98 protein-coding genes, 2 tRNA genes and 1 pseudogene (2 of these 101 cut by a window edge) are annotated in these 115,343 nt (G+C 62.6%); 38 read left to right on the top strand and 63 right to left on the bottom strand.

What is annotated here, in order from left to right:
- Positions 1-6,371 carry the 3' portion of a CLIPPER-2 domain-containing protein gene (locus ABMC89_RS04025; RefSeq protein ID WP_349565434.1) on the top strand. The gene continues 18,127 nt to the left of window position 1, outside the view, so the window shows 6,371 of its 24,498 coding nt (coding positions 18,128-24,498); the start codon falls outside the window, past its left edge; the stop codon is at positions 6,369-6,371.
- Between the two features lie 37 nt (positions 6,372-6,408).
- Here the strand turns inward: ABMC89_RS04025 and ABMC89_RS04030 are convergent, their stop codons facing one another.
- The 7 genes from ABMC89_RS04030 to ABMC89_RS04060 form a co-directional block, all read right to left on the bottom strand.
- A complete protein-coding gene (locus tag ABMC89_RS04030) occupies positions 6,409-8,367 on the bottom strand; it encodes a preprotein translocase subunit SecA (protein ID WP_349565436.1) in 1,959 nt (652 codons plus the stop codon).
- Positions 8,360-10,513 carry a peptidase M50 gene (locus ABMC89_RS04035; RefSeq protein ID WP_349565438.1) on the bottom strand — a complete coding sequence of 718 codons (2,154 nt, stop codon included), beginning with the start codon at positions 10,511-10,513 and terminating at the stop codon, positions 8,360-8,362. Before ABMC89_RS04035 ends, ABMC89_RS04030 begins: the two co-directional genes overlap by 8 nt.
- Positions 10,504-12,345, bottom strand: coding sequence for a GAF domain-containing protein (locus ABMC89_RS04040; RefSeq protein ID WP_349565440.1), 1,842 nt, complete (start codon positions 12,343-12,345; stop codon positions 10,504-10,506). Before ABMC89_RS04040 ends, ABMC89_RS04035 begins: the two co-directional genes overlap by 10 nt.
- Positions 12,346-12,624: 279 nt before the next feature.
- Positions 12,625-13,464 carry a poly(3-hydroxyalkanoate) depolymerase gene (gene phaZ, locus ABMC89_RS04045; protein WP_349565442.1) on the bottom strand — a complete coding sequence of 280 codons (840 nt, stop codon included), beginning with the start codon at positions 13,462-13,464 and terminating at the stop codon, positions 12,625-12,627.
- Positions 13,465-13,495: 31 nt separating this feature from the next.
- Positions 13,496-15,205 carry an alpha/beta fold hydrolase gene (locus ABMC89_RS04050; RefSeq protein ID WP_349565444.1) on the bottom strand — a complete coding sequence of 570 codons (1,710 nt, stop codon included), beginning with the start codon at positions 15,203-15,205 and terminating at the stop codon, positions 13,496-13,498.
- A gap of 15 nt (positions 15,206-15,220) precedes the next feature.
- The gene (locus tag ABMC89_RS04055; protein ID WP_349565446.1) at positions 15,221-15,697 is read right to left on the bottom strand and encodes a MaoC family dehydratase; all 477 of its coding nucleotides are present in this window, start codon (positions 15,695-15,697) and stop codon (positions 15,221-15,223) included.
- A gap of 23 nt (positions 15,698-15,720) precedes the next feature.
- On the bottom strand, positions 15,721-17,412 hold the full coding sequence (locus ABMC89_RS04060; RefSeq protein WP_349565448.1) for a long-chain-fatty-acid--CoA ligase: 1,692 nt from the start codon (positions 17,410-17,412) through the stop codon (positions 15,721-15,723).
- A gap of 153 nt (positions 17,413-17,565) precedes the next feature.
- Here ABMC89_RS04060 and ABMC89_RS04065 point away from each other — a divergent pair, with 153 nt between their 5' ends.
- A complete protein-coding gene (locus ABMC89_RS04065; protein ID WP_349565450.1) occupies positions 17,566-18,978 on the top strand; it encodes a WS/DGAT/MGAT family O-acyltransferase in 1,413 nt (470 codons plus the stop codon).
- A gap of 119 nt (positions 18,979-19,097) precedes the next feature.
- Positions 19,098-19,871, top strand: coding sequence for an esterase/lipase family protein (locus ABMC89_RS04070; protein WP_349565452.1), 774 nt, complete (start codon positions 19,098-19,100; stop codon positions 19,869-19,871).
- Positions 19,872-19,895: 24 nt separating this feature from the next.
- On the opposite strand, the gene ABMC89_RS04075 is transcribed toward ABMC89_RS04070, so the two are convergent.
- Together ABMC89_RS04075 and ABMC89_RS04080 are read right to left on the bottom strand one after the other, a co-directional pair.
- Positions 19,896-20,318 carry a phasin family protein gene (locus tag ABMC89_RS04075; RefSeq protein ID WP_349565454.1) on the bottom strand — a complete coding sequence of 141 codons (423 nt, stop codon included), beginning with the start codon at positions 20,316-20,318 and terminating at the stop codon, positions 19,896-19,898.
- Positions 20,319-20,392: 74 nt separating this feature from the next.
- Positions 20,393-21,655: a DUF445 domain-containing protein gene (locus ABMC89_RS04080; RefSeq protein WP_349565456.1), complete on the bottom strand. Its 1,263-nt coding sequence runs from the start codon at positions 21,653-21,655 to the stop codon at positions 20,393-20,395.
- A 325-nt stretch (positions 21,656-21,980) separates the two neighbouring features.
- On the opposite strand from ABMC89_RS04080, the gene ABMC89_RS04085 reads away from it, so the two are divergent.
- Entirely contained in the window at positions 21,981-22,463 is a 483-nt protein-coding gene (locus tag ABMC89_RS04085) for a phasin family protein (protein ID WP_349565458.1), read from the top strand.
- 67 nt (positions 22,464-22,530) lie between these two features.
- Here ABMC89_RS04085 and ABMC89_RS04090 read toward each other — a convergent pair whose 3' ends face one another.
- Together ABMC89_RS04090 and mepK are read right to left on the bottom strand one after the other, a co-directional pair.
- Complete coding sequence (locus tag ABMC89_RS04090; protein WP_349565460.1) at positions 22,531-25,731, bottom strand: bifunctional cytochrome P450/NADPH--P450 reductase; 3,201 nt, start codon at positions 25,729-25,731, stop codon at positions 22,531-22,533.
- A 220-nt stretch (positions 25,732-25,951) separates the two neighbouring features.
- On the bottom strand, positions 25,952-26,521 hold the full coding sequence (mepK, locus tag ABMC89_RS04095) for a peptidoglycan L,D-endopeptidase MepK (RefSeq protein WP_349565462.1): 570 nt from the start codon (positions 26,519-26,521) through the stop codon (positions 25,952-25,954).
- A gap of 387 nt (positions 26,522-26,908) precedes the next feature.
- Between mepK and ABMC89_RS04100 the strand changes: the two genes are divergently transcribed.
- Genes ABMC89_RS04100 through ABMC89_RS04115 form a run of 4 tightly spaced genes read left to right on the top strand, consistent with a single transcriptional unit; the run spans position 26,909 to position 31,111 of the window.
- Positions 26,909-28,489, top strand: coding sequence for a L,D-transpeptidase family protein (locus tag ABMC89_RS04100; RefSeq protein WP_349565464.1), 1,581 nt, complete (start codon positions 26,909-26,911; stop codon positions 28,487-28,489).
- 31 nt (positions 28,490-28,520) lie between these two features.
- Positions 28,521-29,612, top strand: a complete 1,092-nt coding sequence (gene lpxD, locus ABMC89_RS04105) for a UDP-3-O-(3-hydroxymyristoyl)glucosamine N-acyltransferase (RefSeq protein WP_349565466.1) — start codon at positions 28,521-28,523, stop codon at positions 29,610-29,612.
- Between the two features lie 33 nt (positions 29,613-29,645).
- Complete coding sequence (locus ABMC89_RS04110) at positions 29,646-29,906, top strand: acyl carrier protein (protein WP_349565468.1); 261 nt, start codon at positions 29,646-29,648, stop codon at positions 29,904-29,906.
- Positions 29,903-31,111 carry a beta-ketoacyl-[acyl-carrier-protein] synthase family protein gene (locus ABMC89_RS04115; RefSeq protein WP_349565470.1) on the top strand — a complete coding sequence of 403 codons (1,209 nt, stop codon included), beginning with the start codon at positions 29,903-29,905 and terminating at the stop codon, positions 31,109-31,111. The genes ABMC89_RS04110 and ABMC89_RS04115 overlap by 4 nt, the downstream gene beginning before the upstream one ends.
- Positions 31,112-31,215: 104 nt before the next feature.
- On the opposite strand, the gene ABMC89_RS04120 is transcribed toward ABMC89_RS04115, so the two are convergent.
- Positions 31,216-31,890, bottom strand: coding sequence for an invasion associated locus B family protein (locus tag ABMC89_RS04120; RefSeq protein WP_349565472.1), 675 nt, complete (start codon positions 31,888-31,890; stop codon positions 31,216-31,218).
- Between the two features lie 472 nt (positions 31,891-32,362).
- Between ABMC89_RS04120 and ABMC89_RS04125 the strand changes: the two genes are divergently transcribed.
- Complete coding sequence (locus ABMC89_RS04125; RefSeq protein ID WP_349565474.1) at positions 32,363-33,931, top strand: helicase HerA-like domain-containing protein; 1,569 nt, start codon at positions 32,363-32,365, stop codon at positions 33,929-33,931.
- Positions 33,932-34,026: 95 nt separating this feature from the next.
- On the opposite strand, the gene ABMC89_RS04130 is transcribed toward ABMC89_RS04125, so the two are convergent.
- The 6 genes from ABMC89_RS04130 to ABMC89_RS04155 all read right to left on the bottom strand — a co-directional run bounded on the left by ABMC89_RS04130 (position 34,027) and on the right by ABMC89_RS04155 (position 40,567).
- Entirely contained in the window at positions 34,027-35,364 is a 1,338-nt protein-coding gene (locus tag ABMC89_RS04130) for a branched-chain amino acid ABC transporter permease (protein WP_349565476.1), read from the bottom strand.
- On the bottom strand, positions 35,361-36,374 hold the full coding sequence (locus ABMC89_RS04135) for a branched-chain amino acid ABC transporter permease (RefSeq protein ID WP_349565478.1): 1,014 nt from the start codon (positions 36,372-36,374) through the stop codon (positions 35,361-35,363). The genes ABMC89_RS04130 and ABMC89_RS04135 overlap by 4 nt, the downstream gene beginning before the upstream one ends.
- A 1-nt stretch (position 36,375) precedes the next feature.
- The gene (locus tag ABMC89_RS04140) at positions 36,376-37,194 is read right to left on the bottom strand and encodes an ABC transporter ATP-binding protein (protein ID WP_349565480.1); all 819 of its coding nucleotides are present in this window, start codon (positions 37,192-37,194) and stop codon (positions 36,376-36,378) included.
- Between the two features lie 72 nt (positions 37,195-37,266).
- Entirely contained in the window at positions 37,267-38,049 is a 783-nt protein-coding gene (locus tag ABMC89_RS04145; protein ID WP_349568511.1) for an ABC transporter ATP-binding protein, read from the bottom strand.
- 105 nt (positions 38,050-38,154) lie between these two features.
- The gene (locus tag ABMC89_RS04150) at positions 38,155-39,348 is read right to left on the bottom strand and encodes an ABC transporter substrate-binding protein (protein ID WP_349565482.1); all 1,194 of its coding nucleotides are present in this window, start codon (positions 39,346-39,348) and stop codon (positions 38,155-38,157) included.
- Between the two features lie 214 nt (positions 39,349-39,562).
- Positions 39,563-40,567, bottom strand: a complete 1,005-nt coding sequence (locus ABMC89_RS04155) for a GlxA family transcriptional regulator (RefSeq protein ID WP_349565484.1) — start codon at positions 40,565-40,567, stop codon at positions 39,563-39,565.
- Between the two features lie 189 nt (positions 40,568-40,756).
- Between ABMC89_RS04155 and ABMC89_RS04160 the strand changes: the two genes are divergently transcribed.
- The gene (locus ABMC89_RS04160) at positions 40,757-42,127 is read left to right on the top strand and encodes a class II 3-deoxy-7-phosphoheptulonate synthase (protein ID WP_349565486.1); all 1,371 of its coding nucleotides are present in this window, start codon (positions 40,757-40,759) and stop codon (positions 42,125-42,127) included.
- 48 nt (positions 42,128-42,175) lie between these two features.
- Here ABMC89_RS04160 and ABMC89_RS04165 read toward each other — a convergent pair whose 3' ends face one another.
- Positions 42,176-42,877: a PAS domain-containing protein gene (locus ABMC89_RS04165; RefSeq protein ID WP_349565488.1), complete on the bottom strand. Its 702-nt coding sequence runs from the start codon at positions 42,875-42,877 to the stop codon at positions 42,176-42,178.
- A 265-nt stretch (positions 42,878-43,142) separates the two neighbouring features.
- Here ABMC89_RS04165 and ABMC89_RS04170 point away from each other — a divergent pair, with 265 nt between their 5' ends.
- The 10 genes from ABMC89_RS04170 (at position 43,143) to phoB (ending at position 52,612) form a co-directional block, all read left to right on the top strand.
- Positions 43,143-44,033, top strand: a complete 891-nt coding sequence (locus tag ABMC89_RS04170; protein ID WP_349565490.1) for a YicC/YloC family endoribonuclease — start codon at positions 43,143-43,145, stop codon at positions 44,031-44,033.
- 3 nt (positions 44,034-44,036) lie between these two features.
- Positions 44,037-44,690, top strand: coding sequence for a guanylate kinase (gene gmk / locus ABMC89_RS04175; protein WP_349565492.1), 654 nt, complete (start codon positions 44,037-44,039; stop codon positions 44,688-44,690).
- Positions 44,687-45,208: a gamma carbonic anhydrase family protein gene (locus tag ABMC89_RS04180; protein ID WP_349565494.1), complete on the top strand. Its 522-nt coding sequence runs from the start codon at positions 44,687-44,689 to the stop codon at positions 45,206-45,208. Before gmk ends, ABMC89_RS04180 begins: the two co-directional genes overlap by 4 nt.
- A gap of 3 nt (positions 45,209-45,211) precedes the next feature.
- Positions 45,212-46,249, top strand: coding sequence for a sensor histidine kinase (locus ABMC89_RS04185; RefSeq protein WP_349565496.1), 1,038 nt, complete (start codon positions 45,212-45,214; stop codon positions 46,247-46,249).
- Between the two features lie 144 nt (positions 46,250-46,393).
- On the top strand, positions 46,394-47,434 hold the full coding sequence (locus ABMC89_RS04190) for a substrate-binding domain-containing protein (protein WP_349565498.1): 1,041 nt from the start codon (positions 46,394-46,396) through the stop codon (positions 47,432-47,434).
- A 92-nt stretch (positions 47,435-47,526) separates the two neighbouring features.
- Complete coding sequence (pstC, locus tag ABMC89_RS04195; RefSeq protein ID WP_349565500.1) at positions 47,527-49,038, top strand: phosphate ABC transporter permease subunit PstC; 1,512 nt, start codon at positions 47,527-47,529, stop codon at positions 49,036-49,038.
- Positions 49,035-50,390 carry a phosphate ABC transporter permease PstA gene (gene pstA / locus ABMC89_RS04200; RefSeq protein ID WP_349565502.1) on the top strand — a complete coding sequence of 452 codons (1,356 nt, stop codon included), beginning with the start codon at positions 49,035-49,037 and terminating at the stop codon, positions 50,388-50,390. The genes pstC and pstA overlap by 4 nt, the downstream gene beginning before the upstream one ends.
- Before the next feature lie 12 nt (positions 50,391-50,402).
- Positions 50,403-51,200 (top strand): phosphate ABC transporter ATP-binding protein PstB, encoded by a 798-nt coding sequence (pstB, locus tag ABMC89_RS04205; RefSeq protein ID WP_349565504.1) that lies wholly within the window; start codon positions 50,403-50,405, stop codon positions 51,198-51,200.
- 4 nt (positions 51,201-51,204) lie between these two features.
- Positions 51,205-51,912: a phosphate signaling complex protein PhoU gene (gene phoU / locus ABMC89_RS04210; protein WP_349565506.1), complete on the top strand. Its 708-nt coding sequence runs from the start codon at positions 51,205-51,207 to the stop codon at positions 51,910-51,912.
- A 10-nt stretch (positions 51,913-51,922) separates the two neighbouring features.
- On the top strand, positions 51,923-52,612 hold the full coding sequence (phoB, locus tag ABMC89_RS04215; RefSeq protein WP_349565508.1) for a phosphate regulon transcriptional regulator PhoB: 690 nt from the start codon (positions 51,923-51,925) through the stop codon (positions 52,610-52,612).
- Positions 52,613-52,621: 9 nt separating this feature from the next.
- On the opposite strand, the gene ABMC89_RS04220 is transcribed toward phoB, so the two are convergent.
- The 3 genes from ABMC89_RS04220 to ABMC89_RS04230 all read right to left on the bottom strand — a co-directional run bounded on the left by ABMC89_RS04220 (position 52,622) and on the right by ABMC89_RS04230 (position 56,834).
- Positions 52,622-53,659 (bottom strand): ACP S-malonyltransferase, encoded by a 1,038-nt coding sequence (locus ABMC89_RS04220; RefSeq protein WP_349565510.1) that lies wholly within the window; start codon positions 53,657-53,659, stop codon positions 52,622-52,624.
- Entirely contained in the window at positions 53,656-55,845 is a 2,190-nt protein-coding gene (locus ABMC89_RS04225; RefSeq protein WP_349565512.1) for a dehydrogenase E1 component subunit alpha/beta, read from the bottom strand. Before ABMC89_RS04225 ends, ABMC89_RS04220 begins: the two co-directional genes overlap by 4 nt.
- A gap of 62 nt (positions 55,846-55,907) precedes the next feature.
- A complete protein-coding gene (locus ABMC89_RS04230; protein WP_349565514.1) occupies positions 55,908-56,834 on the bottom strand; it encodes an aminotransferase class IV in 927 nt (308 codons plus the stop codon).
- Positions 56,835-57,282: 448 nt separating this feature from the next.
- Between ABMC89_RS04230 and ABMC89_RS04235 the strand changes: the two genes are divergently transcribed.
- The 3 genes from ABMC89_RS04235 to ABMC89_RS04245 all read left to right on the top strand — a co-directional run bounded on the left by ABMC89_RS04235 (position 57,283) and on the right by ABMC89_RS04245 (position 58,977).
- Positions 57,283-57,672 (top strand): cupin domain-containing protein, encoded by a 390-nt coding sequence (locus tag ABMC89_RS04235; RefSeq protein WP_349565516.1) that lies wholly within the window; start codon positions 57,283-57,285, stop codon positions 57,670-57,672.
- A gap of 112 nt (positions 57,673-57,784) precedes the next feature.
- Positions 57,785-58,225 carry a type II 3-dehydroquinate dehydratase gene (gene aroQ, locus ABMC89_RS04240; RefSeq protein WP_349565518.1) on the top strand — a complete coding sequence of 147 codons (441 nt, stop codon included), beginning with the start codon at positions 57,785-57,787 and terminating at the stop codon, positions 58,223-58,225.
- Positions 58,222-58,977 (top strand): LuxR family transcriptional regulator, encoded by a 756-nt coding sequence (locus ABMC89_RS04245; protein WP_349565521.1) that lies wholly within the window; start codon positions 58,222-58,224, stop codon positions 58,975-58,977. Before aroQ ends, ABMC89_RS04245 begins: the two co-directional genes overlap by 4 nt.
- Before the next feature lie 390 nt (positions 58,978-59,367).
- Here ABMC89_RS04245 and tsf read toward each other — a convergent pair whose 3' ends face one another.
- Both tsf and rpsB read right to left on the bottom strand, forming a co-directional pair.
- Complete coding sequence (gene tsf, locus ABMC89_RS04250; protein WP_349565523.1) at positions 59,368-60,243, bottom strand: translation elongation factor Ts; 876 nt, start codon at positions 60,241-60,243, stop codon at positions 59,368-59,370.
- Between the two features lie 102 nt (positions 60,244-60,345).
- Positions 60,346-61,218, bottom strand: a complete 873-nt coding sequence (rpsB, locus tag ABMC89_RS04255) for a 30S ribosomal protein S2 (RefSeq protein ID WP_349565525.1) — start codon at positions 61,216-61,218, stop codon at positions 60,346-60,348.
- A gap of 263 nt (positions 61,219-61,481) precedes the next feature.
- On the opposite strand from rpsB, the gene ABMC89_RS04260 reads away from it, so the two are divergent.
- Positions 61,482-62,018: a GAF domain-containing protein gene (locus tag ABMC89_RS04260; RefSeq protein WP_349565527.1), complete on the top strand. Its 537-nt coding sequence runs from the start codon at positions 61,482-61,484 to the stop codon at positions 62,016-62,018.
- Here ABMC89_RS04260 and olsA read toward each other — a convergent pair.
- The 3 genes from olsA to ABMC89_RS04275 form a co-directional block, all read right to left on the bottom strand.
- Positions 61,977-62,834 (bottom strand): lyso-ornithine lipid O-acyltransferase, encoded by an 858-nt coding sequence (gene olsA, locus ABMC89_RS04265; RefSeq protein ID WP_349565529.1) that lies wholly within the window; start codon positions 62,832-62,834, stop codon positions 61,977-61,979. The two genes, ABMC89_RS04260 and olsA, sit on opposite strands and share 42 nt — an antisense overlap.
- Positions 62,831-63,583 (bottom strand): L-ornithine N(alpha)-acyltransferase, encoded by a 753-nt coding sequence (olsB, locus tag ABMC89_RS04270; protein WP_349565531.1) that lies wholly within the window; start codon positions 63,581-63,583, stop codon positions 62,831-62,833. Before olsB ends, olsA begins: the two co-directional genes overlap by 4 nt.
- Positions 63,584-63,722: 139 nt before the next feature.
- Positions 63,723-63,905 carry a DUF3553 domain-containing protein gene (locus ABMC89_RS04275; RefSeq protein WP_349565533.1) on the bottom strand — a complete coding sequence of 61 codons (183 nt, stop codon included), beginning with the start codon at positions 63,903-63,905 and terminating at the stop codon, positions 63,723-63,725.
- A gap of 31 nt (positions 63,906-63,936) precedes the next feature.
- On the opposite strand from ABMC89_RS04275, the gene ABMC89_RS04280 reads away from it, so the two are divergent.
- On the top strand, positions 63,937-64,533 hold the full coding sequence (locus tag ABMC89_RS04280) for a histidine phosphotransferase family protein (RefSeq protein ID WP_349565535.1): 597 nt from the start codon (positions 63,937-63,939) through the stop codon (positions 64,531-64,533).
- Between the two features lie 5 nt (positions 64,534-64,538).
- Here ABMC89_RS04280 and ABMC89_RS04285 read toward each other — a convergent pair whose 3' ends face one another.
- From ABMC89_RS04285 to ABMC89_RS04325, 9 genes are all read right to left on the bottom strand, one after another.
- Positions 64,539-65,813: a glutamate-5-semialdehyde dehydrogenase gene (locus ABMC89_RS04285; RefSeq protein ID WP_349565537.1), complete on the bottom strand. Its 1,275-nt coding sequence runs from the start codon at positions 65,811-65,813 to the stop codon at positions 64,539-64,541.
- Positions 65,810-66,937 carry a glutamate 5-kinase gene (gene proB / locus ABMC89_RS04290; RefSeq protein ID WP_349565539.1) on the bottom strand — a complete coding sequence of 376 codons (1,128 nt, stop codon included), beginning with the start codon at positions 66,935-66,937 and terminating at the stop codon, positions 65,810-65,812. Before proB ends, ABMC89_RS04285 begins: the two co-directional genes overlap by 4 nt.
- Complete coding sequence (obgE, locus tag ABMC89_RS04295; protein WP_349565541.1) at positions 66,925-67,959, bottom strand: GTPase ObgE; 1,035 nt, start codon at positions 67,957-67,959, stop codon at positions 66,925-66,927. Before obgE ends, proB begins: the two co-directional genes overlap by 13 nt.
- An 18-nt stretch (positions 67,960-67,977) precedes the next feature.
- Positions 67,978-68,514 (bottom strand): GNAT family N-acetyltransferase, encoded by a 537-nt coding sequence (locus tag ABMC89_RS04300; protein WP_439655653.1) that lies wholly within the window; start codon positions 68,512-68,514, stop codon positions 67,978-67,980.
- Positions 68,511-69,113, bottom strand: a complete 603-nt coding sequence (locus ABMC89_RS04305) for a LysE family translocator (RefSeq protein ID WP_349565546.1) — start codon at positions 69,111-69,113, stop codon at positions 68,511-68,513. The genes ABMC89_RS04300 and ABMC89_RS04305 overlap by 4 nt, the downstream gene beginning before the upstream one ends.
- Positions 69,114-69,246: 133 nt before the next feature.
- Positions 69,247-69,516, bottom strand: a complete 270-nt coding sequence (rpmA, locus tag ABMC89_RS04310) for a 50S ribosomal protein L27 (protein WP_349565548.1) — start codon at positions 69,514-69,516, stop codon at positions 69,247-69,249.
- A 12-nt stretch (positions 69,517-69,528) separates the two neighbouring features.
- Positions 69,529-70,281 carry a 50S ribosomal protein L21 gene (locus ABMC89_RS04315; RefSeq protein ID WP_349565550.1) on the bottom strand — a complete coding sequence of 251 codons (753 nt, stop codon included), beginning with the start codon at positions 70,279-70,281 and terminating at the stop codon, positions 69,529-69,531.
- A 207-nt stretch (positions 70,282-70,488) separates the two neighbouring features.
- Positions 70,489-71,271, bottom strand: a complete 783-nt coding sequence (locus ABMC89_RS04320; RefSeq protein ID WP_349565552.1) for a DUF2059 domain-containing protein — start codon at positions 71,269-71,271, stop codon at positions 70,489-70,491.
- Between the two features lie 35 nt (positions 71,272-71,306).
- Entirely contained in the window at positions 71,307-72,149 is an 843-nt protein-coding gene (locus ABMC89_RS04325; protein WP_349565554.1) for a DUF2059 domain-containing protein, read from the bottom strand.
- A 149-nt stretch (positions 72,150-72,298) separates the two neighbouring features.
- Between ABMC89_RS04325 and ABMC89_RS04330 the strand changes: the two genes are divergently transcribed.
- Positions 72,299-72,388, top strand: a tRNA-Ser gene (locus tag ABMC89_RS04330).
- A gap of 319 nt (positions 72,389-72,707) precedes the next feature.
- On the opposite strand, the gene ABMC89_RS04335 is transcribed toward ABMC89_RS04330, so the two are convergent.
- From ABMC89_RS04335 to ABMC89_RS04345, 3 genes are all read right to left on the bottom strand, one after another.
- Positions 72,708-74,438 (bottom strand): 2-hydroxyacyl-CoA lyase, encoded by a 1,731-nt coding sequence (locus ABMC89_RS04335; protein ID WP_349565556.1) that lies wholly within the window; start codon positions 74,436-74,438, stop codon positions 72,708-72,710.
- A 209-nt stretch (positions 74,439-74,647) separates the two neighbouring features.
- Entirely contained in the window at positions 74,648-76,210 is a 1,563-nt protein-coding gene (locus tag ABMC89_RS04340; protein ID WP_349565558.1) for a class I adenylate-forming enzyme family protein, read from the bottom strand.
- A 150-nt stretch (positions 76,211-76,360) separates the two neighbouring features.
- Positions 76,361-77,059, bottom strand: coding sequence for a GntR family transcriptional regulator (locus ABMC89_RS04345; RefSeq protein ID WP_349565560.1), 699 nt, complete (start codon positions 77,057-77,059; stop codon positions 76,361-76,363).
- Positions 77,060-77,512: 453 nt separating this feature from the next.
- Here ABMC89_RS04345 and ABMC89_RS04350 point away from each other — a divergent pair, with 453 nt between their 5' ends.
- On the top strand, positions 77,513-78,739 hold the full coding sequence (locus ABMC89_RS04350; protein WP_349565562.1) for a Hint domain-containing protein: 1,227 nt from the start codon (positions 77,513-77,515) through the stop codon (positions 78,737-78,739).
- A gap of 373 nt (positions 78,740-79,112) precedes the next feature.
- Positions 79,113-80,582, top strand: coding sequence for a Na+/H+ antiporter NhaC (gene nhaC / locus ABMC89_RS04355; RefSeq protein ID WP_349565564.1), 1,470 nt, complete (start codon positions 79,113-79,115; stop codon positions 80,580-80,582).
- A 34-nt stretch (positions 80,583-80,616) separates the two neighbouring features.
- Here nhaC and ABMC89_RS04360 read toward each other — a convergent pair whose 3' ends face one another.
- Together ABMC89_RS04360 and ABMC89_RS04365 are read right to left on the bottom strand one after the other, a co-directional pair.
- A complete protein-coding gene (locus ABMC89_RS04360) occupies positions 80,617-81,354 on the bottom strand; it encodes an RlmE family RNA methyltransferase (RefSeq protein ID WP_349565566.1) in 738 nt (245 codons plus the stop codon).
- Positions 81,354-82,475 carry a Ppx/GppA phosphatase family protein gene (locus ABMC89_RS04365; protein ID WP_349565568.1) on the bottom strand — a complete coding sequence of 374 codons (1,122 nt, stop codon included), beginning with the start codon at positions 82,473-82,475 and terminating at the stop codon, positions 81,354-81,356. The genes ABMC89_RS04360 and ABMC89_RS04365 overlap by 1 nt, the downstream gene beginning before the upstream one ends.
- Positions 82,476-82,768: 293 nt before the next feature.
- Here ABMC89_RS04365 and ABMC89_RS04370 point away from each other — a divergent pair, with 293 nt between their 5' ends.
- The 4 genes from ABMC89_RS04370 to ABMC89_RS04385 all read left to right on the top strand — a co-directional run bounded on the left by ABMC89_RS04370 (position 82,769) and on the right by ABMC89_RS04385 (position 86,282).
- Positions 82,769-83,065: a virulence factor gene (locus tag ABMC89_RS04370; RefSeq protein ID WP_349565570.1), complete on the top strand. Its 297-nt coding sequence runs from the start codon at positions 82,769-82,771 to the stop codon at positions 83,063-83,065.
- A gap of 38 nt (positions 83,066-83,103) precedes the next feature.
- The gene (locus ABMC89_RS04375) at positions 83,104-84,036 is read left to right on the top strand and encodes a methylenetetrahydrofolate reductase (protein WP_349565572.1); all 933 of its coding nucleotides are present in this window, start codon (positions 83,104-83,106) and stop codon (positions 84,034-84,036) included.
- A 13-nt stretch (positions 84,037-84,049) separates the two neighbouring features.
- Positions 84,050-85,132, top strand: a complete 1,083-nt coding sequence (locus ABMC89_RS04380; RefSeq protein ID WP_349565574.1) for a methyltetrahydrofolate cobalamin methyltransferase — start codon at positions 84,050-84,052, stop codon at positions 85,130-85,132.
- 199 nt (positions 85,133-85,331) lie between these two features.
- Positions 85,332-86,282 carry a response regulator gene (locus ABMC89_RS04385; RefSeq protein ID WP_349565576.1) on the top strand — a complete coding sequence of 317 codons (951 nt, stop codon included), beginning with the start codon at positions 85,332-85,334 and terminating at the stop codon, positions 86,280-86,282.
- A 65-nt stretch (positions 86,283-86,347) separates the two neighbouring features.
- On the opposite strand, the gene ABMC89_RS04390 is transcribed toward ABMC89_RS04385, so the two are convergent.
- Positions 86,348-86,590, bottom strand: coding sequence for a hypothetical protein (locus ABMC89_RS04390; protein WP_349565578.1), 243 nt, complete (start codon positions 86,588-86,590; stop codon positions 86,348-86,350).
- 312 nt (positions 86,591-86,902) lie between these two features.
- Between ABMC89_RS04390 and ABMC89_RS04395 the strand changes: the two genes are divergently transcribed.
- Together ABMC89_RS04395 and ABMC89_RS04400 are read left to right on the top strand one after the other, a co-directional pair.
- A complete protein-coding gene (locus ABMC89_RS04395; RefSeq protein WP_349565580.1) occupies positions 86,903-88,120 on the top strand; it encodes a cache domain-containing protein in 1,218 nt (405 codons plus the stop codon).
- Positions 88,121-88,205: 85 nt separating this feature from the next.
- Positions 88,206-88,778, top strand: a complete 573-nt coding sequence (locus ABMC89_RS04400; protein WP_349565582.1) for a hypothetical protein — start codon at positions 88,206-88,208, stop codon at positions 88,776-88,778.
- A gap of 6 nt (positions 88,779-88,784) precedes the next feature.
- Here ABMC89_RS04400 and ABMC89_RS04405 read toward each other — a convergent pair whose 3' ends face one another.
- From ABMC89_RS04405 to ABMC89_RS04420, 4 genes and pseudogenes are all read right to left on the bottom strand, one after another.
- Positions 88,785-90,764, bottom strand: coding sequence for a glycosyltransferase (locus ABMC89_RS04405; RefSeq protein WP_349565584.1), 1,980 nt, complete (start codon positions 90,762-90,764; stop codon positions 88,785-88,787).
- Entirely contained in the window at positions 90,764-91,855 is a 1,092-nt protein-coding gene (locus ABMC89_RS04410; RefSeq protein ID WP_349565586.1) for an HlyD family secretion protein, read from the bottom strand. The genes ABMC89_RS04405 and ABMC89_RS04410 overlap by 1 nt, the downstream gene beginning before the upstream one ends.
- A gap of 192 nt (positions 91,856-92,047) precedes the next feature.
- Complete coding sequence (locus tag ABMC89_RS04415; RefSeq protein WP_349565588.1) at positions 92,048-93,004, bottom strand: family 8 glycosyl hydrolase; 957 nt, start codon at positions 93,002-93,004, stop codon at positions 92,048-92,050.
- 299 nt (positions 93,005-93,303) lie between these two features.
- Positions 93,304-93,758, bottom strand: a pseudogene (locus ABMC89_RS04420) (IS6 family transposase); the annotation flags it as partial.
- 147 nt (positions 93,759-93,905) lie between these two features.
- On the opposite strand from ABMC89_RS04420, the gene ABMC89_RS04425 reads away from it, so the two are divergent.
- Entirely contained in the window at positions 93,906-95,108 is a 1,203-nt protein-coding gene (locus ABMC89_RS04425; RefSeq protein WP_349565590.1) for a permease, read from the top strand.
- A gap of 25 nt (positions 95,109-95,133) precedes the next feature.
- Here the strand turns inward: ABMC89_RS04425 and ABMC89_RS04430 are convergent, their stop codons facing one another.
- The 5 genes from ABMC89_RS04430 to ABMC89_RS04450 all read right to left on the bottom strand — a co-directional run bounded on the left by ABMC89_RS04430 (position 95,134) and on the right by ABMC89_RS04450 (position 98,643).
- Positions 95,134-96,186 (bottom strand): permease, encoded by a 1,053-nt coding sequence (locus tag ABMC89_RS04430; RefSeq protein ID WP_349565592.1) that lies wholly within the window; start codon positions 96,184-96,186, stop codon positions 95,134-95,136.
- A 54-nt stretch (positions 96,187-96,240) separates the two neighbouring features.
- Complete coding sequence (locus tag ABMC89_RS04435; protein ID WP_349565594.1) at positions 96,241-96,555, bottom strand: ArsR/SmtB family transcription factor; 315 nt, start codon at positions 96,553-96,555, stop codon at positions 96,241-96,243.
- 31 nt (positions 96,556-96,586) lie between these two features.
- Positions 96,587-96,916, bottom strand: a complete 330-nt coding sequence (locus ABMC89_RS04440) for a hypothetical protein (protein WP_349565596.1) — start codon at positions 96,914-96,916, stop codon at positions 96,587-96,589.
- A gap of 96 nt (positions 96,917-97,012) precedes the next feature.
- A complete protein-coding gene (locus ABMC89_RS04445; protein WP_349565598.1) occupies positions 97,013-97,918 on the bottom strand; it encodes a hypothetical protein in 906 nt (301 codons plus the stop codon).
- 26 nt (positions 97,919-97,944) lie between these two features.
- On the bottom strand, positions 97,945-98,643 hold the full coding sequence (locus ABMC89_RS04450; RefSeq protein WP_349565600.1) for a hypothetical protein: 699 nt from the start codon (positions 98,641-98,643) through the stop codon (positions 97,945-97,947).
- A 229-nt stretch (positions 98,644-98,872) separates the two neighbouring features.
- Here ABMC89_RS04450 and ABMC89_RS04455 point away from each other — a divergent pair, with 229 nt between their 5' ends.
- Positions 98,873-99,700, top strand: a complete 828-nt coding sequence (locus ABMC89_RS04455) for a hypothetical protein (protein WP_349565602.1) — start codon at positions 98,873-98,875, stop codon at positions 99,698-99,700.
- Between the two features lie 33 nt (positions 99,701-99,733).
- Here ABMC89_RS04455 and ABMC89_RS04460 read toward each other — a convergent pair whose 3' ends face one another.
- Entirely contained in the window at positions 99,734-100,357 is a 624-nt protein-coding gene (locus tag ABMC89_RS04460) for a hypothetical protein (RefSeq protein WP_349565604.1), read from the bottom strand.
- A 405-nt stretch (positions 100,358-100,762) separates the two neighbouring features.
- On the opposite strand from ABMC89_RS04460, the gene ABMC89_RS04465 reads away from it, so the two are divergent.
- Both ABMC89_RS04465 and ABMC89_RS04470 read left to right on the top strand, forming a co-directional pair.
- Complete coding sequence (locus ABMC89_RS04465) at positions 100,763-100,951, top strand: recombinase family protein (protein ID WP_349568513.1); 189 nt, start codon at positions 100,763-100,765, stop codon at positions 100,949-100,951.
- A gap of 102 nt (positions 100,952-101,053) precedes the next feature.
- Entirely contained in the window at positions 101,054-102,238 is a 1,185-nt protein-coding gene (locus ABMC89_RS04470) for a recombinase family protein (protein ID WP_349565606.1), read from the top strand.
- Positions 102,239-102,577: 339 nt separating this feature from the next.
- Here the strand turns inward: ABMC89_RS04470 and ABMC89_RS04475 are convergent.
- From ABMC89_RS04475 to acuI, 11 genes are all read right to left on the bottom strand, one after another.
- Positions 102,578-102,667 (bottom strand) — tRNA-Ser (locus ABMC89_RS04475).
- A 69-nt stretch (positions 102,668-102,736) separates the two neighbouring features.
- Positions 102,737-103,456: an alanyl-tRNA editing protein gene (locus ABMC89_RS04480; protein ID WP_349565608.1), complete on the bottom strand. Its 720-nt coding sequence runs from the start codon at positions 103,454-103,456 to the stop codon at positions 102,737-102,739.
- The gene (locus ABMC89_RS04485; RefSeq protein ID WP_349565610.1) at positions 103,453-105,915 is read right to left on the bottom strand and encodes a DUF3772 domain-containing protein; all 2,463 of its coding nucleotides are present in this window, start codon (positions 105,913-105,915) and stop codon (positions 103,453-103,455) included. Before ABMC89_RS04485 ends, ABMC89_RS04480 begins: the two co-directional genes overlap by 4 nt.
- Entirely contained in the window at positions 105,912-106,946 is a 1,035-nt protein-coding gene (locus tag ABMC89_RS04490; protein ID WP_349565612.1) for a cysteine synthase A, read from the bottom strand. Before ABMC89_RS04490 ends, ABMC89_RS04485 begins: the two co-directional genes overlap by 4 nt.
- Positions 106,947-106,993: 47 nt before the next feature.
- Complete coding sequence (locus tag ABMC89_RS04495) at positions 106,994-108,100, bottom strand: NUDIX domain-containing protein (protein WP_349565616.1); 1,107 nt, start codon at positions 108,098-108,100, stop codon at positions 106,994-106,996.
- The gene (locus ABMC89_RS04500) at positions 108,097-108,537 is read right to left on the bottom strand and encodes a TrgA family protein (protein ID WP_349565619.1); all 441 of its coding nucleotides are present in this window, start codon (positions 108,535-108,537) and stop codon (positions 108,097-108,099) included. The genes ABMC89_RS04495 and ABMC89_RS04500 overlap by 4 nt, the downstream gene beginning before the upstream one ends.
- Positions 108,538-108,570: 33 nt before the next feature.
- Complete coding sequence (locus tag ABMC89_RS04505; protein WP_349565621.1) at positions 108,571-109,779, bottom strand: class I SAM-dependent methyltransferase; 1,209 nt, start codon at positions 109,777-109,779, stop codon at positions 108,571-108,573.
- 64 nt (positions 109,780-109,843) lie between these two features.
- On the bottom strand, positions 109,844-111,268 hold the full coding sequence (locus tag ABMC89_RS04510) for a cryptochrome/photolyase family protein (RefSeq protein ID WP_349565623.1): 1,425 nt from the start codon (positions 111,266-111,268) through the stop codon (positions 109,844-109,846).
- A 65-nt stretch (positions 111,269-111,333) separates the two neighbouring features.
- Positions 111,334-112,557 (bottom strand): aminotransferase class V-fold PLP-dependent enzyme, encoded by a 1,224-nt coding sequence (locus ABMC89_RS04515; protein WP_349565625.1) that lies wholly within the window; start codon positions 112,555-112,557, stop codon positions 111,334-111,336.
- 123 nt (positions 112,558-112,680) lie between these two features.
- Entirely contained in the window at positions 112,681-114,324 is a 1,644-nt protein-coding gene (locus ABMC89_RS04520) for a BCCT family transporter (protein ID WP_349565627.1), read from the bottom strand.
- Positions 114,325-114,526: 202 nt separating this feature from the next.
- Positions 114,527-115,343, bottom strand: partial view of an acryloyl-CoA reductase gene (gene acuI, locus ABMC89_RS04525; protein ID WP_349565629.1) — the 3' portion only. 170 nt of this gene lie beyond the right edge of the window; only the last 817 of its 987 coding nucleotides appear in the window; its start codon lies beyond the right edge, outside the window; the stop codon is at positions 114,527-114,529.

Below are 115,343 nucleotides of genomic sequence, written 5' to 3' on the forward strand. Positions count from 1 at the left end.
TCACCCCGTCGGCGGCGCTGACCGACGGCACCGGTACAGTCCGCGTTGTGCGCGTGGCCGATGCGGTCCAGTTCGATGCAACCAACTGGTCCGACGAGGTCCGCATCACGGTCGAAGCCAACGAAGGGTACGACCTGCCGCCCGAACTGAAGAACAAGATGTCCTTTGCCGCGCAGCCCCACCGGCTGACGGCGATCCAGGGGCCGCTGTCCGTCGAGGGCGGGTCAACCGGTGCCGACCGGACGCTGATACAGGCCATCATCCTGCCCGGTGAAACCCCGGGCGAGGCGGTCGATATCGGCCCGCAACCCGACGAGGCCGCCCAGATCGATGTGCTGAACATCTTCGATGACGGCTCTCAGGAGGACAAATCCGGCGTGCTGACCTCGACCGGTCTGACCGGATTTGGCATGGCCATCGACCTGACCTTCCCCGAGACGGATTTCGGAGAGCCTGCGACTGTTCCGGGCGGTATTTCCTTCGGGACGCAGGTTCTTGATGATGAGGGTAATTTCACGACCGACCCTCTGCTCAGCAGCATCGAGATCCTGAACTTCATGATGGGGCGCGGCGACGACAGCCTGCGCATTGACGGCACCTTGCAGCCCACCACTGCGGGACAGGGGGGCGAAACGGCGATCTTCGGCGGGCTGACGATGATCCACGGCGGCGGCAACCGGACGGGCGCCGATGGCGTGGCCGGTGGCGATTCCATCGTGGTCGACGGTGGCGGCGGATCCTCGTCCCTGCTGGTGATCTACGGCGATACCTCGCGCGATGGCGCGTTCTATTCGGGCGGGTCGGGCGACAGCAAGGGCCGCGATTTCGGCGAAAAGCCGTTCCCGCCCTTCACCGCCCCCGATCTTGCCGATATAAGGTCGCGTTTCGTGATGCCGGTCGCCGATCCCTTCCTGACGGCGGGCCGCGACGAGATCATCGTTTACGCCGAACTGTCGGGCAGCATCACTTTTGACGCCGCGGCCCGCGCGCTGACCGCCGAGGCAAGCTGGATCGACGCGGGCTTCCGTGCCGGACGCGCGATCGAGGTGGTGACGGCGGATGGCGCCACGCTGACCTACCGGATCGAGGCGATCTCGGACGATGGCCTGACCGCAACGGTCGCACCGGGGGCCGAGCTGCCGACAGGCAGCGTCGACGCCATTGTCACCGCGGGGCGCACCGCGGGCAAGGTGACCGCCTACGGCGGCGCCAACGACGACCTGATCATCGGCAGCCTTGCGGGCGACCATCTGGCAGGGGGCGGCGGGAATGACGTGATCTTCGGTCGGGCCGGCATCGACCAGATCTGGGGCGACAGCGGCTTTGACGTGGATATCTTCGGCGATATCTCGGTCCTGAGCGACGACAGCCTGACGACAGAGCAAAAGCGCCTTTTGGCTGGTCCGGTTCTGACCGTGCCGGTCGCCGGCGCGTTGCAGTCGGTGTCGGGTGACGTTCTGACCGTGGGCGACGATTTTGTCCGCGCCGGGGCGGGCTCCGATATCGTGTTCGGCGACCATGGCCGGATCGAGGTGACCGAACCGCCGCTGCGGATCCGCACCACGGAATACGCCGTGATCGTCAGTATCGAAAGCGCCGAGATCGACGATGGCGGCGACGACGTGATCTTTGGCGAGGAGGGCCGCGATATCCTGATTGGCGGCGCGAACCGCGTTGTCGCGGGCACGCCGGGCGGCGACCGTATAGATGGCGGCACCCAGCAGGACCTGATCTTTGGCGATAACGTGCAACTGGTGCAGCGCCCCGTCGGGCCATACCAGACGCAGGATGCCCGCATCGTCCGTCTGAGCGATGCGCCGATCTACAACCGCGACGGATCCGCCAACGTCGATACCAACACGCTGTTCTCCGACACGCGGCACGCGGGCGCACCCTGGACCGCGTTCGAGATAACCGAGCTCTACCACAGCTTCGCCTTCGAGGCGCGCAACGACGGGCAGTTCGGCAATGACGACATCGCCGGCGGCGCGGGCGCGGACAAGATCTTTGCCCAGCTTGGCGATGATGTCGTTCAGGGCGATGGCGCGATCCTTCCGCAGGCGGTTTCGGCCACCCGCGGCCCCGATGGCACGCTGGTGCATGTTCCGTCCTTCGAGACGGCAAGCGACGGCGACGACTATATCGAGGGCGGGGGCGGCGACGACGTGATCTTTGGCGGACTGGGCCAGGACGATCTGATCGGCGGCAGCTCGTCGCTCTTCACTCTGGTCTCGCCCGAAGACAGACCGGACGGGTCCGACATCATCTTTGGCGGCGCGGGCACCCAGATCGAGATCAACGCCCTCGGCAGCGATGCCGACAGCACGCTCGGAGCTCCGTCGGAGCACGGTCGCGACGCGGATGTGATCCTTGGCGACAACGGCAACATCTTCGACCTCGTTGACGATGCCAACGATTTCCTGACCTACACCTACGACAGCACGCCCGATATCGGAAACGGCACGGCAGATCCCTCCGCACCGCATCCGCGTGGTGATATCCGCCTGATCCCCCGCGCCGTTGTGCTGCTGGATTACACCGCCGGCACCGATGTCGGCAGTCTGGGCGCGGGCGATCTGGTCTACGGCGAGGACGGCGACGACATCATCCATGTCGCGACCGGCAACGACGTTGTCTACGGCAATGGCCACGACGACCAGATACAGGGCGGCACCGGCGACGACCGCATCTTTGGCGGCACCGGCGAAGACGGTCTTGTGGGCGACGACGGTGTGATCCGCGTCAGCCGCAACGGTCTGGCCGAACCGCTCAACGGCATCCTTCCAGAAGGCCAGCAGACGCTGTCCATCCCCGGTCCCTGGATCGGGGCGGAAACCGATCTGGAGGGGTATCTCAAGATCACCGTCGACGCGATCCTTCCGGAAGAGGGCGGGACCGATATCATTTACGGCGGCCTCGGCGACGACTTTATCCACGCGGGCGCGGGCGACGATGCAGCCTCGGGGGCGGAGGCGCTTGTCGTCTTCCATCAGGACACCCGCGCCATCGCGCAGACGCCGGTCCTTTACGATCCGTCGACGGGCATTCTGACCGATTTCTACGACCGTTCGACCGGCACCTACCAAACCTTCTACGATCCCGACAATCCGCGCCCGCTCATCGAGAATTTCTTCCTCAATTTCGTGACCTTCGATGCCGCTGGCACGCTGATCGAGGATGGCAAGGACGCGATCTTTGGCGGATATGGCAACGACGTGCTGTTCGGTGGCACCGGCCATGACCGGATGTTCGGTGGCTGGGGCGATGATTACCACCAGCTTGACGACAATCTGGGCACCAATGGCGGGCTGAACGATACCTCCGACAGCGCGGTCACCCCCGCAACCACCGGGGGCGCTGCCGATTTCGCCTACGGCGGCGCGGGACGCGATGTGCTGATCGCCAACTCAGGCACCGACCGGATGTTCGACTGGACCGGCGAATACAACAGCTTCATCGTACCTTTCTCGCGGTTCGGTGCGCCGACGATCAACCGTCTGCCGTCACCGCATGTGGTCGAGTTCCTGCTCGACCTCGCCGAAGCGACCGGTGCCGCGACCAGCCGCGTCGAGGCCTATGATGTCATCGCCATGGTCACTCCGCGCGATCCCGCATGGAGCGATCAGCACGGTGCGCCGCGCGATCCACAGCCCGGCAACGGGCGCGGCGCCTACGACAGCGCGGGCGGGCCAGAGGACGACACCGTGCGCGTGCCGCTCCAGACCGCCGCCGGCTCTACGCCTTCGGGTCCGGCCGAACCGGACGATATCCCACCGACGGTGATCCGCGTCGAGAAGGCGATCAATGCCTCCGATCCGTGGTATCCAACCTTCGAGGAAGACGCGGATACAGCCGCGAATGCCGTCCGGCTCGAAGTCGGAACAGAGGTGGTCTGGACGTATCTGGTGTCGAACGCCGGGGATGAGGCGCTGACCCGCGTCACCCTGACGGATACCGCCGCGACCGGCGGCACGTTCGAGCCGGTCTATGTCGACGGTGACTTCGACCGCGACGGTGCGCTCGATCCCGGCGAGGTTTGGCTTTTCACCTCCGAAGGGGCCAGCGATTATACGGTCGAGATCGGCGAGTATTCGAACATTGCCACGGTCACCGCACGCGGCCAGCGCGGCCCGGCCATCAGTGACACGGACGAGAACCATCACATCGGCGTTCGCGTCCCCGATCCGGTCCCAAGCGTCAGCGTCGAGAAAGCGCTCAATGCCATCGACCCGTTGAACCCGACCGCGTTGGAGGATTCCGATACCGGGCCCGGCCCGACCTTCTATGAAGGGACGCCGATCCTCTGGACCTATCTGGTGACGAACGACGGGCCTGTTTCGGTGACACTGGAAAGCATCGTCGACGATGCGGGCACGCCGAACGATCTGTCCGACGATGCGACCCCTGTCTATGTGTCGGGCGACGACGGCAACGGTCTGCTCGATCCCGGCGAGACATGGCTGACCGAGCTTTCGGGAACGGTTTCCGTGGGTGCCTATGTGAACGAGGTGACAGTGACCGTCAGGGCCGAAAGCGGGCTGACAGCCACCGCCACGGACATGAACCACCACACCGGTGTGGAGATCCCCGTCGACTCGAAAGTCACGCTGACCAAGGCGATCAACGCGGTCGATCCGCTCAACCCGACGGCGGCTGAAGATGCCAATGTCACGCCCGTCGAAGTGACCGAGGGCGAGACTGTCACCTTCACCTATGTGCTGCGCAACACCGGCGATTTGTCCGTCCGCGTGGATACGCTGATCGACGATGCGGGCACGCCCGGCGATGTCTCCGACGACTTTGCGCCGATCTACGTCGGCGGTGACGATGGCAACGGATGGCTCGATGTCGGCGAAACCTGGCTCTACACCGCCGATGCCACCGCGATCTTCGGAGATTACGTCAATCTGGCGACGGTGTCGGCCTTTGATGAATACGGGGTCGAGGCGACGGCGAGCGATATCGCGCGCTACAACGGCACGATCGATCCGGGCGATCCGTCCATCGTTCTGGAAAAAGCGGTCAACGCGCTTGACCCGCTGAACCCGACCGAGGCCGAAGACGCGGATATCACACCGGTACATGTCACCGAAGGCTCCGACGTCGAATGGACCTATCTGTTGCGCAACACCGGCGATGTGGCTGTGACGGTCAATGCGGTCATCGACGATGCGGGCACGCCCGAGGATACATCCGACGATTTCGCGCCGGTCTATGTCAGCGGCGATGACGGCAACGGTATCCTCGACGTAGGCGAGACATGGCTTTATTGCGCCACGGGCACCGCACCGGAAGGGGCGTATGAGAACATCGCCGTGGCGACAGCGACCGGTCCCGGGGGCCAGCCCCTGCGCGCCACCGACAACGCCCGTCTGTTCGGAGAGGTCTTGCCGCCCACGGTCACGCTGGTCAAGGCTGTCAACGCGGTCGACGCTCTGGCGCCGACGGAGCTTGAGGATGCCAATGACGGCCCCGGACCGCTGTTCGTCGAGGGCACATCGATTGTCTGGACCTATCTCGTCACCCTTGACGGCGAGGGCGAAGTGACGCTCGACAAGGCCACCGGCGTGATCGACGACGCGGGCACGCCGGAGGACATCAGCGACGATTTCGCCGCGATCTATGTCAGCGGGGACGCCGACGGCGACGGTATGCTCGACGCGGGCGAGACGTGGCTGTTTACCTCCGAAGGCGCGGTAAACGCGACGGCAGAGCAGGGTGGCTATGCGAACGCCGCCACGGTCTTTGCGGGCGAGGATCGCCAGATCACCGATACCGATCTGGCGCATTACACCGGCGTTGCAGGCGGCGATGCAGCAGGTCTGACGCCCGGTTTCTGGAAGAACAACGCGGTCATGCACGATGCCTCCGCGTGGCCCAGAACGGCGGATGGCACGCTGATCTATTCGCCCGACCAGACCCTCGGCAGCATCTTCGACATTCCCTCGCAGTTCGCGTCGCTGGCCGATCTGACACTCGTCGAAGCGCTCGATCTCAATGGCGGCGGCGAGAAGGCGCTCTTGCGCCACGCGGTTGCGGCGCTGCTGAATGCGACGAGCCCGCAGGTCGCCTATTCGACCACTGCGCCGCAGGTGATCGACTGGACGAATGCCGCACTCGCGGACGGCAAGCGAAATGTCATGAACGCCCAGAAGGACCAGTTCGCGGGCTGGAACGAGATCGGCGCCGACGTGGACCAGCACGGCCGCAGCCCCAGCTATGCGGCAATCGCCGCGCGGTCAAAGATCTATGTGCCATGGCTTCTGGACGATGCCGGCACGGAGGCGCCCGAGGACTACCTTGTCTACGACGAGGAGATGGGCACTTTCGTCTCGCCCGCAACTTCGGGTGGAACAGCGTTCACGCTCTAGAACCGGCGCGCCGCCCCTTGCGAGAGGCGGCGCGCGCCTATTCCGGCGATCCGGTAAAGGCGAGGTTTTCCGCCTGCTCTTCGTCCAGTTCGAGCAGTCTGCGCCGCGCCTGAAAATGCCTGCGCTCGGCACGCCGCTGGGCTGCGGACAGCGCCGACAGTGTCGCCCTGCCGCCCAACCGGGCAAGAAGCCGCGCGCCGCGCCCGCCGAATTCATCCAGAAGCGAATCCTGCGCGGACAGGATCGCCTCGCTGCTGCCGCGCTCTCCCTGCCGTCCGGCACGCCCCGACAGCTGACGGTCGATCCGGCGGGCGCTGTGGCGTTCGGTCATGATGACATGCAGGCCGCCCGCCGCCAGCGCCCGCGCGTCGGGGATAATGTCTGTCCCGCGTCCGGCCATGTTGGTCGCCACAGTCACCGCACCGGCGCGGCCGGCCTCGGCCACGATCGCGGCCTCGTCGGCATCCTGCGCGGCACTTAGCACGCGGTGGGCCACGCCGATGCCGGTCAGGGCCGCGCTTGCCGCTTCCGACGCGGCGACGGTGCGTGTCCCGATCAGAACGGGCCTGCCGCGCGCGGAAAGTGTCTTGGCGCGGCTGGCGACCCGCTGCCATTTCGTCTCTGCGCGGGCATAAACCTTCGTCGCCCAGGTCTTGCGCCGCGATCTTTTGTGGGTCGGGATCACGACCACCGGAAGGCTGTACACGGACCAGAACTCATCCGCCGCCTCGACCGCCGTGCCGGTCATACCGCCCAGATGGACGTAGCGGCGAAAAAACCGCTGGAAGGTGATCTGCGCAAGGGTCACGCGACGGGTGGTAATCTCGACGCCTTCCTTGGCCTCGACGGCCTGATGCAGCCCCGCCGACCACGAACGGTCCGGCATCACGCGACCGGTATATTCATCGACGATCTCGACCTTGCCGTCGCGCAGGATGTAATGTTCGTCGCGCCTGTGCAGGTGCAGCGCCGAAAGCGCCGTGCGAACCGCATCCTCGCGGATCGGGGCCGCGCGCCACGCGGGCGGCAGGGTACCGGCGTGTTCCTCCAGCACCTCGCGCCCCGCCTGTGTCAGTTCGATCTGTCTGCCGGGGCCGGTGATGCGGAAATGCCGCCCCTGATCGAGCCTTTGCGCAAGCGCATGCGCCGTCAGGGTGGCATCGGCCTCCACCGCGGCGTCGGCGGGAGGCACCGACAGGATCAGCGGCGTGCGGGCCTCGTCGATCATGACGCTGTCCGCCTCGTCGACGATGGCAAATTGCAGACCCGGCAATATCAGCGCAGTCCCGTCGAGAAACGCGCGGGTGCGCAGCCCGATATCGCCCGACCGCGCGCCCATCGCGACGCGGTCGCGCAGGAACGAAAACGCGACCTCCTTGCCCGAGGCATAGACGATATCCGCCGAAAACGCCGCGCGCCGTTCGGCATCCGTGCAGCCGGGCGCGACCGAGCGGCATGTCAGCCCGAGTTGCGCGTAGAGCGGTTGCATCTTCGCCGCGTCGCGCTCGGCCAGATAGTCGTTCGCGGTGATGACATGCACGGACCGTCCCGCCAGCGCCGCCGTGCCCGCGGCGAGTGTGATCGCGAGCGTCTTGCCTTCGCCTGTCTGCATCTCGGCCACGGCGCCGTTCAGCACGGCCCGCGCGCCGCGGATCTGCGTTGGATAATGGCGCTGGTCCATGGTCCGGCCGGCCCATTCGCGGATCAGCGCAAAGCAATCGACAAGCAGCGTCTCGCGCGGCTTTCCCCGTGCGGCGCGCAACCCGTGCGACACAGCGCGCACCCTGTCGCGCAGCGCCGCATCGTCCAGATTCTCCAGCGCCTTGCCCCGTTGCACCACGCGCCACGCGAAAATCCGGCCCGGACGGGCGCGCAGACGGCGGCGGGGCAGGGCCGTGTAGCGTTCGATCCAGCGATCCAGCTTTGATCTGGACGGGCCAGCCGGTGCGCGGGGATAGAAAGCCCCCATGGAATCTGCGGGCCAGTGTTCAGACATTGAGATCGCGCAGGAAAATCTGCCGCAACGCGCGCCAAAGCTGCGTGCCGAGCGGGCTTGCCCCGTGATCGAACCGCACCGACACCCGCTCGCCCAGCGATGTCAGCGGGCGGCCGTCCGCAGGTTCGAGATCCATCACGAAGACCGTATCGAAAGGGGTGAGGGGGTTTTCTGCCGTCGGGTCCGTGGGGATCGGGCCACCCGCGCTGGCGGCCAGTGCGGCACTGGGGAGCGTCGAGGCTGCGGCAGGGTCCTGACGCATCAGCACGGTTTCGACAGGCTCCAGCGGGGCGCTGGCCCTGCGCATCTGCACCCCCTCGATCCGCTGGCGCACCAGATCGATCTGCGCCTCGGGGATCACCACGCGCACGCTGCCCGGGGCGGCACCGATCACCCACGCCAGTGCTTCGCCCTTGCGCACGAAACGTCCTTCCAGATCGTCACCGGCTGGCAACAGCAAGGTGCCGTCCACAGGAGCGACCACCGTCTGCTCGCCAAGGCGCTCCTCGGCGAGGGCCAGCTCGTTGCGGGCCAGCCCGAGTTCCTGCGCCACCAGATCGGTTTCGACGCGGTTGGTGGCAAGCGCGTTGAAGCGGCGCAGTTGCAATTCGTCGATGCGCGCCTGCATCTGGCGTACCCGTGCCTCCAGCAGCGGATCGGCGATGCGCAGGATCGGATCGCCCGCGGCGAGCCTGTCGCCCGGTCGCGCGAGAAGCGCTTCGACAAACCCGTCCGCCCCGCTGAGCGCGCGCGCGGTATCAGGCGCGCGCACCACCCCGCGCACGATCGTGGCAGACGGGACCGGCTGTACGAACAGAGCCCAGACCACGGCTGCCGACAGCGCCCCGGTGACCAGCAGCGCGCGGGCGCGGTACCCTTCCAGACGCGGGCTGCCCAAAACGAACTTCACCCCCCGCACGGCGGGTACCAGCAGCAGCAGGGCAGCGGCCCAGAGCGCCAGCAGGATGCCGACTTCGAAGAACATATTCGCAACCAGCAGCATGATCGCCAGCATGATCGCGTAGCGATAGATCAGTGACAGTATGCCGTAGACGGTGAACCACGTGGCCTCGCCGCGCGCCATGGCGGGTGACACGGCAGTCTTGATGCCGAAAAGATAGCGCTGCGCGAGATACTGAAGATGCTGTGTGGAGCGCGTCCCGAGGTTGGGGATCTCGACCAGATCGGACAGCGCGTAATAGCCATCGAAGCGCAGCAGCGGATTGCCGTTGAATAACAGCGTCGACAGACCCGCCAGCAGCATGACGTTCATCATCGCGGCACGCAGCAGCCCCGGCTCCATCTGGGTCCACAGGATCGCGGCGGCCCCGGCCATAAAGACCTCGACGATGATGCCCGCCGCCGCGACCCCCGCCCGCCGCCATTTGGAGCGGAAGGCGGAGGAAGCCGAGGCATCGACATAGGGCACCGGCATGAACACAAGGAACATGATCCCGATCTCGTGGACCTCGCCGCCCCAGTGGCGCACGGCATAGGCGTGGCCCAGCTCGTGCACCGCCTTGACCAGCGGATAGACCGCCAGAACAAGCAGCAGGTTGCTTGCTGTCAGCGCGCGGTCGGCGACGTTGGATTGCAGCGCGTCGAAATTCTGCAAGGCCGCCAGAATGCCGCCCCCCACGACCGCAAGCCAGAGGAGCGCGCCGAACCACGAGAACAGCGGCCCCACCAGCCATCCGGTCGCGCGCACGAACCCGTCGGGATCCAGCAGCGGCACGCGGATTGCCAGCGGGTTGCGCAGACCCGCAAGCCGTTTCTTCCTGGTATCCTTGCGACCGCGCGACACGACACGCTCCATATCCGGCGGGATCGCGGCGTGCAGAACATCCGACCGGTGCAGCCGGATCAGCAGCTGTATCACCTCGTCCTGTGTGGGCAGGTCATCGCCCAACGCCTCGGCGGCGGCGGTCCAGATCTGGTCCATGGTGCGGCGCCCGTTCATCAGGCCGACGATGCGCCATGCGGCCTCCGATATGCGCAGGTAGGCACCGTTCGCGTGGTCTTCGACGACGTACCAGACATCCCCGCGAAACACCGATCTGTGGACTTCCGCATGGGTTCTGAGCCGCGGTGTCAGATCTGAAACACGGTACCACGAGGCACTGTGCAGCGCGCCGGTCACGGCCACCACCGCCAGATCGCCATGCGCGCCCAGCTTCTCAGACGGTGCGTCCAGATCACCGGCAGCGGCCTGTCGTCCACGGTGATCCGCGCGATCCCCTCCATGCCGGGGCGCAGAACCGCGCTCTGCTCGCCCAGCCGCGCATCGACACGGAACACGTTGCGGCCGTCCTCCACACCGGCGACGGAGGTGACGCTGCCGGTCTCGATCCGGATGCGTTGGCCGGGCAGGGCCGTCAGAACGACCTCTCCGGTCAGCCCATCCTCGACGAGGGCAAGATCGCGTTCGTCGACCGACAGCACGATGCGGTAGGAATCGATCGGGGCGATTTCGTAGAGAACCTGCCCGCGCGAGACCGGCGCGCCGACCGACTGGTCCAGATCCCCCGACAGGACCACGCCGTCGAAGGGCGCGCGCATTTCGGTCCGGTCAAGCCGCTCCTCCAGCAGCGCGATCTCGGCGTCGGCCTGGCTGATCTGGGTTGCGGAAATACCGATGGCCGCGCGGTCGCGTTCGGCCAGCGCTGTCTCATACTCGCGCTGACGCTGGGCGCGGACGGTTGTCCAGCGCGCGATTTCCAGCCGCAGGTCGCGGTCATCGAGACTGGCCAGAATATCGCCTTCGGCAACGATATCCCCCGGGATCGCCGAAGCGGAGGCCACATAGCCGTCCATGGGCGAGGCCACGACACGCCGGATCTGCCCCTCGACACGCGCATCGGCGGTGATCTGGAAGGGCAGCACCGTGTTCCACGCAAGCCACCCGCCAAGAGCCGCGAGGATCAGGATCGCCTTCAGGCCGACCTTGCGCGGGCCCAGCAGAAACGCCAGACCGCTTCCGGTGGCGGTCAGCGCCTTGACCGGCAGCGACCGGTCGTTGAGGCGCTTTTCCTCCAGAACCGGCCCCAGAATGCCGGCCACGGCCTCCACCAGATCGACCTCTTCGTCGCGAAAGGGGTTGTTGCCCCCGCGCTCGAGAACCAGTGCGCCCGTGACCCGCCCGTCGCGGCGCAGCGGGACCGTCAGCAGCGCGCGGCTCGCTCCGGTTGCGATCAGTTCGGCATGCGCGGCGGTCAGCATCAAGGGATCGTCCGCGTCCTGCGGCATCCGGATGCGCCCGCCCTGATCAATCGCCTCGTCCATCGTGTCGGCGATCCGCTGGACCAGTTCGGAATTGCGCGAAAACCCACCACTGTGCGACAGCGACACCACCCGCGACTTGCGCCCCTTCCGCTGGCCGAGGCTGACCCTGTCGCAACCCAGCCTGTCGCAGAAATCGGTGACAGCAGTTGCCGCCGCGACCGACCAGCGCGGCTCATCCAGCGTCGTTGCCAGAATCTCGACCGCCGTGCGCGCCCGTGCATGGGTCAGCGCGCCATCGTCCAGATCGCGCGCCAGCAGCCGCAGCTCGATCGCGGGCAGCGCCCATTTCACGTCGTCCACCACGCGGCGCAGATCCAGATCGGCGCTCACCGGCAACTGCACGGCGACCACCCCGTAAAGGGCGCCGTCCCGCAACACCGGAACGCCCACCGCGCAGCGGGTGGCACCGCTGGCCTGATAGCCGCTTTTCACGATGGGCTTGCGTTGCGCGATGGCAAGGTTGACTGCGGCAAGCAGCCCTTCTCCCGGCTCGGCAGTGTCCGGGGCGCGCGCGTTCAGCTCGTAGGGGCCGGTATCGCGCGGGCCCAACACCAGAACCGCCATATCCGCACCCAGAACCGCGCGCAGACGGTTGACCCAGGCCGAGAATGCTGCCGGCTCATCGCTACCGGCAGAGGGCAGCGCATCGCTCCGCTTGCTCTCGGCCTGACTGTCCAGCTCTGAATGCGTATCCATGAGACCTCCGGTCATTACGATCCGGTCCAGTCCGCGATAAGTCAATGTTTGTTACGGGTTTCCCGAGGAAAGCCGCGGTCTGTGCGCAGTGGCCGGGCAGGCGATCAGCGCTGGGGCGCTGGACAGGGGGGCGCGCAACGGTTTCCTGAACTTGGGGCCGTTGCCGCCCGAAAACCGTGGTCGGCACCCCCGAAGATCCGGAGCGATACCTAGACGCCCAGACCGTTCTGCATCGTCAAGGCGATGGAGATCCTCTAGCCCTGCGCCACTGCCCGGCACTCAGCCGTCGAGAAAGCCGTTGACCATCCGCGCCGTGCCTTTCGGGTCGGTGACCATGAACAGATGACCGTCATCGACAAGTTCCAGCCGCGCGTCGGGGATCAGCCGGGCCAGCAGCCTGGCGTTGGCGACGGGGATGAGCGGATCGTCGGTGCCCGATATCACCAGTGTCGGCTGCTTCAGCCGCCACAGCCAGTGAACGCTGGTCCAGCCGGTCATCGCCAGCAGTTGCAGCATGTAGCCAGCATTGGACGAAGGTTTCATCCCCGACACATGCGCGCCGATCAGGCCATCGTCAGTGCGGAACGCCCCGCCATAGATCTCGGCGGCGATGGAGCGCATGTAGCCCGGATCGGTATAGCGCTTGATACTGGCCATCCGCGACAGGACGGAGGGTTTTCCGGGCACCATCGTCCAGCCCGACGAGGTGGCCACCAGCACCAGCTTGCGGCAGATGCGCGGGTACTGCCACGCGAACTGTTGCGCCAGACCGCCGCCCCAGGACACGCCGGAGACATCGCAGCGGTCGATCCCAAGTATCTCGAGCAGGTGTTTCGCAAGGCGGGCCAGCGTCGCGGGCCGGTAGGGCAGCGCGGGCATCGGCGATCCGCCGACCCCGGGCACGTCGAAAAGCACCGCACGCCGGTCCCCGAGGGCCTCGAGAAACGGAAACCCCAGTTCGAGATTGGCGCCGATGCCGTTGAACATCAGCAAAGGCGGTTTGTCCATGCTGCCGGATTTTATCGCCACATGCAGTTTCTGGCCGCGGACGTCGATTGTATCGACCGTTATTCCCTCGGGGATGCTGCGGTCCGGCCGCGCCTTGGTCTGGGTTGTCATGCTGATGGGGATCCTGTGAAAGAGGGAATGCTCAGGGTTCGAACACGTAAGTGCCGGGCGCGGGTCCGAGTGCCGGAAATTTCTTGCTGCCCGGCTCTTTCGGGGCATTGATCTGCTTTCCGGATTTCTCTTTCAGCATTTCACCCCAGTCGATCCACCAGCTGCCTTCGTGCTTCTGGGCGGTTTCGGCCCATTTATCGGGATCGCTCGCCTTGGCGTCGCCTTTCATGAACCACGCTTTCGGGTTGCCGGGCGGGTTCAGCAGGCTTTGCAGATGGCCCGAGTTCGAGAGGATGAAGGTGGTATCGCCACCATAGAGGCGCGCCGTCTCGTATACCGCTTTCCACGGGGTGATATGGTCGGTGGTGCCCGCGATGACGTAAGAGTCGTAGTTCACCTTCGACATATCGATCTTTTCGCCCGCGACTTCCATCGCGCCGGGGGTCAGGAACGGGTTGGAAAAGATCATATCGAGGAAGTCACCGTGCAGCCCGGCCGGCAGCCGCGTGGTATCGGCATTCCAGTAGAGCACATCGAACGCCGGTGGCGCATTGCCCATCAGATAGTTGTTGACCCAGTAGTTCCAGATCAGGTCATTGGGCCGCATCCATGCGAACATCTTGGCCATGTCCTGCCCGTCGAGCACGCCGCGCGCCTTGCTGGCCAGCTTCGCGGCCTTGACCGTTTCAGGGGTGACCAGCGCGGCCATGTCGTTATCCGTGGATGCCATTGTATCGAGCACGCAGACAGCCAGAATGACCGAGTTGATCTTCTCCTCCCACCCCTTGGCGGCGAGCCATCCGGCATAGGTCGACAGGGTGATCCCGCCCGAACACGACCCCATGATGTTGACCGATTTCGCCCCCGTTATTTCCAGCGCGGCATCGCAGGCTTCGTCCAGCGCCTCGATATAGGTGGACATGTCCCAGTGGCTCTGGTCCTTCGTCGGATTGCGCCAGCTGATGCAATAGGGCTGGATGCCCTGGCTGAGCAGGAATTCGATCATGCTTTTGCCCGGCGCCATGTCGATCGAATAGTATTTGTTGATCTGCGGCGGCACGACCAGCAGAGGGGTCTGGTACACCTTGTCGGTATTGGCGGTGTAATGGACCAGTTCGATCACCTCGTTGCGGAACACCACGTTGCCCGGTGTCACGGCAAGGTTCTCTCCGACCTTGAACTTCGACGTATCCACCGAGGACGGCAGGCCGCCGTTTTCCGTCATGTCCGTAATCAGGTTTTGCAGCCCGTTCACCGCCGATTTGCCCCCGGTTTCGAAGAAATTCTTCAGGGCGGCGGGGTTGATGAAAAAGTTGTTCGACGGGGCCATCGTATCAACGAAGATCGAGGTGACCAGACGCGCGCGGGCCGCGTCCTTGTCGGGCAGGTCCAGTTCCTCGACCATCTCGGTCATCTTCTCGGCCCACGACAGGTAGCCCTGCATCATCCCCTTGGACAGCGCGTTGTTGTTCCACCCGCTGTCGGCAAAGCGCCGGTCCTTGCGGTCAGGTGCGATGTCCGAGCTCTGGGTCGCGATCTTTGTCAGGTCGTTTGCCAGTTCCATCCATTTGCTCATGATCGCCTGCGGCTGTGCGGCCATGGCGCGGGCCAGATTGGTGCCCGCACCCAGCATATCCTCGACCTTCAGAGTCACCAGCGGATTGAGCGCCAGCGTGTTTTCCGCCGCATTCTCGGCGATATCACGGTGGTTGCGCGACATCTTGGGCTTGTCATCACTCATCTTGCATCCTTTCGGTCAGGTTTCCGCCTCTGGTCCCGGCACCAGAATGGCGAGGCTTTCGGCCAGCAGGGCAGGGCGGTCGCTGCCCTCGATCTCCATCGTGTTCTCTGTCTTCATCAGGTACTGGCCGTTTGGCTTGCGATCAAAACCGGTCAGTTTCGATGTCAGCCGCAGCCGCGCGCCCACGGGCACCGGCGCAAGGAACCGCACCTTGTCGAGGCCGTAGTTCAACGCCGCCGCCGTGCCGGCAGGCACGACACCGATTTCCATGGCCATGGCAGACAGCAACGACAGCGTAAGGTAGCCGTGTGCGACCGGACCGCCGAAGGGGCTTTCGCGTCTGGCACGTTCGACATCGGTGTGAATCCACTGGCTGTCGCCGGTGCAATGGGCGAATTCGTTGACGGCATCCTGCGTGACCTCGTGCCACGAGGAGGTTCCCAAGGGCGCGCCAATCATTCCGGCCATGCTGGCAAAGGTCAGATCCGTCATCGCCTGTCCTCCCTTCGCGCCCGTCAACCGGACATTTCCCTGACCGCCGCATCGCGCAATTCGCGGCGCAGGATCTTGCCCACGTTGGTCTTGGGCATCTCGTCCACGAAGCGCACGTGCTTGGGCTTCTTGTAGCCGGTCAGTTCACGGGTGCAGAATTCGCGCACGTCCTTTTCGCTCAGATCCGGTCTGGCGCGGGTGACGAACAGCATCACCGCCTCGCCGCTGGCGGTGTCGGGCACACCCACGCAGGCGGCTTCTTCGACCCCGTCGAGGTTCATCGCCACGGCCTCGATCTCGTTGGGGTAGACGTTGAAACCGGACACGAGGATCATGTCCTTCTTGCGGTCCACGATACGGGTGAACCCGCGCTCGTCCATGATGCCGATATCGCCGGATTTGAAAAATCCGTCCTCGGTCATGACCTCGGCGGTGGCATCGGGGCGCTGCCAGTAGCCCGCCATGACCTGCGGCCCGCGAATGGCAATCTCGCCGCGTTCACCCGTGGGCATATCGTTGCCGTCGTCGTCGATGATCTTGATCTCGACGTTGGGCATCGGCAGGCCGATGGTGCCGGAATAGGCATCTGTATCGGTGGGATTGCACGTCACCCCCGACGAGGTTTCGGACAATCCGTAGCCTTCGCAGATCGGACATCCGGTGATCGACAGCCACTTCTTCGCCACCGCTTCCTGCACGGCGGTGCCGCCGCCGTTGGCGATGCGCAGCTGGCTGAAATCCAGCTTGGCGAATTCGGGATGATTGGCCAGACCGTTGAACAGGGTGTTCACACCCGGAAACACGTGAAACCGGTACTTGCCGATTTCCCTGATCGTCGCATCCATGTCGCGCGGGTTCGGGATCAGCACGTTCACCCCGCCCGACCGCATCGACAACAGCGAACAGGTGATGAAGGCAAACACATGATAAAGCGGCAGCGCGCAGATGAACGTCAGCTGCCCCTCGATCGGTTTGCGGCTCAGCCCGGGCTGCATCCATGCCTCTGACGACAGCAGGTTCGCGATCACCGTGCGGTGCAGCAGGGTCGCCCCCTTGGAGACCCCCGTCGTCCCGCCGGTATATTGCAGAACCGCCACATCGTCGGCCGTGACCACCGGCTTTTCCAGCGTCATGCCCGCACCGGCAGACAGAACCCGCGACAGGCGGATGTGGCCCGGCAGCCGGTAGGGCGGCACCGCCTTGCGCACGCGCCGGATCACGAAATTGGTGAGGATCCCCTTGGGAAAGCCCAGCAAGTCGCCGACACCTGTCACGACCGTATGCGCGATCTTCGTCTTCGACAGCACCTTGTCGAGCGTTTCGGCAAAATTCTCGAGGATGAATATCGCCTTCGCACCGGAGTCGTTGAGCTGGTGCTCAAGCTCGCGCGGCGTGTAGAGCGGATTGACATTCACCGCGATGAACCCCGCGCGCAGGATACCCGCCAGAACCACCGGATATTGCAGCACATTGGGCATCATGATCGCGACGCGGTCGCCCTTTTTCAGCCCGAGGCCCTGCAGATAGGCCCCCACGGCCCGCGACATCCGGTCGAGATCGCCGTAGGTCAGCGCCTTGTCCATCAGGATATAGGCGTCCTTGTCGGCGTATCTGGAAAAGCTTTCCTCAAGCAGATCAATCAGCGAGCCATACTGGTCGACATCGACTTCGGCTGGCACGCCGGACGGATAGGCATCGGTCCAGTAACGTGTCATTTCATCCTCCCGCGCTCTGGCAAAAACCTCGTTTGTCGGGCCTTCATCACAGAGCCATACGCCCCCGAATGACGGGGCGCTTGACCGAGGTTATAGATTTTAGTCAACTGATCAAGCGGGAGCGCAGCGTCAACGTGGAGGAGCGGGAGGCGAATGAAGCAACTCAGCGGGATCGACGCAACCTTCCTTTACATGGAGACGGACAAGACCCCGATGCATGTGGCGGGGCTGACGCTCTATGACCTGCCGAAAGGCTTTCGCGGCTCTTTTCACAAGCATTTCACCGAGTTCTTCAGGGGCAGGGTGCATCTGGTCCCGATCTTCGGGAAGAAGCTGGCCACGGCTGCTTTCCAGATCGACCACCCCGGCTGGGTGGACGCGGGCGAGCTTGATTTCGATTACCACATCCAGTCCGCCAAATTGCCGAAGCCCGGCACACGCAAGCAATTGGAGGAACTGGTGGGCCGGCTCCACGCCGACCGGCTCGACCGGCGCAGGCCGCTGTGGCAGTTTACCGTGATCGAAGGTCTGGAGGGGCGGAAGGCCGCGCTCTATTCCAAGGTCCACCATGCGGCCATAGATGGTGGCGCGGGCATGGTGATCACCAAAGCACTTTACGACGTGACCGAAGAACCCCGCGAGGTTCCGGCCCCCGAACCGAAACCGCCCGTGCGCAAACCCGGCGATCTGGAACGCGCGGTGCTGAGCCTGTCGGACATCACATCCAACATCGTTCGCCAGCAGCTGACCTTTGTCGAGAATATCCCGAAGATGGTCAGCCAGATGACAGATATGATCGCGCCCGTTCTGGCGGGCAAGATCGGTCTGCCGCAGATGCTGGCCCCGCGCACCCCTTTCAACGTCACGGTCGGACCCGAGCGCAGCTATGCCGCGCGGTCGGTATCGCTGTCGGACGCCAAGGCGATCGCAAAGGCCACCAGCACCAAGCTGAACGATGTGGTCATGGCGATCACCAGCGGGGCGTGCCGGCGCTATCTGAAGGACCGTCAGGCGCTGCCGGATGCAGCGCTGGTTGCCTTTGTCCCGATCTCGATGCGCGAGGTCGGCAATTCGGACCTGAACAATCAGGTCTTCGGCATGAACGTGCCGCTGGCCACCAACTACGGCGATCCCCTGAAACGGCTGAAAAAGATCGCGCAGGAATCCGGCGCGACCAAGACGCTGGCCGCCAGCGTAAAGGACACAGCGCCAAGCGATTTCACCCTGATCGGCGCGCCGACGCTGCTGCCAGGCCTGATGCAGCTTTACGGCGGGACCCGGCTGGCCGATCACATTCCGCAGGTGGTGAACCTGTGCATCTCGAACACGCAAGGACCACCGTTTCCGCTGTTTTGTGCGGGCGCGAAGGTGACCGCCCTCTATCCGGTGTCCATCGCCACCCACGGTGTCGGCCTTAACGTGACCGTGCAAAGCTATCTCGACCATCTGGATTTCGGGGTCACGGCGGATGCAAAAGCGCTGCCCGACGCGGACCTTTTCGGCGACTTGCTGGTTGCATCCTTTGAAGAGCTGAAAGCGGCCAGCAGCGCCATGCCCGCGGCCTGAACCCAGCGGCTGCCGATCCCTCAATTCACTTGCTGACCCGACGGATGCGTTGACAGAGCAACTTTATGTCGTTTCAGTGATTCCATGCGAAACGAAGTTGCGGGCGAAGGATAGATATCTTGACTGACACGACAACGATTGCACCAAGCAAGGCTCTGCTTCTGATGGAAGGGCGTGCGATACCGGAACTCTTCGGCTTCGTCGCGGCCCTGCCGACACTGACCGCCCTCGCGCCGCGCGGCGACGGGCAACCGGTGCTGGTGCTGCCCGGTCTGACCACCAGCGACCGTTCGACCACATCCCTGCGCAGCTTCCTCAAGACCAAGGGATATCCCGCCTACGGCTGGAAGCTGGGGATGAATTTCGGCCCGCGTCCGGGGGTCGAGCAGGGCTTGATCGACCTTGTCCACAAGCTGAGCGACAAACATGGGCGCACCGTCAGCATCGTCGGCTGGAGCCTTGGTGGGATCTACGCCCGGCAGCTGGGCAAGATGATGCCGGACAGCATCCGGCAGGTCATCTCGCTGGGCAGCCCCTTTGGCGGGCATCCGCGCGCCACGAACGCATGGCGCGTCTACGAAATCGCAAGCGGGCAAAGCGCCCATGACACCGACAGCCACATGGGCGGGGCGATTTCCGCGCCGCCACCGGTCCCTACAACCGCGATCTACAGCAAGACCGATGGCATTTGCGCGTGGCAGAACTGCATCGAGGCGCGCAGCGACATCGCGGAAAACATCGAGGTCAAAGCCAGCCACTGCGGTCTGGGCCACCATCCTGCCGTGGTCTACGCCGTGGCGGACCGGCTGGCCCAGCCAGAGGGCGCGTGGAAACCCTTTGACCGCTCGGGCTTCAAAAGCGTGATCTATCCCGCGCCGTCCTATCCGGTCTAGGCCGGGGACGGCGCAGCGTCGCGGTCAGTCCTTCTTCTTGCCGGACAGCTCTTCGACGCTTTCCATGACGCGCTGCTTGAGCACTTCGAAGGTCTCGACATTGCCCTGACGCACGATCTCGACCATCTCGGGTGTGGTCTGCATGGTGGCGTCAAAGGTCTTGCGGGCAATCTCCATCGGGGCCGACATCATCGCGGCCGGATCGGAGGATTTGCTGGCCTCCTGCACACTGTCAGAGATATCGGCAAGGGTCCGTTCCAGCGCCTCGCGCTGCTTGGCCATAAGCGCCTGCGTGCTGCTGGAGCTGACCTGTGCGGCCGCCTGCATCGCCTGAAGGTTCTTGCGATGCTGGTCCATCATCGTGTCGAGATCGGGACCAGGAATTTTCAACGATTTCCCGAAGTCCTGGAACATGTCCATGAACGGGTTCTTGGGCTGGTCTGCCATGGTTCTATCTCCTCCTGCTGCTGTCCGGCTGGTCCGGTCAGTGGTCCGTCATGTTAGTCGCGCGGACATGCGCATCACAAGAAAAGAGTTTCCACCGCATAAAGCAGGACCCCCACACAGCCCCCGATGATCATCCCGTTGAAGCGGATATACTGCAAATCCTGCCCCACGTTGGCTTCGATCAGCCGGATCAATTGCTGCATGTCCCATGACCGCACCTGATCGGCCACATAGGTCGCCACACCGTCGCGCTGGTCCTCCACGAGGTTCGAAAGGACGGTCACCATTCCGGTGTTGATATCCTCGCGCAGTTTGGGCTCGGTGGTCAGGCTTTCGCCGATCTCGACCAGCATTTCGGCCAGCCGGTCGACCAGAACGCTGTCGTCCGAGGCCAGATCGCGCAGGATAAACGCCTTCAACTCGTCCCAGAACTGCTCTGCGGCGTCGTTCACCTCGGGCCGCGAAAGGATGTGCTGCTTTACGCGCTCGACCTGCGCGGCAAACCCCTTGCTCTGTCGCGTGCGCTCCACATAGTCGACGAGGAATTCCTCGAATTCGTGGCGCAGCGGGTGGTCCTTATCGGCCTGTACTTCTTCCAGAAGTTCGGTGGCGCTGCGGATAATCCGCTCCAGCAGCAGGCTGTCGGCCCCGATCACGTTGAAAAGCACCGGAAGCTCGCTCTTGATCTTTGTGCGGATGATGGCGACCGTATCGACCTGATTGACGAAATTGCTCAGCGCGTCCAGCAGATCGTCCAGCAGGCGCTGGTGACGGCCGTCCTTTGTAAAGGTCTCGAGCACACCGCTGAGAAGGGGGGCCACATCCGTGCGCCCGATCTGCTGGGTGACCTTGCGGGTCGCGATCTGCACCAGTCCGCGCTCGTCGACCGACTGGATGAATTGGGGCACGAAACGGACGATGAATTGCGCCAGCCCCTGCGCGCGCGACCGCGACGACAGCCAATGGGATATCTCTCCGGCAAAGTCGATTTCGCGCAATTTCTGCGCGACCTGTTCGCGGTCAAGGAAGTTGGTGTTGATGAACCGGCCCAGATTGTCGGCGATGCGGTGCTGGTTGTTGGGAATGATCGCCGTATGCGGGATCGGCAGGTTCAGCGGGCGCTTGAACAGCGCCACCACCGCATACCAATCCGCAATGCCGCCGATGGTCGCCGCTTCGGCAAATGCCGCGACGATGCCGAAGGCGGGATATTCACGCTCCAGCAGCTTGGTGATGATCAACGTGATGAAACAGGCCACCAAAACCGCCGTCGCCAGAAACTTGATGCGGTTAAGCTGCCTGAGCTTTTCGGTCTCCGTGGGGTCCAGATGTCGCACGCGCACTCTCAATTCTGCTGGGATGCCTGACAGTAGCAGCACCCCGCCGAAGGTCAACGTGCTGCATCGCAGCATTTCGAGCGGGGCGCAGGTGGCTAAAGGCAAGGGCACCAAGCCGCCGCACAAGATTTTCTCCGGCCTGCGGATGCGCTATAACGCCATATTTTTATGGCTTTATGGCCGATTTAGGCGACGCTCGAAATTTTTACCCAACGTCACAATGGGGAAATGTTGCAATGCAGCATTTGATGCCCCATATACCTTTCATCCCGGGTTGAAGAGCAAACGGGACCAACCCATAGCTTGAACAGAATGGATGAACACGATGACCAAGAAGACAGAAAACGCGACTAAAACCGCAGCCGAAAAAGCGGCCGAAGCCGTTGACGCAACCGAGACAAAGATCGCCGACCGCGTCACCGAAGGCGCGCGCGAGCTGGTGAAACGCTCGACCGCGACTGCCAAAGAGCGTGCGGATGACGCATTCGTCACAACCAAGAAATACAACGCCGACCTTGAGAACATGCTGGTCCGTGCCGCCCGCGGCTACACCAACATCCTCGGCAACATTGCCGAAGCGGCATTCGTCAACGTGAACCGCGGCATCATGACCGCCGAGAAGCTGGCCGAAGCGAAATCGCTTCAGGAAGCCGTGACAATCCAGACCGAGTACGTGCGCGAACAGTCCACATGCTCGATCGGCAATGCCCGCGCCGCGTTCGAATACATTCGCGACGTTGCAACGGAAAACGGTGCAGCCCTGCGCGACACAGCGACAAAAGCCTGGAAGTCCGAAAAGGCCGCCTGAGCCCTGACGCGACCCAGATGCGAAAAGCCCGCCAACCGGCGGGCTTTTTTGCGTCTGGCGGCTGGTCTTATCCAGAGACCCAGACATCGAGGTTGTATCGCCCCTGCGCCGACATCTGATCAAGCCAGGCATCGGCGGCTTCGGCATTCACATCCATTTCCTCGGAATAGATCAGCGATAGCGCCCTGCGCACGTCCGGCTCCATCCGGCTGCCATCGCCACACACGTAGATGCGCGCGCCCTTGTCGATCAGCGACCACACGGCGTCGCGGTTGTCGCGGATCAGATCCTGCACATAGGTCTTCTTTTTCTCCACCCGCGAAAACGCCACGTGAAGATCCGCAATGCCCTTGGCCGATGCGGTCTCAAGCTCTTCGCGGTAGATGAAATCCTGATCGGGATGACGGCAGCCGAAGAACAAAAGGGCAGGGCCGATGTCTGTCCCTGCGTCTTTCAGCGCCGTGCGTTCGGCCAGAAATCCGCGAAACGGGGCGATGCCTGTGCCGGGGCCGATCATGATGATCGGTGTCGTCGGATCGTCCGGCAGGCGGAAGTCGTCCGCTGTTCCCCGCAGGGCCACATGGATCGCGTCTCCCGCAGCCAGACCGGCCAGATAGGTCGAGCAGACTCCCTCGAACCGTCCCCGCCCGGAAATCGCCGGTTCGTTTACGACACCCACGGTAATCGAGCAGCTGCCGGCATCGGGCACCGGCGCCGAGGAGATCGAATAGTAGCGCGGTGTCAGCATCGGCATCAGTTCGAGGAACACACCGAAAGGCAACTCGCAGGCGGCGAATTCCTCCAGCAGGTCCAGCACCGACAGCCGCTTTTGAAGCACCTCGGTCTTGTAGGCGTCACCGGCCAGCGTCTCCAGCTTGGGCCCCGAATGGGGGCAGTCGGTGTAGCGCGCCAGTGTTGCCACATCGCGGCGCGAGGCGACGGACTGAAGTTCGAGCATCTGCGAGAGCACGGTCTTGACCGACAACGCGGTATCCAGCGGAAGCTGGCTGTGCTCGCCCGCGGCGGATGTCAGGCGGATCTGCGCATCGGCGCCGAAATCGAACCGTTTCAGAACCCGCCCCACAAGGCTGTCAGCGTTGACCGGCACCACGCTCAGATGATCGCCGGTGCGGTAGGTGGCACCGGCTGGCAGATCGACCTCGATATGCCGTGTCGACCGGCCGGACGCCTGCGTATCCTGCAACTCGCGGTTCTGGGTGATGCGGGCAGGGGCGGCGCCAGCCAGATCGACCACCGGGTTGACCTGCCGCGCGGGCAGCCTTTCGACGGTGTATAGCGGGGCGGCCTGTGACGCATCGGTCAGCTCCACCTCCAGCGCCAGCGCCGAGGCGACGGCGGGCCAGACACCGCTCGCCCAAGCATCGAATTGTTCGTCGATGTCGTCGCGCGCATCGCCTTCGGCCCGCGCTGTGATGCGTGTGGCACCGAGACGCTCGAGCCTTTCGTCGATCAGGCGCGGCGTGGCCTGAAATGTCGCCGCCCAATCGCTGTGGCCACAGCCGAAAACCGCGTATTGCACGCCCTTCGCGGCCCCGTCCTCGGCCGTTTGCAGCCAATCGACGAATTTGGCCGCATTATCCGGCGGCGACCCGTTGTAAGAGGCGCAGGCGATCAGAACCGCGCCTTGGGTCGGCAGTTTTGCCGTGTAGCTGTCCAGATCGGCCAGCGTCACGTCAAATCCGTTCAGATCGGCAGTGCGCGCGAGATCGCGGGCGTATTCCTCGGTAGAGCCGAGGTTGGAGCCATAAAGCACCAGCGCGGGCGTGCCGTGGCTCGGGCGCTTGGCAGCATCGGTCAAACCGCCCGCCGCGGCCTCGGCTTCGACGGACGATCCCGGCACCAGATTGGAGCGCTGGATGTCCCGGCGCAGCTTTACCTTCATCGTCAGGCCATCCGGCTTGATCGACATGCTTTCCTTGATCTTGAACTGCCACTTCCTGTGGTCGATCAGCTCGAACCGCTGGAGGATCATGCCGACGACCAGAACCGCCTCCTGCATCGCGAACTGGCGTCCGATGCAGGCGCGCTGGCCGTTTCCGAAGGGTTTGTAGGCGTTGACCGGTCGCGCGGCCACCGCGTCGCGGTCGAAATTGTCGGGGTTGAACTCCTCCGCATTCTCGCCCCAGACGGATTTGTCGCGGTGCAGCATCAGCGACAGCACCGTGGTGAAGGTCCGCTCCTTGAGCTTGAATTTCCCGCAGATCACCTCGTCCTTGTAGGGATAGACAGAAAAGGCGGGGGCGGTCGGCCAGAGGCGCAGCGCCTCGAGCAGGATCTGGTTGATATAGGTCAGCTGGTTGACCTGCTTGAGCGTCGGTTGAACGGAAATATCGCGTCCCAGCACTTGATCGACCTCGGCGTAGGCTTTCTCCAGCACATCGGGGTGGTTCATCAGGAAATACATGGTGAACGACAAAAGCCCCGACGTGGTTTCGTGCCCCGCAATCAGGAAGGTGTTGATCTGGTAGCGGATGTTTTCGTCGGAAAGGCTTTCGCCGGTGACCTTGTCCACACCGTCGAGCATGTAGTTCAGCAGATCGTTTTCGGCCCTGTTTGCGCTGCCGCGACGCTCTGCGATGATGTCATCGACCAGCTTGTTCATATAGCTGACATCACGCTGCATCCGGTCGAGCCGCTTTTTCAGGATCTGCTGCTCGAACGGCAGGCCGCGCTGCATCATGCAGGTCTCAAGCGTGTTGGTCAGCGCATTGATGAAGGGGTGATACCCCTCGCGGTAGAATGAATTGAAGCGGTAGTTGAAGCCGCAGATGCCGATGGTATCGAGCGCGACCGCCGTCATGTCGTGGATCACGTCGATTTCGTCGTCGCTGTTGAGCCGCTCCCATTTCAGACAAAGCTGCCCGGCCACATCCAGCATCATCGGGAAATAGTTGCTCATCGCCTGCCGGCTGAAGGTGGGCAGCAGGATGTTATGGGCCTTGCCCCAGTTTTCTTCCTGCGTGTCGCCGGTGAACAGCCCGTCACCGCCGATCGCGCGCACCCGCCGCAGTGATCCGCGCACCGCCTTGTCAAATCGGGCTTCCTCGCACAGCTCGTCCACCAGATCGTGCCCCGACACCACGACCAGCGGCGTCCCCATCATGTCCATCCGGAAAATCGGCCCCAGATCGCGGGTCAGATCCATCAGGCTTTGAAGAGGTTTGTCCTTGTCGACCGAAAGCATGTTGCCGACGACAGGTTTCTTGTCGGGCATCGGAATCCGTTCGAGTTGATCCTTTGCAGCCATCGGCCAATCCTCCTCTTCCGCTGGAGTTTCAGTCGGCAGATTATGGCGCCACAAGTCAACATTTTTGATTTTGAAGCGGGCCTTGCGTCTATCGTTCCGGACACGCCCGTATGGTTTGGCGGCCCTGTAGCCGCGATACCGGAAGGATCACGCCCCCAAGCGAAAACGCCTCCCGAAGGGGAGGCGCAAAAAGATTTCATGACAGGATCGGAATGCGCGCTCAGCGCCCCCAGGTGCGGACCACACCGCAGTCCATATGCACGAAATTGGAACCGGAGTAGCGACCGACGCCACCGCCACGACAGACGGCAGCGGCTTTGGCGATCTGGCCGACCGAGCGGGAATTCAGGCGAAGATCGGCAGCCTGTCCGCGCATGTGCAGGGAATTCTTTGCGACACCGCTAGACCGCGACCGCAGCATCGCGTTCGTCTTGGGGCTGCGGTAGCCTGACAGAAGCATGTAGGGCTCGTCCACATCCAGCAGATTGTGCGCGGCGGCCATGATGTCGAAATTGCGGATGTCCATCTTGTAGACATCGTCGGTGCGCCAGTCGCGCATGAAGTGGTTCACTTCGTTGATGGCGTCGCCGATGTATTCACCTTCGACCCAGTAGATCATGTCGATCCGTTCACCGGTGCGGCCCGAATACATCTTGATCCGGCGAATGTCGCCTGCGCCGCGCAGAAAACCTGCTGCATTAGCGTATGTCGGTGCCGCCGCAACGGCTGTGGTTGCAAACGCTGCGCCAATGAAGCCGCGGCGTGTCATGCCGGTCGATTTGCCTGTCATACTGTCTGTCCCGTTTTCTGCCCGATTTTGAGCACACCTGTAGAAGTTGCCAATGTGTCCGCGATGTTACACGGATCTTATTTTCATCTCCCCAGATGCGCCTCGTGTATTACATGGCAAAAAATTTGAACCAAGTGATGAATCGGTTTGGTTCCATCATCCGACAAGTTTAGGCAATTTTTTGCGCATTTGAGGAAATGCACCGGCAAACCCGTGCTCTGCGAGGGCCAATGGTTGCGTTTGCGCACCATTCCGATCGCGCGATCGCGTGCTGATCGCTTTGTGATTGGACAGGAACCCAATTGCCAAAGAAGAGTTGGACAAGGCACAAGCGCGCAACGGGGGACGACCATGCTCAACGGAAAAACAGCCAGACGGCTCGGACGAATGGCTATTCTAGGGGCGGCAGTCGGTGTGGGGCTTGCGATTGCACCGGGCGTGGCAAGCGCGCAGGTCACGGCGTTCAAACAGGCGGTCGCCGAGACGGGCGCGCGCGATGATGCGATCGCCGCCTTCTATCGCGGCCAGAATTTTGAGGCGATCTGGACCGGCGCGGACGACACGCATATGGCACGGCGGGCGGCACTGCTTTCCGCGTTGCGCTCGGCGGGCGATCACGGTCTGCCGGTGGCGCGCTACGATGTGGACGCGCTGGAGCGCCGGATGGCCACCGCACGCACGCCCCGCGACCTCGGCGCGCTCGAAGTCGAGATGACACAGATGTTCCTCCGCTATGCCCGCGATATCCAGAGCGGCGCGCTCGTCCCGTCGCGGGTGGTCAGCGGCATCAAGCGCGAGATCGAATATACCGATCCTGCCACGTTGCTGGCGGGCTTGCTGCGCGCACAGCCGGCATCCTACCTGCGCGATCTTGCGCCACGCACGGTCGAATATACTGCCCTGATGAAGCAGAAGATGCTGCTGAAGGAGAAGATGGAGCAGGGCGGCTGGGGGCCTTCGGTCAACGCCAGCAAGCTGGAACCGGGCGATACCGGCCCCGCAGTGATCGCGCTGCGCAACCGGCTGATGACCATGGGGTATCTGCCCCGCTCGAACGCGCGCAGCTACGACAGCGCCATGTCTGAAGCGGTGCGCGCGTTTCAGGCCGCCCACGGGCTGGAAATTGACGGCGTGGCCGGAACGGGCACCATCGGCGAGCTTAACGAGCCCATCGAGAAGCGGCTGCAATCGGTTCTCGTGGCGATGGAGCGCGAGCGCTGGCTTCACAAGAAGCGCGGCGAGCGTCACATTCTGGTAAACATCCCCGATTTCACCGCCAAGATCGTCGACAACGGCCAGATCACCTTCGAGACGCGTTCGGTTGTCGGCGCCAATCGCGAGGACCGTCCGACACCGGAGTTTTCGGACGAGATGGATCACATGGTCATCAATCCCAGCTGGTATGTACCGCGGTCTATCGTCGTGAACGAATATCTGCCCGCGCTGAAACGCAACCCCAATGCGGTCAGCCACATCCAGATCACCGACCGGCGCGGCCGCGTGGTGAACCGCTCGGCGGCGAATTTCGCGGGCTACACCGCGCGCACCTTCCCGTTCTCGATGCGCCAGCCGCCCAGCCGGTCGAACGCGCTGGGGCTGGTGAAATTCATGTTCCCCAACAAATACAACATCTACCTGCACGACACGCCCGCCAAGTCGCTGTTCAGCCGTGAGGTCCGCGCCTTCAGCCACGGCTGTGTGCGTCTGAACGATCCGTTCGATTTCGCCTACGCCCTGCTGGGCAGACAGGAGGCCGATCCCGAAGCGTTTTTCCAGCGCAAGCTGCGGGGGGGTGCGGAAACCCGCGTCAATCTCGAAACCCCCGTGCCGGTGCACATCATCTACCGCACCGCTTATACGGACGCGCGCGGCAAGCTGAACTTCCGTCGCGACGTCTATGGGCGGGATGCGGCGATCTGGGCGGCACTGCGCAAGGCAGGGGTGGAACTGCCCGGCGTTCAGGGGTAAATCTTCGCGCAACCTGAAAGGGGTTGCGCATATGGGCCACACAATCCAAAGCATCGCTACCGCGCTGGGGGCCTCGGCCCACGGCGATGTGGATCTGGTTGTCTCCGGCGTCGCGGAACCCGCGATGGCGGGCCCTGAGCAAATGGCGCTGGCAATGAATCCCAAATATGCCGAGGCTTTGTCGGCTGGCCGCGCCCGCGCCGCCATGCTGTGGGAAGGGGCCGATTGGGCGTCGTTCGGGCTGGAGGCTGCGATCATCGCGCCGCGCCCGCGCTTTGCCATGGCCGGCCTGACGGCCATGATGGATCCCGGTCAGGGTTTTGGCGAGGGGATCCACCCCTCCGCCTTTGTCGATCCGGATGCGCGGCTGGGCCGGAATGTCAGTGTCGGCCCGCTTGCTGTGATCTCCAAAGGCGCGCGGATCGGGGACAATTCGGTCATCGGCCCGCAGTGTTTCGTGGGCTGCGATGCCACGCTGGGGCAGAATGCCTTTCTGCGCGAAGCGGTCAGCATCGGCGCGCGCGTGACCATCGGCGCAGGCTTCATCGCGCAACCGGGCGCACGGATCGGCGGCGACGGCTTTTCCTTTGTCACGGCAGAGCCAAGCGGCGTCGAGGCTGTGCGCGAAACCCTCGGTGACAGGGGCGACACGCAAGCGCAGCCGTGGACACGGATTGCCAGCCTCGGCGCGGTGACCATCGGAGATGATGTCGAAATCGGAATGGGTGCCACCATCGACTGCGGCACTGTCCGCGACACGGTGATCGGGGATGGCACCAAGCTCGATAATCAGGTGCATCTTGGCCATAACGTCGTGATCGGGCGCAACAGCCTGATTTGCGGTCAAGTGGGCATCGCGGGGTCGGCGACCATCGGCGACAACGTTGTGCTGGGCGGCCAGTGCGGCGTCAGCGACAATATCTTCGTCGGTGACGGCGTGATCGCGGGCGGCGGCACAAAGCTGATGTCGAACGTGCCCGCAGGGCGCACGATGCTGGGCTATCCGGCCACGCAAATGGACAAGCAGGTCGAAAGCTACAAGGCGCTGCGCCGTCTGCCACGTCTGATGGCCGACGTCGCAAAGCTGAAAGAAGCACTTCTCAAATCGCAGAAGGGCTCCTAAATCAGGGCTGCCGGAAGGAAGGAGTGCACCACGATGAGCATCAAGGATCAGGTCATCGCGATCATCGCCGAGCAGGCAATGCTGGAGCCCGAGGACGTAACCCTGCAGAGCACGCCCGAGGATCTGGGCATCGACAGTCTGGGTCTGGTGGAAAGCATCTTCGCCATCGAGGAAGCCTTTGACATCACTGTCCCGTTCAACGCCAACCAGCCCGAAGAGTCGGATTTCGACATTTCGTCGGTCGCGACAATCGTGGCGGGGATCGAACGCCTGAAGGCCGAGCAGGCCGCGTGAAACGGGTTGTCATCACCGGTGCCGGAACGATCAACGCGTTGGGCCATTCCGTTCCCGCCACGCTTGAGGCGATGCGAGAGGGCAGGTGCGGGATCGGCCCGCTCGACATCCGCGATGTGGACCGGCTGCAAATCCGCATCGGCGGGCAGGTGCGCGGGTTCGAGGCCGAAGGCCGCTACAACCGCCAGCAGATATCGCTCTATGACCGGTTCACGCAGTTCACGCTTGCCGCCGCGCGCGAAGCCATCGAACAGTCCGGCCTGACCTTCACCGGCGAAACCGCCGCGCTGTCCGGTGTTGTTCTGGGCACGGCGGGGGGTGGCGTCAGCACATGGGACGACAATTACCGCGCGGTCTACGAAGAGGGCAAGAACCGCGTGCATCCCTTCGTGGTGCCGAAGCTGATGAACAACGCTGCCGCGAGCCATGTGAGCATGGAATGGAACCTCAAGGGCCCGTCCTTTACCGTCTCGACGGCCTGCGCCTCTTCGAACCATGCGATGGCGCAGGCCTTTGCCATGGTCCGCTCGGGCATGGCGCCCGCAATGGTCACCGGCGGATCTGAATCGATGCTCTGCTTTGGCGGGGTGAAGGCGTGGGAGGGCCTGCGCGTCATGTCCCGCGACGCCTGCCGTCCGTTTTCGGCCAACCGCAACGGCATGGTGCAGGGCGAGGGTGCGGGGATCTTCGTCTTCGAGGAATATGAGCATGCGCGCGCCCGCGGGGCCGATATTCTGTGCGAAGTGGCGGGGTTCGCGATGTCATCCGACGCGGGCGATATCGTGATGCCCTCCAAAAGCGGCGCGGCGCGGGCGATGGCGGGCGCGCTGGCGGACGGGCGGATCGACGCCTCCGAGGTGGGTTATATCAACGCCCATGGCACCGGCACGGCGGCCAATGACAAGACGGAATGCGCCGCCGTGGCGGATGTTTTCGGCCCCCACGCCGACCGGCTCATGATCAGTTCGACCAAATCCATGCACGGCCATCTGATCGGCGGCACCGGCGCGGTAGAGCTTCTGGCCTGCATCATGGCACTGCGCGACGGTGTGATTGCACCTACCATCGGCTACGAGGAACCCGATCCCGAATGCGCGCTGGACGTGGTGCCCAACGAGGCGCGGGAGGCGAAGGTGAAAGTTGCAGTATCGAATGCCTTTGCCTTCGGCGGGATGAACGCGGTTCTGGCCCTGCGCGCGATCTAGGCAGGCAGCGGTCGCCCGCGATACGGTCTGGTCGGCACGGGCGCCTACCAAAGCAAAAAGCCGCCCCCGAAGGGACGGCTTTCGCAACTCTCAAAGCGCTGCGGTTACTGGTCGATGACCGAAACCTTGTCGTAGGAGGCGGTGAAACCTTCGAGCGATAAGGCCAGTTTGACTTCCTGGTCGGGGGCAAGCGCGGGCACGATCGTCAGCACCGCCTCGCGACCGCGCTTCATCGCGGCGACATCCGCTTCGGTCAGACCCAGACGGACGTAGCAGCCGACGGGGTTGCAGAATGCATAGGGATAGCGGCGCGCCTTGCCGCCATCGATGGTCATGGTCAGCTGTTGGGGCAGGGCGGTCTCGAGCGGGACGATGATCGTGGCACCGGCCACGGCACGGCCACCGGCAGGAAGCCGGAACAGCGAGACTTCGGCAACCGGGGCGCCCTGACCGTCATCCAGCAACTGGTACATCTGGCAAGGCTCTTCGCCCTCGGCACCTTCCTCGGCGCGGATGCAGCGCATTTCCCACGCGCCGATTGTCTCGCGCGTGTAGGGCTGGCCGACCTGGCTTGCGGCATCGGCGTCCTCGCCAAGGCTCAACTGCTCCTCGACGGACTGCGCGGCAGGGGCGGTTTCACCTGTCTGCGCGGTATCATCGGTCTGCGCCGGAGTTGCGGTTTCGGCCGCGGTGTCCTCGGTCGTCTGGGCTCCCAGCGACAGCGGGCTCGCAAGCGCCAGTGCCGCACAAAGGGGGAAGGCAGTCAGAAATCTGGTCATGTCAAATCCGTGGTTTGATTGCTTTTCGCTTTCCTATCATCGTCGTGGTTGGATGTCAGGGGGGCGTGGCGGAGGGGAACGGCGTTTTTCTGCGCATCCCGAAACCGCGCCGAAAGCCGATCAGAACGGTCGAAAAACGGCATAAAAAAAGAGGGCGATCCTCGCCCTCTTTTTTGAATTTTTGTAACTCCCTGTCGGACTGTGCCGACTTGTAACGACACGTTATTGAACCTCCTGTCAGCGGTCAACACTTAAATTCACAGGGCGAAACCTGAGCGAAATTAACTGGTTGGTAAAAAAAAGCCGTGCCCGAAGGCACGGCCAGTCTGACAGGGAGGAAGTGTTCCGGCCCAAGGACATATGAACCGGAAACAAATTCACTATGGCGCGGAAAGGTTAAGTTAGTATGCTCTGTCGGGACGCGAAATGCGCCCCTGAGGGGGCTGCACAACCAATACGGGAGTACCTCTTCGTGAGCAGTGATATCTTTGTCGGTGGCGGTGGCCCCGACTATGCCGTGAAGCAGTTTCTCTCGCTGGGATACGCCAACCGGCACGGACTGATCGCCGGCGCAACCGGAACGGGAAAGACCGTGACACTGCAAATCCTCGCCGAAGGATTCTCACAGGCTGGCGTGCCGGTCTTCATGGCAGATGTGAAAGGCGATCTGAGCGGTCTGGCCAAAGCAGGCGATCCCGCGCACAAGCTGCACGATGCCTTTACAGGCCGTGCCGCGACGATTGGCTTCGACGATTATGCCTACGCGGCCTTTCCGGTCACCTTCTGGGATCTCTTCGGCGCGCAGGGCCATCCGGTCCGCACCACGGTGTCGGAAATGGGGCCGCTGCTGCTGTCGCAACTGCTGGAACTGACCGAAGCGCAGGAGGGCATCCTGAACATCGCCTTCAGGCTCGCCGATGAGGACGGATTGCCGCTGCTCGATCTCAAAGACCTCCAGGCGCTTCTGGTCTGGATCGGAGAGAACGCGCGCGACCTGTCGCTGCGCTACGGCAACGTGTCCGGCGCGTCCATCGGCGCGATCCAGAGACGGCTTCTGGTTCTGGAAAATCAGGGCGGTGCGCAACTCTTCGGCGAACCGGCACTGGCGCTGTCGGACCTGATGCGCACGGATGCGACGGGTCGCGGTATGGTCAACATCCTCGCCTCCGACAAGCTGATGGGCGCGCCAAAGCTCTACGCGACCTTCCTGCTGTGGCTGCTGTCGGAACTGTTCGAGGAACTGCCCGAGGTCGGAGACCCCGAAAAACCCAAGCTGGTGTTTTTCTTCGACGAAGCGCACCTGCTGTTCGACGATGCGCCAAAGGCGCTGGTCGACAAGGTCGAGCAGGTTGCGCGGCTGATCCGGTCGAAGGGTGTCGGCGTCTACTTCATCACGCAAAACCCCGCCGACGTGCCCGAAGACATCCTCGGCCAGCTTGGCAACCGCATCCAGCACGCGCTGCGCGCCTTCACCGCCAAGGACCGCAACGAATTGCGCCAGGCGGCAGAGACCTACCGCGAAAACCCCGCCTTCGACACCGAGGAAGCGATCCGCGAAGTCGGCGTGGGCGAGGCGGTCACCTCCATGCTGCAACGAAAGGGCGTGCCGGGCATCGTCGAGCGGACGCTGATCCGTCCGCCGTCGTCGCAACTGGGCCCGATTACCGACGCAGAGCGGGCGGCGGTCATGTCCGCGTCCCCCATGGCCGGTAAATACGACACCCTGCTGGACCGCGAGAGCGCGTTCGAGATTCTGCGAAAACGGGCCGAGGACGCGGCCCGCGAAGCAGAGCAGGCCGAAGAAGCCGTCGCGCGCGCCGAAGCCGAGCCCGACACACCCAGCCTACGGGAGTTCAAGAAGGCCCGCCGCTATGCGGGCAAGGGCGGGGCCTCGGGTTCTGCACCGGCGCGGAAAACCCGTGGCGCGGCCGAAGAAGGGCTCGGCGGTGCGCTGACCCAGATGGTGATCAAGGAACTCAAGGGCACCACCGGACGGCGCATCGTGCGCGGTGTTCTCGGTGGCCTTTTCAAAGGACGCTAGGCCGCCGTCCTCGCGAGGAGCGCGCGCAGCGCAGCGAGGAGCCCGGATTGCGGAACAGACAGAAACGGCAGGGCTTTGCAGGCCCTGCCGTTTTCTTATTTCTCGGGGATCAATCCGCGCGGGCTGAACCTGAGCACAAGGATCATGATCAGACCCATGGTCATCAGCCGCATCTGTGCGGCGCTCTCGATCAGATGGGCCTTGAGGGGGCTGTCCTCGGCCATGCCTGCGGTGATGATATCCATCAGGAACAGACCGATCGGTTCGACCTGAACCCACAGGAACCAGATCAGAAAGCCGCCCAGGATCGCACCCAGATTATTCCCCGACCCGCCGACGATCACCATCACCCAGATCAGGAAGGTAAAGCGCAGCGGCTGGTAGGTGCCCGGCGTCAACTGGCTGTCGAGCGTGGTCATCATCGCCCCCGCGATCCCGCAGACAGCCGAGCCGAGGATGAAGACCTGCAAATGCCGCTTGGTGACATCCTTGCCCATCGCCTCGGCGGCGACTTCGTTGTCACGAATGGCCCGCAGCATCCGCCCCCATGGCGAATGCAGCGCCCGGTGGCTCAGCCAGAAGATGATCAGCAAGACCGCGGCGAACAAAAGCGCGTAGAGGATCTTCACAAAGATCGTGGAGCCTTCGACCGGGTCGAACCCCAAGGACGCCGCGCGATCGACGAATGCCGCCGAATTCTGGAGATCGAGCTCATAGGGAACGGGCCGCGGGATGCCGACCACGTTCTTCACGCCGCGGGTCAGCCAGTCCTCGTTCTTGAGCATCGCGATGATGATTTCCGCGATGCCGAGCGTGGCAATCGCCAGATAATCCGACCGCAGGCCAAGCGCCGCCTTGCCGATCAGCCACGCGGCCCCCGCGGCAAAAAGCCCGCCCACCGGCCAGGCGATCAGCATGATCCAGCCATTGTCGCGGTAGGTCTCGTCAGTGCCGGGGTTCAGGCCGCCCAGATAGCCGGTCGCGGCGGGATTGACCGCCTCGATCGCCTCCACGCTGGGGTCCAGCAGGCCGCGGAACACAAAGAACCCGAAGATCAGGATCGCCATGATGGCAAGGCTGCGCGCCCGCCCCGGTGACATCCCCCGATAGGCAAGAACAGCGGCAAGGATCGTCGCCACCCCAAGGACCAGCGCGCCGATCACGCCCCAGCCGCCCGCGCCGAAAGCGCCCGGCGTGGCGGGCATCCCGATCAGCACCGCCGCCAGACCGCCGAGCGCCACAAATCCCATGACGCCCACGTTGAACAGGCCGGCAAAGCCCCATTGCAGGTTCACGCCCAGCGACATGATCGCCGAAATCAGCCCCATGTTCAGGATGAACATCGCGTTGTTCCAGCCCTGAAAGAAACCGGAGACGATGATCAGCCCGAAAACGAGCGCGAAAAGCAGGGTGTTTCTGAGGGTATCACTCATGTTGTCGACTGCCCTTTGAAGAGGCCGGTGGGCTTGAACAGCAGCACGATCAGCAAGATCACGAAGCTCACGGCGAATTTATAATCGGTGGACATCAGCTGCACGAGGCCCGACGGCTCCAGGCTTTCAGGCATCAGGTAGCCGAGAACCTTTTTCCACGCATAGGTGATCGTCACCTCGGAAAACGCGATCACGAAGCCCCCCGCGATGGCGCCCAGCGGATTGCCGATGCCGCCCACCACCGCCGAGGCAAAGATCGGCAGCAGCAGCTGGAAATAGGTGAACGGCTTGAAGCTTTTGTCGAGGCCATAGAGCGTGCCCGCGATGGTCGCCAGCGCGGCGACGATGATCCACGTGATCATCACGACCCGCTCGGGGTTGATGCCCGACAGCAGCGCCAGATCCTCGTTGTCCGAATAGGCGCGCATGGATTTGCCCGCGCGCGTCTTGTTGAGAAACCAAAACAGCAGCGCCACCACCACAATCGCCGTCACCACCGTGATCAATTGCGTAGTCCGAATGCCAAGCCCTTCCTCAAGACCCGTCAACGTCTTGAAATCACGCGCTGAAATGATAAACCGCTCGCCATCGGCAAAGCTTTGGTCGTCGGGCCCGATGATGAAACGCACGATGCCGTTCATCACGAACATCACCCCCATCGACACGATGACAAGGATCACCGGCTTGGCCTTCTGCTCGCGGTAGAACCGATAGACCAACCGGTCGGTCAACAGCACCAGAAGGATGCAGCCCAGTATCCCGAGGGGCAGGGCGACGAGTGCCGTGGGCAGCGGCCCCAGATTGAAGCCTGTGCTTTGCAAGGCCCAGGTCAGCAGGATCACGATCATCGTGCCAAAGGCCATCGTATCCCCATGCGCGAAGTTCGAAAACCGCAGGATACCGTAGACCAGCGTCACCCCCAGCGCCCCGAGCGCCAGCTGGCTGCCGTAGGCGATGCCGGGGATCAGAACGTAGTTGGCAAGCGCCACGATGGCGTTGAGAAATTCCATGTCAGCCCCCCAGGAAACTTTTGCGCACGTCCGGATCGGCCAGCAGTTCCTTGCCGGTCCCCGTATAGGCATTGCGGCCCTGCACCAGCACATAGCCCTTGTCGGCGATCTCCAGCGCCTGCCGCGCGTTCTGCTCGACCATCAGGATTGGAATGCCCGTGCGCGCGACCTCGATGATCCGGTCGAAAAGCTCGTCCATCACGATGGGCGACACACCCGCCGTCGGCTCGTCCAGCATCAGCACCTTCGGCTTGGTCATCAGCGCACGGCCCACGGCGACCTGCTGGCGCTGACCGCCCGACAATTCGCCCGCGGCCTGATGGCGCTTGTCCTTGAGGATCGGAAACAGGTCATAGACCTGCGCCATGGTTTCGCGGAAATCATCGCGCCGGATGAACGCGCCCATTTCCAGATTTTCCTCGACGGTCATCGAGGTAAAGATATTCGATGTCTGCGGCACGAAGCCCATGCCCTTGGCAACACGGTCCTGCGGGCTCAGCCCGGTGATATCCTCACCGTCCAGCTTCACATGCCCCGACCGCACGTCGAGCATGCCGAACACCGCTTTCATCGCCGTGGATTTGCCTGCCCCGTTCGGGCCGACGATCACCGCGATTTCACCCTGTTCAACGGCGATGGTGCAGTCGTGCAGGATATCGGGGCCCTTGCCGTAGCCGCCCGTCATCGTATCGCCGATCAGGAACGGCCCGCCGGGGCTCTTGCGGCTCTGGCCGGTTCCCTTCGGGATGACCGATCCCTGTCCCTTCGGATTGGCGACGGAAACATCCTTGTTTCCGCGATCGCTGTAAGGCTCACTCATGCGGTGTCCCCCGTTCTTCATTTTGCCGGAAAACTCCGGGGTTTGGGGCAGAGCCCCAATATGTCTCGCCGTTCATGCGCCCACCTGCGCCTTGTTCTTCAGACCGGTGCCCAGATAGGCCTCGATCACCTGTTCATTGGCCTTGATCTCGTCCAGCGTGCCGGTGGCCAGCACGCGGCCCTCGGCCATGCAGATGACCGGATCACAAAGCCTGCCGATGAAATCCATGTCGTGTTCGATCACGACAAAGGTATATCCGCGCTCCTTGTTCAGCCGCAGGATCGCGTCGCCGATGGTGTTCAGAAGGGTGCGGTTCACGCCCGCGCCGACTTCGTCGAGAAACACGATCTTGGCGTCGACCATCATGGTGCGTCCCAGTTCCAGCAGCTTTTTCTGCCCGCCCGAGATCTGGCCCGCCTTCTGGTCCGCCAGATGCGAGATGGTCAGAAACTCCAGCACTTCGTCGGCACGGGCGGCCAGCGCACGTTCCTCGTTGGCGATCCGCTTGCGACCGAACCATGTGTTCCACAGGCTCTCGCCGGATTGCCCGCCGGGCACCATCATCAGGTTCTCGCGGCAGGTCATCGAATGAAACTCGTGGGCGATCTGGAAGGTGCGCAGCAACCCCTTGTGAAACAACGTGTGCGGCGGCAGGCCGGTGATATTCTCCCCGGCCATCGTCACGCGCCCCGACGTCGGTTTGAGAACGCCCGCGATCACGTTGAAAAGAGTTGTTTTTCCGGCACCGTTCGGACCGATCAAGCCGGTGATCGACCCCTGTTCGATCGTCAGGCTCGCGCCGTCGACGGCGTGGAATCCGCCGAAGTGTTTGTGTAGGTCGTCAACGACGATCATATGTGCCATCCCCGTAGATCCGCGTCTTTGCGCGGCTGTCTTGTTATGGAAACAGCCCGGGACGCGCCCGGGCTGTTTCTTTTCGTGCCGCCGAAGCGGTCGGACTTATTTGAAACCGATAGTTTCGTTCTTGCCGTCGCGCACTTCGATCATGCGGTAGGTGCCTGCGGATTCGCCCGGTCCGATCAGCTCGACCGCCGATGCGCCGACATAGTCGACATCGGTGCCGTTCTTGATCAGCTCAAGCGCCTTGCCCAGCTCACCGGGATAGATCTTCTCGCCGGGGGCGTTGGCCACCTCGAGGATCTTGTCCTTGTAATCCGCCGGATCCATGGAGCCGGCAGCCTGCATCGCCAGCAGGAAGAGCGCTGCCGCATCATAGGCTTCGGGCGTGTAGGGCGAGGTGCCGTCGAAACCGGCTTCTTCGGCCATTGCCGTGAAGGTTTCGATGCCGTTGCCCTGCGAACCGGCGATCTGGCCGTAGGAGCCGTCGAGGTCCGGACCGATTGTCTTGGGCAGGTTCTCACCGATCATGCCCCCGGGCAGACCGAATGTATCCCATGCACCCGCGTCAAGCGCGGCCTTGATGATGCCGGCACCGCCCTGATCGAGGTAGCCCGCAACAACCAGCAGATCCCCACCGGCAGACGCCAGCGCGCCCACTTCGGCGGAGTAGTCGGCCTTGCCGTCTTCGTGCGCGGCAACGATTGTCACTTCACCGCCCGCGGCCTCGAAAGAGGACTGGATCGCATCCGCCAGACCCTTGCCGTAGTCGTTGTTGGTGTAGGTCAGGGCGATGGATTCAACGCCACGCTCCATCAGGATTTCAGCCATGACTTCGCCTTCACGCGCATCCGACGGGGACGTGCGGAAGAACAGGCCGTTGTCTTCCATGGTGGTCAGGCCGGGCGATGTCGCGGAGGGCGAGATCATGACCATCCCGTTGGGGATCGCGACGTTCTGGAGAACGGCGCCGGTCACACCGGAGCAGTCCGCACCGATCAGACCATGGATACCGTCCGCGATCAGACGCTCTGCGTTCGACACGGCCAGACCGTTGTCGATGCAGCCCGAATCCGCGCGCATCGGGGTCACGGTTGCACCGTCGAGCAGCATGCCGCTGTCGGTGACTTCCTTCATCGCCATCTCGGCGCCCGCGGCCATCGGGCCGGTCAGCGATTCAATCGGTCCGGTAAACCCGAATTCGAGACCCAGTTTGACTTCTTTGGCGTGGCCATCCGCGTAGGCGCCCGTGGCCACCAGTGCTGCGGCCGTTGTGGCCAGAAGCATCTTTTTCATGTGTTTCTCCCATGTTGGAACTTGACGTTCGGACGCCAGCCTAAGCGGGGCGCGGCAAAAAGAGAAGGGTGTTTTTTATGCATCCTGTGGTAGAGTTATGGTCAAGCCGGTGCCGCGAACCCGTTGTAATGGAATTACAAAAAGGCGCCTCGTGCGGATCGTCCGGTGACCTTGGGGAAGCTTGGGGCGTGCCGGATAAATAGGCAGTCGCGGATCAGATGGACAGGCGCGCCGCGTGGCTGCCGCGTTCGCGGTAGGGCGTCGTGTCATAATGCGCGCGGTAGCATTTCGAGAAATGCGACGGCGAGGCAAAACCGCACGCCAGCGCCACGTTGATCACGCTCATATCCGTTTGCATCAGCAGGTTGCGCGCTTTCTGCAGGCGTAGCTCCATATAATACCGCTTGGGCGAGCGGTTGAGATAGCGGCGAAACAGCCGTTCAAGCTGGCGGGTCGACATGCCCACGTCCTTGGCCAGAACCGACGGGCTGATGGGCTCTTCGATGTGGCTTTCCATGATCTGGATCACCTGGCTCAGCTTGGGATGGCGCACGCCGATGCGGGTGGGCACCGACAGACGCTGTGTATCCTGATCGGTGCGGATCGAGCTGTAGATCAACTGGTCGGCAACCGCATTGGCCAGATCCTCGTCCTGATCCTCGGCGATGATCTTGAGCATCAGATCAATGGAGGACGTGCCCCCCGCGGTGGTCATCCGGTTGCTGTCCACCACGAACACCGATTTGGTCAGGATGACCTCGTCGAATTCCTCGGCAAAGCTGTCCTGGTTTTCCCAGTGGATGGTCGCGCGGCGCCCGTCCAGAAGACCCGCCTTGGCCAATGTGTAGGCGGCGGTGCACAGCCCGCCGATGATCAGACCCTTGCGCGCCTCCCGGCGCAGCCACGACAGCACCTTCTTTGTGGTCGCGTCCTGCACGTCGATCCCCGAACACACCAACACCGTGTCCTCGCGGCCCAGATCGCCCAGATCATCGTCCAGCTGAAATACGGTCCCGGCAGAACAGGCGGCACTTTCGCCCCCTTCGCCGATGATCTTCCATTCATAGATCGTGCGGCCCGCCATGCGGTTTGCGATCCGAAGGCTCTCGATCGCGGTCGAAAAACACAGCAGGCTGAAGTTGTTGAGCAGCACGAAGACAAAGCGGCGTGGTTTGTCGAGGTCTTTGGGGATGCGTTGCGCGTGAGCTTGGCTTGCCATGGTGCAGGATCCCTTCGGGCCGGGGGCGTCGATATGCGCACGAGTTGTTCATAAGCCCACAGCCAAGGTCAAGGTCAAGCGTACAAATTGGACCATGGTATGATCCATCAAGGTTTTGTATGACTTGGGGCCTAGCCATGCCGACGTGCGCCGCTGCGCGCGCAGGCACCTGTTACCGGAGACGCGACAATGACCACATGGACCAAATCAAGCTGGCGCAGCAAGCCACGGATCCAGATGCCCGACTATCCCGATCAGGACGCCTTGCAGGCGGTCGAGGCGCAGCTGTCGCGATATCCCGTTCTGGTCTTTGCCGGAGAGGCCCGTCGCCTGCGCAAGCATCTGGCCGCTGCCGGACGCGGAGAGGCCTTTGTTCTGCAAGGGGGCGATTGCGCGGAAAGCTTCGAGCAGTTCTCGTCCGACATGATCCGCGACACCTTCAAGGTGATGCTGCAAATGGCCATCGTGCTGACCCACGGCGCGAAGGTGCCGGTGATCAAGGTCGGTCGCATGGCGGGGCAATTCGCCAAGCCACGCTCGGCCCCCACGGAGGTCGTCGACGGCGTGGAGCTGCCCAGCTACCGCGGCGACATCATCAACGATCTGAATTTCACACCGGAATCGCGGATCCCCAATCCCCAGAACATGCTGCGCGCCTATACGCAGGCCGCCGCCACGCTGAACCTGCTGCGCGCCTTTTCCACGGGCGGTTATGCGGATGTGCACAAGGTGCACGGCTGGACGCTGGGATTTACAGATGGCGAAAAGGCCGCGAAATACCGCGAAGTGGCCAGCCGCATCTCGGACACGCTCGATTTCATGTCGGCCGCAGGGGTCAATTCGGACACCGCGCACACGCTTCAGTCGGTCGAATTCTACACCAGCCATGAATCGCTGCTGCTGGAATACGAAGAGGCGCTGTGCCGTCGGGAAGCCGAAACCGGCAAATGGCTGGCAGGCTCGGGCCACATGATCTGGATCGGGGACCGCACGCGCCAGCCTGACGGGGCGCATGTGGAATTCGCCTCGGGCGTGCAAAACCCGATCGGTCTGAAATGCGGCCCCTCGATGGAGGTCGACGACCTCAAGCGCCTGATGGAAAAACTGAACCCCGAAAACGAAGCGGGGCGGTTGACACTGATCGCGCGCTTCGGCGCGGGAGCGGTGGGCGATCACCTGCCGCGCCTGATCAAGGCGGTGCGCGAGGAAGGGGCCAACGTCGTGTGGACCTGCGACGCGATGCACGGCAATACGATCAAGTCGTCCTCGGGCTACAAGACCCGGCCCTTCGACTCGGTCCTGCGCGAAGTCCGCGAGTTTTTCGCGGTGCACGCCAGCGAGGGCACGATCCCCGGCGGCGTCCATTTCGAGATGACAGGGCAGGATGTGACCGAATGCACCGGTGGCGTGCGCGCGGTCTCGGACGAGGACCTGTCGGATCGCTACCACACCGCCTGCGACCCACGCCTGAATGCCAGCCAATCGCTCGAACTGGCATTTCTGGTGGCCGAAGAGCTTCAGGCGCGGCGCGCCGACAGCGCATCGCAAGCCGCCGGGTGAACCGGTAGGGCATCCGGCGACCGGCTCCCGACGGGGGCCGGTCTGCCGCTATTCTGGATCGCTTTTGACCAGCCGCAGGTACGGTGGCCGCTTGTCGCCCGGCTTGTGGTCGAACCGGCCCGAAGGATCCGAGAAACCGCCGTTCCCGCTCTCGGCCCCGGAGGGGCTGCGCTGCGGCGCCGGCTCTGCCACCGGATGGCCGTCGGCGTCGATGGGGCGAAGGTGGATGTCTTCCACGACATAGTCGGGGGGGCAATCGCCAAGCGGCGCGCGCGCCACCATACATCCCAAAATCCGGCTGACATCGCCTAGATCGCTGCGCAGCGGCAGCAGCAGCATCCGCGCCTCCTGCACCTCGCGGCCCGCTTTCGCCGCCGACTTCAGCGCGATTTCGGCGAGGGCAGGGGCCTGAAACACCTCTTCCAGAAGCTGGCCGATCCGGTCACGCACGGGACCGGCGAAGAAGGACGTCAGCGGCATCCCGCGCACCTCCATTCCCATGATGTCGTGCAGGTGGCTTCCCGCAATGCGCAGACGGGCCAGTCCGGGGGCGACACGTTCAAGGATGAAAGCGTTCTCGAGCGCGGTTTCGATGCCTCGCGGATCAATCTCGGCACGCCGGGGCATGTCGCGCCCGTTGCGCAACGCCTCCCAGTAGGCTTCAACCTGCGCGAGGGGCGCGAAATCTCTGTGAGGCTGGAAATCCGTCATGTCGATTACATTGTGCGCTGTTTCACGATTGTTGTCCATCGGACCGCTTCCCACATTCTCCATTGTCAGTGCTGTGCCGCCGCCAACCGGCATCCCCGCACACGTTACGGGCGAAAGCGCGATGCAAGACTGTTCCGGCGCTTGTCTTATTTCTAACAAACTTCGCCTTATTCTTTTCAAAATTCTGACACTTTAGTTAACGCCGCAGGCGCAGGACAGGCCGCGCCGGAGCGCGGTTTCGGGTTGCGGAAAGCGCAATAAACCCCGTATTCAAACGCGGACAGATAAGCGGAAAGGCGCGCAGATGATCCGATCCATGACTGGATTTGCCACGCTGAACGGCGCGGCGGGCGCCCATAGCTGGACGTGGGAGCTGCGTTCGGTCAACGGTAAGGGGCTGGATCTGCGGATCCGTGTGCCCGACTGGATCCCGGGGCTGGAAACCGGCCTGCGCAAGGCGCTCGGTGCCGGTGTGGCGCGCGGCAATGTCACGCTGGGCCTGCGGGTCACCCGCGAAGAGACGCAAGGCACGCTTGCCGTGAACGAGGGGCAGCTCGACGCAATCCTGTCCGCCATGGCGCGGATCGAGAACGCGGCGATGACGGCGGGCGTTTCCCTGGCGCCCTCGACGGCCAGCGACATCGTCGCGATGCGCGGCGTGCTGGAACAAAGCCAGGGCAGCGATGACAATGACGCGCTGGCCGCGACGCTGCTTGAGGAATTCCCGCGTGTTCTGACCGATTTTAACACGATGCGGGCGGCGGAAGGGGCGGCATTGCACGCTGTCGTCGCGGACCAGCTGGACCAGATCGCATCCCTGACGAAAGAGGCGGCCGAACTGGCCCGCGCGCGCGAGGCGCAGACGGCAGAGACCCTGCGCCGCAACCTCGCGCGCATCGTGGAGGCGGTGGAAACCGTGGACGAGGCCCGTGTCGAACAGGAACTCGCGCTGCTGGCCGTGAAATCCGACATCACCGAAGAGATCGACCGGCTTCACGCCCACGTCGATGCCGCCCGCGCACTGCTGAATGCGGACGGTCCGGTGGGCCGCAAGCTCGATTTCCTGATGCAGGAATTCAACCGCGAGGCCAACACGCTCTGTTCGAAATCGCAAAACGCCGCGCTGACCCGTGTGGGGCTGTCGCTGAAAGCGGTGATCGACCAGTTGCGCGAACAGATCCAGAATGTGGAATAAGACATGACAACCACTCTTGCCAACAGGCGCGGCCTGCTCATCATCCTCAGCTCTCCGTCGGGTGCGGGGAAAAGCACGCTGGCGCGACGGCTGATGGCATGGGACGAGACGCTGCAATTCTCGGTTTCGGCCACCACCCGCGATCCGCGCCCCGGCGAGGTCGACGGCAAGGATTACATATTCGCGTCGCAGGCCCAGTTCCGCGAATGGGTGAAAGACAACGAGATGCTGGAACATGCGCATGTCTTCGGCAACTCCTACGGATCGCCGCGCGCGCCGGTGCAGGCCGCCATCGAAGCGGGGCGTGATGTGCTCTTTGACATCGACTGGCAGGGCGCCCAGCAGATCCGCGGCTCCAGCCTGCGCGACCACACGCTGTCGATCTTCCTGTTGCCGCCCTCGATCGCCGAATTGCACCGCCGTCTGGTAGATCGCGGGCAGGACACCCCGGCGACCATTGCCAAACGGATGAAGAAAAGCTGGGATGAGATCAGCCACTGGGAAGCCTACGAATACGTCTTGATCAACGACGATCTGGACCAGACCGAAGAGCGACTGAAAACCATCATCCGCGCCGAGCGGCTGCAACGCAGCCAGCAGCCCGGACTGGCCGACCACGTGCGACGCCTGCAAACCGAATTTGAGGATTTGTCATGACCCTTTACGCCCTCGACGATCAGACCCCGCGCATCGATGCCAGCGCATGGGTCGCCCCGGACGCCAATGTCATCGGGAACGTGATCCTGCATCCCAAAACCTCGGTCTGGTTCAGTGCCACCCTGCGCGGCGATGGCGAGCTGATCGAGGTGGGCGAAGGATCGAACGTGCAGGAAAACTGCGTATTTCACACCGATATAGGTTTTCCGCTGACTGTCGGGACGGGGTGCACCATTGGTCACAAGGTCATGCTGCACGGCTGTACCATCGGCGACAACAGCCTGATCGGCATGGGCGCGACGATTCTGAACGGTGCGCGCATCGGCAAGAATTGCCTCGTCGGGGCAGGGGCCCTAGTTACCGAAGGCAAGGAAATTCCCGACGGGTCGCTCGTGATGGGTGCCCCCGCCAAGGTGGTGCGCCAGCTTGACGACAAGGCGATCAAGGCGCTCGAGATGAGCGCGCTCCACTACCAGCAAAACGCCGCGCGCTTTGCCAAGGGGCTGCGCGAGGTCTAGTGCATGACAGCCGCGCTGCCGGTCACCGAAACCATCGCGGCGCTGCCGCTGCCGGCGGTCGCCATCGACGGCAGCGAACGGATCATAGCGATCAACGATGCCGCACAGGCGCTGCTGGGGCCATTCGCCGTGGGGCGACACTTCATCACCGTGTTGCGCCAACCCTCGGTCGTCGAAGCGGTGGAGCTGTGCCTGAGCGGCAAGGCCAGTGCGGCAGCGCAGTTCCTGACGCGCGAAAACGGTCAGGACGCCACCTATGAGGTTGCGGTCCGGCGGATCGCAACCGCCGAGGTCGCCCTGCTGACATTCCAGGATGTGACCCATGTCGCCGCCGCCGGACAGATGCGCCGTGATTTCGTCGCCAATGTCAGCCACGAGCTGCGCACGCCGCTGACCGCGCTCATGGGCTTTATCGAAACGCTGCGCGGTCCTGCGCGCGATGATGCGGCCGCGCGCGAGCGGTTTCTGGGCATCATGACCCACGAGGCGGAGCGGATGAACCGGCTGGTCGGGGATCTTCTGTCGCTCAGCCGCGTCGAGGCGCAGGAGCGGGTACGGCCCACCGACAAGGTCGATCTGAAAGCCGTGCTGACCAGCACCCTGCGCAACCTCAATCCGCTGGCGGTAGAGACGGATGTGACGCTCCGCCCGCAGATACCGGACGATCCCGTAACCGTGCCGGGCGATGCGGACCAGTTGCAGCAGGTGCTGACGAATCTGATCGAGAACGCGATCAAATACGGGGGCGAGGGCAAGACCGTACACATCACCCTTGCCACCGCCGACCGGATCGACGCGCTGCGCGCGCCCGGCTGCCGGATCAGCGTGCGCGACGAGGGGCCGGGCATCGACGCGCAGCACCTGCCGCGCCTGACCGAGAGATTCTACCGCGCCGACAGTCACAGAAGCCGTGCCCTGGGCGGCACGGGGCTGGGTCTGGCCATCGTCAAACACATCCTCAACCGCCACCGCGGGCGTCTGAAGGTCCAGTCCGAACTGGGGAAAGGCGCTGAATTCATTGTTCTTTTGCCGCTTGAGTGACCGCGCGCCGGCGACTTGCCGCCCGAAAACCGCCACTGTCATAAAACTGTAACGTAACTGTCACAAAACCTCAGCAGCGGCCCCGTAGACGGAGGCCAAGATCACCATGGGGGTGATTGCAAATGACTGCTGACAGGAGACTCCATGTCTTTCGCGAAACTCACAACTTCCGCGCTGGCGATTGCCGCCGCTTCCGCAACCGCCGCAGCCGCACGTGATCAGGTGCAGGTTGCCGGTTCTTCCACCGTGCTGCCCTACGCCTCGATCGTGGCCGAAGCCTTCGGCGAGAACTTCGACTTCCCGACACCGGTCGTCGAGTCGGGTGGATCCTCCGCCGGTCTCAAGCGGTTCTGCGAAGGCGTGGGCGAAAACACGGTCGACATCGCCAACGCATCGCGCCAGATCCGCGAAAATGAAGTCGCCGCATGTGCGGAAAACGGTGTCACAGACATCATCGAAGTGCGCATCGGCTATGACGGCATCGTTTTCGCCAGCCAGATCAACGGTCCCGAATTCACCGCCTTCGAACCAGCCGACTGGTACACCGCGCTGGCCGCCGAACTGCCGATGGACGGCGAGATGAAGGCCAACCCGAACATGAACTGGGCCGAGGTCAACGCCGATCTGCCGGATGTGGATATCGCGACATTCATCCCCGGCACCAAGCACGGCACGCGCGAAGTCTTTGAAGAAAAGGTCCTTTTGCAGGGCTGCGAAGACACCGGCGCGCTTCGGTCGATGCTGGACATGGGCATGAATGAAGATGCCGCAGAAGAAGCCTGCATGGCTGTGCGCACCGACGGCAAATCCGTGGACATCGACGGCGACTACACCGAAACGCTGGCGCGCATTGATAGCAACAAGCAGGGTCTGGGCGTCTTCGGCCTGTCGTTCTTCGAGAACAACACAGACAAGCTGAAAGTCGCGACCATGGGCGGCGTCGAACCGACAACCGAAACCATCGCGTCGGGCGATTATCCTGTCTCGCGCCCTCTGTTCTTCTATGTCAAGAAAGCGCACATCGGCGTCATCCCCGGCCTGAAGGAATTCGCCGAGTTCTTCGTGGCGGACGAGATTGCAGGCCCCGACGGCCCGCTGGCCGAATACGGCCTCGTGTCCGATCCCGAACTTGCCGCCACGCAGGAAACCGTTGCGGAAGAAGCAGTCATCGGCGGCGGTTCCTGATCGCAGCCGCCCTTTGAAAAAATAAGACAGGGCCGCTTTGCAAAAGGCGGCCCTTTCAGTCACTCTGGCGCCGGACAACCGGCGGAGCACTTATGAATTTCAATTCTCTCGGCAATCCTACCGTCGTCGTGCTGATCGTCCTGGCACTTGCGGTTCTGGGATACGTCCTTGCCCGCAGGCGCGCGATTGCCCGTGCGGGCGGGGACGCGCGCAAACTGCACTCACTGCCCAACTACTACGGCATGACCGCTGCCATGGCCGCCGCGGTGCCGGCACTCGGCGTGCTGGTCATCTGGCTTCTGGCTCAGCCGATGCTGATCCAGAATGCGGTGATGCCGCTGCTGCCCGCCGATGTCGCCGCCGACACGGGCCGCACGTCGCTGGTGCTGAGCGATGTGGCGCGGGTGGCAGACGGGCTGGACCGCGCCGTCGAACAGGATGTGCTGGACGCCGAAGCGATCGCAGCACTGCGCGATGACCCGTCGAGCCTGCGCGGCACGCTCCAGACCGTGGGCGTGGCGCTGGGATCAGAGGTCGAACCCTTCGTTCTGGCCGCCGCCGAAAAATCCCGCGCGCTGGACGCACGATACGACATCATCCGCGCGGCCGTGGTCATCGTTCTGGCGCTTCTGGGCCTGCTGCTGGCGGTGCGTGCGGCCGATCCGGCGTTCCGGGCCCGCAACACGGTTGAACGCGCGGTGCTGGCGCTGCTGGCTGTCGCGGCGTCTATCGCGGTGCTGACGACGGTGGGGATCGTGCTGTCGATGGTGTTCGAGACCGCGAATTTCTTCAGACTGCATCCGTGGCAGGATTTCTTCTTCGGAGGGGAATGGGCGCCGAACTTCCGGGGCAACAGTGATCTGTCGATCCTGCCGCTGCTCTGGGGCACGCTCTATATCTCTGTCATCGCGCTTCTGGTCGCCGTGCCCATCGGGCTCTTCGCCGCGATCTATCTCAGCGAGTATGCGGGTCCGAAACTGCGTGCCATTGCCAAGCCGTTGCTTGAAATTCTCGCGGGCATCCCGACCATCGTCTACGGTCTGTTCGCTCTGCTGACGGTGGGGCCCTTCCTCGTCGATGTATTCGGGGCAGGCGGTGTTCTCAGCCTTGAGGGGATGCGCGGGGGCGATCCGCTGATGGCCGGTGCGACTGCGGTGATGACCGCCGGTCTGGTCATGGGCATCATGCTGATCCCCTTCGTATCCTCGCTGTCCGACGACATCATCAATGCCGTCCCGCAAAGCCTGCGCGACGGCTCCTACGGCCTTGGCGCGACCCCGTCCGAAACGATCCGGCAGGTTGTGCTGCCCGCGGCCCTGCCGGGCATCGTCGGGGCGATCCTGCTGGCCGCAAGCCGCGCCATCGGCGAGACGATGATCGTGGTTCTCGGGGCAGGGGCCATCGCGCGGTTCTCGGGCAACCCGTTCGAGGCGATGACAACCATCACCACCCGCATCGTCAGCCAGCTGACGGGCGATACCGATTTCGCCAGCCCCGAAACGCTGGTGGCCTTCGCCCTTGGCCTGACCCTCTTTGTCCTGACGCTGGGGCTGAACGTTCTGGCGCTTTATATCGTGCGCAAATACCGGGAGCAGTACGAATGACCGATATCCCGAACCCCGCAGCGCCTCAGGCGGACCCGCGCGGCACATCGCTGCTGCGCCAGGACGCCCGCACGCGCAAACGCAACAAGGCCGAAAGCCGGTTCAAGCTCTACGGCCTTGCCGCCATCGGCATCGGCCTGATCATGCTGCTGGTGCTGCTGACCACGATCATCAGCCGCGGCACCGGCGCATTCCAGCAGACCTATCTGACGCTGGAGGTGACGCTGGAAGAATCGCGTCTCGACAAGAATGGCGAGCGGAACCTCGACGACATCAAGAAGGTGTCGACCTTTGGCTACAAACCCCTGCTGGCCGATGCCTTCGAAACGCTGGTCGCCAACAGCAGCATCGAGACCGAGCTGTCACCGAAGGACATGACCGACATCCTGTCCGACGGGGCCGAGGCGCAGATGCGCGACCGTGTGCTGGCCGACCCGTCGCTGATCGGCCAGACGGTGCGTTTCGACTTTCTCGCGTCGGGGCGTGTCGACGGATACCTCAAGGGGCGGGTGACCCGCGAAAGCATCGCCAACGACAGCAACATCAACGCCGCACAGCTTGATCTGGTGGACCAGATGCGTGCCGCCGGATCGCTGGAGAAGAAGTTCAACCTTGCGTTCATCACCGGCGCCGACGCCTCCGACGCGCGGCCCGAGGCGGCAGGCATGGGCGTCAGCATGGTCGGGTCGCTTTTCATGATGCTGGTGGTTCTGGTGCTGGCGCTGCCCATCGGCGTGGCGGCCTCGATCTACCTTGAGGAATTCGCGCCCAAGAACATCTTCACCGATATCATCGAGGTGAATATCTCGAACCTCGCGGCGGTGCCGTCCATCGTGTTCGGTATTCTGGGTCTTGCGGTGTTCATCAACTACATGCACCTGCCGAACTCCGCCCCGCTGGTGGGCGGGTTGGTCCTGACGCTGATGACCCTGCCGACCATCATCATCTCAACGCGCGCCTCGCTGAAATCGGTGCCGCCGTCGATCCGTGCCGCGGCACTCGGAGTAGGGGCGTCCAAGATGCAATCGGTGTTCCACCACGTTCTGCCGCTAGCCGCACCGGGCATTCTGACCGGCACGATCATCGGCCTTGCGCAGGCACTGGGCGAGACCGCGCCGCTGCTGTTGATCGGGATGGTGGGCTTTATCGCCTCGAACGGGCCCGACAGCATCTCCGAAGGGCTGCTCAGCCCGAATTCGGCGATGCCCGCGCAGATCTACGAATGGGCCAAGCGCGCGGACCCCGCCTTCTACGAACGCGCATGGGGCGGGATCATCATTCTTCTCGTCTTCCTCATCACCATGAACGCCATCGCCGTCCTGCTGCGCCGCCGCTTTGAACGCCGCTGGTAAAAAGGGTAGGCAATGTTCGACATCACACAAGAACCGGAGGCTTACGTGGCCGCAAAATCTAAAATCTCGGCCCGCAATGTGCAGGTCTACTATGGCGAGAATCACGCGATCAAGGACGTCAGCGTCGAGATCGAGGACAAGACCGTCACCGCCTTTATCGGGCCTTCGGGCTGCGGGAAATCTACCTTCCTGCGCTGCCTGAACCGCATGAACGATACCATCGACATCGCGCGCATCGAGGGCGACATCGAAATCGACGGCGAGGATATCTACGACCCCAAGGTCGATCCGGTGCAACTGCGCGCCAAGGTCGGCATGGTGTTCCAGAAACCCAACCCGTTTCCAAAGTCGATCTACGACAATGTGGCCTACGGGCCGCGGATCCACGGCCTTGCCAAGAACAAGGCCGATCTGGACGATATCGTTGAACGCGCCCTGCGCCGCGGCGCGATCTGGGACGAGGTGAAGGACAGGCTTCAGGCCCCCGGTACCGGCCTGTCCGGCGGGCAGCAGCAGCGCCTGTGCATCGCCCGTGCGGTGGCGACCGAACCCGAAGTGCTGCTGATGGACGAGCCGTGCTCGGCGCTCGATCCCATCGCGACCGCGCAAGTCGAAGAGCTGATCGACGAGTTGCGGCGCAACTATTCGGTGGTGATCGTGACCCACTCCATGCAGCAGGCCGCACGGGTCAGCCAGCGCACGGCCTTCTTCCACCTCGGCAGCCTCGTGGAATACGACGAGACCGACAAGATCTTTACCACCCCCGAAGATCCCCGCACAGAAAGCTACATCACCGGAAGGATCGGTTGACATCATGCAGGACCAACACATTGCTTCCGCCTTCGACAGAGACCTCGAAAAGGTACAGGCCCAGATCATGAAAATGGGCGGGCTGGTCGAAGATGCGATCCGGCAGGCCGCCAAAAGCCTCGAAACACGCGACGAGCCGCTGGCCGAAAAAGTGCGCGCGGCTGACAAGGCCATCGACCAGCTTGAACTGGACATCAACGAACAGGCGGCCCGTGTCATCGCGCTACGCGCGCCCACGGCGATCGACCTGCGGGTGATCCTGAGCGTCATCAAGATCAGCGCGAACCTCGAGCGCATCGGCGACTACGCAAAGAACATGGCCAAGCGCACGTCGGTCCTGTCGCAGATGCCTGCGGTTAACGACAGTGCCGGCGCGATCCGCCGTATGGCGCGACTGACCGAAGAGATGCTCAAGGATGCGCTCGACGCCTATATCCGCCGCGACGCGGAGCTGGCTCAGGACGTGATCCTGCGCGACGAGGATCTCGACCAGATGTACAACGCGCTGTTCCGCGAGTTCCTGACCTTCATGCTGGAAGACCCGCGCAACATCACCGCCTGTATGCACCTGCATTTCATCGCCAAGAACGTCGAGCGTATGGGCGATCTGTGCACCTCCATGGCCGAACAGGTCGTCTACCTTGTCACCGGCTCCGCACCCGAGGAATCGCGCCCGAAAGCCGATGACACCTCGCTGAACACCAAGCTTTAGGAAGACAGCCATGTCCCTGACCGCCATGCAGGTGCTTTTGGTCGAAGACGAACCGGCACAGCGCGAGGTGCTGGCCTACAACCTTGAAGCCGAAGGATATGCCGTCAGGCGCGCGGAAAACGGCGAGGAAGCGATGCTGCTGATCGAGGAGCAGTCGCCCGATCTGATCATCCTCGACTGGATGATGCCGCTATTGTCGGGCATCGAAGTGTGCCGCCGCGTGAAATCGCGCCCCGAGACGCGCGATATTCCCGTCATCATGCTGTCGGCGCGCTCCGAAGAGGTCGACGCGGTGCGCGGTCTGGATACCGGTGCGGATGACTACGTGGTCAAGCCCTACAACCTGCGCGAACTCATGGCGCGGGTGCGCCGCCAGCTGCGCCGCTCGCGGCCTGCGGCCTCGGGGGAGGTGCTGGAATTCGCCGGAATCGCCCTGAACGCCGAAACCCACCGCGTCACCCGCGAGGGCGCCGAGGTCAAACTCGGGCCGACCGAATACCGTCTGCTGGTGACCCTGATGGAAAAACCGGGCCGTGTCTTCAGCCGCGATCAGCTGCTCGATCTGGTGTGGGGGCGCGACATCTACGTGGATACGCGCACCGTCGATGTCCATATCGCACGGCTGCGCAAGGCGCTAAGCGGTCAGGGCGGCGACGATCCGATCCGCACGGTGCGCGGCACGGGATACGCGCTCGGCTAGGGTCAAACGCTAGTCGGGAACGACAAGCCCGCGCTGGTCGGCGCGTCCCATGCTGATGACAACAGGGTCTTTGGCCTGCCGGTCGAGAAACGCGCGCTTGCTGTCGATGCCCTGCCAGCCAATCGCGATCAGGGCCTGCGCCACGGCGCTGCCCAGCGTCGTGCCCGGCCCCGTAACGATAAACCGTTCGGGCGCCACATTGCGCGCCGCCGATTGCACCGCTGCGGTAAAATCATAGGTCCGGGTGACCTGATGGCCCAGCGTATAGTCACGCAGCGCTTGCACATCGGTGCTGAGCGGAGCCCAGAGCGCGCCGCGCCCGTCGATCAGGGTGATTTCGGGTTGGCGGAACAAATCCTCGCCAAGCGTCTCGCGGCCCTTGGCGGCAACATGCGACAGAAGGTCGGTGTGAAACGCGGCGTGGTTCGGCAGCCGCAGGGGATAGCGGTCCTCGATCCGGGGCAGGGCGGCCTGAAACGCATCCAGCGCCGGATCGTTGCCCGCGACCACCAGCATCCCGCCCAGATGGATGGAGGGGGCAAGGCGCATGCCGTCACGCGCATCTATCTGCGACACAAGTGTCAGCAGATCCGCACGCGCCCCTTCGATCTCGCGCCAGTCCTCATCGACGAAGGGATAGAGGATCTGCCCGCCCACCCCTTCGCGGTGCATCAGGGTGCCCATGGTATTGACGATGCGCATCCCGTCCAACGGTCCGGCAGCGCCCGCAGCGGCGAGCGCGATGTACCAGCCCAGCGAATTGCCCGTGACCGCCCGGATATCGTGGGTCTGACGCGCGGCGAAGGCATCGAGCGCGCTGCACGCATAGATCAGGGCCGACGCGTTGTCGCCAGTGGTGTGACGGCTGGCCTGAAACCGGTCGGCCTCGTCCAGCGCGCTCAGCGTTTCCTGCCCCGTTTCCTCGCGCAGCGCGTCCCAGCGGGCGATCAGCGGGTCGACCCCATGGGTGCGCGCGAGCGTGCCCAACTCGGTCTTGTTGTAGGTGCCGCGACCGGGGCAGATCAGAACCGCTGTTGGCTTGCTCATGTCTCCCGCTCCATCAGCGCGCGGGCAGCGGCGGTGATGCCCTCGCGTGAGGGCAGGGTGGCCGCATAGGCCGGGCCGGTCGCGATAAAGCTGTCCTCGGCGGTCACCCGTGCCACCGATCGGTGCCCAGCTTCTGTAAAGAGCGCCATCAGGCCCTCTGCCTGACCGCCGGTGCGGCGGCATTCGTCCACGATCAGGATACGCTTGCAGCCGCTGCACGCCTCGAGCAGTGCCTCCGCCGGCAAGGGGGCGAGCCACCGCATGTCGATCAACCGGGTCCCGATGCCGTCGGCCTCAAGCTCTTCTGCCGCCTGCGACGCCAGATAATGCCCGTTGGCGTAGCTGACGATGGCGATATCGGTGCCCTCACCGGTCACGCCGATCTCTCCCATAGCAATGCGTTCTTCGGGGGCGGGATACTGCGTCAACCACGCGCCGTCGCCCTCCGTGTGCAGATCGCGCATCGGATAAAGCGCGATAGGTTCGACAAAGACGACAACGCGCTGTTCTTCGCGGGCCAGCCGCACGGCCTCGCGCAGCATGCGCGCGGCATCGGCACCGTTCGAGGGGCAGGCGATGACCAGACCGGGAATGTCGCGCAGAACGGCGAGCGAATTGTCGTTGTGGAAATGCCCGCCGAACCCCTTCTGGTATCCCAGCCCCGCGATTCGCAGCACCATCGGATTGGTGTACTGCCCGTCAGAGAAGAAGCTGAGCGTCGCCGCCTCGCCGCGCAGCTGGTCTTCGGCGTTGTGCAGATAGGCGAGAAACTGGATCTCGGGGATCGGGACAAAGCCGTTATGCGCGGCCCCGATGGCCAGCCCGAGGATCGATTGCTCGTCCAGAAGCGTGTCGATCACACGGTCGGGACCGAACCGCGCCTGAAGCTTCTGCGTGACCCCGTAGACGCCGCCCTTACGGCCGACATCCTCGCCCGCAACGATCACCTCGGGGTAGGCCAGCATCAGATCGGCCAGCGCCCAGGAGATCAGCCTGTTCATCGGCTGCGGCTCTTTCATCTGCTTGATATCGTTTCCGAAAATGTCGCTACGGGCCTCCGGTGACGGGCCGTTGCTGGGGGCGCAAACGCGCGGTGGCGGGATCAGGCTGGCCATCACACCCGCGGCATCCGTGAGCGTCGGCCGGGCCATGACTTCTTCGGCGACGCGGGCGCAGGTTTCGCCGATTTCGGTGTAGATCTCCAGCGCCCGCTCGGGGGGACAGGCCCCCGCATCGCGCAGCAAACGGACCGAATGCAGCAGCGGATCGTTCGCCTCTGTCGCCTCGACCGCGGCGCGGTCGCGGTAGGTGGTTTCCACATCCGATCCCGCATGCCCGTAAAGACGCACCGTGGTGATATGCAGAAACGCAGGCTTGCGCGTCCGGCGGACCCATTCCGCTGCCTTTTGCGATACGCGCAGGGTTTCGGCCAGATCAAGGCCGTTGCAGCTGAAATACTTCAGCCCCGGCCGGTTGCCGAAATTCGCGGCGACCCAGCCGCGCGGCGTCGGCACGGAAATGCCTATGCCGTTGTCTTCGCACACGAAAAGCAGGGGCAGGGGAACTGATTGGAAGCTTGTCCAACAGGCGGTGTTGATCGCGCCCTGCGCTGTCGAATGATTCGACGACGCATCGCCGAAGCTGCACATCACGATACTGTCGTCGGGCAGGCAGCGGTGTTCGGGCGGGCAGCGGCGTGCCAGCCCCAGCGAATAGGCCGCTCCGACCGCTTTCGGCAGATGGCTGGCGATGGTCGAGGTTTGCGGCGGGATGTTCAGCGCCTTCGATCCCAGCACCTTGTGACGCCCGCCCGAAATCGGATCGGCGGCGGCGGCCCGAAAGCTGAGCAGCATGTCCCAGACCGGCGACTGGCCGGGCACCTGTGCGGCGCGCTGGATCTGGAACGCGGCATCGCGGTAGTGCAGGAAAGCCATATCGGTCGGGCGCAGCGCCTCGGCCACGGCGGCCATGCCTTCGTGGCCGGACGACCCGATCGTGTAAAACCCCTTGCCCTGCTTCTGCATCGCGCGGCTGGTGCGGTCCAACTGCCGGCTCAGCACCTGCGCGCGAAAGATCTCGACCAGCTTGGTGGGTGCGATGGCGGGGTCGGGGGCCGGTCCATCGGGAAAATCCTGTGCCGCGACGCGGGTCAGGAAATTCTCGTGAACGATTGCGGCGCGGTCCATAGTCTGTTCCTTGTCTGGGCGTTGGCGGCAGGTTTCCTTCTGCGCCGGCGGAGGTCAACCTGCTATCGCGCGCGGGCGACCTCGGCGTCGATCAGCGCCTTGTAGAGCGCGCGGATCCTGCGTGTCACCGGCCTGTCGCCGGTGCCGATTTGCTTGCCGTCGATCTCGGCCACCGGTGTCTGCGCGCCGAAGGTTCCGGTCAGGAAAGCTTCGTCCGCGCCGATGGCATCGACCAGCGAGTAATTCCGCTCGTACACCGGAATATCATTGGCGCGGCACAGGTCGATGACCTTTTGGCGGGTGACGCCGTTCATGCAGTAATCGCCGGTGGACGTCCAAACCGCGCCGCGCCGGACGATAAAGAAATTGCAGGCATTGGTGGTGTTCACGAAGCCGTGCGGGTCCAGCATCAGCGCCTCGTCGGCACCGGCCTGTTCGGCCTGCAGGCAGGCAATCACGCAGTTGAGCTTGGAGTGGCTGTTGTATTTTGCATCCTGGCTCATCGGCAGCCCGCGTACCTGCGGCACGGTCGCCAGCCGGATACCGTGGCTTTGAAGATCCGTGGCGGGCTTGGAATGCTCCATGATGATCACGAGCGAGGGGCCGGACTGGCTGAGGGCAGGGTGCTGGAACGGCTTTACCTTGACGCCCCGTGTCAGCATCAGGCGGCAATGCACATCCGTGTGCATGTCGTTGGCGGCCGCCGTTGCCGCCAGTGCCGCGCGGATGCCGTCACGGTCCATGCCCACATCCAGCGACACCGCTTTGCAGCTGTCAAAGAAGCGGTCCATATGTTCGTCGAAGAACGCCCAGACACCGTCGTAGAGGCGCATACCTTCCCACATCCCGTCACCCAGCATGAAGCCGCTGTCGTAGACCGACACCTTGGCCTCGTCGCGGTGGACGATCTCGCCGTTCACGTAGATCTTGATGTCCGCGTTGCGCGGATCTTCGAGAGCGTCGTGCGTGGTGCGGGGTTTGTCAGGCATGCGAGTCTCCGGTGCGCGGCTGACCGGACCCGCGCGTGGCCGCGACCCGATCAGCAAGTGGTAAATCGCGTAAGCGCCACGGTCGCAAGGAAAAACCCGCGCGTCATCCTGAATGACGGTTGGGCGGGCTTAGGGGATTTAAAAATATTACCTACCCATCAATCGGTTACAGGCGTGTCTGGAAGTATCAGATTGACGTGGTCGTTGATGGCCAAAGCGTATGTTTCACCATATTCATACAGCGGATGGGCCTTGAGCCAGTGGGGTGTGCTCAGCTCCATACATGAATCGCATAATCAGTATTATGTAAATATAAGATCAAGATCCAATGGTGATACGGCCCCTCAGGCAAGACGCCTCTTACAGTAAGCGCACGCCGCACTGTCCGACAGCATATCTCTCAGGTAATCTTCCACCAGCCCATGCCACGCTGATACCGGAGACCGAGATGACAGTAAAACCGCAGAAGACGCCGCCGAAACGTGCCGAGGTGATCCGCGCTGCCGACGGCGCCCATCGCGGCGCGCCCTGGGCCGGCAGCGTTTCCGGCGCGGCGCTGAACACCGACAGCGTGATCCTGTTTGTCGACATCGACGAAATCGGCGCCGGACCGGACTGGCACGTCCATCCCTATGACGAGGTTTTCATCCTGACCGAAGGCCGCGCGCGATTCACCGTCGGCGACGAAAGTTTCGATGTGGAACAAGGCGACGTTGTCATGGGTCCGGCCGCCGTGCCGCACAAGTACAAGAACCTCGGGCCCGGCAAGCTGCGGAGCATCGACATCCACCTCAGCCGGACGTGGATCCAGACGGATCTGCGCGATCCGGACAGCTGAGACCGCTGCTGTCGTCACCGTAACGTCACGCACCGGCCACGATAAGGCCGCTGCGCACTGGACAGGTCGCTGACAGACTGTAAGAGTTTCGCAACATTTGATCGGATCTTATATGACTGCGGTTCTCGTTCTCAACGGCCCAAATCTCAACCTGCTGGGCACGCGCCAGCCAGAGGTATACGGCACCAAGACCCTTGCCGATATCGAAGCGGATTGCGCGGCCCACGCGCAGACGCTCGGCCTGACGGCAAGCTTTGTCCAGTCGAACCACGAAGGAGTGCTCATCGACGCGATCCATGCGGCGCGCGGTGTCCACGCGGGCCTTGTCCTAAACGCCGGCGGTCTGACCCATACCTCTGTGGCACTGGCGGATGCGGTGGCGTCGGTAGAGATCCCCATGGTCGAGGTCCATCTGAGCAATATCCACGCCCGCGAGACTTTCCGCCACAAATCCTATCTTGCTCCGGTCGCGATCGGCCAGATTTGCGGCTTTGGCGCCCAGAGCTACATCTTCGCGCTCGATGCGCTTGCAGCACGGTTGAACGCGACATGAGCTTGCGTGCCTATCTCCTCAGCGTTGCGGACGCCCAGAGCATCGAAGAACTTTGGGATGCGCATGTGGCGAAGATGGCCGAGTTCGGCTTCGATCGCCTGCTTTACGGCTTTACCCGCTACCGCACCGCGACATCCCTGGGCGATCCCGAGGATTTCATCATCCTGACCAATCACAGCCGCAGCTATACGGATGTGTTTCTGGACGAAGGCCATTATTTCCATGCGCCCATGGTGCATTGGGCGCTGCATAATGAAGGTGCCAAAAGCTGGAAACTGCTGTCCGAAATGGAGCAGACAAAGACCCTCACCGCCGCCGAGCGGCGGGTGCTGGAATTCAACCGCGAGATGGGTGTGACGGCGGGCTATTCGATCAGTTTCAAGTCGATCTCGGCCCGGTCGAAGGGCGCAATCGCGCTGACCGCGCGGTCCGACCTGTCGCAGGACGATATCGACGCGGTGTGGCACGATCACGGGGCCGACATCACGCTGATGAACAATATCGTCCACCTCAAGATCCTCACCCTGCCCTATAGCGCACCGAAACGCGCACTGACCGCGCGCCAGCGCGAAGTCCTCGAATGGGTCGGAGACGGCAAGACGACGCAGGACATCGCCTTGCTGATGGGCCTGACGACGGCAACGGTAGAGAAACATCTGCGCCTCGCGCGCGAGGCTCTTGCCGTCGAAACAACCGCGCAGGCGGTTCTGAAAGCGGCCTTCGCCAACCAGATGTTTGTTCTTGATGCGTGAAAGACAGGAATTTTCCCCGTGACTTCCGGAAAGTGACCTCGGGTAAGGAATCCCCTACTTTCATGAATTATTAATATCTCGCAAAGTCGTCCTGTCAGATCGTCAAAGCTAAGCTGGTCTGGCAGACGACCCAGAAAACCTTTGTAATTACAGAGCACTGCTGGGTCGCCGGCACCAGTGGCACAGTTTTCAAGTGTCGCTGGCCGGAGCTTGTTCGCCTCCCGCTCTCCCCAGAGTTCGCAAGGGGAGGCTTATAGGTCAGAGCGGTCGCCCATGGGGCGGTCGTTCTGGCTGCGGCCGGATGATGCAACTGTCCCGTTTGTTGCACCGGCCAAAGAAAATGGCGGGGCACCCTGCCCCGCCTTTGATCTTTCCGATCATGAAGACCGTTCAGCCTTTTGCGGCTTTCGCAACTTCGGCTGCAAAGTCTTCCTTGACGACTTCGATGCCTTCGCCGACTTCGAGGCGCACGAAACCTGTAATCGTGGCGCCCGCTTCTTTGGCAGCATCGCCAACGGTGACATCAGGGTTCACAACGAACGCCTGGTTCACGAGTGTGACTTCGGACATGTACTTCTTCATACGACCGACGATCATCTTTTCGATGACGGCGTCTGGCTTGCCGGATTCCTTGGCGATATCGATCTGGACCTGCTTTTCCTTCTCGACAACCGCCGGATCAAGATCGTCCTCGGACAGCGACGCGGGGTTCACAGCCGCGATATGCATCGCGATCTGTTTGCCCAGCTCTTCGGAGCCGCCTGTCATCGCAACCAGAACGCCGATCTTGCCCATGCCGGGTGCGGCAGCGTTGTGGACGTAGGACACAACTGTATCGCCTTCGATCGCGGCCATGCGGCGCACGGACATGTTCTCGCCGATGACGGCAACCGCGTCTGTGACGGTCTGCTCGACCGATTTGCCGTTCAGATCAGCCGCTTTCAGCGCGTCGAGGTCGGGCTGTTTGATCGCGACTTCGGCGATGCCAGCAACCATTTTCTGGAAATCGGCGTTCTTGCCGACGAAATCGGTTTCCGAGTTCACTTCGACAGCGACACCACGGCCACCTTCGACGTTCACGGCCACGAGGCCCTCGGCCGCGGTGCGACCGGATTTCTTGGCGGCCTTCGCAAGGCCCTTGGTGCGCAGCCAGTCGACCGCGGCTTCCATGTCGCCGTCGGTTTCGGTCAACGCTTTCTTGGCGTCCATCATGCCTGCGCCGGTGGTGTCGCGCAGTTCCTTGACCATAGATGCAGTGATAGCCATCTCAAGTCTCTCCTCAATTCGGTTGGTCCGGGGTGCCGTTACGTCCCCGATGTATCAGCAGTGTGACAGCGGCGGGACAGGCCCGCCGCCGGTCCGTCGAGATCAGCTCTTGGCGTCTTCGACGGTTTCTTTCTTGGATTCGATGTCGTAGGGCGCGTCACTTGCGACAGCCGCGTTGTCGGCGGTCTGGTCGGACACATTGCCGGTCTCGACGCCGGTGCTTTCGGCAACGGCTTCTTCAACGGGTGCTTCTTCCATCGCGCCGATGTCGACACCTGCCGCGCCCAGCTGGGCGGACATGCCGTCGAGGGCCGCACGCGATGCCAGATCACAGTAGAGAGAGATGGCGCGCGCCGCGTCATCGTTGCCCGGGATGATGTAATCGATACCGTCTGGCGAGCAGTTGGTGTCGACCACGGCCACGACCGGGATACCCAGCTTGTTGGCTTCCGCGATGGCCAGCTGCTCTTTCTTGACGTCGATGACGAACAGCAGATCGGGACGGCCGCCCATTTCGCGGATACCGCCCAGCGACGCTTCCAGCTTCGCCTGGTCGCGTTCCATGCCAAGACGCTCTTTCTTGGTCAGACCGCCAAAGCCCTGCTCGGACTGCTCGTCGATGTGCTTGAGACGGTTGATCGACTGCGAAACGGTCTGCCAGTTGGTCAATGTGCCACCGAGCCAGCGGTGGTTCATGTAATACTGTGCGCATTTCTCTGCGGCTTCGGCGATCGGCTGTGCGGCCTGACGCTTGGTGCCGACGAACAGGATGCTGCCGCCCTTGGCAACGGTGTCGCGGATGACTTTCAGCGCATCGTCCAGCATCGGGACGGTCTGTGTCAGGTCCATGATGTGGATGCCGTTACGCGCACCATAGATGTAGGGACCCATGCGGGGGTTCCAACGCTGTGTCTGGTGGCCGAAGTGTACGCCTGCTTCAAGCAGTTGGCGCATGGAGAACTCAGGAAGAGCCATGTCTTTATACCTTTCCGGTTTAGCCTCGTCGGGGGTATGACCACGGGATGCGGCCAACCGGCGGAGTGTCGGGGATGTCTCCCCCGAACGCCCCAATCCCCGACTGCGGGATTGAATGGCGCTCAGGTACAGCAGCGCACCCAATTGCGCAAGTCTCAATCGCACAGGGTTGCGGGATCCCGTCAATCTATGGTGTGATGCAGGTGAAAGCGACCCGCGTCCGACCGTCGCCGCAGCGACCACAGCCAAGCGAGCAGCCCGAAATGAAAGTCGTAGACATCAACGGCGGCCCCCCGCGCGACACCGGGAGCGCTCCCGACGGCACGCCGGTGGAACAGTTGGCCAGCCACATGGTGCACGTCTTCTCCTTGCCGGCCCTGCCGATAAAGCAGCGGTTCTCGATCCTACTCAACCGGACCTGTGGCGTTCTGGGGATGGATTACGGCTATATCACCTTGCCGCAGGAACCGGTTGCGACGGTGCCGTTCCATTCGGCCAAGATGGTGCTGCGCCCGCCGCGTCCGGGCAAGCTGACGCTCAGCCACCTGATGTCGCGCAACCGCAAACCCCTGCATTTCGACGATCCCGATGCCGCCCCGGAAGGCGAATACATCGACCAGACCGGATACGTGCCCTACCGCTTTGTCGGCGCTCCGATCATCTTCGATGGCCGCGTCTATGGCACGGTCGAATTCGGCGGCGCCAAGGCCGGCGATGCACTGCTGACGCCGGACCGGGTCATGCTGGTGCGCATCCTGTCAGGTCTGGCTGCCGGATCGCTGGTCCTGCTCAGCGATTAGGGTTTGGTGGGCGGAGCGTACCGCCTCTTCGCAGGCAGCCGCCAGCGCCTTGCGGTCGTTGAAATCCGAAACCCGCAGCGGCGCGCAGTAGCGCACATCGACATGGCCCTGACGCGCCGGCACCAGCGTGGCCAGAAGATGCGGACCGAAATCCATATCCCCCCACCACCCGTAAAACCGCCGGTCCAGCCCCGCAGGCGCATGGTAGGCCACCGCGACCGGCTGCACCCAGATGCGGTCTTTCAGCTCGGGCGCAAAGAAGGACTGGAAAAGCGTTGTCTTGAACGGCAGCACCCGCAAGCCGTCAGTGCTCGTCCCTTCGGGAAAGAACAGCAGCTTGTGACCGGCCAGAAGCCGCGCGCGAAACAGGGCGGTCTGCGCGCGCGCCTGCGCGGGGGTGCGGTCGATGAAAACGGTGCCGGTCGCACGGGCGAGCCAGCCGATCCCCGGCCATCCGGCGACCTCGGACTTCGACACGAAGTAGATCCGCTTGCGCGCGTTCAGCGTAAAGATGTCCAACCAGCTTGAGTGGTTCGCCACCACGGCACCCCGATGCGCCATCGGTGTCCCGCTGAACCGCAACCGGATCCCGAGGATGCGAAACGCATTGCGGCACACGAACTGCGTGATGTGCGGCGTCCACGGCCGGTGGAGGCCATTCAGCGGGCGTTCGACCAGCCGCAGCAAGAGCAGCACCAGCAGGCCGCCGAACACCAGCACTGCAAGGGCCGTCGCGCGCACCGCCACCCGCAGGCAGCCCAGCGGCCCGAGCGGTGGCGCAACCGGTCGGTCGCCTTCATCCCATGTCGGGCTCATGCGCGCCGCCCGTCGTAGAGCCGCGCCTGCCGTTCGTTCATTTTCGCCGTGTCGAGGACCAGGCAGACGTCTGTGGTGTTGAACCCGTAATCGATGAAAGCTCCCTCGCCCACGCAGCCACCGAGGCGCAGGTAAGCCTTGATCAGGCTTGGCACTTCCAACAATGCGGTGCGGCGATCAAGCGCGTCCTCGGCGATCAGGTCCATCCGCTGGAATGCCCCCGCACGGGCCGTCACACGCAGCTCGCTGGGGGCCAGATGCCGGTGGTGCAACAACGACAGCGGCGCGGCAAGCGCCTGCACATCGGTGCCGTGAAAACTGGCGACACCGAAGAGGATCTCGATCCGGTGCGCGCGGATATACTCGGCGACCCCCGCCCAGAGCCTGTGCATCGCCAGCCCGCCGCGATGGTCGCGGTGCAGACAGGACCGGCCCAGTTCCAGCAGGGTGCGTCCGCTGTTCTTCAGAGGAGACAGATCATATTCGTCCTCGGAATAAAATCCGCCCGCCTGCTCTGCCCGCGCGCTGCGCAACAGCCTGTAGACGCCGATCACCTCGTCGGACCCTGCGGGCATGACGATCATATGATCGAAAAACGGGTCAAACCGGTCGCACTCAAGGCAGGCGTCGTGATCGACCATATCACCCCCACCGCCCAGCTCTTCGACAAAAACCCGGTATCGCAGACGCTGTGCCGCGCGCAGTTCGCAATCGGTTGATGCCAGTTTGACCCGGTAATGTTGTGTCACGCCCGGCGTCCGCCCGACTGTGACAATACTGTGCCTTTTGGTTCCAACATCGACCGCATCCGCAATATTTCCACCATAGGTTATTCGCACGCTGCTAAAATGAAATCCTAACGAATTGTTAAGCAATACTTCGCAAGGGTTAAGGATCGAATACCGGATGCAACGCAACACGGGAGCTATCGATGACAATCTTGCCGATGTCACGGAAATTGACCGTCAGTTTGCCGCCGATGTTGCTTTGAACCTGCCCCACACCCCACTCGGGCTGGGCGGGATGTCTGACCAGCATGCCGGGCGTCAGAATGGCGTTCAGGTCTTCCATCAACTTTTCCTTCACTGAGGAGACTTCTTACATGTCGCACAGCTACGATTTGGCGGAATTGATCGGAAGTCGCATCTGCCATGACCTGATATCGCCAATCGGCGCGATCAACAACGGGATAGAGCTGATCGAGATGAGCAGCGATGCCGCGGCAACGCCGGAGATGTCGCTGATCTCCGACAGCGTGCGCAGCGCCAGCGCGCGTATCCGCTTCTTTCGCATCGCTTTCGGGGCGGCCAGCGACCAGATGGTCAGCCGGCAGGAGGCATCATCGATCCTCTCCGATACCTACGGGCCCTCGCGGCTGAGCGTGAGCTGGGCGCCGCAGGATCCCCTGCCCCGACGGCTTGTCAGGCTCGGCTTTCTTTCGCTCATGTGTCTGGAGACGGCCATGCCCTACGGCGGACAGATCGCCGTGGAACATAACGACGGGACCGTCAGGATCACCGGTCAGGCAGACAAGCTGAACATCGCGCAGGATCTGTGGGATCTGCTGGCCTGCGACAGCCACACCGGAGAGCTCCTTCCCGCTCAGGTCCAGTTCGGGCTGCTTCCCCGCGTCGCGGCGGATCAGGGGCGCAGCATCCGTGTTACCTCGGATGATGCGCAGATTACCCTGACGTTCTGAGCGGGTCAGCCGCGCACGGTGCCGTCCCCGCGCACGAGATACTTGAAGCTGGTCAACTGCGCCGCCCCGACCGGTCCGCGCGCGTGCATCTTACCCGTGGCGATGCCGATCTCGGCCCCCATCCCGAATTCCCCGCCGTCGGCGAATTGGGTGGACGCGTTATGCATCACGATCGCGCTGTCCAGACGGTTCATGAAGGTCTGCGCCGCCGCTGCATCCTCTGTCAGGATACAGTCGGTATGGTTGGATCCGTACTGGCGGATATGCGCAATCGCATCGTCCACGCTGTCCACCTGCCGCGCCGCGATGATCATGTCGAGATACTCGCGCCCCCAATCCTCTTCGGTGGCGGGGATCGTGCCCGGAACCGCCGACAGCGCCGCGTCGGCGCGCACCTCGACACCCGCATCGACAAGCGCCCGCAGCACACCCTGCCCGAGCGTCTGCGCCACGTCGCGGTGTATCAGCAGACATTCCGCCGCGCCGCAGATGCCTGTCCGCCGTGTCTTCGCGTTCAACACGACTTTCAGCACCTTCTCGGGGTCGGCTGCCGCATCGATATAAATATGGACGATCCCTTCGAGATGGGCAAACACCGGCACCCGCGCCTCGCGCTGGACCAGTCCCACCAGCCCCTTGCCGCCACGCGGCACAATCACATCGATCGTGTCGGTCATCGTCAGCATTTCCTGAACCGCCGCACGGTCGCGTGTGGGAACCAGCTGGATCGCGTCCTCGGGCAGACCGGCGCTGCGCAGGCCTTCCTGCAAACAAGCGTGCAACGCGCTGGAGCTGTGAAAGCTTTCCGATCCGCCACGCAGGACCACCGCATTGCCGGCTTTCACACACAGCGCACCGGCGTCCGCCGTCACATTGGGGCGCGATTCGTAGATCACCCCGATCACACCGATCACACCGAGCGGTGTACGCACGCGCTGGATGTTCAGACCGCTGGGCTGATCCCATTCCGCCAGAATTTCGCCGACCGGATCCGCCTGCTCCGCAATGGCACGCAGGCCATCGACGATGCCCCGCAGCCGGTCTTCGTCCAGCTTGAGACGGTCAAGCATCGCGGGTGACAGGCCCTTGCTTTCACCGAAGGCCATATCCTTCTGGTTTGCCTCGAAAATCTCGTTTCTCTGCGCCCAGACGGCCTCGGCCGCGCCGATCAGGGCGGCGTGCTTGCGCTCTGCGGACGCCGTGGCCAGATCCGCCGCCGCAGCGCGGGCGCGCGCCCCGATATCTGCCATCAATTCTGGGATATTTACGTTATCGTTCATTGCTTTGTGACCATTTCTTGAAGTGCCATATCATCGCGGTGGATAAGGGCCGCGCGCCCCGGATAGCCAAGGATGGCTTCAATCTCCGTGCTGCGGTGGCCCTTGATACGCATCGCCTCCTCGGCGGAATAGCGGCTCAGCCCCGACCCGAGCACAACCCCTCTGGTATCGATCAGCGCGACGGCATCGCCGCGCTCGAACGCGCCGTCCACCATCGTAATGCCTGCGGGCAGGAGACTCTTGCCGCGGTTGAGCGCTGCAACAGCGCCTTCGTCCAGCATCACACGACCGATCGGCTTCATCGCCGCGATCCAGCTTTTGCGCGCCGCCTGCGGGTCGGTCTGGGCGGTGAACCACGTGGCATTGGCACCCTCGGCCAGCGCTTTCAGAGGCCGATGCGCAGAGCCTTCGGTGATTGCCATGGCGCACCCCGCCGCTACGGCGGTTTTTGCCGCCATCAGCTTGGTTTTCATGCCGCCCTTGCTCAGGCCCGATCCGGCATCGCCGGCCATCGCCTCGATTTCGGGCGTGATACGGTCGATCACTGGGAACCGTTCCGCATCATCATGTTGCATGGGGTTCTTCGAGTAAAATCCGTCAACATCCGACAGCAGGATCAACTGATCCGCCCCTACGGTCACGGCGATCTGCGCGGCCAGCCTGTCGTTATCACCAAACCGGATCTCATCCGTTGCGACAGTGTCGTTTTCGTTCACGATGGGAACCGCGCCAAGGCCGATCAGCGTCTCGAGCGTCGCGCGAGAGTTCAGATAGCGGCGCCGGTTGGCACTGTCTTCGAGAGTGACGAGAACCTGAGCGGTGGTAATGCCGTGAGGCGCAAGCACCTCCTCGTAGGCGCGGGCCAGCCTGATCTGGCCGACTGCGGCAGCGGCCTGCGATTGCTCCAGCGGCAGCGATCCCTGCCCGAGCCCCAGCACACCACGCCCCAGCGCGATAGAGCCGGACGAAACCAGCACCACATCCGCGCCCTGCGCCTTCAGCCAGGCCACGTCCTCGGCCAAGGACCGCAGCCAGTCTGCGCGCAGATCGCCCGTGGTACGATCCACCAGCAGCGCCGAGCCGATCTTGACCACGACACGGCGCGCATCGGTCAGGGTTGCCACGGCGCTTCCTCCTCGACGTGCTTGTGACGCAGCCGGTCGTCGTCGATCTGGGCGCGCAACGCGCGCAGCACCTCGGTGGTGTTGGTGCGTGCAACGCCCGACATGAGCATCACCTCCGCACCACTCTCTTTTTCCAATTCTTTCTTTGCACTTGCGAGCTGCTCTTCATCCAGCGCATCAATTTTATTCAGAACAGTGATGCGGGGCTTTTCGGCCAGTTCACCGCCGTAGGCTTCAAGTTCGGAGATGATGGTCCTGTAATCCTCCGCCACGGTTTCCGATGTCCCGTCCACAAGGTGCAAGAGAACGGCGCAGCGCTCTACATGCCCCAAGAAGCGGTCCCCGATCCCGCGGCCCTCATGCGCGCCCTCGATCAGGCCGGGGATGTCCGCCACGACAAATTCCGTGTTGTCGACGCCGACAACACCGAGGTTCGGATGCAGGGTCGTGAACGGGTAATCGGCGATCTTGGGCCGGGCGTTAGATGTGGCGGCCAGAAACGTCGACTTGCCCGCATTGGGCAGACCCAGAAGACCCACATCCGCAATCAGCTTCAGCCGCAGCCAGAGCGTCCGTTCCACACCGTCCTGACCGGGGTTCGACCGCCGCGGTGCCTGATTGGTCGCGGATTTGAAGTGCAGGTTGCCCCAGCCGCCGTTGCCACCGCGCGCAAGCTGCACCCGCTGGCCCAGTTCGGTCATGTCGGCGATCACCGTTTCCTGATCCTCATCGAGGATTTCGGTCCCCACCGGCACACGCAGGACGATATCGTCGCCGTCCTTCCCGGTGCGCTGCTTGCCCATGCCGGGCTGGCCGTTCTTGGCAAAGAAATGCTGCTGGTAGCGGAAATCAATGAGCGTGTTCAGCCCGTCGACCGCTTCGGCCCAGACGGAGCCACCGCCGCCGCCGTCGCCGCCGTCGGGACCGCCGAATTCGATGTATTTTTCACGCCGGAACGAGACACACCCGCCCCCGCCTGCGCCGGAGCGGATGTAGACTTTGGCGAGGTCGAGGAATTTCATATCGGATCCTTACAAGGCTCAGAGTTTGCGGCTGTAGGTCCACGTGGGCACACAGGCCGCACGGGACAGGCAATAGGTTTCGGCGTCACCGAGATACTGGAAACCGGCATTGGTCAGCACCTTCGCCGAGGCAGGGTTATCATGGAACACGGATGCGAACATCGTCGCGTTGCCCAAGGGGTTGCCGTTGACCAGCGCCTGAACGGCGTCCGAGGCGACGTGGCTGTTCCAGAACGGCGGCGCGACCCAATAGCCCACTTCGGACTGGTTGCGGTCCAGACGGGCAAGGCTGATCACGCCCATCACGTCGGCCCCGTCCTCGGCGCCGCCGTCCATGACCCAGACGTCCTCGTCACGCTCGGGTTTGAGCGCGCGTTCGATGAACCCCGCGATCAGGCCGGGCGGCAAGGGATGCGGGATGCGCGGGGTGCTGTGGGCCACACGAATATCGGCGGCGTAATGTTCGATCCTTCCTACGTCCGACATCTGGACGGGACGCAGAACAAAACGTTCGGTGGTGAGGGTCGGCTGCTGAAACAGGGTATTCATCGTCAGGCCCCTTTGGCAAAAAGAACAAACAAGACAGAGGCGACTGTCAACGCCGCGAGCGTCCACATCAGGTAGGGTTCCGTGCGCGTTCCTGCAACGGAGCGCGCGAGGGCGTCACCCCCCAGTGTCCAGAGCGGATGCATCACGATCTGGCAGGCCAGCAAGACACAAGCGACCGTCGCCGTGGCGGCAAGGGTGGACACATCCGGTCCGATAAAGGCTGTGAACGACCCCACGATCATCGCCCATGCCTTGGGGTTCAGCGGATGCACGATCAGACCGGCGGCAAAGCCCGGCACGCGCGCGCCTGCATCACCCTGCCCTAGCCTGAGGTTCGCCACCTTCCACGCCAGCCAGATGATATAGGCCGCCGACAGGTACTTGAGCGCGGTGAACAGCCACGGCACGCGCGTCGCGAGCTCCATCAGGCCAAACCCGATCGGCCAGATGATCAGCTGCTTGCCCAGGGCGACACCGGCCACGAAAGGCAGCGCCGCACGAAAGCCGAACCGTGCGCCGGTCGCCAGCAAGGCCATATTGGCCGGACCGGGCGTTCCGACCTGGCTCGCCGCAAATACGATCAGAGGGGCGAGCGCCACGCTCACCGTCCCTGCGCCTTCGTGAATGTTGCCGTAGCGGTCGCGCGCATCGTGCCGCTCCTGAAAACAGTGCCTGAACGAGAAAGGGACCGGCGTTTCCGCCGATCCCCTGAATGTCTGTCATCCCGTGAGAAACGGCTTATTCCGCAGCCTCGGCCATCGGGACAATCGAGATGAATGTACGGTTTTTCAGCCCCTTGTGGAACTGCACGTTGCCGTCGACGGTTGCAAAGATCGTGTGATCCTTGCCCATGCCCACACCCTCGCCGGGCCAGAATTTGGTCCCGCGCTGACGCACGATGATGTTGCCGGGAACGACAACTTCGCCGCCGTATTTCTTTACACCAAGGCGACGACCAGCTGAGTCGCGCCCGTTCCGGGATGAACCGCCTGCTTTTTTATGTGCCATCTGGGTCTCTCCTTAGCCTTTTGTCTTTTCTTTGGCCTGCTCGACCCAGCCTTCACGCTCGATCCGGCCTTTGAAAGACAGTTTCTCGTCCATATCAGCAATGTCCGCTTCGGTCCATGCTGCGATCTGGGCAAACGTGGTGATGCCCGCGTCGTTCAGCTTCTTCTCGAGAGCAGGGCCAACGCCGCTGAGTTCTTTCAGGTCGTCCGCGCCGGATGTGTCCGCTGCGGGCTTGTCCGCTTTCTTTGTCTCGTCCTTGCCAGCGGCGTTTCCGGCTTTCGCCTTCTTCGCAGGCTTGGCGGATTTTTCGTTCGCTTCGCCTTCGTTGACGCGCTTCTTCATCTCGGCCTGTTCGCCACGGTTGAAGGTATAACGCTCTTCGATGGCGGCAACGGCTGCCGCGCTGACGGAGCCTGTACCGATGGCTTCGGCAACGCCGGATTTGCCCGCGCCGGACGAAAGGATCTCGGTGATCTTCACGAGCGTCAGCTTCTGGCGGTGGCCTTTGGTCCGCTTGGAAGAGTGCTTCCGGCGGCGTTTGACAAAGTGGATCACCTTGTCGCCCTTGATCTGGTCGACGACTTCGGCCTGTACGCCCGCATCTTCGATGAGCGGCGAGCCGACCTGAACGGTGTCGCCACCGAGCATCAGGACTTCGTTGAATTGAACGGTTTCACCGGCATTGGCCGCAATACGTTCCACGCGCAGCATATCGCCGGGCTGTACTTTATATTGCTTACCGCCTGTTTTCAGGACCGCAAACATAGGTCTTCCTTCACATTTTCCGCATCCTGTGGTCCCCCGTTCGGGGCGTTCGCGAGACATCGTCTCACCGTCGGACAGCGCGCCCGTAGGCGTCATTGAAATATACCCGGATTCGGGATCTCCCGCCGGGTTGGGGGCTTATCCAAGGATCAGCGCCCCAAGTCAAGCGCCCGCATGAGACAAATCTCACCGGTGCGCGGCAAGATGCTAAAGCTCCTGCGCGCCCATGTGGCGCACCAGCGCCTGACCCAGCGCATAGGAGATATCTTCGTAGAGCGGATTGAACCCCGCGAAGAAGCCCGCGTTCAGCGCGCGGCCCGCGTCGGTTTCGCTGAAATCCGCGTAGGTCGTCAGCTCTTCGAGGGTCAGCGGGCTGTAGGCAAGCAACAGGAAGGCCCCCAGCCAGCCTTCGGTATCTGCCTCGATCGTGTCGCGTTCCGCCAGCACGTCGTTCAGGATCTCCTCCTCCGACATCGCGTAAAGATCCCCGTCAACCAGTGCGCGCATGAACTGCACGTTGGAATTCAGTGCCGAGGTGACGTTGCGCTGAACCAGATCGCCCGCGACGATCATCCGGTTGATCTGCTCAAGCCGCGCATCACCCGTGTCCTTCAGTTCGGCGTACCGCTCGCGGGCCGCCTGCTCTACCCCTTCGTCGGCCAGCGCACGCCGCGCCGAGTTTTCCAGCGTCAGGATACGCCCGCCGAGATCGGAGGCGAAAAATTCGATGACATTCTCGAGGGTCTCACCCTCCAGCGTCTGCTCTAGCCCGCGTCGGATCCCCTCGGAAAGGCGCGCGGGGTCGTAGATGCGCATGACCTGCTGCGCCCAGACAGACCCGCCCGTCCCGTCCAGCCAGTCACGGTCCAGCGTCGCGCCGAAGGTCTGGCCCTCTTCGTGCAGGATGACAGCCAGTTCCTCGGTCCGCAGCACGTCCATCAGAACCGTATGCCGCGCCCCCGCCCAAAGCGGCAGCGCCAATACCAGCATCAAGAAGGCTGCGACCGGAGCCCGAAACCCGCGCATCACAGGTCCTGACTGGGCTGCATGTCGCGCAACCGGTCGGCAACCGCCTCGAACCGGTTCGCCATGATTTCGTACTGGACCGCGTTCATCAGCGCATAGACCTCCTGCATCTTCGGATGCTCCAGCGCGTCGGCATATTGCGCGATCTCTTCGTCGGAAAACGCCTGATAGGTATAGGCCGCGCCTTCCAGCGCGCCGCGGGCAAGGCTGTCGCGCAGGGCGGGTTCCTGCGCCTTCATCGCCTCGCGGAGGTCGGGCTCATCCATCTGAAGCTCGATCACACCGGCCACCGCCGCCGCCATCAGGAAACGGATCTGGACCTCCTGAATGGACTTGACCGATGCGTCCTCGCTGCCGCTAGCGCGGTTGAGCCGTTCCAGCAGGTCCACGCGCGGGCTGTCGATGCCCCGCAGCCCTTCGATGATCGCCGCGCCGCTTTCGGATTTCAGCCCCTCCTCCTCGATCATGTGGGACCGGTTCTCGGCTTCGACCAGCCGCTGCCCGAGGTCCGAGGCGTAGAATTCCGCCGCGTGGCTCAGCGCGTCCGCCGTCAGCGTTTCCTCGAGGATGTCCGTCGCCATGTCATGCATCAGGTCGGTGTCGAAGACCTCGCGCACCAGACGTTGCCATTCGGACCCGAAATCATCGGCCTGAAGCCCCAGCATCTGCGGCGCGGAATCCGCCGAGAGCCGGATACTTTCAAGCGCCACGTCAAAGCCCGTGACCTCCAGGAACGCCTCGACCCGCTCCCGGTCGACCCCCTGAGCCATCGTTGTGACAGCACTCAGAAAAAGGGCGATCAACGCGAATACTGTGGTCCGAACGTATGGCAATGCGGGCATGGCTTGGTCCTTCCGGTGCAAGAGCTTTCGCTGAACCTAAGCCTTCAAACCCGCGCTGCAATGAAAAAACCGGACAACCGGCAAAGATGCGCAAAAGCGGGTCTTGCTCCTTTGCGCAAACCCGACTACACGGGCGCCGTGACCCCCGCGGAGAGGTGCCGGAGTGGTCGAACGGGGCGGTCTCGAAAACCGTTGAGCCTTCACGGGTTCCCAGGGTTCGAATCCCTGTCTCTCCGCCATAATCCTTCCAGATTATCGAGCAATTTCGGTGCGTTGCGGGCCTGACGGTCCGGGCGCGCGACCTACTGCCCGTCACGGCACGGGCGGCGGCCGCGGATTTGGGCAGGCTATCGACCCCGCTCGCCCCCATGGAGGTGTGAGCGACAGGGTCGCTCTGCAATCGGTCCCTCCGCTCTTGCAGTTATTCTTCTTCGCGATACCACACCGCAGCGAACTCCCCGGCATCTGCCCGGTAACGCCATGCCCACTTCCACCCGCTCTTGCCGCGCCAATAGCAGGCCGTCGGACTGCCGGATTGGGACTACTCCTTGCCCGGCTTCAGCTTTTGTCCAAGCCGAGCCATTTACGCTCGGCCTTGTCCCATGCGTCGAGCGCCTGATGGTCGGGGACCCAAGCGAGGCCCGATTTGCTGTCCGAAGATTGGGCCTCCCCCGAGATCACAGCATCGACAAGCACCGGGCGACCGGCTTTCAGGACCCCAAAAGCCTCGTCCAGCTTGCCGGGCAGTTCCGCCTCGCTCGCGATCCGCACGGCGTCCATCCCGAAGGCCCGCGCCATGGCCGCGTGGTCAGCGTCCTGCAGGCGGGTTCCAACGACCTTGCCGAAACTGTCCATCTGGTCGCGCACCTCGATCGCCCATGCGCGGTTGTTGCCCACGACGATCATCACCGGCACCTTGTGGCGGACCAGCGTGTCAAGTTCGATCGCGGTGAAGCCGAAGGCGCCATCGCCGGTCACGGCCACCACCTGACGGTCCGGCGCTGCCTTCTTGGCGCCCAACGCAAAGGGTGTCGCAAGCCCGATGCAGCCCAAGGGGCCGGGATCGAGATAGGTCTTCGGGTTGAGCGCCACCCGCGCAAAGCTCAGGAAATCACCGCCATCGGCAATCACGACCGCGTCGGGGTCGATCCGCTTGCGCAGCTCGCCAAGCAGCCGGTTCGGCGACATGCGCCCCTCCGCATCGCTCGGTGCCGAGGCGAGCATCTGGCCGAGCTTTTCACTACGCTCAAGATGACCTTCGCGCATTTTCGCAAGCCAGCTGCGATCGCGGTCCTCTTTCATAGCGCACAGCAGGTCCGCAAGCGCGCCCAGAGTCTCGGGCAGGTCGCCGAGCAGCGCTATCTCCCCCAGCCGGTTGTCGAAAAGCTCTTCGGCCTTGTCAGAGATCCGCAGCATTTTTGCGTCACCGAAGACCGCCGGAGAGCCGTAGGCCAGCTGGAAGTCCAGCTTGCGGCCTACCGTGACCACAAGATCGGCCTGGGTCATCGCCTGTCCGCGCATCGCGCCGATATGGGCCGGGTGCCCGTCGTCGATGATCCCCTTGGTCTCACCGGTGTCCAGATACCCCGCCCCGGCGGCGGTGAGAAAGCGGGCCAACTCCTCCGGCGCGGCATTGGCGCCCCGGCCCGAAACCACGACCACCCTGCCCGCCTTCGCGATGGCACGCGCGGCTGCGCGCAGGTCTTCCTCCAGTGGCCGTGTCCGGGGGCGCGGCCGCCCGGCCACCTGCTCCACGCGGGTAAGCGCGTCGGGGATGTGTTCGCGCTGAAGATCGACGGGGAAATCCAGAAACGCCGGGCCCGGCTCTCCGCCCCGCCCGCAGGCGGCCCCGATCGCAGCGTCGAGTTCGCGGGGCAGCGCATGGGCATGGCGCACCGTGCGGGCATGGCGCGTGATCGAGCCGAGCAGCGCGGTATGGCTCATGTCCTGCAGCGCGCCTCGGTTCTCCTGCGGGCGCGGCGGGACGCCCGAGAGCACCAGCACGGGCGTGCGGCTTACATGGGCGTTGGCGATACCGGTCATCGCATTCGTGACACCGGGACCGGCCGTCACCAGCGCAACGCCGAAACCGCCGCCAACCGCCGCGCTGGCATGGGCCATATAGACGGCCGAGCGTTCGTCGCGCACGTCGACAATCTCGATCCCCTCGGCGTCCAGCGCCATCCAGATCGGCATGATGTGCCCCCCGCAGAGCGCGAAGACCCGTTCGACCCCACGGGCCTTGAGCGTTCGGGCGATGAGCGTGGCGCCGTTTACGGGTTCGGTCATGGTGGCCTCCTTGGGAAAGCTTGGGTAGGAAATGGCGGGACTGGCGGTTATGGAACCATCAAAGTGGCGCTTGCGACGGGTCTGGAAGCTTCGAATCCCCTGCACTCGAACCCCACGGGTGCGCCGGGCTTTGGGACGATCAATCGGTGTTCAGCCATGGCTTTTTCTTTCGTTGGCTGTGGCGAGCTCGACTGGGCCGCGCAGGGCGCTCATGCCGTTTCGCTGATCTCTTTCAGAACAATCGACCGCAGTTCGCTATGCTGGATCTTTCCGGTCGCCGTGCGGGGGATTGCATCACTTGGCACGAAGCTCACCGAACGGGGTTTTTTGAACCCGGCGATGCGATCCGCGCAAAAGCTGATCACCTCGGCCTGGGTCAGCGTGCAGCCGTCGCGCAGTGCGACGACCGCGTGCACCCGCTCGCCCCATCTGGGGTCTGGCAGCCCGATGACGGCCACGTCGCGGATCGCCTCGTGCTGGCCGAGAAGCGCCTCGACCTCGGTGGGATAGACGTTCTCGCCCCCCGAAATGATCATGTTCTTCTTGCGGTCGATGATATGCAGGAACCCGCGTTCGTCGCGCAGGCCGATATCGCCAACCGAGCAATAGTCCCCGCGGAAGGCTTCGCGCGTCTTTTCGGGCAGGTTCCAATATCTCTGGAAGTGGTAGGGCGTTCGCGAGAACAACTCTCCCGGCGTGCCGTCCGGCACTTCGTTGCCGTCATCGTCCAGAAATTTCACGGGTGCCGAACCGATGCACTCCCGTCCCACCGATCCAAGATTTGTGAACTGCTCCTCGGGGTGGAGCATCGTGACCCAGCCCGCTTCGGATGAGCCGTAGAGCTCGAAGAGACCGGAATTGGGGAACATCTCCATGATCGACTTCTTTGTCTCGGCACGGGCCGGTGCAGAAGAAATCATCAGCTTGGTCATCCGGCCAAGGTCGCGCTTCGTGCTTTCCGCGCGCGCCTGCTCCAGCATCATGATGTAATGGGTCGGCACCAGCGATGTGAAGGTGGCGCCACAGTCCTCCATCACATCCATGGCGTGGGCAGCATCGAAACTGGGGCGGGAATAGATCGTCACCGTGCCACCGCAATAGCCGAAAGCGCAGAAGAAGTTCAGCGAGTTCGCGTGGCACATCGGCATGACCAGCAAGGCGTCGTCCTCGCGGCCGATCTTGAGCTCGTTCTCGGTGACCAAGGCGATCAGCGCCATGCTGCGGTGGGTGTGGATCACACCCTTGGGTTTGCCGGTGGTCCCGGAGGTATACATCAGGGTCCAGGGATCATCCTCGTCGATGTCGATCTCCGGCGCGGCCTCGACCCCTGCCCCCAAAAACGCCTCGAAGTCCTGCCACCCTTCGGGCGTGGCGCCATCGCCGAAATGTACGAAACGGTCTGCAGCCAGCGCAAGGTCCGCGCGCACGCTGTCGATCAGACGGTGCAGTCCGTCCTCTGCGATCACGCAGGCCGCACCCGCGTCCTTGATGATATAGGAGGCCTCGGCAGCGGCGAGACGGAAGTTGATGGGCACGATGATCAGGCCCGCTTTCGAGGTCGCGGCGTAGAGTTCGGCCCATTCCAGCCGGTTGTGGGACAGGACTGCGACCCGGTCCCCCTTCTCCAGCCCGAGGGCAAGCAGCGCATTCGCCAGCTTCCGGGCCCGCCTGTTCCACTGCGCGAAGCTCAGCGTGCGCTCTAGATCGCGGGCGCCCAAACGGTCAGGGCTGACCCGGGCATGGCCATCCAGCATCGCTCCGAAACTCAACATGCCCTGCGCCATCCTCTTCCCTCCCGGCTCGGTAGTGCATTCTGAATTCAGAATACAGCACCGGTCGAATTCGCGCAACAGAATGCTATCCGGCCAGCGCGCGCGATGCCGGTGCGATTGAAAACAACGGGATGGGGATGTTTGCCGGGGCTACTCGGCTGCGTCTTTGGGCGGGCTGCGCTTTTCCAGCGCCGCGATGAGCGCCTCTTCCGCGCCCTCGATATGCTGGCGCGCGAGGCGCGCTGATTCGTCTTCGTCGCCCGAGACGAGGGCATCGAGGATCTTGCAATGCTGGTCCCAGACGGTATGCCCCCGCTCGGCGTGAAGCAGCACCGCCACCATGACCCGCCGCAGGAAGTACCAATGTGGCTCGGTTGTGGAGGCGATCAGGGGATTGCCGGACTGGCTGTAGATGAACTGGTGGAACTCCATATCCACGCCCACAGTCTCAAGCGCGTTGCCCTTTTTACGGGTCTTCTCCCCCTGCTCCAGCAGGTCCTGCCCCTCGCGCAGGATACGGTCGCGAAAGCCGGAGGAGCGTTTCGCCTGCCGTGCCACCAGTCGGCCCGCCAATTCGTCCAGAACCTTGCGGATCTGATAGCGGTGACGGATTTCGACCGGATCGAGCGGTGCCACGAAAAGACCGCGCCCTCCGCTTTCGATCACCAGCCCGTCGTTCTTCAGCAGAAGCATCGCCTGCTGGATAGGCTGGCGCGACACGCCGAGCGTGCTGGCCAATTCTTCCTGAACAAGGTGCTTTCCCGGTTCCAGCGTGCAGTCGCAGATCGCATCGCGGATCGTGTGGTAGACCTGCTGGGCCCGGCTGGGAGCTTGGGTGATCGATTGCAAGTGGTGTCCTGACTGGTTTCGGCGTTTCCCGCGCGTCGTCCTGTTTCGCCTCTGCCATGAATAAAGAGCATGGCGCAGCTTTGGGCAAGGCCATCCCGCCCGACAGATCTGCCCCCCGGTGACGTAAGACGGCGTGATGTTGAGAACGGTGGCTCAGAGTGTGAGCGAGACTACACCGGCCAGAAGAAACGGCAAGCAGATGCAGAGGCGTCCTTTCTGAGCCGGGCGCCTTGCCGCTCCTTGAGCGGACCTTCCAAATCAAACCGCGTCGTTCCGCTGAAAGGGCCACGCCGCACAATCGGGCCCGTGGCGTCTTTTGGATTGCTTCGCTGCACCCTGCATCAAACCGCTAAATTGCCCGGTTCAACCTATTATTAGCATCGCCCTTCGATACTGCACGAAACCGGCTCCGGAGGCTGCCGCAAGGCCCGGCGATTGAAAGGGACGTGCATCATGGCAACGGTATTCGACGTATTCTATCTGGGCACCGGCCCCTCCATCGACCAGACCGAAGGCGACTTCATCAGCGAAAACAGTGGGGCCCTCGTGGGCCAGACCTATGGGTCGGTCGCGGCCCCCCTGGTCAATAACATTGGCAGTCTTTCGCCCGGCAGCACCGGTTTTGCCGGTGGCGATGCCAACCGCTATGACACCAATAACGATGTCTCGAACGACACCTTTCGCATCGACGGGGGCGCGGACCAGACGGTCGATGGCCTTGCGATCTACAATGCGACGATAACCTACACGGACGGCACCACGGATACGATCACTGCGGTTGTCATGCAGGACACTGCCGGCAATCTCTATCTTCTGCCGGAAACCAGTTTCAATTCGGATCAGGCCGCATTGGAGGCCAAGCCGATCCGGTCACTGACGCTCAACAGCGTATTCTCCAACAACACCAGCATGGACGCGACACGGTATGCGGCCAATTACGCAGTCTGCTACGCCCCCGGCACGCTGATCGAAACACCCGAAGGTCCGCGGGCGGTGGAAACCCTGCGCCCCGGCGACAGGGTGATGACGCTTGACCACGGGCCGCAGGCCGTGCGCTGGACCCGAAGCGGGGATCACCCGCTGGAAAATGCCGATGAAGATGCTGCACCTGTACAGATCAAGGCAGGCGCCTTGGGCCCGAACATGCCTGCCGCGAATCTGATCCTGTCGCCGCAACACCGACTTCTGGTCGGTGGGGGCGGACCGTTGGGCGAGGTGTTTTCCACGGAAGTATTCGTGCCCGCCAAATCCCTGACCGCCCTGCCGGGTATCCGGCGCATGAAGGGCAAGGCACGCATCACATGGATCCATTTCGCCTGCCAGCGCCACGAGATCGTCATGGCCAATGGCTGCCCGTCGGAATCGCTTTTGCTGGGGCCGATGGTCATGAACGGGTTATCAGACGCCGAACGGCAGGCGGTGACCGAATTATTCGGTCCTGCGCTGCCCGCCAACGGGGCCCTGAACGGCCCGCCCGCACGGGAATGCCTGACGGTGGGCGCCGTCAGGCGGCGGCTTGCCAAACACCTCAAAGCCGCGGGGGCGACCCTGTCGAAAGCGGTTCCCAAAGCGGACCGCGATCTTGCGATGGATAGCTTCAAGGCGGAGAGCATCCGCCACATGCCGCAGCACCGGACAGCCATTCGGCGCGGCATGAACGAGATCCCAAATCCGGGATAACCTCTGCGCGGCGATACTCCCTGACGGCAAAATCGCAAAAAAAAACAATTCAAGCGGTGTATAGACATTGGTCGATCCGGTGAATGCGCGCTGATGCCTTGCAGGAATTCACCTTCAGAAAATATCCAATCTGATAAAACGCCAGTGTTTTATCCCTGATCGGGGTGTCAAAATATCTTTGGCGGGAAATTGCTCGACACTTTTGGCGTGATCCCCCAGTCTTGGAGCGTAGTGGCAGGTCTGCGTGGGCGCAAATGCGCAATTCAGGCAATCCCACCGTTGAAAATTCGCCTGTATCCGGTTTCGGCATTGGCCAAACCCGGGCAGAGGCACATGTTCAAAATGGTAGGTAAAACAAGAGAGGGACATATAGATGCCAAAAGCGAAGAAGGAATTTCAAAAGCCGTCGCTCGGCCTAGCACTGGTGCCGATCCTCGTCACGCTGGGTGTCCTTGCGCTCCAGCTTTTCTATTACGGCAATTTCGTGCCGCATATCCCGCTTGCCATCGGGATCGCAGTGACGGGCGTGTTGGGCATCTACCTTGGCCATGACTGGGACAGTATCGAAAGCGGCCTGTTCCACGTCATCCGGATTTCGCTTCCGGCGGTGTCGGTTCTGATCGTGGTCGGCATGATCATCGGCGTCTGGATCGCCAGTGGCACGGTGCCCACGCTGATCTACTACGGCCTTCTGGTGCTAAACCCGCAAATCTTCCTCGCGGCAGCGATGATCCTGTGTTCGGTCGTCTCCTTGTCGCTCGGCACATCCTGGGGCACGGTCGGCACGGTCGGGCTGGCGCTGATGGGGATCGGCGCAGGCTTTGACATTCCGATGTATTGGACCGCTGGCGCTGTCGTTTCCGGCGCATTCTTCGGGGACAAGATTTCCCCGCTCTCGGATACAACCAACCTTGCACCGGCGGTCACCGGGACCACGGTTTTCGCACATATCCAGAACATGCTGCCCACCACCGTGCCGGCCATGCTGATCGCGCTGGTGGTCTATCTGGTCGCGGGTTTCACCCTGATCGACGGCAACGGCGGATCGTTCGAGCAGATCGAGGGCATCACCACAGCGTTGAACGATGCGTTCTGGATCTCGCCATGGCTGCTTTTGCCCGCCGCTCTGGTCATCGGCCTTGCGGTCACGAAAAACCCGCCGATCCCGTCGCTGTTTGCCGGTGTCGTCGCCGGTGCGATCATGGGAATGCTGTTTCAGGGCGACAGCCTGAAGGGCATGTTCGCCTTCGCGAACTCCGGCTATTCGATCGAAACGGGCATCTCCGAGATCGACAGCCTGCTGAACCGCGGCGGCATCCAGTCGATGATGTGGACCATCAGCCTGATCCTGCTGGCGCTCGGCTTTGGCGGCGCGCTCGAGCGGGTACGCTGCCTCGAAGCGGTGATCGACCAGATCATCGCGCGTGTCAAAGGCTTTGCGGGCATCCAGACCTCGGCAATCCTGACCTCGGCCGCGACGAATGTGGTGGCGGGCGACCCCTACCTGTCCATCGCGCTGCCCGGCCGGATGTACGTGCCGATCTACCGCGGCATGGGCTATTCCACGCTGAACCTTGCGCGCGGCGTCGAGGAAGGCGGGACACTGGTGTCACCGCTGATCCCGTGGAATGCGGGCGGTGCATTCGTGATCACCACGCTGGGGCTCGGTATCTTCGACGGTAACTTCGAGAACCTGCTTTATATCCCGCTGGCCTTTGCCTGCTGGACGGCCCCCGTTATCGGGATCTTCTACGCCTGGACGGGGCTGTTTTCGCCCAAGGCAACGGACGAAGAGAAGGCCCAGTGGGACGCGGACGGCGAAGCCAAGATCGCCATCGCCTGAAACGGCTCGGCCCCGCTCCGGCGGGGCCGCTGCCTTACGCCTGTTCCGGCGAGCTTTCTGCCTTGAAGCCGCTTGCGACGACGAATTTCTCCGAACTGTCCGACCGGCTTGCGGGCGGTTTGATGTTCGAAACCTTGGTGAAGCGCTGCTTGAGCAGTTTTTGCAGCTCTCCCTCGGCCCCGCCGGCCAGAACCTTCGCGACGAACGTGCCGCCCTCGTCCAGTACGTCGAATGCGAAATAGGCCGCAGCCTCGCACAGCGCGATGATGCGCAAATGGTCCGTCTGCTTGTGCCCCGAGGACGCGGCGGCCATGTCGGACATGACCACATCGGCCTTGCCGCCCAGCCACTCCTTCACTTTTTCGTCCGCGTCATCTTCCATGAAATCAAGCTGGTGCAATTCACATCCCGCGATCGGCTCCATCTCCTGAAGGTCGATGCCGAGGATGGTGCCCTGCGCCTTGCCCGATTTCTCGCCCAGCACATTGCAGCGCTTGACCGCAACCTGACACCAGCCGCCGGGTGCCGCCCCCAGATCGACCACCCGCGCGCCGGGCACGAGAAAGCGGTACTTGTCGTCCAGCTCCATGATCTTGTAGGCCGCGCGGCCCCTGTAGCCCTCCGCACGGGCACGTTTGACGTAAGGATCATTGAGCTGCCGTTGCAGCCAGCGGGTGGAGCTGAGCTTGCGGCCGCGTGCCGACTTGACCTTGACCTTCAGTTCGCGCTGGCCGCGCCCGGAGGTGTTCTTGCCCGTTGGTGTCTTGGCCATCAGAATGTTCCTTCTTCCAGAACGCCGTCGGCGCTCATCTGTGCGTATAGCAATCCCTCGCGCAGGCCGCGGTCCGCGACGCTCAGCCGATCCGTCGGCCAGCAGCGCATCAGAGCCTGAAGGATCGCGGCCCCCGACATGATCAGCGCCGAGCGGTCCTGACCGATGCACGGGTCGACCCTGCGGCCCGCCGGACCCATGGCGAGGTAGTTGTGAATGACCTTGTCGATCTGTTCGGATGTCATGCGCAGCCCGTCCACTTTCGTGCGGTCGTAGCGGCGCAGGCCCAGATGGCTCGCCGCCACCGTCGTCACCGTGCCCGAAGTGCCCACGATCTGGAACCGCTCCTGTGGCTGCGCGGACTGGTAGGGCGTGAAATCCGACAGGTTTTCCTCGAAAAACCAGCTCATCAGCGCAAAGCGCGCTGCATCGTCCTGCACGTCCGAGAACTGGTCGCGCAGCGTCGCGACCCCCAGCGGGACCGAGATCCAGTCCACCACGCGGGCGGCGGGAATATCCGTCTCGGCCTGCGCAAAGCCGCCGTGCAGCCGCATGATCGACCGCGCACGATCCTTGGGCGGCACCTTGGAGATGTCGATCCAGACCAGTTCGGTGGACCCGCCCCCGATGTCGACGACCAGCAGGTTCTCCGTTTTCGGGCTCACCAGCGGCGCGCAGGAAATGACCGCAAGCTGCGCTTCCTGTTCGGGTTCGATGATTTCCAGCCGCAACCCCGTCTCGCGGATGACACGGCGCATGAACTCGGGGCCATTCAGCGCACGCCTGCACGCTTCGGTCGCGACCAGACGCATCCGTTTCACGCGGTTGCGCCGCAGCTTCTGCTGGCAGATACGAAGTGCCTGGATGGTGCGCGCCATCGATCCGCGCGACAACCGCCCGGTTTTCTCCAGTCCTGCGCCAAGCTGCACAGACTTCGAGAAACTATCCACCACATGGAAACCGCTGCCCTTGGGCTGCGCGATCAGCATGCGACAGCTATTTGTGCCCAGATCTAGGGCCGCATAGAGGTCGTTCGATCTGGACGGGGCTGGCGCGGGGCTCAGAGCCGTCGATGGTTTACGTTCGAGCGCGCCCGCACCTCTGGAGCGCTTTGGCGCCATGGTTTGCGCCTCTCATTTCGTGTTGGCCTCAGAGTATGCCCAGCCACGTCCCAACGCAAGCGGCCATTCCGCCGCACGACGCCGTGACGGGCGGGTGGCGCGGCGCTCTTCCCCCAAATCTTTCATGATAGAGTTGAGAATTATGACTGTGCCAGCCCCTCGCCCGCGCGGTGCCAATTCGCTAGGACTTTGGTCGCGGATGATCCGGTTTCAGTCGAAAACGACGTTCGGACGGGACCATTCGTTCGCTAGGAAGTCTCAAACCGGGCCGAGGCCCAGAAAAGGATTCGATCATGGCCGACGTTGTCATCGTTTACTGGCGCGACATTCCCGCACAGGTCATCGTCGGGAAGGGTCGGCGCGGACAGAAACGACAGCTGCCCGAACGCTTCGAACAGGCCATTGACCGCGCCGCAATGAAAGTCGGCGCCGAGGATACCGACGCCTACCTCGCCGAATGGCGCAAGGCGGCCCCCTACACGGTCGAGGGCGAGGATGCCGCCGTCGCCGATGCCGAAGCCGCCCGGATAGACGCGGAATACGATCGCGAGCGCCTGAAAGCGCTGATTGCCAATGACGGCTGGGCGTAACCCGGCCGATGTTTTCCACCATAGGAAGGAACCTGAAGATGGCCTTGTTGAATTTCCGTAAGAAGGACGTGCCGGCAACCGGCGGCAATGACCCGCGCGTCGAGGATTTCCTCAAGGATTTCTCGATCGAGGTGATGCCGCGCACCGCCGAGAAGGTCGAGGATTTCCGCGCCATCCTGCCAGAGGGCACCCGCGTCTACATCGCCCATATCGAAGGCACCCCGATCGAGGACATGGTCGCCACCGCCGCGCGCCTGAACGAAGACGGCTTCAAGGTGATGCCGCATTTTCCCGCCCGCATCATCAAGGACCGCGCCACGCTCGCCGACTGGATCGCCCGCTATCAGGGCGAGGCGGATGTGCGTCAGGGTCTTCTGCTGGCCGGAGGTGTCACCACACCACACGGCGATTTCAGCGACAGCATGCAGCTGATGGAAACCGGCCTGTTCGATGCCGCCGGGTTCGAGCGTCTGCATGTGGCGGGCCACCCCGAAGGCAACCGTGACATCGACATCGACGGCGGGCGCATCAATGTCGACGCCGCGCTGAAATGGAAAAACGATTTCCAGACCCGCACAGATGCGAAAATGGCCATCGCGACGCAATTCGCCTTCGAGGCGGCTCCGATCATCGAGTGGGCCAACGGATTGCAGGCGGCCGGCATCACCCTGCCGATCCACATCGGCATCGCGGGTCCGGCAAAGCTGCAAACGCTGATCAAATTCGCCATCGCCTGCGGTGTGGGCCCTTCGTTGAAGGTTCTGCAGAAGCGTGCGATGGATGTGACGAAACTGTTGCTGCCCTACGAACCGACGGAGGTTGTCGCCGAACTCGCCGCCTACAAGGCCGCGCATCCCGACTTCAACATCAGTCACGTCCACTTCTTCCCGCTGGGCGGCATCAAGACCAACGCCACATGGGCCCAAAACAACGGCGGCGCACACGCGCAGCCCGCCAAAGCAGCATCCTGAGGAGCCGCAGAGCATGACCAGAACAATTATCGAATCCAAGACCAAGACCACAGTAATCGGCTTTGACGAGCCGTTCTGCGTCATCGGGGAGCGCATCAACCCCACAGGCCGCAAGATCCTGAACGAAGAACTCGAGCGCGGCGATTTCAGCCGCGTCGAAGCCGACGCCGTGGCGCAGGTCGCGGCGGGGGCCACTGTCCTCGACGTGAACTCGGGCGCGGTTTTCTCCAACAAGATGGCCGAGGATCCACGCTACGCGGACAACAACTTCCTCGAACCCACGCTGATGCCCGAACTGATCCGCCGCGTGCAGGCCGTCACCGACTGCCCGCTGTGCATAGACAGCTCCGTGCCCGGCGCGCTTGAAAACGGTCTTGCCGCCGCCGAAGGCCGCCCGCTTCTGAACTCGGTCACCGGCGAGGAAGAGCGGCTGGAGCTCGTGCTGCCACTGGTCAAGAAATACAACGTGCCTGTCGTCGCGATTTCCAACGATGACACTGGCATCTCCGAAGACCCCGAAGTGCGCTTTGCCGTGGCCAAGAAGATCGTCGAGCGTGCGGCGGACTTCGGCATCCCCGCCCACGATATCGTCGTTGACCCGCTGGTTATGCCGATCGGGGCGATGGCGACAGCGGGCCATCAGGTGTTTACCCTCGTGCGCCGCCTGCGTGAAGAGCTCGGCGTGAACACGACCTGCGGCGCCTCCAATATCAGCTTTGGCCTGCCGAACCGGCACGGGATCAACAACGCCTTCCTGCCGATGGCAATGGGCGCGGGCATGACCTCTGCGATCATGAACCCCGTGGCGCTGCCCGTCGGACCCAAGCGGATCGCGGAAAAGAAGGCAGAGCTCGAAGCGCTCGGCGTGGTGCTGCCCGAGGGCATGGACGACGAAGCATTCGTGCAGCTTTTCGGTATGGGCTCCACCATGCCCCGTCCGGGCAAGGAAATGGAAGCGATCCGCGCAGCGAACTTCCTGTTCGACCGTGACCCCCACGGCACCGCGTGGATCGAATTCAACAAGCAGGCGCCCAAGGCCGGCCACGAAGGCCGCGGGCGTGCCGGGCGCACCGGCGGGCGTCGCAGACGCGCCTGAACCTTTGCCGGGGCAGGCCCTCCCTGCCCCGGTTTATTGACCAAACGATTGACAAGAAAATTGGCGCAACTTTTGATTGCACCGGCCCAACCCTTTCGGCTACTTGAGATTATCTGAACGATAATGCGGATTTAGAGTTAAGTATCGCGCGGACTGTTTTGCGCAATCTCGGACCGCCTGCGACAAGAGGTGCCGCGCCATGCGTATTTTGGCCGTCGATGACGATCCAACAATTCTGGAAATTACCGAACTTTTCCTTGAATCAATTGGATATACAGACGTCAGCCTTGCGCCCTCCGCGCAGCACGCAATGAAGGAAATGGACGCGAGCGATCGTCCTTTCGACTGTATCCTTCTCGATATCAACATGCCCGGCATGACCGGGATCGACCTGATCCCGCATATCATCGACCACCCCCATCACCACGAAGCGCGTATCGTCATGCTGACCGCTCTCAGCGATACCCAGCATATCGCCGATGCCTTCGTTGCCGGCGCCATCGACTACATGCTCAAGCCCTTCGAGCTTTTCGATCTCGAGGCCAGCATCAAGGCCGTCGAAGCGCAGCGCATGGCCGAGCGTCCGATCCCCGTGACCGCGCTGGATTACAAGCAATCGCAGGTCGTCAAGATCAACACGCTGATCGAACGCGGCGCGACCTTGCGGTCCGATGCCTCTGGCGTGGTGTCGCCATTCGCGATAGAGAATTGCGTTCTGCGCGTGCCCGGCTCTACCCGTGACGGCGCGGCCGTGGCTCTGGTCGAACTCGCCACATTGGCCGGCGGGCGCAAGATCAACGGCATCGGCACGGAAGACCCCTATATCCTGAAGCTGACCGAAGCGCTGGTCGAGGCGATCAAGGACACCAAGGGGATGCTGAGTTATAACGGCGAAGGGGTGTTTACCATCCTCGCGTTCAACTTTTCCCGCGATGAAGCGGCGCCCCTGCTGGACGCGGTCCACCGCGCCGTGGAAACGGCGGACAAGGAGGTGTTTGCCGATGCAGACACCATGACCGCCTACCGGACGCTGATGGTGCATTGCCGCGACCTACCCGATGCGCAGAACCCGCTCATCACCCTGCGCGACGCCCGCGCCGGCGATCCGGTCGCCGCAGCGGTTGTCGATATCGCCTCCAAGGGCGGCTAAGGCCGGACTGCGCGGTTGCAAAGGCGGCGCGCGCGATACCTGCGCCGCCCTCGCCACAGTGCAGGTCAGAGCATGAAATCAGCCTCGGAGAGTACCGTGGTGCCCGCGAGGGTCAAGCGCATATCCGCTCCGCCGTCACCGCCGACCACTCTATCGTCGCGGCCGCTTCCCTGAAGACGGGCATCACCCTCGCCGCCGGTGATGAATTCGCCCCCTCGACCGCCAATCAGGACGTCATTGCCAATCCCTCTGTCGAGATCGTCTTCGTTTCGTTCACCGAAGGTGCGATCGAGCGCTGGTTTGGGCACGGGACGGTGGACGGCACGGATTTGTCCAATGCGGCCCAAACGGGCAACTGCCACATTTGGAGGTCAGGCCCGCCCCTTGCCGAAATGGATGCTTTAGCCTCCGTGCTAAAACAGTCGTTGAGCCTTGGTTAAGATTCTGCGAAAGATATGATTACCTTTCAAATGGATGAATTGTTTTGTTTCAGGAAACATAAACCTGTTCCAAGACTGCCGCACGAGCGCCCCATTTGGGTGATGATGTAAAGAAGTGTTAACCATGCGTCGGTGTCCCGATCTCTGCCGAGGGCTCCGCATTTTCGATGTGAGTGCAGTATGTTAGACCCCAATACCAAGATTTCATCGCGCGCGTCCACTCGGATTACGATGTTCGTCCTCGCATCGATTATCTGCGCGGCGGTCTTTGTGGGCGTCATGGTATCGCGGCAAGCCGCTGATGCGCAGCGGCAACTGCATCAGGATATCGTCCTGCGCGGCGGCGACGCGGTCGGCCTGAGCTTCAATATGGCCATCAAGCGGGAATGGGCGAGTCTTCACGCCGTTGCCCGTAACGTCGGCACCTCTTCGCAGCAGCAGACAAACGACTTCATGGATGCTGTCGCCCAGACCGGTGGTCAGGTGGCCTGGGCGGGGGTCGCGGACCTGTCAGGGAAGGTTGTATCGGGGTCGAACCGGCGTCGCGAGGGCGAGGACGTGAGCGAACGGCGCTGGTATCAGGAAGGCCTGCGCGGCCCGAATGTCGGCAACGTCCACAACACGACATCACTCAAGCGCGATAATCAGGAAACGGGCGAGCGGCTGCTCAACCTGTCGACCCCGATCTACGACGCCGACTCCGGTGAAATCTCGGGCGTCGTGGTTTACAGTGTGCGTATGGCCTGGGTCAGTTCGTTCCTCTCGCAGGCACGCGAGCAGTTGAACGTCGACATCGTCGTGCAGAACCGCGAGGGCGAGACCCTCGTAGATACCCGCGACGAACCTACTGTACTGCCTGAGGCCGCTGTCGTGCAGGCAGGCCTCGGCAGGAGCGCAGCCGGATCTTTCCGGATCGTAGGCGACAGCGGCGGACTTTTCGCCATTGCGCCGAATTTCGTGACCGATGAGCTTCCGGATTTCGGATGGAGGGTTTACGCGCTGCTCGACAGCGATGGCGTGGCGAACGTGCTGCCGGGGCTGCTCACCAATGCGATCATCGCGGTTGCAATCGCTGCAAGCTTTGTGCTGGCCGTGACCCTCGTGACGCTGCGTCTGGTCCTGCGCCCGTTCGAGGAACTGACCGAAACGGCGGTCCAGATCGCAAACGGCAAGGACGTCTACCCGATAGAGACCCGCGCCTCGCGCGAAGCCATCATGCTGTCCCGCGCGCTCGTCCTCATTCAAAGCAAGGTAGAGAAGCTGCCAAAACTCAAGGAAGCGGGAGCGCCAGTGCTGGAAATGCTCCGACCGTCAGCGGCCAGAAACGATGCTGACGCCGGCGAACCGGAGTCCAAGCAGACGGACAAGCGGCAGACCCGCTTGGGCGAAAAGGCCTGAACCCGCCGGCCCTGCCAAGGCCCGCTTCCCAAAAACTGTCAGTCCTGCCACAGTACAGATGACCTGTTTCAACCTTGGACTACCGATGAAAAAGACAACCTGCTCGCTGATATGTTCCGTGGCTGGCCTGTGGTTCGCCACCGCGACCGACGGACAGGCAGACGGATATTTCTTGCAGATCGACCTTGCCTCAGAGACGTCGGATGTCGTGGTGGCCACGACGCGCGGCACCTTCAGCTACGGGGCGAACTATTCGTCCTACGAAGGGGGCTGGAGCCTCGGCGCTTCGGTCACGCGGGATTTCGCGATCGAGAATTTCGGAACGGTCAAGATCGGCCCCAGCATCGGCACCACCGACGAGCGCGACGATTTCGCCGTCGGCGCCAAGCTGGTGCTGGAGCGCTATGTGCCCACCAATTTCGGCTTTGTTTTCCTGCTCGGCCAATACAATACCATCGACGATGACTTTTTCACGCTTGCCCAGATCGGCAATGGCAAAGGCATTTCAGTCGATCTATCCGCCGGCAAAAGCGACACCTATTCAGAGCAGTCTATCGCGGTCAATTACCTGCTGGGGGATAGCCCCGTCAGCCTGCGAGGCGGATACCGGTTCAAGGCGCGGGAAATATTCTTGGGTGTTTCGCTGAACACCTTTTGACCGGCCTTATTCCCGCGCAGGGCCGAAACGTCTCATCAGGTCGGACAGAAGCTTGCTCAGCTTCACCTGCGTGACACCGGGTTCGTTGCCTTCGGCGTAAAGCTTGATCAGCATGGCCTCGTGCTGTTCCTCTGTCGGCAGCAGGCCCAGCCGCATGCCGTCCCCCACTTCGGCGATGGCGTATACCTCGATTTGGCCCGGAATATCCGCGATCACCAGACGCCCCCGTGTCGTGATCGGGACCTTGATACCGCGGATCCGCACGGTCTGGCTGGTCAGCGATGTCAGCCACAGCTGGTGCGAGACGCCATTCACCGTGTATTCCGCCAGTTCCGCCTTGTCGGAGACATGCAGTTCGGTGCGCGGCCGCTCGATACAGGCAAGGCAGGTCACCGCAAGTACGAAGACATTGTAGAGGCTCCAGAACAGGATGACCCACTTGCCATCCCCGGCGTCATAGGACGCGAAGCGATCGACGAAGATGCCCAGCAACAGCCCCACGATCGTCAGAACAAGGCCCACGAGAAACGGCATCATGATCCGCCACTGGATGACTACCTTCGAGCGGTCGCCGCCCTTCGCGGTAACGGAAAAAGGATGTCCATGTGGCCGCAGCAGCGCCGAGAAGGCCGCGCGCGTGATCGGGATGGCGCCGAGCAGCTGGCTTACGTCATTGAGGATCGGCACCACCATCCCGCGGCTGAGAAAGTTCAGCGTCATCAGGATCCAGAAATAATAGGCCCCGAAATAGCTGATCACATCCGCCAGACTGGCATCCACCACGATGATGCCGAAGTACCAGTAGAGCAGCGGAAAGATGATGGCCGCCAGACGGAAGGGAAAGGTCGTCGTCCAGAACAGGATGGAATCGATCACGCTCCAGCGGTCGCGCAGACGCAGATTGCTGGGGGCAAAGGGGCCGAGCGATGACCGCGCGATCTGCATCAGCCCCAGACACCAGCGCGCGCGCTGGGTGATGTATTCCTTGAGCCCCTCCGGCGCGAGCCCCTCGGTCAGCGGTTCGGAGAGATAGATTGTTTTCCATCCGCCGTTTTGCAGCGCGAGGGTAAGCATGAAATCCTCGGTCACGGATTCCGTGTTGAAGCCCCCGATCTCGCGCAAGGCGCTCCAGCGGCACATCGACGACGTCCCGCAGCAAAACGCGATCCCCCAGGCATCCCGCGACGGCTGCATGTGGTCGAAGAAGAACCGCTGTTCATCCGGCAGCGACCGGCTGAGGTTGAAATTGTGCTGGATGGGGTCGGCATTGAAGAAGAACTGCGGCGTCTGCACCAGCCCGACCTTGCTGTCGTGGAAAAGCGCGAGCGTCCGCGACACGAAACCCCGATGCGGCACGAAATCCGCGTCGAGCACGGCGATAAAGTCCGGAACGACATCGTCCTCCGCCAGCCGGTCCAGCGCGTGATTGATGTTTCCGGCCTTCTGCCCTTCATTGGTGGGGCGTCTGATGTAGCGGACACCGATTTCCGCACAGTAATCGCGCAGCCAGTCACGACGCTTGTCATCGCAGACGACGATCTCCTTGTTGGGATACCTGAGCGATTTCGCCCCCACGATGGTACGCTCCAGCACGTCCTTTTCTTCGTTGTAGGTCGCGATCAGGATGGCCACTCGGGGGTTTTCGCTGCCCCACCACGACGCATAGGCGTCGGCCTCGCCGCTGCGGCGTTTCACCCGCGACAGGATCAGGAAGGCGCTCAGCGATCCGACGATCGAAAACAGCTCGAGGCCCAGCAGCATCCAGCTTCCGAGCGTGTCGAGGTTAAACCCGAAGGGCGCGATCGTCTCTGTCGCGCGCCACCACGCATAGCGCAGCGCCAGCAGGGCTGCGACACCCAGCAGGATCGAGCGGTGCAGCGTGCGGCTTACGTCGATCAGAGCGGGCAGCAATCCCGCCACCCCGATGACCAGCACAAGGTGCATGCTCACGGATCCCAGCTCTCCCAGATGTGGGAAGGGCAGCATCAGTCCAGCAGTGTCCGGAACCAGTCGAGCGGACGACCGTCGAAGAAGGCGCGCCCGGTACGCCCGATGGCGCAGCCGCGATCGGCGTCTGCGGTGAGCCCCGGCACCAACAGGGCGACGTCATATCGTTCGAGGTGTCTTTGCGTAGGTGCGACCGCGAGGTTGCGGTAGATCGTCTCCGCCCCCGACCCGGCCAGCCGCGCCACCGTCGCCTCGAACACGCGCCCCTTTCCGCCCATCCTGAACGATGCCTCATCCCCGATGCTCAGCGTATTGAACAGGCGCTCGGTGACCGACAGCGTTACGAAGCTCGCGTCGCAATCGACGAGCCGCAGGATCGGGTCACCGCGCTGGACGTTGACACCCCCCGCTTGCAGCACTTCCCAGTAGATCCCGTTCACCGGCGACCGGATCGCGCCACCGGTCAGGTTGTTGAAGCGCAGGTACGCGCGTTCGGTGCGCGTCGACACCGCCTCGAACCGGGTAATGGCCTGAGCAAGGGCATTCTGCAGGTCGGTGATCCGCGTTTCCAGCTCTGTCGCCCGCTGCTCTGCATTCGGGGAGTCGTTGTAGCCATCTCCGAGGAAAACGCCCTTTTTGGCTGTTTCAAGGGCGATCTCCAGAACCTCGACGTCTTCGCGCGCCCGCTCGATCGCCAGCCGATCGTCTCGCGTCCGCTGCGGCGAAATATCGGCGGAAGCACCGGTATCTTCCGCGTCCCCCTCACGCTCGACGGGTTCGCCGTCGAGGATCGCAAGACGCGCGCGCGCATGTTCAAGCCTGACGGTAAGTTCTTCCAGCCGGCCTGCGCGGAAGATTTCCGTCCGGTCATCCAGACTGTCGCGCATCGCCTCAACCGCCGCCAGATCGGCCGTCAGGCGCGCTATTTCAGCCTCGGCAAACGTCGTTTCCATCCGCAGGTCGTTCAACCGCACCGAATCGACAAGCGGGTCGAGGACGGAGGCAAGCTCCTCGCCCTCGCGGACCCGCGAGCCGAGGGAGTTGGTGTTCAGCGTGAGATCTCCTGCCGTGGGCGCGCGGACCGTGACGACCGGCGCATTCACGACAGCATTCGCGCTGGCTCCGGACATTTGTTCGCCGATGATGACCCATAGCGCGACCAAGATAAGCAACAAACTGATAAACAGACGTACGGGTTTCATGCGGTTTTCCCTGTTGGCATCGGTCCCCTGACCCGGCTTTCGCCTCGATATTGAATGACATTAGCCCGCGGTTTCAACGTGGCAGCCTTCGACCGGCAAGAATTAACGCATAAGTGGTATTTATGCGCCTTCTTTCCACGCAACCTGCGCCAGAAGACCAAGCGTTGCGGGATAATATCCCTGCGATGGTGAGCCCGCAGGCCCGGGGGCGCGCCCGGCGGCAAGGCTGGCCACAGCGCGGAATCCGGCGGCATCACTGCGGGCACGGACCCCGCCATCCGCATCGGTGACCGTCGCGATATGGCCGCGCAGGGGACTGGCGGCGAACCTGTCCTGCATCCGCGCCACGGCAGGATGCGCCGACCGCCCCGACCAGACCAGATACAACGGGAGGCGAAGCGCATCCCAACCGCAGAGGTCCTCGAATCCTTCCGCCGGTGACACGCCTTGCGGCGTGATCTCCACCCAGTCGCGCAGGGCTGCCGGATCCGACAGGATGCGTTCACCATGCACGGCGGCTTTGACAAGCGCCACGCGCCCCGATGCCTCGCCCAGCTCGATCAGCGCGCGAATAACGTAGTAAGAGGGGTTCACGAGCACGGATGTGTCAGTCGCCCTGGAAAGGTCGGAGGGTTTCAGCAAGCTTTCCGCAGGTGCCCGCGGATCTGGCGCAAGGCAGATCCCCGTGATGTCTGTGGCGATGCGGTTCATCTCTTCCGCATGGCCCGCCCAGCCGGAATCCCTGTCCGCGCGCAACAATGCCCAAGCCCTCAGCAGATCGCCGTCAGTCGCATTGCGCCAGTCGCTTACGCCGTCATCCTGCCACTTCCACGCCATCAGGGCATCCTGTCTGACGGCGAGATTGGCCCGCGTCCACGCCTCGATCCGCTCGAACGCGTCCCGGTCGCCCCACGCCTGCGCGAGCAACAGGCCGTAGGCCTGTCCTTCGGAATGGCTCACCCCGCCCTGCTCGCGATCCACAACCCGTCCCTCCGCAGTCATGAACGCGGCCTTCCAATCCTCCCACGCCGAGGATCCAGCCCAACCGCGCCCGGCGGCAAGACCTGCCAGCGCCACAATGAGGGCCCGTCGATTGATGTCTGCGTATTCAATAGACAATTTCTGGGGCCTCGTCTTGGATGGGAACCGGGGGAAACTCTGGCTTTTCATATCCCTGCTTAGCACGGGAAAACATGCATTTGTGCTTACTCTCGAAAGCGATTGTTTTCAGAAGCAACTAAGCACCGGACGGATCGACCACAAGTTGAAGGCCGCCCAAGCGGGACACAACAAATCGGTCAAAATGGGGTGGGTGGCGGTGCTGGCAGACGAATTCGAACCAGTCTCCGAATGGACAGTGACGCTGGCTCATATTTTGCGCAGAGGCCGCGCCACCCGGCAAAAGCGGCGGCACGGTTGAGTTTGAAGTTGGGTCGAGTTGAGAGACTGCGCTCCTGATCAAAGTGATTGTAGACGGAGGCGTGAACGGCGTCGCATTTCTGTAAACTTCGCATGGTCCCGCAACGCAACATCGTACTCTCCCGTCGTCGAAACGGCAGGTGTGAATTCTCCGCCCGATTGTTCAGCCAGCGGCCGGTTTCTTGGCGGTGTTCCGCACCAATTTCTTCAGCGCCGCTCCGTATGAACGCAGTCGGTCCGTGACGACACCCTCCGGCTGACCATGCTTACGCATTGTTTTCTTGAAGAATTTCAATGCGGCCTTCTTATCGCGCGTCTTTGTCACAAGGCTTTCCAAGACTTCGCCTTCATGATCGACCTCACGCCATAGATAGTGTCGCTCACCGTTAATTTTTACAAACACCTCGTCCATCTGCGCCTCGCCAGCCCAGCGCCCGACTGGTGGGGACCGTTCTGCGTCGGCTTCGATGTTGCCCTCGGGGCCTGGCTGCTGACGCTCCGCCCGGAACCCGCCGGCGGGGAACCTCGTTGAAACGATGAGACAGGATAAGAGAGACCTATGACGCAAAGCTTCCTCGAAACCTGGCATTCGGCCGCGACCACGGCGCTCGGCCTCTTCTGGACGGCCTTCTGGGCCTTCGGTCTCGGCTACCTGATCTCGTCGATGATTCAGGTCTTCGTCACGCGCCAGACCATGCAGAAGCAGATGGGCGAGGCCGGTCCGCGCTCGGTCGCCATGGGCACGTTTTTCGGCTTCGCCAGCTCGTCGTGCAGCTTCGCGGCGCTGTCTGGCACCCGCGCGCTGTTTGCCAAGGGCGCGGGGCTGGTGCCCTCGCTCGCGTTCCTGCTGGCCTCCACCAACCTCGTCGTGGAGCTCGGCATCATCATCGCGATCTTCCTCGGCTGGCAGTTCGTCGTCGGCGAATATGTAGGCGGCCTTCTGCTGATCGGTTTGATGTGGTTTGTGATCCGCCTGACCAAGTGCATCGCCCCGGTCGAAGAGGCGCGGCGCACCGCGCAGCAGAGCCAGGGCGACGAGGACGAGGCGGAGGGCGACGACGCCTCGTGGCGCGACAAGATCGCCTCGCGGCAGAGCTGGGCCATGGTCGCGCAGCGCTACGTCATGGAATGGATGATGGTCTGGAAGGACGTGACCGTGGGCTTCACGGTCGCAGGCATCATCGCCGCCTTCGTGCCGCAAAGCTTCTTCGAATGGCTCTTTATCGGCGGCGACGATCCGAACTTCTTCGAGCTTTTGGCACAGGCTTTGGTCGGCCCGGTCGCGGCCTTCTTCACCTTCATCGGATCGATGGGGAACATCCCGCTCGCGGCCGTTCTCTACGGCAACGGCGTGGCCTTCGCGGGGATCATGGCGTTCATCTTCTCCGACCTCGTCGTCATCCCCGTGCTGCGGGTCAACGCGCAGTATTACGGGTGGAAGATGGCGCTCTACATTCTCGGCGTCTTCCTCGTGGTGCTCGTGGCGACGGCGATGCTGCTGCATTACGGGTTCGCGGCCCTCGGCCTGTTGCCCACGGCCGAGCAGGTCCGCACGGTCATCGACCGCGACTTCTTCGCCCTCGACTATACCTTCTGGCTGAACCTCGTCTTCGGCGCGCTCGGCCTCGCTTTCCTCGCCTGGAAGATCGCCCGATCCGGCTGGAGCTTCGCCATCGAAGCGGGCGTCGTCGAAAAGGCCCTCTTTGTCCTTGCCATGGCCTCCTACGCGTGGCTCGCGGTCGGTCTCTTCGTCGGCGGATGAGTGGGGTTGCATCCGTGTTGAGCCTTCAGATCATCGTCCAGAGCTGAAACAGAAGGCCTGTCGCAAAGGAGCCGGTCAAAGCGATCCCAAAATAGAGAAAGAACACCTTTCGCTTCACCATCGCCCAGACCGCAATAGCCGCTGGCAGCGAGGTCACACCCCCTGCGACCAGAAACGCGAGACCTGCGCCCGGGGCCATGCCTTGCCCGAGAAGGCCACCGACGAGCGGCAGGGCAGCGTAGCCGTTGAGATACGCAGGTACGCCGACCAGGGTTGCGATCGCGATAGGAGCGAGGCCTGTGCCGCCGAGCGAACGGGCCACCAGATCGGCAGGAAGCCACGCGAGCATCAGGCTTTCCAGCACGAATGCGAGCGTCAGCCATTTGGCGAGAAACAGCGTGGTCTTGATCCCCTCGCGTATGAACTTGCTGACACGCTCATCGTCCTGCCAAAACTTCCAGACAACAGGCTTCGCCGTGCGCACTTTTGCACCACCGCACCCGCCATTGCCAACGCCCTCGCGCAGTGGATCGGCTAATCCGCCCGCCCTGCTCAGGAGATGGACCACATAGCCGCCGAAGACACCCAGTCCGACGGCTGCGAGCGTTTTGGCTACAGCGAACTCGATCCCGAGAACTCCAGTGGTCAGCACAAACATTGAGGGGTCCATGACCGGCGAGGCGAGCCAGAAGGCCATGACGGCCGAGAGTGGCACACCCATTGCAAGAAGTGCCGCGATCAGCGGGATGACACCACAGGAGCAGAACGGCGACAGGCCTCCTGCGAACGCCGCAATCAAAATCATAATTGCGGGCGATCCGGTGAAGGCACGTGCAATCAGAGCGTCAGCACCGGTCGCACCGGCATAGGCGGCGATGCCGATTGAGAGAAACAGAAACGGCGCGACCTCAAGCAGGTTGCGCGCGGCAAACTCTGCACTGATGGCAGCCTGTCCGGGGGCGAGAACCAACAGGGCGAGCAAGAGACCGGCGATGAACAACAAGACCTTCTCCTCGGTCCACAGCCGATGAGCGAGGTCGGTTGCCCATGAGCGGACGCTGAGGGCGAGTTCAGTCATAGCGATACCCCTAGATTAGTAGTTATAAAAAGCAGAGAAAAAGGCCGCGCTTCATCATGCGACGTCCTCCTGTGTAAGGGTGACACCGACGCAGCACTCAGCAGTCAAGAACGATACAGTTCTGCGCATCGCGCCGTAATCGACCCGGTTCAAAATCTGGCGACCCTGGCGCTCCTGAATAACCAGCCCGGCATCTACAAGAGCTTTAAGATGATGCGCGAGTGTAGAAGCCGCCATGTCGATATGCTGACCGATCTCGCCCACGTTCAGGCCTTCGTCCCCGGCCCGAACCAGAAGCCGGAAGATCGCGAGACGAGTTTCATGCCCTAGGGCGGCCAAAGAGAGAGCGATGGATGCATTTGAATTCATGACACATATAAAAACTATAAAACTAGTTTTATCAATATAATTTTTTGGGTGCCTCACCTGCCTGTCTTTTTTTATCAAGGAAAACTGAAGCCGCCATCGGTGCACGTGCGGCGAAGGTCTGCAAAGTCCCGCAAAGCTGATCTTTGATCTGAGCGCAGCGGACGACCGCTCTCCGCCCGGTGTCTACAGAATAGCAAAGGTAACGAACGGCCCCCAGCGGACCTTCACCATCCATGGAGATGCTGCTGTGCGGCCCTTCATTACGGACTTTCGCTGCAACTGCAGAGTCAATTGGTCGACGAATAAACACTTCGCGGATTTTGCTGCCGTTGGTCTTACCGGTGCCGACGTATGCTTCCACGTAATGTCATGGTAGTCACGCCTCAGAGATTATGCTGACGCGGTGGAAGCCGCGCCCGTATTGTGAGGGATGTAGACCAGTAATAGGATTGTGTAATTACCCGCTCTTCACTGCTCCCTTACGGTCTCTGACATCTCCGTAGAATTGTGATGCTGACGCAAGAATCGACAATATGATCGCCAGAGCCAGCAGCAGTGGATTTGATATCGCGGCATCAATGAGGTCTGGGCGAACGACCGTTGGCTTGTTCGTGCCAAAGTATCCCAAGTGTAATTCGACATCACCTGGTCGGGATAGAGCGACGATGTCCATATAGTCTCCCCCTAAAGATGAACCAGAAGTGATATGACCAAATGTCTCCGCAGGGGACTCACCGGACCAAACGGTGGCTGTACCCCCTCTTACCAATTCACCTGTTTTGATAACCTCCGTCACGTTGGACCGCAGCATGCTGGTTGTGAAGCCAGCCTCCCGAGCTTCCCATCTTCCACCGGATAAGAAGTTAATCTCTCCATTTCCAATTGGTGTACCGATGGTAACTTGTGCCGCGAAGGTAAGTGCACCAGCCTCCCGCCAAGCTTCTGGGGACAGGATTATTTTGGTTCCGTCCTGGAATGATGGCATCACATCGTTTTCAACACCGATAACCAACTCGTCTCGTTGAGATACGGTTATCTTCACAGTCATTCCATCACGCCACGCAGCAACCAAACCGTCCTGCTTCTCCACGTCATAGAAACGGCGATCACACAGATCATTCGTTTCTTCCTGAGTCAAATCGGGCTGCGCTTTCAAACGGCAAATTGCTGCATTTGGGATCATCCAAATATTGGAGTTACCGACAAATCTGATGGTTGCCGCAGTGGTCTGGGCTTCGATCAAGAAAGTGCGCGTCTTACTGAAGGTACTGACGATCATGAAAAACAGCAGGCTACAGATCGCCAAGAGCATTAGCAGCAACCGCATTGCACCAATTAATTTCAATCGACCGAACATCGACATAAACGACACCTCCCCAATTGAGGTGCTCATCCACCGTCACCAAACCAAAGTTGCGTTATCGAAGGCTTCGCAGGCTTGCCATTTGAAATCCGGTAGAGCGTCACGGCCACCATACCATTCTGTTCCAGAGGGAGTGCGCAAACAGAATCGAACGAAGACATCGCCCTGTCATTCATCGCTTCGCATCTGATAGCTTTGGGATCATCTCCAAGATAGACAAAGACTTCATCTGCCCGGAAGGAATTTACAAGCAATGACAACTCTGTTGTCGCGGTCGCCTCATTCCAGATCGCAATGGCTGTCTCACCGGGAGAGGACGCACACTCGCCATTCGATATGCTTACAGCCAGATCATTTGGCTCCAGTGTTGCAAGCAAATCCTGATATGCTGAAGGGAACGGAAGCACCGCATTGCCACCAGCCCAATCGCTGGGAATATCATATTCATTGGACGCTTCATATAAGCCATCGCCGCTCCGTACTCTGGTACAGATCGTGCCACCAGCCCAGCCAGCGGGTAAATTGGAAGATAGCTGCAATTCATTCTGTTCTGGTTGGCGTGAACCATGACGCTGGGTGCCGACAACCACGACGCCTGAAATTTCTGCTGTATCGCGCAAAATTTCGTTAAACGGGTTGCTCTTCAGGACTAATCTATCGTCTGCTTGGGCTGACAAGGGCATCACAGCGAGGCATCCTAAAATGAACATCCGAAAAGCCACCATGCTTTGTCTCCTACGTTTCTCAGCCCTATGTGTAACAGCCCTGCATGCGTCCGTCATTGGTGTTGTTGCACAAACTGTAAGCGTACAAAATGGTTTGAACGAAAATGGCTTCGGCTGGATGTTTCGATCTGGTGGAACTTGTTATGCCGTGATGCCAAGACACGTTGCTGGTCCCCTCCCCCGTGTGACACTCACCTCAGCCGCTCCTGTGGCCAATGGTTCAGGGTCCGTGATCCATCCGTTCTGGCCGGGCTTGGACCTATCAATTGCGGTTGTCAGGGGCGGTATCGAAGCACGGTGTACTGAAACGCTTGATCGTCTTGATTTGTCACGGCGGGCAAACAGTGCGGCACGTGCAGAATTACATCGTCTTGATCCAACAGGCGAAGAAGAACGCATCGCCATCAGCTTGGAGCGCAAAAACTATCTGACGATTGATAGTGAGGTCGCTGCGACCGACGCTGAAGTATATCAGGGGACATCAGGTGCATTTGCATTCGTCGGTCAAGAACTAATCGGCATGGCGATCACATCTGATGATCCGAAGCGACTTGTGCTGATGAGGTCTGAAGAAATATTGATGAACGTGCGCCGTTACCTGTCCGAACAAGGCAATGCATTTGCTGCCGAAACCGCGCCGGCCCCCGCACAACAGGAAGGGGGATTTGCCTTGAACCTTGTTAGTGTATCTGCACCGCCGATATCGCCGGAGTTTGATGCACAGAACGTCCTTGGCGATGGTATGTATGTTTTCAGCCCGCAAAGAAATGCAGAGATCATCTTGCGTGTGGAAAGCGATGATCCGGTTGCCTTATCACGCATCCGGATTATGAGCCCCCAAGACAACGGTTACGCCGTTCCCCGTCGGGTTCTGATACTCACGGACGCACGATTGGAGGGTGACGGATACAGCGTGTGGACCCGTGGTGAGATCCCGCCAGATGGGAAATTCGATACCGGGCCGATGGCAATCCGAAATGCCCTTTGGATCAAAGTTATGATCCTGAGTGCATGGGGGAGCGGCGATATCGCTATTGGGGAGATTTCGGCCCAGTAAACGCGTCTAAAGCACGGTTCTTATACTGCTCAATCAGGGCAGCAATTGGATTGTTGAAGGGAAGCCTCCAGCAGTATTGTAAACCGAGGCAAAACCCTCAATCATACCTGCCTCGGAAAGCGAGCCTTGAAGTTTGAAATAGCCACCCGGTGCTGTCGCTTCGACACCCGCGTTCGAGACCTTGAGAAAGCAATCGTTCGCAGATCCACCTACGAAAAGATAACATTTCTTTTCGGTATCATAATCACCTACGGCATATGTGACACCGGCAACTCCTTCTGGCGAGACAGCAGCACCAGCTTCTTTCATGCTACTCTCATACCAACTGCTTTCGGCTGCTGATCCATCGACAATGATTGAAATTGAAGGCCCTGTTGCAAGATATCCCTCAAGTGTCTTCTGCCTTACATCCGGATCTGTCGACAGAAAGCCGGCCCGCGCGGCCATCGCGACCAGGCTGGAATCTTTGGTTCCCATCATGATCTCTATCGCTGCTAACTGACGTGCCGGATCAGGATCGTTCAAAAGCTCTGCATAAGGCCCGCTATTCTCAACTTTCTTATTCACCATAGCCAAGATCTCGTCCGGCGTAAGCACTTGGGCAGAAGCAAGGTTGGTTGAGGCCATGAGCAATAAGAAAGCAACGGTTCGAAGCATATGGCTGTAATCCTTTTACGGTTCTGTCCAAATTGATTTGCCCCAATAATTCCTTCAAACGGAAGTGCGCACAAGTACCAATCCAGACTGTCCCTTCTCATTTGGACACTTTTCCAAAGGCTGCTATCTGTGCGCATCCGACATTCGCATGCAGTGCAGCATGGGGCCTCGGTCTGCTACCGCCTGAATGGGCGCTTTTGCAATTCTGGCAAAGAACCTTCGCAACTGCAGGGAAATCCGGTTTCCGCCCGTTGTCTACAGAATAGCCAAGGTAACGAACGGCCCATAGCAGACGTTGCTCGGCGGCGCAGCGAACGGTAGTTTCGAGGGTGCTGTCAGACCAATTCGAACCAGTCTCAGTTCACCGCCAGATGTCGGAACCTATGCCGAACAAAGCTTGCGCCACTGTCAGCACTCCAGCGCCTCCTCACTGAAGTGGATGCGGGCCACGTCGACACGGTCGTGGTCTACAAGATCGACCGGCTGACACGCTCACTCATGGACTTCGCAAAGCTGGTGGAGCGGGCGGACAAGGCAAACTGCTCATTCGTCTCGGTCATCCAGGCTTTCAACACCTCGACCTCGATGGGCTGACTGACGCTCAACGTCCTGCTGTCCTTCGCCCAGTTCGAACGCGAGGTCACGGCTGAGCGCATTCGCGACAAGATCGCCGCCTCCAAGAAGAAGGGGATGTGGATGGGCGGATTGGTTCCTCTCGGCTACGACCCGCACCCTGATGCTGAGATCCGCAGCCTCGTGGTCAACCCGATCGAGGACGAGACTGTGACCGCGCTGTTCCATCTCTACGACACATTCGGCGCTCTCGGTGCAGTTGCCCGCGAGGCAGATCGCCTCCGCCTGCGGTCGAAGCGCCGCATCGACAAGGCCGGCAATCAGACAGGTGATCGCCGGTTCAGCAATGGCCAGATCCATCACCTGCTGCGCAATCCCCTCTACATCGGCCAGATCCGTCACAAAGACCAGCTCTGGCACGGGCAACATCCTCCGATCGTGGGTCATGACCTTCGGACCCGCGTCCAGGTACGGCTCGATGCCGCTTCCCGGAGGGGCCGCAGCCAGTCGACCTTGGGCACCCCTCCCACTGCCATGCTGGCCGGGAAGCTGCGTGATGAGTGCGGTGACCGCCTCACCCCCACACATCGCGTCAAGGGCAGTCGGCGCCATCGCTACTATGTCTCCAACCGCCTGATCGCAGGCGGCGTCGATCCTACTGGTTGGCGCTTGCCCGCGGCCAGCCTCGAGCAGTCAATCGCTGCCGGTCTTGTAAATCACCTTCAGACGCAAGCGCAAACGCATGCCCTGCTGAGCGAGCCGGATGCCAGCATCGCCGAGGCGCTTCTGGCGCGCGTCATGCTATTGACCGATCAACTCCGTGCGCACCCCGTCGAAGCCGCCGCCCTCATCACCGAGGTCAGGCTCATGCGCACCTCCCTCCGCATCACCTGCGGCTCAGATCCGTTGGCCGATCGGATCGGGGTCCAATCCGATAATCTTGCCCCCGCCGCCCTCGCCTTCGACGCGCCCTTCTCGCTGCGTCGCCGGGGCGTCGAAACCCGAAGCGTCAGCGGTGCTCTCACTGCCGCTCGAGATCCGACATTGCTGAAGAACCTCTCAGCCGCCCATGGCTGGATAAGGTCGCTGCTCGTCGGAACCCCAATCTCGGCGATCAACCCGAAAACCGGCCATGCCGAGTCCCATATCCGCACACGCTCCCAGCTGGCCTTCCTATCTCCCCGGCTGCAGGCCGAGATCCTCGCCGGCAGCCTGTCACCGGACCTGACCCTTAAGCGCCTGCTCGCGCGGTCTCTCCCGCTCGATTGGGATGAACAGGAAAAGCTCTGCGGCCTTCCTCCCCTCTGAGCGCAACTAAAAGGGCAGCAACCATTTTACCGGTCCTGAGACCAAGACCAGCTCTCTACATGCATTGAGGCTCTCGCAATTGCGTTCGCAGGTTCACTTCGCCGCAATACGCCAGGTTCCAAACCCCAGACCCGATGCAAAATTCCCTGTAGATTCCCTGTTAATGGCACCAGCGCAGAAAACCCGCTCTGCGATTTTTGGCCCGAGAGACGGGCCGCAGGAATGCCCCGATCCGCCGCTCCCAAGCGCGTCTCTATGGACGAACACGCGGCGCAAACCGCCGAAAGTGCGGGCAGAAATCGCGGAAACATCAATTTATGGGGAACACCCAGAGGTGCGTGGCGGACAGACAGGGATTCGAACCCTGGAGACGGTCTCCCGCCTACACACTTTCCAGGCGTGCGCCTTCGACCACTCGGCCACCTGTCCGTGGGGGGTCTTTAACAAAGGGGCAACCCGATGCGCAAGCCCCAAATCGCGCCCTGCCGCCCGGTCCGGTCAGCTTTCCAGATGGAGGTACATACGCCTGTTCATGCGGCCTTTTTTCTCGATCTTTCCCAGCCGCACATGTCCGATTTCGCCCGTCCGTGCAACGTGGGTGCCGCCGCAGGGTTGAAGATCGATCCAGTCTTGCTCTTCGCCGATGCGCACCAGCCTGATGTCTCCGCTGCCCCGCGGCGGCGCGACCGCCATCGTCTTGACCAGCTCCGGTGCCGCGTCGAGTTCGGCCTCCGTGATCCAGCCGTCGGTCACGCGGGCGTCAAGGTCGATATAGGCGTTCAGCGCCGCCTCAAGTTCCTCACGGTCCTGTGGCGCGTCGGGCATGTTGAAATCCAGCCGCCCGTGCGCCGCCGAAATCGCCCCGCCGGTAACACCGAAGGGCACCACAACCGACAGAAGGTGCAGCGCGGTGTGCACGCGCATGTGCCGGTGCCTGCGGTCCCAGTCGAGCGTTTGGCGCAGGTAGGTTCCCGCATGGGGCAAGGGGCGCGGCTCTGCCGGGACCAGAACGATATCGTCGCCTTCCCCCTTAACCGCCGTCGCGATGCTCAGCCGGTTGCCGTCCCATTCGACCCAGCCGCTGTCACCGGGCTGTCCGCCGCCCTTGGGATAGAAGATCGTCGACTCCAGCACGATACCGCCTTCGGGCGTCAGCGCCTTGACCCGGCCGTCGGCATCGCGCCGGTACGGGTCATCGCGAAACAGCATCGCCGTCACGTCATCTCACCCGTATCGGGGCGCGCGGCATCGCTGGGGTCCGTTTGCTGCTGGCTGTCGGGCTCGGCTGTGGCGGGCGTGGCAGTGTCCTTGCCGCCATCCTGGCGCAGAACCTCGGGGTTGCGCAGCCACACGTCGCGCTGCGCGAAGGGGATCTCGATCCCCTCCTCCGCGAACCGCGCCGCGATGGCGTGATTGACGTCACTCTTGACCGGCATCATCCAGTTCACGTCGCGCAAGAACATCCTGATCTCGAATTCCAGCGCATCGGCGCCGAAGTTCAGGAACAGAACCGCTGGCGCGGGATTGGCAAGCGCCATGGGCTGGGCATCCGCGATTTCCTTGAGGATTGCCTCGACCCGTTTCGTATCGGTGCCGTAGGCGACACCCACCGGGATGATGACGCGCCCGAGCGTGTTGCCGCGGGTGTAGTTCGTCACCGTGCCCGAGACGAGATCGGCGTTTGGCACGATCACATCCGTGCGGTCGAAAGTCTCGATCCGGGTGGAGCGGACCGAGATGTCACGCACATACCCCATCTGCCCGCCCGAAACCTCGATCCAGTCCCCTTCGGAAATCGGCCGCTCGATCAGCAGGATGATACCCGAGACGAAGTTCGAGACGATGTTCTGAAGGCCGAAACCGATCCCGACCGACAGCGCACCGGCAACGATGGCGAGCGAGCTGAGGTCGATCCCCGCGCCGGTGATGGCAAGCAGCGCGGCAAGGAAAATACCGATATACCCCAGGCCGGACACAATGGCGTTCTGCCCACCCTTGTCGATCTTCGTCTTGGGCAGGACGTTGGTTTTCAGCGCCCCCTGCGCGAGCCGTGTCAGCAGGTAGCCCGCGATAAAGATCAGCGCGAAGGTCAGGAAATCCGTGGGCGAGATGCGCGTCGTGCCAATGGCAAATCCGCGCTGGAAGGCCGCCCAGATCTCGGTCAAGTCCGAGACGCGTGCGCCCCAGATCAGCGCCAGCGCAGGCGCGGCAACCATCAGCAGGACCATCCCGAAGACAATGGGCATCAGCGCCTCGCGCGCGGCAGAGCCCTGCCCGGTCACGGCCCCGTAGACATCCGCACTGAACCGCTGCAACGCCAGTACAAGGCCCAGAATAATCAGCGTGGCAATGAACGGGAAAAGGAAGAAGTCGGCAGCGTTCTCGTATCCCGCCGCTTGCAGCAGCGGTGCCGCCACGGCCACCAGCAGCGCGCCCGTCCCCAGACTGCGCACAACACGCGCAAGGGTGCTGGCGCGGGTGATTTCCTCGTCCTCGTCCTGTACGACCTCGGCGCCGAACCGGCGCAGCAACTGGCCGATCCGGAACAGCGCGTAGCACATCACCACCGTGAACGGGAAAGACACGACCGTTCGCGCGGCGGCGCTTGCCTCGTCCAGCTCCAGTGTGATCCGTAGGATCGCATCGGCGATAATCATCACTGTGATCAGGCTGACCAGCCAACGCGCGGACCTGCGGTCGCTGTCGGACAGCTGCAACAGCGCCTCGTCCTCGTCGCGTGCAAAAAGCTGTTCGGACACCCAGCGGAACCCGAGGATGATCCCCCCCAGAATCGGGATCATCGTCGCGATCTCGTCACCGCGACTGCCCAGATACCCCGAGCGGATTGCGGCAAAGCTGAGCAGGGTCAGCCCGACGAAAGGCAGCGCGATCCGCAAAAGCGACACCACGAAACGCCAGACCCCCAGCCCGCGCGTCTCTGCCCGGCGCAGGCGCGCCACGATCAGCGTCGACCACTTGCGCCCCCGCAGGATCAGAACCAGACCCGCCACCGTCGCAAGCAGGATAATCGGCAAATTCTTCCGCAAGAGCTCGGCCTGCGCCTCGCGCTCTTCTTCGGTGCGGTCGGTATCCCAAAGCTCTTCGACCGCATAGACAAGCTCGGCCATGGCCTGCGGCCAGTAGACCGGATTGAGCGGCGACTCGATCACTTCCAGCAGGGCTTCGGTCTGCCGCGCGCGCAGGATGCTGTCGATCTCGCCGATCAGGCCATCCGCACGCGTATAGGCCGCGTCGGCCCGCGTCACGGGGGCCGTCAGCGTGGCCAGCTGCGCCTCGAGCTCTTTTCGCTGTGCGGCGACATCGGCAGCTTCGGGGGCGGCATCGTTCTGCGATGGCGTCGATCCGTCCGCGCTGTCGGCAGGCGCTTGGCCAAGCGCGGCAAGCTGGTCGCGCAGGCTGGCGATCCGATCGGAGTTTACGCTGCGCGCGTCGTTGAAATCTTCGCGGAAATCGGCAAGCCGCGACCGCAGGACTTCGAGCGTTTCGTTTTCGGTATCGGGATCGTCGACAGCTTCTTCGGCGCGGTTGGCCACGTCCTGCCAGAGCGCCATGTCGACCCCCGGCACGTCCTGTGCGGCAAGGGCACTGACGCACAGGATCCAAAGGCCCAGCAGCGCCGCTGCAAAGCCACCGGCGCGAACGATCCTCGCGGTCATACGTCCTCGAATACGGAAGGAAGCTCGGCCGGTTCGCGGTCCAGCCATTCGGGAACCGGAAGATCCTTTTCGCGCAGGAACGCAGGGTTGAACAGCTTGGACTGGTAGCGGGTGCCGTAATCGCACAGGATCGTCACGATCGTATGGCCCGGGCCCATTTCCTTGGCCATGCGGATCGCGCCCGCGATATTCACACCCGAGGACGCGCCCAGGCAGATGCCCTCATGCTCCAGCATGTCAAAGACCACCGGCAGCGCCTCGCTGTCGGGGATGTTGTAGGCGTAGTCCGGGGTGAACCCTTCGAGGTTCTTGGTGATGCGCACCTGCCCGATGCCCTCGGCGATGGAGGACCCCTCCGTCACGATTTCACCGGTCTTGTAATAGCTGTAAAGCCCTGCCCCATCGGGATCGGCGATACCGATCTTCACACCCTTGGGCTGCAGCGCAATTGCGGTGCCCGCAAGGGTTCCGCCAGAGCCTACGGCGCAGATGAACCCGTCGACCTTGCCGTCGGTCTGCGCCCAGATTTCGGGGCCGGTCGTTTCGACATGGGCCTGCCGGTTGGCAACGTTGTCGAACTGGTTGGCCCAGATGACCCCTTCGTTCGTCGTGCGCGCCAGTTCAGCGGCAAGGCGTTCGGAATAGCGGATGAAGTTGTTGGGGTTGCGGTAGGGCGCTGCCGGCACTTCGACCAGTTCAGCGCCAGCCAGCCGCAACATCTGCTTTTTCTCTTCCGACTGTGTCTCGGGAATGACGATGACCGTCTTGAAGCCCATGGACGACCCCACCAGCGCAAGGCCGATCCCGGTGTTGCCCGCCGTTCCTTCGACGATGGTGCCGCCGGGCTTGAGCGCGCCACGCGCGATCGCGTCGCGGATGATGAACAGGGCCGCGCGGTCCTTGACCGATTGGCCGGGGTTCATGAACTCGGCCTTGCCATAAATCTCGCAGCCGGTTTCGGCACTGGCCTGCCGAAGTCTGATAAGCGGGGTGTTTCCGACCGCATGTTCAAGATCGCGCGCTACGTGCATGGCATGGCCTCCGTTTCAGGGATGCAAATACCTCTATCCGCGCGAAATCAAGACCTCAACCGCTTACGGTGATGCGCCAGCCAATAGCACAGCAGCAAAAGCGGCGCATTCACCAGACGCTGGCCTTCGGCCATTTCCAGAAACTCAGCGAAATCAAACAGGTGCGACCGGATATCTTCGGCTTCGGTTTCCAGCCCGCCAACGCCGGTCACGGTATCGGGCAAGTCCGCCAACCCCACGAAAACGTGAAAGAAATCGGTCGTGCTTCCGGGGCTGGCATAACATTGCCCAACCTGCTCCAAACGCGAAAGCGTCAGCCCCGCTTCTTCCTGCGCTTCCCTGTGGGCGGCTTCTGCCGGCGTTTCACCGGGATCGACACGCCCTGCGATGGGTTCGTATTGCCAAAGCTCGGGATCACCGCGCCCCAGCGGGCCAACGCGCACCTGTTCGATCATCATCACCCGGTCGCGGACCGGATCGTAGGGCAGGACGAGCGAAGCGTCGGCGCCCACCAGATAGGACCGCTCCAGCCGCTCCGACATGCCGCCCGCGAATCTGCTGTGGCGCATCTCGACTTCGTCGAGGGTCAGGAAACCGCTGTAGGCCTTGCGCTGCGCGATGACCTCGACCTCGCCGTCAAAGGTTCCCTGCCGCGCGGACGCCCGACCGGCCAAGACCTTGGACCACGCGCGGGTGCGGATCTGGCCGAACCGCTGCGCGACCGTTTGCGCATCTAGGGTGCCGTAATACCCCATCACCTCGACCGCGGCATGGCACGACATTTCGCCCCAGTCCGCGACCCAAGCCTCCAGCGACCACGCGCCGGTAGCGGTCCACCTGTCGGGGGGCGAAACATAGACCTCGGCCGCCTGCCCGTCCGCCAACTCGACCGGCAGCAGATCATAGGCAAATCCGCCCTCGTAGAAATCCAGCCGCGCGATATCCGCCTTACTAAGGCCTCGCACCAGCAGGCCATGCGCATCGGCGCCCTTCTCGCGGACAAGCGTGGGAAAGGGCCCCTCGCTGACGCCGCGCACCGCGTAGCCGTTCAGGACCGCAGGCGCCATCCGCTTGGCATCCGGCGCATACCCCAGCACGATCCGCAAAAGCGGCGCATGACGCAAAGAGCCGTAGAAAAAGATCGAGCGGCTCACCGCCAGAGCTTTTTCGCCGTTTCGGCGAGCAATCCGGTAATGACCGCCCCGATCACGGCGGCAATCAGCACGGGTGCTGTCGCGATCGTATAGCCGAATTCGGAGGCGATGATGAAGATATTGGTCAGCGCCTCCATCGGCCCATCGTAGCGATTGCGCATCGCCAGCCGGAACATCTCGTAGGAGGCGTGGATGCCGAGCGCCCAGATGAACAGAACCGCCGTACCGGTGATGCCATTGTTGATGGCAGGGACTGTGCCGCGCCCTGCCCGCGGTCCGACAACCCGCCAGCCAACGGCCAGCCCGACGACCGCGTTGACGTAGTTGAACCAGCCGAAATCAGTGCCCTCCGGCATCAGCGGCTTGATGATTTCCGACAGGATCCACGCAAGGATCGCGAGGCAGACTGCGCCAACAAGGCTTGCGGCGGTGGGCATTTGGGCGGCTCCGTACTGGGCGGGGCGTCAAACTCAGCCCGGCTTGCGCACCGTAATCTGCGTCACATCACAATTTCCACTGTCAAAAGTCGCAGCGCAGGAAGTGAGGTAAAAATTCCACATCCGCCGGAACCGCTCGTCAAAGCCGAGTGCCGCGACCTGATCCCACTTCTCGTTGAAGGTCTCGTGCCAGCGGCGCAGCGTCAGATCGTAGCTTTTGCCGAACTCGACGGATTTCTCGACGCCCAGACCGGCATTTTCAACCTGCTGGCGCAAGGCGCTGGGGCTGGGCAGCATGCCGCCCGGAAAGATGTATTTCTGGATGAAATCGACACCGCGTTTGTAGACCTTCCAGCGGCGGTCGGCGACGGTGATGATTTGCAGCGTTGCCATTTTTCCCGGTTTAAGACGTTCCCGCAAGGCATTGAAATACGTGGGCCAATATCTTTCCCCAACGGCCTCGAACATCTCGATCGAGGCGATGCCGTCGTAGGAGCCGGTCTCGTCCCGGTAATCCTGAAGCTTGAATTGAACTTTGTCAGAAAGTCCCGCCTTTTCAATGCGATCCACGGCGTACTTGAACTGCTCTTCGCTGATGGTCAGGCAGGTCACACGCAATCCGCGCTCTTTCGCGGCATATTCCGCGAAACCGCCCCAGCCACAGCCGATTTCCAGAACGTGATCGCCGGGCGCGACACCCATCTGATCAACCATGGATTTGTACTTCTCGATCTGCGCGGCTTCGAGGCTTTGCTGCGGTTCGGAGAAGATCGCGCTCGAGTAGGTCATCGTATCGTCGAGCCACAGGCTGTAGAAATCATTCCCGAGATCATAGTGATACGAGATGTTCTTGCGCGCCTGCTTTTTTGAGTTGCGTTGCAGCCAGAAGCGCAGCTTCTCGTACCAGCGCACAAAGCCCATGCCGGGAAAGCCGTCGTAGAGTTCTTCGTTGTCGTGGTGGATGAAGTCCATGAAGGCCTGCAGGTCCGGGGTGCTCCACCAGCCATCGAGGTAGGCGTCGCAAAAGCCCAGATCCCCTTCGCGGATCAAGCGGGCGAACAGATCGTCGTTATGGATATCCAGCTCGGCCACGGGGCCGGGCTTTTGTCCCTCTGCACGGAACCGGCGACCGTCTGGCAGAACGAAATCTATGCGCCCGTGGCGCAGGTCTTTTGCCATGCCCATCACATGGGTGAAATATCGCGGCAGGTTTTTCTGCCCTTCCGTACTCGTCAAGATCATGTGCAGTCCTCAAAGGGGCTTTCCTCGGCTGTCAGTCTAAACTGACGCACGCGCGGACGGAACATCAAAAGTCCCTGTTTTCATATGCATCCAAGGCACGTTGCCGACCGGCACTTGGTTTCACGATGGCATCGGGATATTCGTCATCGGGTGCCATGTTCCAGCGCTGCGGTATTGCGGCGAAGTATTTCAGCGCGTCTTCGTGCGGATCGCTGTGCCCTTCGGCAATCCAGCGCCCCGCGTAGTCGCGGTTCTTGTCGAATTTGTCGAGTTGCGTCACGGGGTTGAACACCCGGAAATACGGTGTGGCATCCGGGCCGGAGCCCGCAGACCATTGCCAGCCCATCGCGTTGGAGGCCGGATCCCAGTCGATCAGGCAGTCCTCGAACCACTTCTGGCCGATTTTCCAGTGACACATCAGATGCTTGGTCAGATAACTTGCGACAATCATCCGGCCGCGGTTGTGCATGCGTCCGGTCACATACATCTCGCGCATGGCCGCATCCACAAAGGGCACGCCCGTGCGACCCTGCTTCCATGCCTTCACCTCGGCCAGCCGCTCGTCCTCGTTCCACGGAAAGCTGTCCCACTCCTCGCGCCAGTTCGCGTGGGTGATCCGCGGCGTGTGGTGCATCAGGTGATAGGCGAACTCGCGCCAGACGAGTTCTTTGAGGAAAGTCTCGGCGCCCTTCTTGCCCTCTTGCAGGGCCCGCTGGCCCGCATGCCAGCACTGATGGGCCGAGATTTCACCGAGCGACAGATTTTCCGACAGACAGGATGTTCCATCCACTCCCGGCAGATCGCGCGTGGTGTCATAGTCTTCGACCTTATGCGCCAGAAACGCGCCCAGACGGCTTTGGGCCGCATCCTCGCCCAGCTGCACGAAGGGCCGGACGATATCGGCGCCGCGCTGCATTGCCCCTGCCATGTTCCAGTCCGCCAGATCGTCGGACGCGGGCCATGTGTCGGGCGCGCGGATGCTGTCGGGGCGGTCCAGCGGCGTCTCGACCGCGCGGTCCTTCACGGCGCGCCAGAACGGGGTGTAGACCTTGTAGTAGCCGCCCTGCTTGGTCTCGACGGTCCAAGGCTCGAACATCAGGTGGCCACCGAAGGAGCGCGCGTCGATGCCGCGGTCTTTCAGGGTTTGCTTGATCGCGCTGTCGCGTTCCACCGCATCCGGATCGTACTGGCGCGTCCAGTAGACAGAGGTGGCCCCGGTCTCTTCGATCAGCGCCTCCAGCGCGTCCAGCGCCTTGTCCGCGCGCCGCAGGATCAGGCGGCTGTCCTTGCCCTGCAACCGTTCGGCGAAATGTTCTACCCCGAGGCCCAGCCGGAATTTCGGCGCGGCCCCCAGCCGTGCCACCTGCGCGTCGTGGATAAACACGGGAATGACGGGCCGCCCGGTGTCGCAGGCTGCTTTCAGGGCGGGATGATCGCTCAGCCGCAGGTCGCGGCGAAGCCACAGAAGGATCGGAGCATTTTCGGACATCGGCACCACGTTGCTATGCGTTTCCCCAGACCTAGCGCAGGTTTGGTCCGGTCAACCGCAGCGCGCTACAAAACGGCGTCGAGCGCTTTGAGCAACTGGTCGATTTCGGCATCGGTCGTGTAATGGGTGAAACTCAGCCGCAGCACGCCCTTGTCGGCGTCTACTCCCATCGCCTCCAGCGCCCTGCCCGCGTAGAAATCCCCACCGCCGGCCATGACACCGTGCGCTGCCAGCGCGCGCGCCGCCTCTTCGCCCGGGCGTTGCAGCGCCAGTGCCACGGTGGGCGCGCGGCCTCTTGCGTCTGCCGGACCGATCAGGCGCACCGAATTGCGGTCCTTCACCGCGTCGAGAAGCCGTTGTAAGAGCACGGTTTCGTGGCCGCGCATCAGGTCATGCGCAACCGCGCCACGGGCAGCGCCGCTGGCATCCTTGCATCCGTGGTGGGCCGCCAGTGCATCGACGTAATCCGCCATTCCGGCAGAGGCCGCCACCTGCGCATGATCAGGCCCCGCCGGGGTGAAGCGCTTGTAGAGCGTACCTGCGTTAAAGACATGCCCCTGATCGGGCAGCAACTCACCCAGCGCGCGGCGGATCACCATAAGCCCCTGATGCGGCCCGTAGGTCTTGTAGGCCGAGAACAGGTAGATATCCGGCCCCAGCGCGCCCACATCGACAAAACCGTGCGGCGCGTAGGACACACCGTCGACACAGACGAAGGCCCCCGCGGCATGGGCGAGAGCGGTGATTTCGGTGACCGGATTGATCTCTCCGACCACGTTGGAGCAATGCGGGAAGCAGACCAGCCGAACCTTGTCGTCTAGGATCTGTTCGAGCGCGTCGGGATCGAGGTGGCCTGTCTCGGGATCGATGCGCCATTCGCGCACCTCGATGCCCCGCTCGGCCAGACGGCGCCACGGTCCGGTATTGGCCTCGTGGTCCTGGTTGGTGACCACGATCGCCTCGCCGGGGGTCAGCATCTGGCCAAAGGCCTGCGCCAGCACATAGGTGTTCTGCGTGGTCGAGGGGCCAAAGCTCAGCTCGTCGGTGTCCACGCCCAGAAGGGCGGCCATGCGGCTGCGGGCCTCGTCCATCTCCTCGCCCGCGACTGTGCTGGCCGCATAGGGCGCATAGGGCTGCACCTTGCGCTGCGTGTAATACCGCATCAGCCGGTCGATGACCGGTTTGCAGGTATAGCTGCCGCCGGCATTCTCGAAGAACGCCTGCCCTTGCAGGGAGGGTTCGGAAAAGGCGGGGAATTGGGCGCGCACCCAGTCGATATCAAGTGTCATGGCCGCAGGTTTCACCCCGCAGCGGCAAAGGTCAAGGGACGACAGTGAACGCCCCGCGCAAGCGCACGAAAAAGGGCGGCGCGCACCCTGCGCACCGCCCCCTTTTCTCTTATCTTCCGGCGTTTACTTGGTGTTGGCCCGCTCGCTATGCAAACCTTTCAGGATGCAGAAGCACATCGCCAGCAGCACCACGGTAAACAACAGCCCGGTCGAGATCACCATCGACTGGAGCGATGCAAGCCCGCCGCCGATCAGCAGCGCAACAGCAACCGCGCCCTCGAAGATGCACCAGAACACCCGCTGGGGCATCGGCGCATCTACCTTGCCGCCCGCTGTGATCGTATCGATCACAAGGCTGCCGCTGTCGGAGGAGGTCACGAAGAACACGATGACCAGCACGATCCCGATGAAGGATGTGATCTGCACCAGCGGCAGGCCATCCAGCATCTTGAACAGCTGCAGCGGCAGATCCGCGTCCTGAGCGGCGGTATAGCCGTCATTCAGCACCTGGTGGATCGCGGTGCCGCCGAAGATCGACATCCACATGACGCAGACAAAGCTTGGGATCAGCAGCACGCAGACCACGAATTCACGCACCGTGCGGCCACGGCTCACGCGGGCGATGAACATCCCCACGAAAGGCGACCAGCTGATCCACCATGCCCAGTAGAACGCCGTCCAGCCCTGGCTGTAGTTCACGTCCGCGCGTCCGAACGGATTGGACAAGGCGGGCAGATACTGCACATAGGCAACAAGGCTGTCCCAGAAGAACGACAGCAGGAACGCGGTCGGACCGACCAGCAGCACGAAGAGCGCCAGAAGCCCCGCGAGACCCATGTTGATCTCGGACAGAATCTTCACCCCGCCATCCAGACCGCGCATCACCGACACCAGCGCCACCGCTGTAATGACGGTGATCAGGATCACCTCGGTGGTCTTGCCAAGCGGCACGCCGAAGAGCTCGTTCAGGCCCGCGTTCGCCTGCGTGGCCCCGAAACCCAGCGATGTCGCCAGACCGAAGAGCGTTGCGAAAACCGCGATGATGTCGATGATGTGGCCCGGCCAGCCCCAGACGCGTTCGCCCAGCAGGGGGTAGAATGCCGACCGGATCGTCAGCGGAAGGCCCTTGTTGTAGGAAAACAGCGCCAGCGCCAGCGCGACGGTCGCGTAGACCGCCCAAGGATGCAGCGCCCAGTGAAAGATCGTCGCAGCCATGCCCAGACGCACCGATGCGGCCTCGTCTCCGGTGGCGGCGCCCAAGGGTGCCCAGTCTGTGCGCAGACCGTTTTCACCGACCGATGTCTCGCCCATCGAGGTCGAGAAATGCGTCATCGGTTCGGACACACCGTAGAACATCAGCCCGATGCCCATGCCGGCGGCAAATAGCATCGCGAACCATCCCGGATACCCGTAGTCCGGCGTCGCATCGACGCCGCCCAACCGGACGCTGCCGTAGGGTGTAACGATCAGGAGCAGCGCAAAGATCACCACGATGTCCGCAGCCCCGATCAGGAACCAGTCGAAATTCTTGGTGGTAAAGTCGAACATGGCGGAGAACGCGCTCTCCGCCTGCGTCGGCAACGCCAGGGTGAAGAAAACGAAGGCGACGACCGCCAGCCCCGAAATCAGGAAAACCGGGTTGTGTATGTCAAACCCGAAAGGACCGATATCGCCTTCGACGTTATCCTGTCCGATCTCGTAATCCGTGGAGATAAGATCCGAATCGCCGTCCGGCGTCGGAATTCCCTCCGGTGTGCTATCTGTCATGACTAGATGCCCCCTCTGGTATTAAAATCAATCCGCAATGCAATGCGTGATTGTGGTCAAAGCTATTGCATAGGGCGCGGAAAGACACCCCCATGCGGGGACAGTTTCGACCCAAAAGTCGGGAAAACCGACGAAAACGACCGGTATACGCCTGTATCCCGGTCGCCTGGCGCCGCAGCGCCCGATCCGCGTGGACCGATGATCAGCTGTTTACGTCGACCACCACACGGCCTTTTACCTGACCGCCAAGGATGTCTGCGCCCAGCTTCGGCAAATCCGAAAGGGTGGCCGGAACGATCATATCCTCAAGCTTGTCCATCGGCAGATCCGTCGAGATCCGCTGCCACGCGCGCAGGCGGTTCTCGTAGGGTTGCATCACGCTGTCGATGCCCAGCAGGTTCACACCGCGCAGCAGGAACGGGATCACGGTGCCGGGAAAGGACGCACCGCCGGCCAGACCGACCGCCGCGACAGAGGCGCCGTATTCCATCTGCCCCAGCACGCGTGCCAGCATTTCGCCGCCCACGGCGTCGACACATCCGCCCCATGTCTCGCCTTCCAGCGGACGCTTGATCGCCTCGTTGATATCTTCACGAGCGACGATCTGATCGGCGCCGAGCGATTTCAGGTAGTCCGAGGTTTCCGGACGCCCCGTCACCGCAGCGACTTTGTGGCCGAGGTTTGCCAGAATGGCCACGGCGACGGAGCCCACGCCACCGGCGGCACCGGTGACCAGCACCGGACCTTTCTTGATCCCGTGATCCTCGAGCGCCATCACAGCCAGCATCGAGGTGAAACCCGCCGTCCCGACGGCCATGGCACGCCGCGTATCCAGCCCCTCCGGCAGCGGCACCAGCCAGTCGGCCTTGACCCGCGCCTTTTGCGTGTAGCCGCCCCAATGCGCCTCGCCCACGCGCCAGCCGGTCAGCACGACCTTGTCACCCGGCTTGTACCGGTCGTCGGCGGAGGCCTCGACCGTGCCTGCAAAATCGATGCCGGGGACATGGGGGTACTTGCGC

Origin of the sequence: Sulfitobacter sp. HNIBRBA3233, assembly GCF_040149665.1 — a bacterium.
GTDB classification, from domain to species: domain Bacteria; phylum Pseudomonadota; class Alphaproteobacteria; order Rhodobacterales; family Rhodobacteraceae; genus Sulfitobacter; species Sulfitobacter marinivivus.

Coding starts and splice junctions, on each gene's coding strand:
- ABMC89_RS04430 (WP_349565592.1), bottom strand. CDS start 96,186: ATGACTGAACTCGCCCTCAGCGTCCGCTCATGGGCAACCGACCTCGCT.
- ABMC89_RS04145 (WP_349568511.1), bottom strand. CDS start 38,049: ATGATCGTCGTTGACGACCTACACAAACACTTCGGCGGATTCCACGCC.
- ABMC89_RS04140 (WP_349565480.1), bottom strand. CDS start 37,194: ATGAGTGAGCCTTACAGCGATCGCGGAAACAAGGATGTTTCCGTCGCC.
- ABMC89_RS04260 (WP_349565527.1), top strand. CDS start 61,482: ATGAAAGTCGTAGACATCAACGGCGGCCCCCCGCGCGACACCGGGAGC.
- ABMC89_RS04230 (WP_349565514.1), bottom strand. CDS start 56,834: ATGCCTGACAAACCCCGCACCACGCACGACGCTCTCGAAGATCCGCGC.
- phoU (WP_349565506.1), top strand. CDS start 51,205: ATGCAGGACCAACACATTGCTTCCGCCTTCGACAGAGACCTCGAAAAG.
- ABMC89_RS04165 (WP_349565488.1), bottom strand. CDS start 42,877: ATGGACAACAATCGTGAAACAGCGCACAATGTAATCGACATGACGGAT.
- nhaC (WP_349565564.1), top strand. CDS start 79,113: ATGCCAAAAGCGAAGAAGGAATTTCAAAAGCCGTCGCTCGGCCTAGCA.
- ABMC89_RS04485 (WP_349565610.1), bottom strand. CDS start 105,915: ATGACCGCGAGGATCGTTCGCGCCGGTGGCTTTGCAGCGGCGCTGCTG.
- ABMC89_RS04405 (WP_349565584.1), bottom strand. CDS start 90,764: ATGCTGCCCTTCCCACATCTGGGAGAGCTGGGATCCGTGAGCATGCAC.
- pstC (WP_349565500.1), top strand. CDS start 47,527: ATGAATTTCAATTCTCTCGGCAATCCTACCGTCGTCGTGCTGATCGTC.
- ABMC89_RS04335 (WP_349565556.1), bottom strand. CDS start 74,438: ATGACCGAACCCGTAAACGGCGCCACGCTCATCGCCCGAACGCTCAAG.
- obgE (WP_349565541.1), bottom strand. CDS start 67,959: ATGAAATTCCTCGACCTCGCCAAAGTCTACATCCGCTCCGGCGCAGGC.
- ABMC89_RS04510 (WP_349565623.1), bottom strand. CDS start 111,268: ATGTCCGAAAATGCTCCGATCCTTCTGTGGCTTCGCCGCGACCTGCGG.
- ABMC89_RS04150 (WP_349565482.1), bottom strand. CDS start 39,348: ATGAAAAAGATGCTTCTGGCCACAACGGCCGCAGCACTGGTGGCCACG.
- ABMC89_RS04170 (WP_349565490.1), top strand. CDS start 43,143: ATGATCCGATCCATGACTGGATTTGCCACGCTGAACGGCGCGGCGGGC.
- rpmA (WP_349565548.1), bottom strand. CDS start 69,516: ATGGCACATAAAAAAGCAGGCGGTTCATCCCGGAACGGGCGCGACTCA.
- ABMC89_RS04155 (WP_349565484.1), bottom strand. CDS start 40,567: ATGGCAAGCCAAGCTCACGCGCAACGCATCCCCAAAGACCTCGACAAA.
- ABMC89_RS04410 (WP_349565586.1), bottom strand. CDS start 91,855: ATGTCCGGAGCCAGCGCGAATGCTGTCGTGAATGCGCCGGTCGTCACG.
- ABMC89_RS04450 (WP_349565600.1), bottom strand. CDS start 98,643: ATGGTGGCTTTTCGGATGTTCATTTTAGGATGCCTCGCTGTGATGCCC.
- ABMC89_RS04385 (WP_349565576.1), top strand. CDS start 85,332: ATGCGTATTTTGGCCGTCGATGACGATCCAACAATTCTGGAAATTACC.
- ABMC89_RS04225 (WP_349565512.1), bottom strand. CDS start 55,845: ATGGACCGCGCCGCAATCGTTCACGAGAATTTCCTGACCCGCGTCGCG.
- ABMC89_RS04040 (WP_349565440.1), bottom strand. CDS start 12,345: ATGGATACGCATTCAGAGCTGGACAGTCAGGCCGAGAGCAAGCGGAGC.
- ABMC89_RS04400 (WP_349565582.1), top strand. CDS start 88,206: ATGAAAAAGACAACCTGCTCGCTGATATGTTCCGTGGCTGGCCTGTGG.
- ABMC89_RS04425 (WP_349565590.1), top strand. CDS start 93,906: ATGACGCAAAGCTTCCTCGAAACCTGGCATTCGGCCGCGACCACGGCG.
- ABMC89_RS04075 (WP_349565454.1), bottom strand. CDS start 20,318: ATGGCAGACCAGCCCAAGAACCCGTTCATGGACATGTTCCAGGACTTC.
- pstA (WP_349565502.1), top strand. CDS start 49,035: ATGACCGATATCCCGAACCCCGCAGCGCCTCAGGCGGACCCGCGCGGC.
- ABMC89_RS04120 (WP_349565472.1), bottom strand. CDS start 31,890: ATGACCAGATTTCTGACTGCCTTCCCCCTTTGTGCGGCACTGGCGCTT.
- mepK (WP_349565462.1), bottom strand. CDS start 26,521: ATGACAGGCAAATCGACCGGCATGACACGCCGCGGCTTCATTGGCGCA.
- ABMC89_RS04245 (WP_349565521.1), top strand. CDS start 58,222: ATGAGCTTGCGTGCCTATCTCCTCAGCGTTGCGGACGCCCAGAGCATC.
- ABMC89_RS04360 (WP_349565566.1), bottom strand. CDS start 81,354: ATGGCCAAGACACCAACGGGCAAGAACACCTCCGGGCGCGGCCAGCGC.
- ABMC89_RS04180 (WP_349565494.1), top strand. CDS start 44,687: ATGACCCTTTACGCCCTCGACGATCAGACCCCGCGCATCGATGCCAGC.
- ABMC89_RS04515 (WP_349565625.1), bottom strand. CDS start 112,557: ATGACACTTGATATCGACTGGGTGCGCGCCCAATTCCCCGCCTTTTCC.
- ABMC89_RS04220 (WP_349565510.1), bottom strand. CDS start 53,659: ATGAGCAAGCCAACAGCGGTTCTGATCTGCCCCGGTCGCGGCACCTAC.
- pstB (WP_349565504.1), top strand. CDS start 50,403: ATGTTCGACATCACACAAGAACCGGAGGCTTACGTGGCCGCAAAATCT.
- ABMC89_RS04235 (WP_349565516.1), top strand. CDS start 57,283: ATGACAGTAAAACCGCAGAAGACGCCGCCGAAACGTGCCGAGGTGATC.
- ABMC89_RS04505 (WP_349565621.1), bottom strand. CDS start 109,779: ATGATCTTGACGAGTACGGAAGGGCAGAAAAACCTGCCGCGATATTTC.
- tsf (WP_349565523.1), bottom strand. CDS start 60,243: ATGGCTATCACTGCATCTATGGTCAAGGAACTGCGCGACACCACCGGC.
- ABMC89_RS04370 (WP_349565570.1), top strand. CDS start 82,769: ATGGCCGACGTTGTCATCGTTTACTGGCGCGACATTCCCGCACAGGTC.
- ABMC89_RS04030 (WP_349565436.1), bottom strand. CDS start 8,367: ATGTCTGAACACTGGCCCGCAGATTCCATGGGGGCTTTCTATCCCCGC.
- ABMC89_RS04380 (WP_349565574.1), top strand. CDS start 84,050: ATGACCAGAACAATTATCGAATCCAAGACCAAGACCACAGTAATCGGC.
- ABMC89_RS04500 (WP_349565619.1), bottom strand. CDS start 108,537: ATGCCCACCGCCGCAAGCCTTGTTGGCGCAGTCTGCCTCGCGATCCTT.
- ABMC89_RS04190 (WP_349565498.1), top strand. CDS start 46,394: ATGTCTTTCGCGAAACTCACAACTTCCGCGCTGGCGATTGCCGCCGCT.
- ABMC89_RS04090 (WP_349565460.1), bottom strand. CDS start 25,731: ATGGCTGCAAAGGATCAACTCGAACGGATTCCGATGCCCGACAAGAAA.
- ABMC89_RS04435 (WP_349565594.1), bottom strand. CDS start 96,555: ATGAATTCAAATGCATCCATCGCTCTCTCTTTGGCCGCCCTAGGGCAT.
- ABMC89_RS04100 (WP_349565464.1), top strand. CDS start 26,909: ATGGCTATTCTAGGGGCGGCAGTCGGTGTGGGGCTTGCGATTGCACCG.
- ABMC89_RS04065 (WP_349565450.1), top strand. CDS start 17,566: ATGAAGCAACTCAGCGGGATCGACGCAACCTTCCTTTACATGGAGACG.
- ABMC89_RS04060 (WP_349565448.1), bottom strand. CDS start 17,412: ATGACACGTTACTGGACCGATGCCTATCCGTCCGGCGTGCCAGCCGAA.
- phoB (WP_349565508.1), top strand. CDS start 51,923: ATGTCCCTGACCGCCATGCAGGTGCTTTTGGTCGAAGACGAACCGGCA.
- ABMC89_RS04110 (WP_349565468.1), top strand. CDS start 29,646: ATGAGCATCAAGGATCAGGTCATCGCGATCATCGCCGAGCAGGCAATG.
- ABMC89_RS04130 (WP_349565476.1), bottom strand. CDS start 35,364: ATGAGTGATACCCTCAGAAACACCCTGCTTTTCGCGCTCGTTTTCGGG.
- ABMC89_RS04340 (WP_349565558.1), bottom strand. CDS start 76,210: ATGTTGAGTTTCGGAGCGATGCTGGATGGCCATGCCCGGGTCAGCCCT.
- ABMC89_RS04445 (WP_349565598.1), bottom strand. CDS start 97,918: ATGTCGATGTTCGGTCGATTGAAATTAATTGGTGCAATGCGGTTGCTG.
- ABMC89_RS04050 (WP_349565444.1), bottom strand. CDS start 15,205: ATGAGTGATGACAAGCCCAAGATGTCGCGCAACCACCGTGATATCGCC.
- ABMC89_RS04375 (WP_349565572.1), top strand. CDS start 83,104: ATGGCCTTGTTGAATTTCCGTAAGAAGGACGTGCCGGCAACCGGCGGC.
- ABMC89_RS04055 (WP_349565446.1), bottom strand. CDS start 15,697: ATGACGGATCTGACCTTTGCCAGCATGGCCGGAATGATTGGCGCGCCC.
- ABMC89_RS04085 (WP_349565458.1), top strand. CDS start 21,981: ATGACCAAGAAGACAGAAAACGCGACTAAAACCGCAGCCGAAAAAGCG.
- ABMC89_RS04135 (WP_349565478.1), bottom strand. CDS start 36,374: ATGGAATTTCTCAACGCCATCGTGGCGCTTGCCAACTACGTTCTGATC.
- ABMC89_RS04280 (WP_349565535.1), top strand. CDS start 63,937: ATGTCGCACAGCTACGATTTGGCGGAATTGATCGGAAGTCGCATCTGC.
- ABMC89_RS04325 (WP_349565554.1), bottom strand. CDS start 72,149: ATGCCCGCATTGCCATACGTTCGGACCACAGTATTCGCGTTGATCGCC.
- ABMC89_RS04490 (WP_349565612.1), bottom strand. CDS start 106,946: ATGCACGTAGCGCGCGATCTTGAACATGCGGTCGGAAACACCCCGCTT.
- ABMC89_RS04185 (WP_349565496.1), top strand. CDS start 45,212: ATGACAGCCGCGCTGCCGGTCACCGAAACCATCGCGGCGCTGCCGCTG.
- rpsB (WP_349565525.1), bottom strand. CDS start 61,218: ATGGCTCTTCCTGAGTTCTCCATGCGCCAACTGCTTGAAGCAGGCGTA.
- ABMC89_RS04460 (WP_349565604.1), bottom strand. CDS start 100,357: ATGCTTCGAACCGTTGCTTTCTTATTGCTCATGGCCTCAACCAACCTT.
- aroQ (WP_349565518.1), top strand. CDS start 57,785: ATGACTGCGGTTCTCGTTCTCAACGGCCCAAATCTCAACCTGCTGGGC.
- ABMC89_RS04350 (WP_349565562.1), top strand. CDS start 77,513: ATGGCAACGGTATTCGACGTATTCTATCTGGGCACCGGCCCCTCCATC.
- ABMC89_RS04365 (WP_349565568.1), bottom strand. CDS start 82,475: ATGGCGCCAAAGCGCTCCAGAGGTGCGGGCGCGCTCGAACGTAAACCA.
- lpxD (WP_349565466.1), top strand. CDS start 28,521: ATGGGCCACACAATCCAAAGCATCGCTACCGCGCTGGGGGCCTCGGCC.
- ABMC89_RS04395 (WP_349565580.1), top strand. CDS start 86,903: ATGTTAGACCCCAATACCAAGATTTCATCGCGCGCGTCCACTCGGATT.
- olsA (WP_349565529.1), bottom strand. CDS start 62,834: ATGAGCCCGACATGGGATGAAGGCGACCGACCGGTTGCGCCACCGCTC.
- phaZ (WP_349565442.1), bottom strand. CDS start 13,464: ATGACAACCCAGACCAAGGCGCGGCCGGACCGCAGCATCCCCGAGGGA.
- ABMC89_RS04520 (WP_349565627.1), bottom strand. CDS start 114,324: ATGACAGATAGCACACCGGAGGGAATTCCGACGCCGGACGGCGATTCG.
- ABMC89_RS04315 (WP_349565550.1), bottom strand. CDS start 70,281: ATGTTTGCGGTCCTGAAAACAGGCGGTAAGCAATATAAAGTACAGCCC.
- ABMC89_RS04160 (WP_349565486.1), top strand. CDS start 40,757: ATGACCACATGGACCAAATCAAGCTGGCGCAGCAAGCCACGGATCCAG.
- ABMC89_RS04275 (WP_349565533.1), bottom strand. CDS start 63,905: ATGGAAGACCTGAACGCCATTCTGACGCCCGGCATGCTGGTCAGACAT.
- ABMC89_RS04285 (WP_349565537.1), bottom strand. CDS start 65,813: ATGAACGATAACGTAAATATCCCAGAATTGATGGCAGATATCGGGGCG.
- gmk (WP_349565492.1), top strand. CDS start 44,037: ATGACAACCACTCTTGCCAACAGGCGCGGCCTGCTCATCATCCTCAGC.
- ABMC89_RS04470 (WP_349565606.1), top strand. CDS start 101,054: ATGGGCGGATTGGTTCCTCTCGGCTACGACCCGCACCCTGATGCTGAG.
- ABMC89_RS04320 (WP_349565552.1), bottom strand. CDS start 71,271: ATGCTGGTATTGGCGCTGCCGCTTTGGGCGGGGGCGCGGCATACGGTT.